Source organism: Azospirillum fermentarium, assembly GCF_025961205.1.
Classification (GTDB): domain Bacteria; phylum Pseudomonadota; class Alphaproteobacteria; order Azospirillales; family Azospirillaceae; genus Azospirillum; species Azospirillum fermentarium.
The window spans coordinates 1-115,343 of the sequence record NZ_JAOQNH010000004.1; the positions used below are offsets into that span (position 1 = coordinate 1).

At 65.6% G+C, this 115,343-nt stretch carries 83 protein-coding genes (1 of these 83 running past the window's edge); 33 read left to right on the top strand and 50 right to left on the bottom strand.

The annotated features are described in order from the left end of the window. Nucleotides 1–195: 195 nt before the first annotated feature. The 9 genes from M2352_RS25665 to M2352_RS25705 all read right to left on the bottom strand — a co-directional run bounded on the left by M2352_RS25665 (nt 196) and on the right by M2352_RS25705 (nt 9,519). A complete protein-coding gene (locus tag M2352_RS25665) occupies nt 196–1,005 on the bottom strand; it encodes an SDR family NAD(P)-dependent oxidoreductase (protein WP_264667368.1) in 810 nt (269 codons plus the stop codon). Continuing rightward, the gene (locus tag M2352_RS25670; RefSeq protein ID WP_264667369.1) at nt 1,005–1,769 is read right to left on the bottom strand and encodes an ABC transporter ATP-binding protein; all 765 of its coding nucleotides are present in this window, start codon (nt 1,767–1,769) and stop codon (nt 1,005–1,007) included. The genes M2352_RS25665 and M2352_RS25670 overlap by 1 nt, the downstream gene beginning before the upstream one ends. Before the next feature lie 11 nt (nt 1,770–1,780). Continuing rightward, nucleotides 1,781–2,524, bottom strand: a complete 744-nt coding sequence (locus tag M2352_RS25675) for an ABC transporter ATP-binding protein (RefSeq protein WP_264667370.1) — start codon at nt 2,522–2,524, stop codon at nt 1,781–1,783. Continuing rightward, entirely contained in the window at nt 2,521–3,534 is a 1,014-nt protein-coding gene (locus M2352_RS25680) for a branched-chain amino acid ABC transporter permease (protein ID WP_264667371.1), read from the bottom strand. The genes M2352_RS25675 and M2352_RS25680 overlap by 4 nt, the downstream gene beginning before the upstream one ends. Continuing rightward, nucleotides 3,531–4,406 carry a branched-chain amino acid ABC transporter permease gene (locus M2352_RS25685; protein WP_264667372.1) on the bottom strand — a complete coding sequence of 292 codons (876 nt, stop codon included), beginning with the start codon at nt 4,404–4,406 and terminating at the stop codon, nt 3,531–3,533. The genes M2352_RS25680 and M2352_RS25685 overlap by 4 nt, the downstream gene beginning before the upstream one ends. 200 nt (nt 4,407–4,606) lie before the next feature. After that, the gene (locus M2352_RS25690) at nt 4,607–5,767 is read right to left on the bottom strand and encodes an ABC transporter substrate-binding protein (RefSeq protein ID WP_264667373.1); all 1,161 of its coding nucleotides are present in this window, start codon (nt 5,765–5,767) and stop codon (nt 4,607–4,609) included. 58 nt (nt 5,768–5,825) lie between these two features. Further along, nucleotides 5,826–6,671: a shikimate dehydrogenase family protein gene (locus M2352_RS25695; RefSeq protein ID WP_264667374.1), complete on the bottom strand. Its 846-nt coding sequence runs from the start codon at nt 6,669–6,671 to the stop codon at nt 5,826–5,828. A gap of 34 nt (nt 6,672–6,705) precedes the next feature. After that, nucleotides 6,706–8,628, bottom strand: a complete 1,923-nt coding sequence (locus M2352_RS25700) for a bifunctional sugar phosphate isomerase/epimerase/4-hydroxyphenylpyruvate dioxygenase family protein (RefSeq protein WP_264667375.1) — start codon at nt 8,626–8,628, stop codon at nt 6,706–6,708. Between the two features lie 231 nt (nt 8,629–8,859). Beyond that, nucleotides 8,860–9,519 (bottom strand): response regulator, encoded by a 660-nt coding sequence (locus M2352_RS25705; protein WP_264667376.1) that lies wholly within the window; start codon nt 9,517–9,519, stop codon nt 8,860–8,862. A 156-nt stretch (nt 9,520–9,675) separates the two neighbouring features. Between M2352_RS25705 and M2352_RS25710 the strand changes: the two genes are divergently transcribed. The 3 genes from M2352_RS25710 to M2352_RS25720 all read left to right on the top strand — a co-directional run bounded on the left by M2352_RS25710 (nt 9,676) and on the right by M2352_RS25720 (nt 20,237). Further along, nucleotides 9,676–11,574 (top strand): histidine kinase, encoded by a 1,899-nt coding sequence (locus M2352_RS25710; protein WP_264667377.1) that lies wholly within the window; start codon nt 9,676–9,678, stop codon nt 11,572–11,574. Nucleotides 11,575–12,318: 744 nt separating this feature from the next. Then, a complete protein-coding gene (locus M2352_RS25715; RefSeq protein WP_264667378.1) occupies nt 12,319–18,441 on the top strand; it encodes an MBG domain-containing protein in 6,123 nt (2,040 codons plus the stop codon). Further along, entirely contained in the window at nt 18,441–20,237 is a 1,797-nt protein-coding gene (locus tag M2352_RS25720; protein WP_264667379.1) for a ShlB/FhaC/HecB family hemolysin secretion/activation protein, read from the top strand. Before M2352_RS25715 ends, M2352_RS25720 begins: the two co-directional genes overlap by 1 nt. Nucleotides 20,238–20,298: 61 nt before the next feature. Here the strand turns inward: M2352_RS25720 and M2352_RS25725 are convergent, their stop codons facing one another. Further along, complete coding sequence (locus tag M2352_RS25725; protein ID WP_264667380.1) at nt 20,299–21,501, bottom strand: hypothetical protein; 1,203 nt, start codon at nt 21,499–21,501, stop codon at nt 20,299–20,301. Nucleotides 21,502–21,672: 171 nt separating this feature from the next. Here M2352_RS25725 and M2352_RS25730 point away from each other — a divergent pair, with 171 nt between their 5' ends. Beyond that, on the top strand, nt 21,673–22,749 hold the full coding sequence (locus M2352_RS25730; protein ID WP_264667381.1) for a hypothetical protein: 1,077 nt from the start codon (nt 21,673–21,675) through the stop codon (nt 22,747–22,749). A 27-nt stretch (nt 22,750–22,776) separates the two neighbouring features. On the opposite strand, the gene M2352_RS25735 is transcribed toward M2352_RS25730, so the two are convergent. The 4 genes from M2352_RS25735 to M2352_RS25750 all read right to left on the bottom strand — a co-directional run bounded on the left by M2352_RS25735 (nt 22,777) and on the right by M2352_RS25750 (nt 33,518). Further along, entirely contained in the window at nt 22,777–25,206 is a 2,430-nt protein-coding gene (locus tag M2352_RS25735; RefSeq protein ID WP_264667382.1) for a M10 family metallopeptidase, read from the bottom strand. 181 nt (nt 25,207–25,387) lie between these two features. Further along, nucleotides 25,388–32,095, bottom strand: coding sequence for a calcium-binding protein (locus M2352_RS25740; RefSeq protein WP_264667383.1), 6,708 nt, complete (start codon nt 32,093–32,095; stop codon nt 25,388–25,390). 225 nt (nt 32,096–32,320) lie between these two features. Next, on the bottom strand, nt 32,321–32,890 hold the full coding sequence (locus M2352_RS25745) for a hypothetical protein (RefSeq protein WP_264667384.1): 570 nt from the start codon (nt 32,888–32,890) through the stop codon (nt 32,321–32,323). Between the two features lie 4 nt (nt 32,891–32,894). Beyond that, the gene (locus M2352_RS25750; RefSeq protein WP_264667385.1) at nt 32,895–33,518 is read right to left on the bottom strand and encodes a ParA family protein; all 624 of its coding nucleotides are present in this window, start codon (nt 33,516–33,518) and stop codon (nt 32,895–32,897) included. Between the two features lie 304 nt (nt 33,519–33,822). Here M2352_RS25750 and galE point away from each other — a divergent pair, with 304 nt between their 5' ends. Further along, nucleotides 33,823–34,806 (top strand): UDP-glucose 4-epimerase GalE, encoded by a 984-nt coding sequence (gene galE / locus M2352_RS25755; protein WP_264667386.1) that lies wholly within the window; start codon nt 33,823–33,825, stop codon nt 34,804–34,806. 39 nt (nt 34,807–34,845) lie between these two features. Here galE and M2352_RS25760 read toward each other — a convergent pair whose 3' ends face one another. Next, a complete protein-coding gene (locus tag M2352_RS25760) occupies nt 34,846–36,537 on the bottom strand; it encodes an O-linked N-acetylglucosamine transferase, SPINDLY family protein (protein WP_264667387.1) in 1,692 nt (563 codons plus the stop codon). A gap of 103 nt (nt 36,538–36,640) precedes the next feature. Between M2352_RS25760 and M2352_RS25765 the strand changes: the two genes are divergently transcribed. Together M2352_RS25765 and M2352_RS25770 are read left to right on the top strand one after the other, a co-directional pair. Beyond that, a complete protein-coding gene (locus M2352_RS25765; protein ID WP_264667388.1) occupies nt 36,641–37,960 on the top strand; it encodes a glycosyltransferase in 1,320 nt (439 codons plus the stop codon). Between the two features lie 115 nt (nt 37,961–38,075). Next, nucleotides 38,076–39,626 (top strand): hypothetical protein, encoded by a 1,551-nt coding sequence (locus tag M2352_RS25770; protein WP_264667389.1) that lies wholly within the window; start codon nt 38,076–38,078, stop codon nt 39,624–39,626. A 64-nt stretch (nt 39,627–39,690) separates the two neighbouring features. On the opposite strand, the gene M2352_RS25775 is transcribed toward M2352_RS25770, so the two are convergent. Continuing rightward, nucleotides 39,691–41,259 carry a glycosyltransferase gene (locus tag M2352_RS25775; RefSeq protein ID WP_264667390.1) on the bottom strand — a complete coding sequence of 523 codons (1,569 nt, stop codon included), beginning with the start codon at nt 41,257–41,259 and terminating at the stop codon, nt 39,691–39,693. A gap of 413 nt (nt 41,260–41,672) precedes the next feature. On the opposite strand from M2352_RS25775, the gene M2352_RS25780 reads away from it, so the two are divergent. After that, nucleotides 41,673–42,596 carry a glycosyltransferase gene (locus M2352_RS25780; RefSeq protein ID WP_264667391.1) on the top strand — a complete coding sequence of 308 codons (924 nt, stop codon included), beginning with the start codon at nt 41,673–41,675 and terminating at the stop codon, nt 42,594–42,596. A 289-nt stretch (nt 42,597–42,885) separates the two neighbouring features. Here M2352_RS25780 and M2352_RS25785 read toward each other — a convergent pair whose 3' ends face one another. From M2352_RS25785 to M2352_RS26535, 3 genes are all read right to left on the bottom strand, one after another. Further along, nucleotides 42,886–43,182, bottom strand: a complete 297-nt coding sequence (locus M2352_RS25785) for a hypothetical protein (protein ID WP_264667392.1) — start codon at nt 43,180–43,182, stop codon at nt 42,886–42,888. Between the two features lie 202 nt (nt 43,183–43,384). Beyond that, the gene (locus M2352_RS25790; RefSeq protein ID WP_264667393.1) at nt 43,385–44,119 is read right to left on the bottom strand and encodes a hypothetical protein; all 735 of its coding nucleotides are present in this window, start codon (nt 44,117–44,119) and stop codon (nt 43,385–43,387) included. A gap of 149 nt (nt 44,120–44,268) precedes the next feature. Further along, nucleotides 44,269–44,925 (bottom strand): CatB-related O-acetyltransferase, encoded by a 657-nt coding sequence (locus tag M2352_RS26535; RefSeq protein ID WP_319802073.1) that lies wholly within the window; start codon nt 44,923–44,925, stop codon nt 44,269–44,271. 172 nt (nt 44,926–45,097) lie between these two features. Between M2352_RS26535 and M2352_RS25800 the strand changes: the two genes are divergently transcribed. Next, a complete protein-coding gene (locus M2352_RS25800) occupies nt 45,098–46,426 on the top strand; it encodes a hypothetical protein (protein ID WP_264667394.1) in 1,329 nt (442 codons plus the stop codon). A gap of 25 nt (nt 46,427–46,451) precedes the next feature. On the opposite strand, the gene rfaE1 is transcribed toward M2352_RS25800, so the two are convergent. The 4 genes from rfaE1 to cysD all read right to left on the bottom strand — a co-directional run bounded on the left by rfaE1 (nt 46,452) and on the right by cysD (nt 51,933). Continuing rightward, the gene (gene rfaE1 / locus M2352_RS25805; RefSeq protein ID WP_264667521.1) at nt 46,452–47,930 is read right to left on the bottom strand and encodes a D-glycero-beta-D-manno-heptose-7-phosphate kinase; all 1,479 of its coding nucleotides are present in this window, start codon (nt 47,928–47,930) and stop codon (nt 46,452–46,454) included. Between the two features lie 60 nt (nt 47,931–47,990). Then, complete coding sequence (locus tag M2352_RS25810; protein ID WP_264667395.1) at nt 47,991–49,130, bottom strand: tetratricopeptide repeat protein; 1,140 nt, start codon at nt 49,128–49,130, stop codon at nt 47,991–47,993. A 62-nt stretch (nt 49,131–49,192) separates the two neighbouring features. Continuing rightward, nucleotides 49,193–51,103 carry an adenylyl-sulfate kinase gene (cysC, locus tag M2352_RS25815; protein WP_264667396.1) on the bottom strand — a complete coding sequence of 637 codons (1,911 nt, stop codon included), beginning with the start codon at nt 51,101–51,103 and terminating at the stop codon, nt 49,193–49,195. Nucleotides 51,104–51,120: 17 nt separating this feature from the next. After that, nucleotides 51,121–51,933 (bottom strand): sulfate adenylyltransferase subunit CysD, encoded by an 813-nt coding sequence (cysD, locus tag M2352_RS25820; protein WP_264667397.1) that lies wholly within the window; start codon nt 51,931–51,933, stop codon nt 51,121–51,123. Between the two features lie 110 nt (nt 51,934–52,043). Here cysD and M2352_RS25825 point away from each other — a divergent pair, with 110 nt between their 5' ends. After that, entirely contained in the window at nt 52,044–52,913 is an 870-nt protein-coding gene (locus M2352_RS25825; RefSeq protein WP_264667398.1) for a sugar nucleotide-binding protein, read from the top strand. Between the two features lie 152 nt (nt 52,914–53,065). Further along, a complete protein-coding gene (locus tag M2352_RS25830) occupies nt 53,066–54,652 on the top strand; it encodes a glycosyltransferase family 4 protein (protein WP_264667399.1) in 1,587 nt (528 codons plus the stop codon). A 9-nt stretch (nt 54,653–54,661) separates the two neighbouring features. Here M2352_RS25830 and rfbC read toward each other — a convergent pair whose 3' ends face one another. Next, a complete protein-coding gene (gene rfbC, locus M2352_RS25835; RefSeq protein ID WP_264667400.1) occupies nt 54,662–55,228 on the bottom strand; it encodes a dTDP-4-dehydrorhamnose 3,5-epimerase in 567 nt (188 codons plus the stop codon). Between the two features lie 119 nt (nt 55,229–55,347). Between rfbC and M2352_RS25840 the strand changes: the two genes are divergently transcribed. Continuing rightward, nucleotides 55,348–56,517, top strand: coding sequence for a methyltransferase domain-containing protein (locus M2352_RS25840; protein WP_264667401.1), 1,170 nt, complete (start codon nt 55,348–55,350; stop codon nt 56,515–56,517). Between the two features lie 6 nt (nt 56,518–56,523). On the opposite strand, the gene M2352_RS25845 is transcribed toward M2352_RS25840, so the two are convergent. Continuing rightward, on the bottom strand, nt 56,524–56,862 hold the full coding sequence (locus M2352_RS25845; protein WP_264667402.1) for a nuclear transport factor 2 family protein: 339 nt from the start codon (nt 56,860–56,862) through the stop codon (nt 56,524–56,526). A gap of 173 nt (nt 56,863–57,035) precedes the next feature. On the opposite strand from M2352_RS25845, the gene M2352_RS25850 reads away from it, so the two are divergent. Further along, complete coding sequence (locus M2352_RS25850; protein WP_264667403.1) at nt 57,036–58,121, top strand: 3-oxoacyl-ACP synthase III family protein; 1,086 nt, start codon at nt 57,036–57,038, stop codon at nt 58,119–58,121. Between the two features lie 5 nt (nt 58,122–58,126). Then, nucleotides 58,127–58,900, top strand: a complete 774-nt coding sequence (locus M2352_RS25855; RefSeq protein ID WP_264667404.1) for an SDR family NAD(P)-dependent oxidoreductase — start codon at nt 58,127–58,129, stop codon at nt 58,898–58,900. Nucleotides 58,901–58,911: 11 nt separating this feature from the next. Here M2352_RS25855 and M2352_RS25860 read toward each other — a convergent pair whose 3' ends face one another. Continuing rightward, on the bottom strand, nt 58,912–60,636 hold the full coding sequence (locus tag M2352_RS25860) for a tetratricopeptide repeat protein (protein ID WP_264667405.1): 1,725 nt from the start codon (nt 60,634–60,636) through the stop codon (nt 58,912–58,914). Between the two features lie 325 nt (nt 60,637–60,961). Between M2352_RS25860 and M2352_RS25865 the strand changes: the two genes are divergently transcribed. Then, nucleotides 60,962–62,275 carry a WavE lipopolysaccharide synthesis family protein gene (locus tag M2352_RS25865; RefSeq protein WP_264667406.1) on the top strand — a complete coding sequence of 438 codons (1,314 nt, stop codon included), beginning with the start codon at nt 60,962–60,964 and terminating at the stop codon, nt 62,273–62,275. 77 nt (nt 62,276–62,352) lie between these two features. After that, complete coding sequence (locus tag M2352_RS25870; protein WP_264667407.1) at nt 62,353–64,503, top strand: tetratricopeptide repeat protein; 2,151 nt, start codon at nt 62,353–62,355, stop codon at nt 64,501–64,503. A 25-nt stretch (nt 64,504–64,528) separates the two neighbouring features. On the opposite strand, the gene M2352_RS25875 is transcribed toward M2352_RS25870, so the two are convergent. Together M2352_RS25875 and M2352_RS25880 are read right to left on the bottom strand one after the other, a co-directional pair. Further along, nucleotides 64,529–65,920, bottom strand: coding sequence for a radical SAM protein (locus tag M2352_RS25875; protein ID WP_264667408.1), 1,392 nt, complete (start codon nt 65,918–65,920; stop codon nt 64,529–64,531). A 139-nt stretch (nt 65,921–66,059) separates the two neighbouring features. Further along, nucleotides 66,060–67,040, bottom strand: a complete 981-nt coding sequence (locus M2352_RS25880; protein WP_264667409.1) for a glycosyltransferase — start codon at nt 67,038–67,040, stop codon at nt 66,060–66,062. An 84-nt stretch (nt 67,041–67,124) separates the two neighbouring features. On the opposite strand from M2352_RS25880, the gene M2352_RS25885 reads away from it, so the two are divergent. Genes M2352_RS25885 through M2352_RS25900 form a run of 4 tightly spaced genes read left to right on the top strand, consistent with a single transcriptional unit; the run spans nt 67,125 to nt 72,432 of the window. Then, nucleotides 67,125–68,249, top strand: coding sequence for a tetratricopeptide repeat protein (locus tag M2352_RS25885; protein WP_264667410.1), 1,125 nt, complete (start codon nt 67,125–67,127; stop codon nt 68,247–68,249). A 3-nt stretch (nt 68,250–68,252) separates the two neighbouring features. Next, the gene (locus tag M2352_RS25890; protein ID WP_264667411.1) at nt 68,253–70,064 is read left to right on the top strand and encodes a hypothetical protein; all 1,812 of its coding nucleotides are present in this window, start codon (nt 68,253–68,255) and stop codon (nt 70,062–70,064) included. After that, nucleotides 70,061–70,594 carry a hypothetical protein gene (locus M2352_RS25895; RefSeq protein WP_264667412.1) on the top strand — a complete coding sequence of 178 codons (534 nt, stop codon included), beginning with the start codon at nt 70,061–70,063 and terminating at the stop codon, nt 70,592–70,594. The genes M2352_RS25890 and M2352_RS25895 overlap by 4 nt, the downstream gene beginning before the upstream one ends. Nucleotides 70,595–70,599: 5 nt before the next feature. Beyond that, on the top strand, nt 70,600–72,432 hold the full coding sequence (locus M2352_RS25900) for a hypothetical protein (RefSeq protein ID WP_264667413.1): 1,833 nt from the start codon (nt 70,600–70,602) through the stop codon (nt 72,430–72,432). Nucleotides 72,433–72,453: 21 nt separating this feature from the next. On the opposite strand, the gene M2352_RS25905 is transcribed toward M2352_RS25900, so the two are convergent. Both M2352_RS25905 and M2352_RS25910 read right to left on the bottom strand, forming a co-directional pair. Further along, entirely contained in the window at nt 72,454–73,005 is a 552-nt protein-coding gene (locus M2352_RS25905) for a D-sedoheptulose 7-phosphate isomerase (RefSeq protein WP_406567326.1), read from the bottom strand. A 208-nt stretch (nt 73,006–73,213) separates the two neighbouring features. Next, nucleotides 73,214–74,653 (bottom strand): mannose-1-phosphate guanylyltransferase/mannose-6-phosphate isomerase, encoded by a 1,440-nt coding sequence (locus M2352_RS25910; protein ID WP_319802074.1) that lies wholly within the window; start codon nt 74,651–74,653, stop codon nt 73,214–73,216. A 172-nt stretch (nt 74,654–74,825) separates the two neighbouring features. Between M2352_RS25910 and M2352_RS25915 the strand changes: the two genes are divergently transcribed. Both M2352_RS25915 and M2352_RS25920 read left to right on the top strand, forming a co-directional pair. Beyond that, a complete protein-coding gene (locus M2352_RS25915; protein ID WP_264667416.1) occupies nt 74,826–77,501 on the top strand; it encodes a tetratricopeptide repeat protein in 2,676 nt (891 codons plus the stop codon). 501 nt (nt 77,502–78,002) lie between these two features. After that, nucleotides 78,003–78,941 (top strand): replication protein RepA, encoded by a 939-nt coding sequence (locus tag M2352_RS25920; protein WP_264667417.1) that lies wholly within the window; start codon nt 78,003–78,005, stop codon nt 78,939–78,941. Nucleotides 78,942–79,072: 131 nt separating this feature from the next. Here M2352_RS25920 and M2352_RS25925 read toward each other — a convergent pair whose 3' ends face one another. From M2352_RS25925 to pseB (M2352_RS25940), 4 genes are all read right to left on the bottom strand, one after another. Then, a complete protein-coding gene (locus tag M2352_RS25925) occupies nt 79,073–80,761 on the bottom strand; it encodes an O-linked N-acetylglucosamine transferase, SPINDLY family protein (RefSeq protein ID WP_406567324.1) in 1,689 nt (562 codons plus the stop codon). Nucleotides 80,762–81,247: 486 nt separating this feature from the next. Then, entirely contained in the window at nt 81,248–82,294 is a 1,047-nt protein-coding gene (gene pseI, locus M2352_RS25930; protein WP_264667419.1) for a pseudaminic acid synthase, read from the bottom strand. A gap of 46 nt (nt 82,295–82,340) precedes the next feature. Next, entirely contained in the window at nt 82,341–83,528 is a 1,188-nt protein-coding gene (pseC, locus tag M2352_RS25935) for a UDP-4-amino-4,6-dideoxy-N-acetyl-beta-L-altrosamine transaminase (protein ID WP_264667420.1), read from the bottom strand. Between the two features lie 14 nt (nt 83,529–83,542). Further along, entirely contained in the window at nt 83,543–84,565 is a 1,023-nt protein-coding gene (pseB, locus tag M2352_RS25940; RefSeq protein ID WP_264667421.1) for a UDP-N-acetylglucosamine 4,6-dehydratase (inverting), read from the bottom strand. A 666-nt stretch (nt 84,566–85,231) separates the two neighbouring features. Here pseB (M2352_RS25940) and M2352_RS25945 point away from each other — a divergent pair. The 4 genes from M2352_RS25945 to M2352_RS25960 all read left to right on the top strand — a co-directional run bounded on the left by M2352_RS25945 (nt 85,232) and on the right by M2352_RS25960 (nt 89,183). After that, entirely contained in the window at nt 85,232–86,128 is an 897-nt protein-coding gene (locus M2352_RS25945; protein ID WP_264667422.1) for a thiamine pyrophosphate-dependent dehydrogenase E1 component subunit alpha, read from the top strand. Continuing rightward, nucleotides 86,128–87,138 carry an alpha-ketoacid dehydrogenase subunit beta gene (locus tag M2352_RS25950; protein ID WP_264667423.1) on the top strand — a complete coding sequence of 337 codons (1,011 nt, stop codon included), beginning with the start codon at nt 86,128–86,130 and terminating at the stop codon, nt 87,136–87,138. The genes M2352_RS25945 and M2352_RS25950 overlap by 1 nt, the downstream gene beginning before the upstream one ends. A 4-nt stretch (nt 87,139–87,142) precedes the next feature. Then, entirely contained in the window at nt 87,143–88,264 is a 1,122-nt protein-coding gene (locus M2352_RS25955) for a biotin/lipoyl-containing protein (protein ID WP_264667424.1), read from the top strand. A gap of 184 nt (nt 88,265–88,448) precedes the next feature. Next, complete coding sequence (locus M2352_RS25960) at nt 88,449–89,183, top strand: glycosyltransferase family protein (protein ID WP_264667425.1); 735 nt, start codon at nt 88,449–88,451, stop codon at nt 89,181–89,183. 32 nt (nt 89,184–89,215) lie between these two features. Here M2352_RS25960 and pseB (M2352_RS25965) read toward each other — a convergent pair whose 3' ends face one another. Then, a complete protein-coding gene (gene pseB, locus M2352_RS25965; protein WP_264667426.1) occupies nt 89,216–90,238 on the bottom strand; it encodes a UDP-N-acetylglucosamine 4,6-dehydratase (inverting) in 1,023 nt (340 codons plus the stop codon). Between the two features lie 261 nt (nt 90,239–90,499). Here pseB (M2352_RS25965) and pseG point away from each other — a divergent pair, with 261 nt between their 5' ends. The 5 genes from pseG (at nt 90,500) to M2352_RS25990 (ending at nt 95,818) form a co-directional block, all read left to right on the top strand. Beyond that, nucleotides 90,500–91,990: a UDP-2,4-diacetamido-2,4,6-trideoxy-beta-L-altropyranose hydrolase gene (gene pseG, locus M2352_RS25970; protein ID WP_264667427.1), complete on the top strand. Its 1,491-nt coding sequence runs from the start codon at nt 90,500–90,502 to the stop codon at nt 91,988–91,990. Continuing rightward, nucleotides 91,987–92,700 (top strand): HAD family hydrolase, encoded by a 714-nt coding sequence (locus M2352_RS25975; RefSeq protein ID WP_264667428.1) that lies wholly within the window; start codon nt 91,987–91,989, stop codon nt 92,698–92,700. Before pseG ends, M2352_RS25975 begins: the two co-directional genes overlap by 4 nt. 255 nt (nt 92,701–92,955) lie before the next feature. Further along, nucleotides 92,956–94,023, top strand: coding sequence for a hypothetical protein (locus M2352_RS25980; RefSeq protein WP_264667429.1), 1,068 nt, complete (start codon nt 92,956–92,958; stop codon nt 94,021–94,023). Nucleotides 94,024–94,090: 67 nt separating this feature from the next. After that, nucleotides 94,091–95,062: a GNAT family N-acetyltransferase gene (locus M2352_RS25985; RefSeq protein WP_264667430.1), complete on the top strand. Its 972-nt coding sequence runs from the start codon at nt 94,091–94,093 to the stop codon at nt 95,060–95,062. 102 nt (nt 95,063–95,164) lie between these two features. Beyond that, nucleotides 95,165–95,818 (top strand): class I SAM-dependent methyltransferase, encoded by a 654-nt coding sequence (locus M2352_RS25990; RefSeq protein WP_264667431.1) that lies wholly within the window; start codon nt 95,165–95,167, stop codon nt 95,816–95,818. A 64-nt stretch (nt 95,819–95,882) separates the two neighbouring features. Here the strand turns inward: M2352_RS25990 and M2352_RS25995 are convergent, their stop codons facing one another. From M2352_RS25995 to M2352_RS26045, 11 genes are all read right to left on the bottom strand, one after another. Continuing rightward, nucleotides 95,883–96,869, bottom strand: coding sequence for a glycosyltransferase family protein (locus M2352_RS25995; protein WP_264667432.1), 987 nt, complete (start codon nt 96,867–96,869; stop codon nt 95,883–95,885). Then, a complete protein-coding gene (locus tag M2352_RS26000) occupies nt 96,866–98,158 on the bottom strand; it encodes a DegT/DnrJ/EryC1/StrS family aminotransferase (protein ID WP_264667433.1) in 1,293 nt (430 codons plus the stop codon). The genes M2352_RS25995 and M2352_RS26000 overlap by 4 nt, the downstream gene beginning before the upstream one ends. Next, nucleotides 98,155–99,201 carry a Gfo/Idh/MocA family protein gene (locus M2352_RS26005; protein WP_264667434.1) on the bottom strand — a complete coding sequence of 349 codons (1,047 nt, stop codon included), beginning with the start codon at nt 99,199–99,201 and terminating at the stop codon, nt 98,155–98,157. Before M2352_RS26005 ends, M2352_RS26000 begins: the two co-directional genes overlap by 4 nt. Further along, complete coding sequence (locus tag M2352_RS26010) at nt 99,194–99,943, bottom strand: glycosyltransferase family protein (protein ID WP_264667435.1); 750 nt, start codon at nt 99,941–99,943, stop codon at nt 99,194–99,196. The genes M2352_RS26005 and M2352_RS26010 overlap by 8 nt, the downstream gene beginning before the upstream one ends. Nucleotides 99,944–100,263: 320 nt before the next feature. Continuing rightward, nucleotides 100,264–101,256 (bottom strand): hypothetical protein, encoded by a 993-nt coding sequence (locus M2352_RS26015; RefSeq protein ID WP_264667436.1) that lies wholly within the window; start codon nt 101,254–101,256, stop codon nt 100,264–100,266. 185 nt (nt 101,257–101,441) lie between these two features. Beyond that, the gene (locus M2352_RS26020) at nt 101,442–102,695 is read right to left on the bottom strand and encodes a glycosyltransferase (protein WP_264667437.1); all 1,254 of its coding nucleotides are present in this window, start codon (nt 102,693–102,695) and stop codon (nt 101,442–101,444) included. Between the two features lie 64 nt (nt 102,696–102,759). After that, nucleotides 102,760–103,464, bottom strand: coding sequence for a class I SAM-dependent methyltransferase (locus M2352_RS26025; RefSeq protein ID WP_264667438.1), 705 nt, complete (start codon nt 103,462–103,464; stop codon nt 102,760–102,762). Nucleotides 103,465–103,477: 13 nt separating this feature from the next. After that, on the bottom strand, nt 103,478–104,143 hold the full coding sequence (locus M2352_RS26030) for a class I SAM-dependent methyltransferase (protein WP_264667439.1): 666 nt from the start codon (nt 104,141–104,143) through the stop codon (nt 103,478–103,480). A gap of 3 nt (nt 104,144–104,146) precedes the next feature. After that, complete coding sequence (locus M2352_RS26035) at nt 104,147–105,139, bottom strand: GDP-mannose 4,6-dehydratase (RefSeq protein ID WP_264667440.1); 993 nt, start codon at nt 105,137–105,139, stop codon at nt 104,147–104,149. Between the two features lie 8 nt (nt 105,140–105,147). Then, nucleotides 105,148–106,158, bottom strand: a complete 1,011-nt coding sequence (locus tag M2352_RS26040) for a phosphotransferase (protein ID WP_264667441.1) — start codon at nt 106,156–106,158, stop codon at nt 105,148–105,150. Beyond that, nucleotides 106,155–106,769, bottom strand: a complete 615-nt coding sequence (locus M2352_RS26045) for an HAD family hydrolase (protein ID WP_264667442.1) — start codon at nt 106,767–106,769, stop codon at nt 106,155–106,157. The genes M2352_RS26040 and M2352_RS26045 overlap by 4 nt, the downstream gene beginning before the upstream one ends. Nucleotides 106,770–107,116: 347 nt before the next feature. Here M2352_RS26045 and M2352_RS26050 point away from each other — a divergent pair, with 347 nt between their 5' ends. After that, on the top strand, nt 107,117–109,279 hold the full coding sequence (locus tag M2352_RS26050) for an O-linked N-acetylglucosamine transferase, SPINDLY family protein (RefSeq protein WP_264667443.1): 2,163 nt from the start codon (nt 107,117–107,119) through the stop codon (nt 109,277–109,279). A gap of 107 nt (nt 109,280–109,386) precedes the next feature. Here the strand turns inward: M2352_RS26050 and M2352_RS26055 are convergent, their stop codons facing one another. The 4 genes from M2352_RS26055 to M2352_RS26070 form a co-directional block, all read right to left on the bottom strand. Further along, the gene (locus M2352_RS26055; RefSeq protein WP_264667444.1) at nt 109,387–111,330 is read right to left on the bottom strand and encodes a hypothetical protein; all 1,944 of its coding nucleotides are present in this window, start codon (nt 111,328–111,330) and stop codon (nt 109,387–109,389) included. After that, nucleotides 111,330–112,565, bottom strand: a complete 1,236-nt coding sequence (locus M2352_RS26060) for a TIGR04372 family glycosyltransferase (RefSeq protein WP_264667445.1) — start codon at nt 112,563–112,565, stop codon at nt 111,330–111,332. The genes M2352_RS26055 and M2352_RS26060 overlap by 1 nt, the downstream gene beginning before the upstream one ends. Before the next feature lie 37 nt (nt 112,566–112,602). After that, entirely contained in the window at nt 112,603–113,886 is a 1,284-nt protein-coding gene (locus M2352_RS26065; protein WP_264667522.1) for a nucleotide sugar dehydrogenase, read from the bottom strand. Between the two features lie 241 nt (nt 113,887–114,127). Further along, nucleotides 114,128–114,394, bottom strand: a complete 267-nt coding sequence (locus tag M2352_RS26070; RefSeq protein ID WP_264667446.1) for a hypothetical protein — start codon at nt 114,392–114,394, stop codon at nt 114,128–114,130. On the opposite strand from M2352_RS26070, the gene M2352_RS26075 reads away from it, so the two are divergent. Beyond that, a protein-coding gene (locus M2352_RS26075) for a B12-binding domain-containing radical SAM protein (protein WP_264667447.1) crosses the window boundary here: on the top strand, nt 114,393–115,343 show its 5' portion. 726 nt of this gene lie beyond the right edge of the window; only the first 951 of its 1,677 coding nucleotides appear in the window; the start codon lies at nt 114,393–114,395; its stop codon lies off the right edge, out of view. The two genes, M2352_RS26070 and M2352_RS26075, sit on opposite strands and share 2 nt — an antisense overlap.

A 115,343-nucleotide genomic window follows, 5' to 3' on the forward strand; every position in this document is an offset into this window, starting at 1 on the left:
TCCCCGGCATGCCGCTCAGTGCCGAAATCAAGATCGGCGAACGGACGGTCCTGGCCTATCTGACACGACCGATCACCCGCGGCCTGAACGAGAGCATGCGCGAGCCCTGATCCGGGTCGTCATGGCCCCATAGGAAAAAGCCGGCCGTTGCAGAAACACCGGCCGGCTTTTTCATTGCGGAGCAACGGAAGCACGTCAGATCCCGACGATGGAAATCCCGCCGTTGGGACTGACGACCTGCCCGGTCATCATATCGGCCTCGGGGCTGGCCAGCCACGCCACGGCATAGGCCACCTCCTGCGCCGTGGCGATCCGGCCCAGGGGGAACAGGGCCGCCTGACGGGCCACCTCATCCGCGCCTAAGCTGTCCAGGGTCAGGGGTGTTTCCACCAGACCGGGGGTGACCGTGTTGGCGGTGATGCCCCACGGCGCCAGTTCCACCGCCCACGCCCGCGTCAGCCCGTGCAGGGCGGCCTTGGCCGCGGTGTAGTGGCTGGCCCCGCGGCTGCCGCTCAGCACGAAGTTGGACGAGATGTTGATGATCCGTCCGAACCGCCGCTCCTTCATCCCCGGGACCACGGCTTGGGCGAAGAAGAAGGCGCCCTTGACATGGGTGCCGAACATGCGGTCGAAGCCGGTCTCGTCGATGGCCTCGATGGGCCGGGACTTGCCGCTGATGCCAGCGTTGTTGACCAGGATGTCGATGCGCCCGAAGGCACGCTCGGCATCGGCCACCGCCCGGCGGGCGTTGCCCACCGACTGGTTGTCGGCGATCAGGGGCAGGGCCACCCCGCCCTCTCCCGCGATCAGGGCCCGGGCCTCCTCCAGCGCCAGACCGCTGACGTCGGTGATGGCCACGCGGGCGCCGCGGGCAGCCATCAGCCGCGCGTGTGCCAGCCCCATGCCCGACGCGCCGCCGGTGACCAGCGCCACCAGACCGCTGAGGTCGGTCTGCCGCCCGCCCCGCCCCGCATCCGCCGGGGGACGGCCGAGGGAAGTGTCCATCAGGCCGCCTCCTCCGCCTCTTCCAGGCTGCCGCCCAGGAACAGGTGCCCCACCCGCGGATCGGCCAAGATGGCCGGGGCGGTGTCGAACATGCGCGTCTGCCCCAGTTCCAGCACCAGCCCGTAATCGGACATGGCCAGGGCCGAGCGGGCGTTCTGTTCGATCATGAGCACCGACACGCCCTTGGCCCGCTGTTCCAGCAGGATCTGGAACGTCTCCTCCACCATCATGGGGGACAGGCCGATGGACGGCTCGTCGATCAGGATCAGCTTGGGGTCGAGCAGCAGGCCGCGCACGATCTCAAGCTGCTTTTGCTGGCCGCCCGACAGGGTGGACGCCTGCTGGTCCGCCTTTTTCCGCAGGATGGGGAAGCGGTCGAGGGCTGCCTCGATGCGGGCCGGCATGTCGGTGATGCCGCGGCCGGCGGCCACCGCCCCCAGCTCGATGTTATGGCGGACCGACAGCTCGGGGAAAATGTTACGCCCCTGGGGGATGTAACAGATGCCGGCCTCCAGCAGGGCACGCGGCGTTCCGTTCGTAACATCCTTCCCGTTGAAGGTGATACGCCCCTCCCGCGCCGGCAGCAGGCCGAAGATGGTCTTGAACACCGTGGACTTGCCGGCGCCGTTGGGGCCGATCACGGTGGTGACCGACCCGCGCGGCACGGAAAAGCTGGTGCCGTTCAGGATGGTCATCTTGCCGTACCCGGCGACGATGCCCGACAGGGTGAGGATCGGCTGATCGACGGTCAGGGTGTGGGACATGGCGCGTCTCCTCAATGGCCCAGATAGGCTTCGATCACGGCGGGGTTGGCGCGGACGGCGGCGGGGGTGCCCTCGGCCAGCACCTTGCCCTCCGCCATCACGATCACGCGGGAGCACAGGCTCATGACGAAATCCATGTTGTGCTCGATGACGACGAAGGTGGCGCCCATCTCGCGGTTCACGGCCTGCAGCCGTTCCTTCAGATTTTCCAGCATGGTCAGGTTGACTCCGCCCGCCGGTTCGTCCAGCAGCACCAGCCGCGGGCCGGCCATGAAGGCCATGGCGGCGTCCAGCAGCTTCTGCTGGCCATAGGACAGGCCGCCCGCCTTCTGCTCGGCCAGATGCTCCAGCTTGAAGAAGGCGATCATGCGGTCGGCCTCCGCCGTCAGCCCGGCGTCACGCGGGCCGAACAGGCGTTTCAGCATCGACCCCTTGTGCTCCTGCCCGGCCAGGATCAGGTTTTCCCGCACCGACAGGTTGGGAAAGACCTGGAGAAGCTGGAAGGTGCGCGACACCCCCAGCCGGTTGAGCTGCGACGGGTACAGGCCGGTGATGGTGCGGCCGTCCAGCTTCACATCCCCTTCCGTCGGGGAAAGCTGGCCCAGGATGCAGTTGAACAGGGTGGACTTGCCGCAGCCGTTGGGACCGATCAGCCCCAGGATCTCACCCTCCTCCACGGTGAAGGACACGCCGTCCACCGCCCTCACCCCGCCGAAATGCTTCTTGATGCCGGACACTTCCAGGACATGGCTCATGACGCGGCCCCTTCTTTCGTCTGCGTCAGGGTCGGACGGGATTCGGCGCGGATGGCGGCGGCCCGCTTCTGGGACTGGTGGTCGCGCCAGCGGTCGATCAGGCCCAACAAGCCGGTCGGGCTGACCATGACCAGCACCAGAACCACCGCGGCATAGATGATCAGGTACCAGCCGCCGGTGGCGCGCAGCAGTTCCGGCAGCATGTAGGAGAAAAAGGCGCCGATGAACGGGCCGAAGAACGATCCGGCCCCGCCGGCCACCACGCTCAGCAGCAGCACGAAGGACGCCGAGAGGGCGAAGGGAGCCGGGTCGATGAATTCCACCAGCGGCGCGTACAGCGCCCCCGCCGCCCCGCCGAACGCCGAGCCGATGGCGAAGGCCAGCAGGGTGTAGGCGCGGATATCGACGCCCAGGCTGGCCGCACGCACCCAGTTTTCCCGGATGGCGAGGAAGGCGCGGCCCCACGGCGAATGCAAGAGCCACCACATCATCAGCGTCAGCACCAGCGTGACGCACAGGATCAGGCGGTAGAACGCCAGCCCGCCGCCCAGATCGACCCCGAACAGCACCGGGCGCGGAATGCCGGCGATGCCGAACACGCCCCCCGTCAGCCACTGCTCGTTGCGGGCGATCAGGAAGACCACGACCGTAAAGGCCAAGGTGACGAAGGCCAGGTAATGGTGCTTCACCCGCAGCGCCGGGAACCCGACCACGATCCCGACCACGAACGCCAGGGCGGTGGAGGCCAGGAAGGCGGCCGACAGCGGCCAGCCCATCTTCGTGGTCAGAATGGCGGTGGTGTAAGCACCGATGCCGAAGAAGGCGCCCTGGGCCAGCGAGGTCAGGCCGGCATAACCCAGCGTCAGGTTCAGTCCCATGGCAGCGACCGACATCACCAGCCACAGGGACACCACATAGAGGCCGTAGCTCTTCAGCCCCGCCGGGGCGAACCACAGGATGGGAAAGGCTGCCAGGATGATGAGAAGGGTGATGTTCAGGCGGCGCGTCATACCGTGCGCTCCTCTTTCCGGCCCAGCAGCCCTTCGGGCTTCACCAGGATGACGACGACCAGCACCACCATCGGCACGGCGGCGCGGTAGGCGCTCGACACATAGGCCGCGGACAGATTGTCGATCAGCCCGATCAGGAAACCGCCGGCCAGGGCGCCACGCACCTGATTGAACCCGCCGACGATGGCGGCGATGAAGGCGGCCAGACCGATGTGCTCGCCGTTGGAGAATTTCGCCAGATAGACCGGCGACACCAGGAACGAAGCGACCAGCGCCAGCACCGCGTTGATCAGGAAGGTCAGCAGGATCATCCGCTCCACCGGCACGCCCAGGATGCGGGCAGTGGTGGGGTTCTGCGCCGTGGCCTGCATGGTGCGCCCGGTGCGGGTGTGGGTGATGAAGAACTGAAGCCCCAGGATGGCCGCCACGGCCACCACGAAGATGGCGATGTCGCGCACCGACACCGCGGCCCCGAACAGCGGCAGCGTGCCGTCGGGCACCAGCGAGGGGAAGGGCTGCGCTTCCGCCGAGAAACCGTTCTTGGCGGCTTCCTTGATCAGCACCGACAGCGCCATGGTGGCGATGGCCAGCGGCAGCACGCCGTGCCGCTGCATGGGTTCCACCAGGAACCGCTTGAAGCCGAAACCGAACAGCAGGATGAAACCGGCGCTGCCGACGATGAAGGCGGCCCACAGGGGCAGGCCCATGTGGTCGGCGGCCAGCACCAGAATGGCCGGCAGCATGACGAATTCGCCCTGGGCGAAATTGATGGTCTGGGACGTCTGCCAGACCAGGGTGAAGCCGATGGCGGCCAGCGCGTAGATCGCGCCCGTCGCCAACCCGGCGACGATAAGCTGAAGGAACTGATCCACGTCAGCCTCCTGGATGAAGTCAAGTGCTGGGAGCCGCACGAAAAAAAGGGACCGGCGCCGGGGAGGATGCGCAGCGCCGGTCCGGGCGCAGCGACGCCCGAAGGTACCGTCGGCGTGGGGATTGCGGCCCGTTCAGGGACGGGCCGCCGCCGCGGGGGAGGAAACGCTCACACGAACAAGAACAGGCAGGGGCCGGCGGATCAGGGGTTGATCATCGGCAGGGTCGCCTTGACCACCGGCTTGCCGTCGATCACTTCGATCAGGAAGCTTTCACGGTCGATGTCGCCGTTGGGCAGCCACTTGGTGTCGATCAGGACGCCCGGCTCCTGGGCCGCGTCGATGCGGGCGCCGTGCAGGGTCTTGGCGAAGGCTTCGCGGTCGAATTTCCCGACCCGTTCGGTGATGGCCTTGACCACATAGACCGCGGTGTAGCCCTTGATGCCGTTGTGGTCGGAGGTGAAGCCGTACTTGTCCTGATACTTCTTGCCGAATTCGGCGAAGGTGGGCTTGGGCGCGTCCACCAGCAGGCCCACATGGCCCTTCACGCCGTTCGCCGCCTCGCCCGCCAGTTCGATCACCTTGGCGCCCAGCAGGGTGGTTTCACCGATGATCGGCTTGGTGATGCCCTGCTGGCGCGCGGCGCGCAGGAAACGGGCGCTTTCCTCTTCGTTGAGATAGACGAACACCGCGTCGGCGTTGGCGTTCTTCACCTTGATGGCGTCGGCGGCGAAATCGGCCTGACCGGATTCGGTGGCAATGTCGGCGGCCACCTGGATGCCGCGCTTCTGCAGCTCAGGGATCATGGCGTCGCGCCCGCCCTTGCCGAAGTCGTTGTTGATCCACACCACCGCCACCGACTTGGCCTTCACCTCGTCGCGCAGGTAGTTGGCCAGCTTGGGCATGGCGTCGGCCTGATTCAGCGAGGTGCGGAAGATGTAGGGGTTGCCCTGCTTGGTGAAGGCCGCCGCCTCGCCACCCACGATCTGCGGCACGCCGGCCCGCTGGGTGATCTGCATGGACGCGCTGATGGGGCCGGAGAAGATGGGGCCGAGCACGACATAGGCATCCTCGTCCACCGCACGCTGCACGGCGGCGCGGGTCGCACCGGGATTGGTCTGGCTGTCGTAATGGGTCAGCTGGATCGGACGGCCCAGAATGCCGCCCTTGGCGTTGATCTCGGCCACCGCCAGATCGGCGCCGTTCTTCCAGTTGGTGCCCGCCGGGGCGCCGGGGCCGGACAGTTCGATCACGTCGATCAGCTTGACCGGATCGGCGGCCAGCGTGGCACCGGCGGACAGGCCGGCGGCGGCGAACGCGACGGCGGCGGCGACCGTCTTGAACGGCAAGACCTTGGACGTCATGGCAAAACCTCCCAAAGATGTTTGTTGTCCGGACCGTGACGGCGGGGTAACCCGCCGGTCAGTCCGGTATGGCACGCAGCACCGTGCCGGTGTCCGCGTGAATTCCGAAGAAGCGCAGCACATGGACCAGCTGGTGATCCAGCATCGGGCGGCCCGGCTGGACCGGCAGCCCCAGCGCCGCCGCCCGCTCCAGCAGGGCCGTCACCGGCGGCTTCATCACCGCTTCGGCCACCATGGTGCCGGGGGCGAGCCGGGCCGGATCGAACGGCAGCGGGTCGTCCTCGTACATGCCGCAGGGCGAGGCGTTGATGGCCAGCTCGCAGCCGTCGGGCACCGCGGCAACCGCCGACAGCGCCACGCCGGGGTACAGGTCCGCCAGCCGGGCCGCCGCCCGCTCCGCCCGCGGGCGGTCGAGATCGGTGAGCGCCAGGGCGGACACCCCCGCTTCGCACAGGGCGGCGGCGATGGCCGATCCCGCCCCGCCGCTGCCCACCAGCCATACCCGCTTGCCCGCAGGCTCGAACCCACGGACCCGCAATCCCTCCACGAAGCCGATGCCGTCCACCATGTCGGCGGTCAGGGAGCCGTCCGGCTCGAACCGCAGCAGGTTGGCGGCCCCGGCGGCCTTGGCCCGGTTGCTGGCACGGTCGGCCACCGCCAGGGCGCCCTGCTTGTGCGGGATGGTGATGGACAGCCCATCCAGATTGCGGATGCGGCGCAGGCCGGTCATGGCGGCGGTCAACTCGCCGGGGGCGATGTCCAGCGTCAGCCACGCGGCGTTGACGCCTAAGGCCTGGAACACCGCCGGCATCACGCGGGGCATGCGGATCTGCCCCACCGGGTGACCGATGGTGAAGAACAGGCGGGTCGATCCATCGTAGGTCGGTGCAAGGGCCGGCTGCATCACGGTTGCCTCCGAGAGGGATGGAAGGGGGGTGTCAGCCGACCAGCGTGTCGCCGGCGGCAAGCTGGGTGGCGGCGGCCATGCGGATGGCGGCGTTCACCGCCCCGTACTGGTCGTACCCGCCCCGGCGCTCCACCAGTTCGAAGAAGAACCGCCCCTCGAACGGCTGGGTGTAGAGCTGGAAGAACTCCCCCGCGCCGTCGCGGTCGTAGAGGATGTTCAGCCGGGCCATCTCCGACAAAAGATCCTCGTCCATGGGCAGGCGGGCGGCGAGGTCGTCGTAATAATTGGCCGGAATCGGCAGGATCGCCGTGCCCGCCGCCGCCAGCCGTTCGGCGGCGGCGAAGATGTCCGATGTTTCCAGGGCGATGTGATGGACCCCGGCGCCCAGATAGGTTGAGACCGACCGGGCCGCCGCGGTGTTGCGCCCGTTGGCGATGTTGAGCGGGAAGCGCACCCGGCGGCGGGCGTCGGAAATGGCGCGGCTGCGCACCAGCCCGAACGGGTCGGGCAGGATGAACACCGGCTCCGGCGCCAGATCCAGCACCGTGCGGTGGAACAGCACCGCGGAATCCAGCGCCCCTTCGGGCAGAACCTGGGCGATGTGGTCGATGCGGGACAGCTCGCCCGCCGGGGCCGGGCCGTCGGGTGCGGGATCGAGCACGAAATCCGCCTCGAAACCGGTCCGACCACCGGGGCTGCGGGTGGTGAAATAGACCAGTTCGCCGCCGGTGGCGCGGATACCCGCCAGCGGCGCCTCGTTGGGGCCGACACGCCCTTCCGCCCGGTGGCAGCCGAAGGCCTCGGCACGGCCCAGGGCGCGGCGGGGATCGTCCACATCATAGGCGATGGCGCAGACCGAGGGGCCGTGCAGCAGGTAATAGGAATGGGCGGTGGACTGCGGCTCGGCGTTCAGCACGAAGCGGATGTCGCCCTGGCCGTACAGGTCCACGTCCTTGCTGCGGTGGCGCCCCATGCGGCGGAAGCCGATCTGCTGGAGCATCCGGGCCAGCTTGGCCTGGGCCTCGTGGTTCACGGCGAATTCGACGAAGGCGATCCCGTCCAGCCGGGCCGGCGGCGGCGGGTCGAACAGCTCCACCCGGCGGGGCGGCGTGGTCTTGCCCTCCGCAACCCGCGCGGTCCCCACCCGGCGGACCTGCTCCTCCACATGCAGCAGGGAGCGCATGGCGTCTTTGGCGGTCTGGCGGGCCGGGGCGCTGCGCATGGAATCGCTGAAGATCTCCAGCGACAGCGGGCCGGTGTAGCCGGCGCGCAGCGCCGCCTCGGTAAAGGCGCCCACGTCGAATTCGCCCTGGCCGGGCAGGCAGCGGTGGTGCCGGCTCAGCATCAGCGTCGCCATGTCCAGCCGCGGCGCGTCGGCAAGCTGAACGAAGAAGATGCGGTCGCCCGGCACGCCGGCCACCCCGCTCCAGTCGTGCGGCAGGGCCAGGGTGTGGAAGCTGTCGAGGATCAGGCCCAGATGGGGGTGGGCCGCCTGCTCCACGATTTTCCAGGCGTGGTCGAAGGTGTTGACCCGCGTGCCCCAGGCCAGAGCCTCGTAGCCCAGGCGGATGCTGCGGGCGGCGGCGCGCTCGGCCATGCGGTGAAGCTGATCGGCGGCCAGCCCGTCGTCGTCGATGGCGTCGGCCTCGACGTTGGAACACACCAGCATCAGGGATACGCCCAGATCACCCATCAGGTCGAACTTGCGCTCCAGCCGGTCGAGGGTCCGGCGGAAGCGGGCCTCGTCCACCGCCTCGGCGTTGCGGAAGGGCTGGAACAGCTCGATGGTCAGGCCCAGATCGGCGGCCATCGCGCGCACGTCGCGCGGACGCCCGTGGTAGCCGGTCAGGTCCGGCTCGAAGATCTCCACCCCGTCGAAACGGGCGGCGGCGATGGCATCCAGCTTTTCAGGCAGCGTACCGCTCAGCGATACGGTCGCTATGGACCGGCGCATATCCTCATCCTCCCATGAACCGCAGGCCCTTGTGATGGACCCGTTTTTTCGCGCGGGCCGTCGAGGGCACGCTTTTCATGAGGATGGAGATAGCAGAAAGCCGTGGGGCCGGAAGCTGCCGGGGGTCACTTTATCACGTGACGAAAGTCACATTCGTAATCATTTTTGCCATGTCGTGGCTGGAAATAACCATTTCTTTCCGCACCTGCACAATGCCATCCGGGTGTGTGTTCAGCGTTTGGCCGTGCGCACCGCCTTGACCGCCAGTTCGGTACGCGACTGCACCCCCAGCTTTTCCATGATGCGGCTGACGTAGTTCTTCACCGTCCCTTCGGCCAGGAACAGGGTACCTGCGATGTGGCGGTTGCTCTGCCCCTGGGCGATCAGATCCAGGATGGCCTGTTCCCGGTCGGTCAGGTCGGCGAGACCGGCCAGGACGGCATCGTCGGGCGGGTCGGCGGGGCGGGACCGGCGCAGCTCGTCGAACAGCTTGCGGGCGATGTTGGGGGAAATGCGCGCCTCCCCCCGCATGACGCCGCGGATGGTGTCGAGGATCTCGGCCTCCGAGGAATCCTTCAGCAGATAGGCGGCGGCCCCGGCGGAAATCGCCCCCAGCACCAGATCGTCGGTGTCGAAGGTGGTCAGCACCACCACCTGCGTGCCGGGGAATTCCCCCAGGATGAGCTTGGTGGCGGCGATGCCGCCCAGCCGCGGCATCTGGATGTCCATCAGCACCACGTCGGGGCGAAAGCGGCGGCACATCTCCACCGCCTCGGCCCCGTCGGCGGCCTGTCCCACCACCTCGATGTCGGGTTCCAGGGAGAGCAGGCTGGCGAAGGCGCGGCGGATGAGCTGCTGATCCTCGGCAATGACGATGCGGATGGACGACATGGGCGGCACGCGGGGTCCGGTTCAGGGCAAGGGTGTCAGCAGACGGCCATCGGCCCCCCGCGGTCAAGAGGCCACCCGCCTGGACAAGCGCCCGTCGCGGATGCTTGATACCGGGAGGGAACCGCCCCCGATACTGACGAAACGCACGGATTCGGCATGACCAACGTCACTTTCGCCCGGAAACCGGCCGGTGGACGGCACAGCCGCCTTCCCCCCGCCCTGCGGCGGGTGCTGCGGGCGCTGGATCCGCGGCTGCGGCTGGCGGCGGCGGTCGGCTGGTCCATCGCGCTGGTGTCGCTGGCCATGGCGCTGCTGGTGGGGTTCTGGACCATGCGCGAGGCGCGCGAGGCGCTGGAGCGCGAGATCGGCCAGCTCTACGCCACCCACGCACAGCGCCTGATCGACACCATCGACACCAATCTGGCCGGGCGGCGGGAGTGGGTTGCCGCCTCGGCCACCTTGATCGGCGTGCGCGACGGCGATCTGGCCGGGCCGGATACGGAGCGCACCCTGAACGACCTGAAGGGGGCGCTGAACGAGATCGAATGGGCCGGCATCATCGACCTGAACGGCATCGTGGTGGCGGGAACCGGCGGGGTGCTGGTGGGCCATTCGGTGGGGGCGCGGCCCTGGTACACCGGGGCCTTCCTCGGTCCCTACATCGGCGACGTTCACAGCGAGTTGCTGCTCGACCGCTTCCTGCCCCCCACCCGCGACGGGGAGCCGCGGCGGTTCGTGGAGCTGTCGGCACCGATCCTGGACCGCGCCGGCACCATCCGCGGGGTGCTGGCCGTGACGCTGGGGTGGTCGTGGATCGAATCCCTCCAGCGCGGCACGCTCGCCACGCTGAAGGACCGGCCGGGGGCCGAGGTGCTGTTGCTGGGCATCGACGGCACGGTGCTGTTCGGGTCGCACCAGACCCCGCGGCGCAGCCACATCGACCTGTCGGCCTACCCCTTCGGCACCTCCCACAGCGTGGAGCGCGGGCTGCTGAGCGGCATCGCGCGCAGCAGCGGCTTTGCCGATTTCCCCGGCCTGGGATGGAGCGTCATGGTGCGCGAGCCGGCGGCCATCGCGTTCCGCACCGCCGACCGCGCGTCCATTTCCATCTTCACGGTGATCGCACTCGGCGGGCTGCTGGCGACGCTGGCCAGCGTGCTGGTGACCGGGCGCATCATGGGCCGCCTGAGTGCTGTGGCGGAAGCGGCGGACGATCTGCGCACCGGGCGCAAGACCACCTTCACCGGCCCGGTCAGCCGTGACGAGGCCGGGCGCATCGGGCGCTCCATCGCCTCGCTGATCGCCACCTTGCAGCAGGCCAACGCCGAACTGTCCGCCGTGAACGAGGAACTGGACGCCCGCGTGGAGGAGCGCACACGCGAGATCGAGCGTCTGAGCAACGAGGCCCGCGCCGCCGCCCTGGTGCGCGAACGGCTGCGGATCTCCCGCGACCTGCACGACACCGTGGCCCACACGCTGCTGGGGCTGCTGACCCAGATCCGGCTGATCCGGCGGCTGGTGGACGCCGATCCCTCCCGCCTGCCCGACGAGATCCGCCGCGCGGACGAGGCGGCGCAGGAGGGGCTCGCCCATGCCCGCAGCGCCGTGTCGCAACTGCGCTATTCCCCCGTGCGCGACGACGGCTTCGGCCCGGCGTTGCGGCGGCTGGCCGCCATGCAGCAGGACCGCACCGCCGCGCGCCTGATCCTGGACATGGACGGGGCGGTGGAAAGCATGACCGGTCAGACTCCCGAAACCCTCTATCGCATGATCGAGGAGGCGCTGCGCAACGCCATCCGCCACGCAAACGCCGAGACCATCCAGCTCACCGTTGCCGTCGGTGACGGGGGAGAGGGGAAACAGACACTTTACGTCGCCGTGCGGGACGACGGTGCCGGTTTCGACCGTGCGGTGGACCAGGCCAACCATTTCGGCCTGCTGGGCCTGCACGAACAGGCCGAGTTGATCGGTGCGGCCCTGTCGGTGAACAGCGCCCCCGGACAGGGCACCGTCGTGGCCGTGTCCGTCACCATTCCCAGCTTACCCGGCGGGTGAAACCGCCGGAGACCGTTCCTTGGCGTGAGGCATAAAGGGAGATCGTGCCCCACGGGGTGGAGACCGCCCTTACCACTGGCCGCAACACGATTCCGGCAGTCACCATTTCGACGGCGATTTTCCCGCCGAGCCCAGCCCAGATACACACGCGTGGGATTTATCAATTCATAGGATGGCGAATAACGCTCACCGATACAATCTTTCATTGATACAAAAAGTTGTTTTGATAAAAAATTTACAGCCAAATCTGCCGCAGGCGTAAATAGGAATTATGATCCAAGAAATTATGCCGTATTATGCAGGACATTATGCTTCATTATGCGTTGACTAATGTATTCATGCCGCATAACATTAAAAAATAAATTGCGCATATTGATGCATTGATGACTATATTTTCATGAATCATTTTTTCTTGATTCATATTTTATAATAAAAATACGGCTGAAATTATATTAATAAAAAATGTTATGTGCTGTGCGGCAATAATTAATTTGTATTATAATTTATATTCAACGTTAACTAATATAGTAATGCCAATTTGTTTCTGAGATATCTCTTGTAATTTCCGAGTTTCAGTCCGCATTTATTCTTTATTGGTGCTGCCGATCACACTGATTAAATAAAAATAGATGCAATGACTGCACTGGTTCTTGTCGAGGAACGCTGATGTTTCGATTTCGCTGGTTGCTTCTGTCATCGGCTGCTTTGTTTTCCGCGCCTTCCGCCTTCGCCGACGGTCCGGTCTTGCCGGCCGGAGGGCAGTATGCCGCGGGAGCCGGCACCATCAGCCAGTCTGGTGCGGCGATGACCGTCACCCAGACGAGCAACCGCGGCGTCATCGACTGGAAGGGCTTCAACATCGGCCAGGGCGGCACGGTTCACGTCGATAACGGTGGCGGAGCCACCCTCAACCGGGTGACCGGCGGTCAGGCGTCGTCGATTGCCGGCACGCTCACGGCGACCGGCTCGCTGTATCTGGTGAACCCCCAAGGGGTGGTCGTCGCCCCATCGGGGGTGGTGAAGGCCGGTGGGGATGTCGTCGTTACGACCCATGACATCTCCAACCAGACCTTCATGTCCGGTGGCCCGGCGCTGCTCAAGAGCGATGCGCCCGGCACCATCAGCAATCTCGGGCGGGTGACCTCGTCGGGCGGCGATGTCATCCTGATCGCACGCGAGGTCGGCAACGGCGGCACGATCCAGGCTCCCAAGGGCACCGCCGTCCTGGCCGGCGGAACCGAGGTGCTGCTCACCGAAAAGAGTGGCCACAGCGATGAACGGGCATTCGTACGGGCCGGTGTGGGCCGGATCGACAACCAGGGTGTGATCGAGGCCGCCCAGGCGGAGTTGAAGGCCGCCGGCGGCAATATCTACGCCCTGGCCGGCAACAATGGCGGCATCGTCCGCGCCACCGGCTCCGAAACACGGGGTGGGCGCATCCTGCTGACCACCGAGGACGGCGACATCACCAATTCCGGCACCCTGGCCGCGCGGAACGCCGATGGCGCGGGCGGGCAGGTGGCGGTTCAAGCACCCCGCGGCACCATCCAGCACACCGGCACGATCGACGCGCGCGCCACCGGCGCCGGCAAGACCGGGGGCACGGTGACGATGACCGGCGACCGTGTTGGGTTGATGGACGGTTCGTCCATCAACGCCTCGGGGCCGGGGGGTGGCGGGTCGGTGAAGGTCGGCGGCGACGCCCGCGGGGCCGGCCCCCTGCCCAACAGCCGCAAGGTGCTGGTCCAGAAGAACGCCACCGTCCGCGCCGACGCCACCGACCGGGGCAAGGGCGGGCAGGTCGTGGTGTACGGCGCCGAAACGGCCCAGGTTCACGGCACCGTCACCGCCCGCGGCGGCGTCAACGGCGGTGACGGCGGGTTCATCGAAACCTCCGCCGCCCACCTGGATGTAACGGCCCCCCCGGACGCAGGCGCGGACAAGGGAGCAGCGGGACAGTGGCTGATCGACCCGTTCGATCTGGTCATCAGCACCGCCGGTCCCGACACCAACATCGTCACGGGTGGGTCGCCGTGGACGGCAAACGATACGTCAACCGCCGCCACCGTGGCGATCTCGACCATCCTGACGGCGCTGAACAGCGGCGACGTCAGCATCTCCACCCAGGGCGGGCTGGACGCCACCCACGGCGACATCACCATCGCCGACGGCATCTCGTTCGCCACCGACCGGACGCTCAACCGCACCCTGACCCTGACCGCGGCCAAGAACGTCATCGTCAACGGTGCGATTGCCCCTGCGTCGGGAACGGCGGGCCTCAGCCTCGCCTTTTCCGCCACCTCCAAGGTCCAGGTCAATCAGCCGGTCAGCACCGGCGGCGGCGCCATCGCCTTCAACGGGCAGAACAACGGGGTCGAACTGGCCGCCGACATCAGCACCGTGCGGACGGGCGGCACCGGCGGCGCCATCGACATCACCGGCAACCTGCAGGCCCTGACGGTGAACGGTGCCCGGACCCTGACCAGCGGAGGCGGCCTCATCGCCCTGCACAACGGCTTCGTCGATGCCCACGCCGCGACGGGGGACAGCCTGACCCTCACCGCCGGGGCGGGGGCCGTGACCTTCGACAACTACATCGGCAACGACGCCACGAACAGGCTGACGGCGCTGACCGTGGATTCCACCGGCACCACCACCCTGATGCGGGGCGACAGCACCCAGGGCAAGGGGATCCGGGTCAACGGCCCGGTCCATTTCACCGGACCGGTGGTCACCAGCAGTTCCCAGCAGGCGGTCATCAGCACCCAGGGCGGCAACGGCGCCATCACCTTCGACGGACCGGTCAACGGCAGCACCAGCAACACCCAATACCTGTACCTGTCCGCCGGCACCGGCGACATCACCTTCAACGGCAAGGTCGGCGACACCAATTCCCTGGCCGTGGTCGAGATCGACACAGCCGGGAACGCCACCTTCAACGACACGGTGACCATTGGCCAGAGCCTGTATTCCGGCGGCTACGACCCCGGCCAGACCGGCGTCGGCGGTGTGCTGGAGTTCAAGAAGGCGCTGACCATCGGCCAGTACCTGACCGTGAAGCGGGCAACCGGCGGCACCGTCTTCAACGATACGGTCACGGTCAACTCCGGCTCCTTCTCCAACACCAGTGCGACGTTCACCGACGCCACCAAGACCTACACCTTCACCAACGGGGCGAGTTTCGATTCGACGGTGGGTTCGGTGACGCTGAGCGGGACGCTGGCCGCCACCAACAACCTGATCGCGCTGGCCGACAACGCCGGCGGCGCCATCACCTATCTGGGCGGGAACGCCACCATCAACGTGGGAACCGGGGCCATCCTGCTGCGCAAGGTGGTGCCGCCCCCCTCCCTCCAGACCCCGGCGTCGCTGACCATCCGCGCCCGCCAGACCAACGTCTACGGCGATGCGATCACCGCCGGCAACGCCATCGACATCTCCGGCAGCCTGCTGGTCTACAACGACCTGACCCTGACCAGCGGCAGCGGCGGCATCGCCCTGGGCAGCGCCAGCGCCTATTCCCGTTCCGATGCGTCGGTTCCCGGCGGCCTGCTCTTTTCCAGCCTGACCCTGAACGCGGGATCGGGCGATGTCTCGGTGGGTGCCCTCAACCAGACGGTCCTCGGCTACTACAGCTTCGACACGGTGGCGATCAACACCACCGGCACGACCACGCTGTCGGGCGATATCTATGCCAATGGGACCGGCGGCATCCTCATTCCGGGGCGGGTGGTCCTGGGGGCCGACGTGGGCCTGCGGAGCTACCGCCGCTACAACAACAACGGGCAGTTCGTCTATACCGCCGGCGGCCCGATCCGGTTGGGAACGGTGGATTCCGACAGCGGCTCCACGCCCCGCGCCCTGACGCTCTACACCGGCATCGGGAACGACGTCACTCTGGGGGCGGCCGGTTCCCAGCACGCCCTGAAATCCCTGGCGCTGGCGTCGATGAAGCCGTCGCCCTTGTCCTCGCTGCCCAACAACCTCACCGATCTTTCGGTCAGTGCGGTCACGCTGAACGGGTCCGTCACCACCACGGGGGCGGGCGGCATCGACCTCGGTTCGGGGGCGGTGACGCTGGGGGCCGACGTCACCCTGGACACCAGTGCCGGCAACGGTGCGGTCACCATGGGGACCGCCGATTCCGACAGCAGCGCCACCGCGCGGAGCCTGACCATCGCGTCCGGCTCCGGTGCCGTCGCGCTCAACGGGGCCATCGGGGCCGGCAAGGCGCTGAAGGCGCTGTCGCTGACGGGCACGGGCGCCACGGCGCTTGGCGGCGCGATCACCACCAACGGCGCCGGGGGCATCGCCCTGGGGGCCGGAGCGGTCACGCTGAAAAGCGACGTCACCCTGGACACCAGTGCCGGGAACGGCGGGATTTCCGTCAACACCATCGATTCCGACAGCAGCGCCACGGTGCGGGCGCTCGCCATGACCGCCGGCAGCGGCACCATCACCCTGAACGGCGCGCTTGGCGCCGGCACGGCGCTCGGCGCCGTTTCGCTCACCACCACCAGCCCGCTGTCGGCCGGCGTGGGGATCACCGCCCAGAACGCCGACATCACCCTGTTCGGCGGCGGCCTGACCCTGGGGGCGGGCGCCCGGCTGACGACCACCGGCACCGGCAACATCATCCTGAGGGCCGGCAGTTCGGGGAACTTCACCAACCAGGCCGGCAACAGCGTCCTGTCCCTCGGCACCGGCCGCTGGCTGGTCTATTCCAGCGATCCGCGGTCCAACAGCGGGGAAATGGCCACCTACGACTGGCGGCGTTACAACGCCACCTATGCCAACACCGCGCCGGCCAGCGTCAGCGGCAGCGGTTTCCTTTACAGCACCGCCCCCACCGTCGGCATCACCGTCAGCGGTGTCGGCAGCAAGACATACGACGGCACCACCGCCGTCGGCGACGGTTACCGCAGCCTGTCCGGGTCCGGGTCCGGCATCAACGGCGATACGGTCACGGCGACCGTCAGCGCCGGCAGCGGTTCTTATGCGGACCGCAACGCCGGCACCGGAAAGACGGTGACCTTTACCGGCGGACCGTCGGCCCTTTCGGCCACCGATGCAAACGGCAAGCCGGTCTACGGCTACACCGTGTCGGGCATCACCGGACAGGGCGACATCGCCCGCGCGACGCTGGCCGTCTCTGCCAACGGCATCACCAAGACCTACGGTCAGGCCGACCCGGTTCTGGCCTACACGGTGGACGGGCTGGGGGTGGGCGACAGCGCCGCGTCGGTGCTGAACGGTGGCCTGCAGCGGACCGCGGGGGAAAACGTCGGACGCTACGCCATCGGACGCGGCACCCTGGCGGTCTCCAGCGCCAACTACACCCTTTCCTTTACGGACGGGGCACTGGAGATCACACCGGCAACGCTGAGCGTCCTGGCCACCGGCGCCAGCAAGACCTATGGGCAAGCCGACCCGGTTCTGGGCTACACGGTGACCGGGCTGGTGGCGGGCGACAGCGCCGCGTCGGTGCTGAGCGGTGGCCTGCAGCGGACCGCGGGCGAAAACGCCGGGCGCTACACCATCGGACGCGGCACCCTGTCGGCCACCAGCGCCAATTACAGCCTTTCCTTCACGGATGGGACTCTGGCGATCACACCGGCAACGCTGAGCGTCCTGGCCACCGGCGCCAGCAAGACCTATGGGCAAGCCGACCCGGTTCTGGGCTACACGGTGACCGGGCTGGTGGCGGGCGACAGCGCCGCGTCGGTGCTGAGCGGTGGCCTGCAGCGGACCGCGGGCGAAAACGCCGGGCGCTACACCATCGGGCGCGGCACCCTGGCGGCCACCAGCGCCAATTACAGCCTTTCCTTCACGGATGGGACTCTGGCGATCACCCCGGCAGCGCTGAGCGTCCTGGCCACCGGCGCCAGCAAGACCTATGGGCAAGCCGACCCGGTTCTGGGCTACACGGTGACCGGGCTGGTGGCGGGCGACAGCGCCGCGTCGGTGCTGAGCGGTGGCCTGCAGCGGACCGCAGGCGAAAACGCCGGGCGCTACACCATCGGGCGCGGCACCCTGGCGGCCAACGGCAACTACACCCTTTCCTTCACGGGTGAGATACTGACGATCGCGCAGGCGGAGTTGTTCATTCAGGGGAACAGCACGCAACGGCTCACCGGCAACGCGAACCCGCCGTTCACCGCCACCTACAGCGGGCTGGTGCGTGGCGACGGCGCCTCGGTGGTCCGTGGCTTGACGTTCTCCACCGCGGCCTCGGCCTCCAGCCCGGCCGGACCCTACGCCATCGTTCCGTCCGGCGCCTTCGCGGACAACTACGCCATCCGGTATGGCAACGGCATCCTGACCGTGATGCCGGCCCCCACCACCTATGTCCCGACGCCCGCCCTCGGCGGGACGGCGACGGGCGGGACCAGTTCGGCGACGGGGTTCCAGAATCCGTTGGGAAACAGCACCACAGCCATCGCTTCCTCCGGCTTCGTCGCACCGGCATCGTCGCCGTCCACGGTCGCGGCGGGCAATGCCGGAACCGGCGGCCCGGTGGCGGTGCCCGTGACCCCCATGGTCCTGTCCGGCGGGGGAGCCGGCGGCCCGGCCTCCGTCGTCACGGCCCAGGCCCCGGCAGCGTCCGGGGGCCGGATCGAGGCGGCGGTCGATGCCGGAGGGTTCAAGGTCATCTACAGCCAGCCGGCTAACTATCAGGTGGCGACCGCACCCGCGCAGGCGGGTGGCGGTACGGCGGCGGCCATCGGTTCCGGTTCCGAAGGTGCGCTGGCCGCCAGCACCAGTTTCACCACCTTCAGCTCCGACGACCGCCCCAGCGTGTCCGTCGTCAACGCCGGCACCAACGCCACCGGCGGCGCTGGTGCCGACCAGAAAGAACGCGACTGATGACTGTTTCGACCCGATTGCACCGCGTCCTATTGCTCAACACGGCGCTGCTGGCCGCTGCCGTCGCCGGCCCGGCCCCGGCCCAGGATTTCCAGCGCATCGCCCCCAAGGAGCTTCCCCCCAACCCGGAGCTGCAAAGCCTGCCGCCCCCCGCACTGCCGGCAGCCCGGCGGGGGGGTGGCGATGTTCTGCTGCCGGCGCTCAAGGGTGTGTCCTTCGTCCCGCATGCCGACCAGATCCTGCCCGGCGGCGTCCCCCGGGATGGGATCGACACCGGCCGGATCGATGTTCTGGACGAGACGGCGTTCCGTGCCCTGGTGGCACCCTATCTGGGCCAGCCGCTGACCCGCGACCGGCTCAACGAGATCGTCAGCCTGACCGTCGTCTATTTCCGTGAGCACGACCATCCGCTGGTGGATGTGATCGTGCCCAAGCAGGACATCACCAACGGCACGGTCCAGATCCTGGTCATGGAGTTCACCGCCGGCACCATCCGGACCGAGGGCAACCAGTGGTTTTCCGACGACCTGCTGCTGGCCGGCATCCGAACCCACCGCGGTGACCGCATCCGTTCCAGCACCTTGCTGGACGATGTCAACGCCCTCAACCAGAACCCGTTCCGGCGGGTCGATCTGGTCTATCAGCGCGGCGAGCGGGTAGGGGAAAGCGACATCGTGCTGCGGACCGTCGACCGTTTCCCGCTGCGCGTCTACACAGGCTTCGAAAACACCGGCACCCCGGCTTCGGGGACCGGGCGTCTGATGGCCGGGTTCAACTGGGGCAATGTGTTCGGGTTGGGCCACATGCTCAATTACCAGATCACCGGCAGCTCCGATGCGCTGCCGTGGCGTTCGAAGCCCGATGCCGAAGGGCGGCCGGACGAACCGCGTTACCTTGCCCATTCCGGCAGCTACACGGCTCCGCTGCCGTGGGGGGACCGGGTCAACCTGTTCGGCGCCTATTCGCGGACGGTTCCCACCCTGGCCGACAGCCTGAACATGACCGGCATCAGCTGGCAGGTCGGCGCCCGGTACACCGCACCTCTGCCGCGGATGGGGGATTACCGGCACGAAATGAGCCTGGGCACCGATTTCAAGCGCACGAACAACAACCTCGACTTCGGTGGGACGCGGATCTACGGCAACCACATCGACATCGCCCAGGGGGTTGCCGAATACACCGGGCGGCTGCCGGATGCCTGGGGCAGCACCGGCCTCAGCCTCAGCGTGATCGCCAGTCCGGGCGGCGTGACGCCGGGCAACACGCGCGATGCCTTCACCGGCGGCGGGGGCCGGGACGGCAGCCGGCCCCATTATTATTACGGCCGTCTGGGCTTTGACCGCCAGGTCACGTTGCCGTACGGCTTCGGCCTGTCGGCGCGCGGACAGGCGCAAATCGCCTCGGCCCCCCTGCAAAGCAGCGAGCAACTGGGCATCGGCGGGGCATCCACGGTGCGCGGCTACAAGGAGCGTGCGGCCAACGGCGACAGCGGCCTGCTGCTCAGCACCGAAGTCCTGTTGCCGGACATCGGTATCGCCGGCTTGCTGCCCGGACAGGCGGGCATCGGTGACTCCCTGCGCCCCCATCTCTTCTTCGACACGGGCCGGGTGTCGAACCGCACCGATGTCGGCGGGCAGGCGCGTTCCGTCACCCTGAGCAGCGTCGGGGCGGGCTTCCGCTATGCGTTGGAATCCTATGTCAGCGCCAGTTTCGATTACGGTGTCCAGCTTCGCCCGGTGTCGGCGGGGGCACCGCGGGACCGCATGGTTCACCTGGCTGTGGTTCTGGGGCTGTAACCGGCCACACGCCGCGGATAACTGTCGAAAATCAGCCTCCGACAAACCCGGTGCGGTTCAGTTACTGCCCGCCCCTGCGCCCCTGCTTCTCCGCCAGTTGGGCCATGGCGCCCTCGCCGGCGGCGATGCGTTCGCCATAACGGGCGGGCATGGTGGGGGAGGTCCAATCACCGGCCTGCTGGATGGCCGGCAGGCCGAAGCCGGCGGCCAGCAGATCCTGTGCCGCCCCAACCCGCAGGCTGTGCCCGGACACCGCTCCTTCGCCCGGCACGCCGGCTTCCTCAACCCCCACGGCCTTGGCCCGCGCCTTGAAAATCTCGCCCACCCGCTTGCCGGGGTCCGGCCCCGCCACCGCCAGCGGCCCCAGCACCGCCCCGGTGGCACGGGTCAGCCGGTCGGTGCCGATCTGCAGCCACAGCACCGGACGGCAGGCTTGCAAGCGCTCCTGCCGGCGTTCCAGCCGGGCACGCCGGGCGGCATCACCGCGGCCGCAACGGCGCATCAACCGATCCCCCTCCGCCCATGCCTCGTCGAGCAGAGACGCGCGCAGCCGCAGCCAGCACTGAACGCGGGCCATGGTGTCAGGCCCCAGCCAGCACCAGCGGCCCTGCCCGGCCTGATCGGTCTTGGAACGGGCGACGAACAGCCGGCCGCTGCCGTCGCGCTCGGCCTGGACATCGGTGACGGCCAGTCCTACCAGTTCGGCCCGGCGGCGTAGCGTGTCGTAACCGACGGCAATCAGCGCGGCGTCACGCACCGCTGCCGGATCATCGGCCCGGTCGAGAGCGGCGAGGATCTCCCGCACGTCCTCACGGCGCAGCCCCACCGCCTGCACCGGGCGGCGGCCAAGACGGGCGGCGAGGCCCTTCATCTCCAGCCGGACCAGCCGGTCCTTGCAGGGATCAGGCAGGCCGGCGGCCTCATGCAGGGCGGCGATGGTGGATTTGCGGCGTGCCACCGTGCCATAGGCCGCCGGCTGCCGGTCCCGCCCGCCATCGGTGGCGAGGGCTCCGAGGTAAGCGATCACCGTTTCCGGCACCGCTGGCACCGCCACCCGGCCATGGCCCCCGCACCAGCGGATGTAATGCCGGGCATCGGCCCACAGGGCGCGGGCGGTGTTGGCGGGCGCGTTGCGCTGGAGCGACCGCCACCAGGGGACCAGCCGCCGCGCCACGGTCAGGCTGACCGGTAGCTGCGGATGAAGCTCGGTCTCAAGCGCAGAGGGGAGCCCGGCGACAGCGGGAAGAGGCGGTGGAACGGTCATCCGGCAGGCCCTTATGGGATGCGAGCACGTGCCCGGATCATAGCCCACGCTCTCTTTATCTGGCGATAGTGGAAATTATCACCAGACTGCCATACATAAGGAGCCATAAACTGGACATGTTCTGAATTTTATGGCTTTGAAAAAGTATAATATATTGATATTAAACGAAATATGGTTTTTGGTCCCGTCGATCCGACACCCCTTTTTTCCCCGCTTGAACGGGCCGCCGGCGCCGTCGGCCGGCTCGCCCAGGCCACCGCCGTGACCCCGGTGCTGGCGGCGTGGCTGCACCGCCAACGGATCGAGGCGACCGCCGAGATCGCCGGTATCCAGGGGCGCCGCGTCGACCCCAACCGTCTGCGCACCCTGCTGGCCCAGGTGCCGGTGCGGACCATGCGTGACTGGGGCGCCACCATGCTGGCGCTCGATATCATGCGGCAGATGCTCGCCGGCACCGACGCCGTTGCCCACGCCCCGACCGGCACGGACGACGCCCTCGCTCACATGGAGACCGCCCACGCCACGGCGGGGCAGGCGGTGCTGATCGCCTGTGGTCTCGGCTTCTTCAGCCATTTGGAGGCGGGTGGCGACCGCAGCAGCGCCTGTCTGGCGGTCTCCCGCTTCCTCGCCGCCCAGGGGATGACGCCGTTACCGCTGCCCTGCCTGAACGGGGCCGAAGCCATCCGCCGGGCCACGCCGGGCGGGGTCTGGCTGGTGGACTTCCTCAATGGTCTGGCTCAGCAGGCGGAGCGGGGGGAGGAGAGCCTCATCGCCCTTCTTCATCGCTGGCGCGGCTGGCGCCGGCGTGTCGGTGACCGGCGGCGCGATGCCCGCATCCGCCGGGCCATCGACGCCGTGGCGGCCGAAGGGGTGATCGGCCCGGCCCGGCTGGCCGCCCGGCTGCGCTGCGCCACCAGCGCCGCCACGGACCTGTTGGAGGAATTGCAACGGCTGGAGATCACCGTGGAGATCACTCGCCGGCGCACCCACCGGGTGTTCGTCGCCGAGGATCTGGCACCGATGCTGGGGGAAGTGGCACCGCAGCCCCGTCACCCTCTCCCCGAGCGCGATCTTGCCACGGCCCCCGTTTCGACCACGCCGGCACCGTTCCCCGAACCGGATCAGTGGGTTGAACCGGCGGAAGGCGTCGATGACGCCCTGATCGCCCTTGAGCGGATCATGAAGCGGCAGGCCCCCCTGCTCGCTCGTTATGACGGTCGGGATGGGAAACCGGACGGCAAAGGATGAGGGGAGGTTCCCCCGGATACTCCAATCCTATACCAGCCGAATGTCGGAGGCGGACAACAGCGAACCGGAGAATGTCGCCAGAAGACGGATATCCGCCGCCCCGATGCTTCCATCGCCACCGTCCGACACGAGGTAAAGACCGGTTGAGACCGTGTCATTGCCTATCAGCAGGAACGGGGCCGCCACCCCACCCGTAACCGTACCGACAGCAGCCCGCACGGTTGCCAGTTCCGTATCGGCAAGGGACGACAGGCTACCGTTCAGGACGACCAACTCGTCACGTCCGGAAACAATTCCATTGGTGCCCCGAGCCACGGCTGTCAGGGTGCCATTGCCGTCCCGGTCCAGGGAAGAACGCAAGCTGCCGCTGATTCCCACCACATCCGTACCGCTCTGAAAATTGAAGATCTGGTCGAAACCGATGGACGCTCCGGCCCCCGCTCCATCCGCGGCGCTGGAAAATTCGACCACATCCATGGCTGCTGCGGTGGTCAGGGTCAGAGCGTCGGCGCCGGCTCCGCCCTGGAACGTCATACCGCCGCCCAAGGCCACCGTCACCCCATCGTCGCCGAAGCTGCCGCTCAACGTCTCCACCCCTTGAATGCGCAACCCCTGCACGGCAGCTCCCAGGGTGATCAAATCGGTGTTCAGGCTGCCGACGATATCCTCAATGCCGAACAGAACGGTGGTGCTGCCCAGGTTGCCCAAGTTCACCCGGTCCGTCCCCGAACCGCCGATCAGCGTTTCCAGACGCGATGCGATGAACGTGTTCCCTGCGTCGGACAGCGTGATCACATCGGTGTTCAGGCTGCCGATGATGATCTCCATGCCACTGACCACCGTCGTGCTGCCCAGATTGCCCAGGTTCACCCGGTCCGTTCCCGAACCGCCGATCAGCGTTTCCAGGCGCGAGGCGGTAATCGTCGCGCCAATGTCGGACAGCGTGATCACATCGGTGTTCAGGCTGCCGATGACGATCTCCATGCCGCTGACCACCGTCGTGCTGCCCAGATTGCCCAGGTTCACCCGGTCCGTTCCCGAACCGCCGATCAGCGTTTCCAGGCGCGAGGCGGTAATCGTCGCGCCAATGTCGGACAGCGTGATCACGTCGGTGTTCAAGCTGCCGATGACGATCTCCATGCCGCTGACCACCGTGGTGTTGCCCCGGTTGCCCAGGTTCGCACGGTCCGTCCCCGAACCGCCGATCAGTGTTTCCAGCGACGCGACGATCAAGGTCAACCCACCGTCCTGCAGGGTCACCACCTCGGCGGTACCAGCCCCGATCAGGGCGTCCACGGCGCCGGACACATGCAGGGCGTTGGCGTCCACCGTGACCAGATCGAACCCGGCACCGCCGACCACCGCTTCGATCCCCGACAGCAGAACGGTCCCTCCGGCATCCCCCAGATGCACGGTGTCGCCGCCGCTGCCGCCATACACGGTGTCGTTTCCACCCATAGTGTAGATGGTGTCGTCCCCGTTGCCGCAGGTCAGAACATTGGCCGCCTCATTGCCATAGATCAGGTCGTGGCCACTGCCGCCGACGGCGTTTTCAATGGTAACGTTGAAGGCAATGGCAACGTTGTCCACCGCGGCCACACCGCCGCTGCGGATGCCGATGGATGAGTAATGCCCAGCCCTCAGGTCGAGAGTGACATTGAGAGTCTGGTTGCCGGCGTCCAGCGTGTCATTGCCCCCGGCATCCCAGATCGTCTCCATCACCTCGACGGAGTTGCTGTAGCTGTAGGTGTTGTTGCCGGTGTTGTAGCTGGTGTTGGCGCCGTAGAGGTATTGGATCGCCTGGATGTCGTAGAGCATTGGCGTGGACGGTTCGGCATTGGCATACACGGCATCGGTGTAGGACATGACCGTGTAGCGCCGGCTCTCATAAGCTGAGGGCATCACGGTGCTGTTGTCGGGTTCCGCCTCGAAGGAATGCTTAAGCCCCAAGGCATGCCCCAACTCATGCATCATGGTCATGAAGCCGAAGCTGCCGACCGAGGGGTTGTTGTTCGAGCTTTCCGCCACGTTGAGCCACACATCCCCCGACTTCGCCCCGGACTGGGGGTAATAAGCCCAGGCGGAATAGCTGGACGAGAGGGAGGTGAAGGCAACCCGGATATCCCCGACCAGCGACGACGTTTCGGTGACTTCGCTGAACTGGATGTTGGCAACGTTGGCCCAGGCCTGCAGGGCCGAACGGAACGCCTGCTGCTGGGTGCTGTTCAACGGCGCGTACGAAGAACTCCACGGCTCACCGCTGCCGAAGACGGGACCATACCCCGACGACGAATTGGTTGACCACGTGCTGGTGGCGGTGGGGAAGCTGTAGCTTACCGTCACACCATTTCCCGCACCGGTGCTTCCCCATTTCGTTCCGATCAGCAGGGCATCCACCGTGGTGACCGACGGCAGGGAAACCGAGGAATAAGAACTGCCGGACGTAGGCGTGGGCATGAAATCGACCGCTCCTGCCGCATAGGCCGGAAAGGATGGAGCCACCGTTCTGGTGCCATTCCTTGTCCGGGACATCACCAACAAACTCTAGCGCAAGGCCAGAGCGGGCAGGAAGAAGAAACCAAGGCACAGGACACGAGGTGGGTGTCTGTATCACCCGCCTCGTGCCCAAAGGTTGTTTTTACGAAATATTACCACTCGTCAAGATAACGTTGGAGAACAACCCCAGCAGGGTAATCTCACTGGCCGATACCGTGCCGCTGGTATCGCCATCGCTCACGACATAGACAGCCGAATTGGTGCCGTCGTTGGCCACCACCAGGGCTGTGCCGCCCGTGGCGGTCAGATTACCCATGGCCGTGATCAGGCCGGTGAAGCTGGTGTTGACCAGATTACCCGACCCCACCGCCGTGGTCAGCAGCACGGCCTCGCTGGTGGACAGGTTGACCGCGCTCTGGGCGCTGGAGGTGACCGCGATCGTGCCGTTGGAGTTGCCGTCCAGCGCGGTGCGCAGGGCACCGCTCAACCGGATCACGTCACCCGATTGGTGGAAATTGCTGATGCGGTCATAGCCGGTGGTGGTCCCTGCCGCAGCCCCATCGGTGTCGCTGGAGAACAGAACAGTGTTGCCGGTCGCACCGGACGCGAAGGTGATCTGATCAGCCCCGGCCCCGCCCAGGAACGCGGCCGCCCCTTGAGTCACGGTGATCATATCGGTGTTGGCGCCGCCATACACCGATTCCAGCTTCATCACCGACATGGTGCTGCCGGCGGCGGCCAGGGTGACGATATCGGTGTTGTCGCCGCCGTAAAGACTTTCCACCCCCGTCACCACCACCGTCGACCCCCGGTTTCCCAGAGTCACCATATCGCCGCCGCTGCTGCCGTAGAGCGTGTCCAGCCCCTCGGCCGTCAGGTTGGAGGCCGATGCCAGGGTCAGGATGTCGGTGTTCAACCCGCCGAGCAGGGTTTCCACTCCCGAAATCACCAGGGTGTTGCCCGCCGCGCTCAGGGTGATGATATCCGTGCCCGTACCGCCGGCCAGGGTTTCAATCCCGGTAATCTGCATGCTGTTGCCGGTGGACGCCAGAGTCACCACATCGGTGTTGGCACCGCCATAAAGGCTTTCCAGACGCGACACGAGGATAGTGCTGCCGGTTGCCGCCAGGGTAACGATATCGGTGTTGAGCCCCCCATAGATCGATTCCACCGCCTGCACCAGGGCCGTGCTGCCCCCGTTGCCCAGGGTCACCACGTCGTTGCCGCCACTGCCGTACAGCACGTCCACCCGTTCCATGGTCAGGTTTCCCGATGCCGCCAGGGTAACGATATCGGTGTTGACGCCGCCATACAGGGTGCGCAGCCCGCTGATGGTAATGGTGGAGCCCACGTTCGCCAGGGTGATGACATCATTGGCCGACGAGCTGGTCAGGGTTTCGATCCCAGCCACCAGCATCGTCATTCCCACCGCTCCCAGGGTGATCACGTCGGTGTTGGCGGAACCCGTCAGGGTTTCGATCCCGCTCACCAGCATGGTCGATCCGATGCCTGTCAGCGTCACGACATCGGTGTTGATGCCACCGTACACCGCCTCCACAGACTGGAGAACCGTGGTGTTTCCCTGTCCCCCCAACGTCAGCACGTCGGTGTTCAGGCCGCCGTACACCGTTTCCAGCGCCCGGACCAGCATGGTGTTGCCGGCATCGGCCAGGGTCACAACTTCGGTGTTCTGCCCGCCCAACAGCGTATCGACCTGCCCCACCGTCATGGTGGAGCCCTGTCCCGTCAGCGTCACGAAGTCGGAACCGCTCCCGCCGTAAAGCGCCTCCACCCCTTCCACCTGGGTGGTGGAGCCCGCCGGTCCCAGGGTGATGATGTCGGTGTTCACCCCCCCGGTCAGGCTTTCGAGCCCGGATACGGTGACGGTGTTCCCAACATTGCCCAGGGTCACCACGTCGGTGTTGGTCGTGGCGTAGAGGCCCTCCACACCCTGCACGAACAGGGTGTTGCCGGTGGATGCCAGCGTCAGCACGTCGGTGTTGGCGCTGCCGTACAGGCTGTCGATCCGCGACAGCGTGAGGGTGGCCCCCGCCGGCCCCAGGGTGATGATGTCGGTGTTCAACGATCCGGTCAGGGTCTCCACCCCCTGGACCAGGGTCGTGTTGCCGCGCCCGCCCAGGGTGACCGCATCGTTTCCGCTGCCGCCGTACAGGCTTTCCAGCGACCGCACCAGGATGTTGCCCCCGGCGTTGCCCAGGGTGATGACATCGGTGCCGTCACCGCCCAGCAGGGTTTCGATGGTCGACGCCAGCATGGTGGAACCGGCATTGCCCAGCGTGACGAATTCCTGGCCCGTCCCGTACAAGCTCTCCAGCCCCTGTGTGAACAGGGTGGAGCCGGTGCCGCTCAGGGTGACCACATCGGTGTTGGCACCGCCGTACAGGCTGTCCAACCCGCTGGCCGTCAAGGTGGAACCCGTGGAGGTCAAGGTGATGATATCGGTGTTGATGCCACCGTACACCGCCTCCACAGACTGGAGAACCGTGGTGTTTCCCTGTCCCCCCAACGTCAGCACGTCGGTGTTCAGGCCGCCGTACACCGTTTCCAGCGCCCGGACCAGCATGGTGTTGCCGGCATCGGCCAGGGTCACAACTTCGGTGTTCTGCCCGCCCAGCAGCGTATCGACCTGCCCCACCGTCATGGTGGAGCCCTGTCCCGTCAGCGTCACGAAGTCGGAACCGCTCCCGCCGTAAAGCGCCTCCACCCCTTCCACCTGGGTGGTGGAGCCTGCCGGTCCCAGGGTGATGATGTCGGTGTTCACCCCCCCGGTCAGGCTTTCGAGCCCGGATACGGTGACGGTGTTCCCAACATTGCCCAGGGTCACCACGTCGGTGTTGGTCGTGGCGTAGAGGCCCTCCACACCCTGCACGAACAGGGTGTTGCCGGTGGATGCCAGCGTCAGCACGTCGGTGTTGGCGCTGCCGTACAGGCTGTCGATCCGCGACAGCGTGAGGGTGGCCCCCGCCGGCCCCAGGGTGATGATGTCGGTGTTCAACGATCCGGTCAGGGTCTCCACCCCCTGGACCAGGGTCGTGTTGCCGCGCCCGCCCAGGGTGACCGCATCGTTTCCGCTGCCGCCGTACAGGCTTTCCAGCGACCGCACCAGGATGTTGCCCCCGGCGTTGCCCAGGGTGATGACATCGGTGCCGTCACCGCCCAGCAGGGTTTCGATGGTCGAAGCCAGCATGGTGGAACCGGCATCGCCCAGGGTGATGAATTCCTGGCCCGTTCCGTACAGGCTCTCCAACCCTTCGGCAAACATGGTGGAGCCGGTGCCGCTCAGGGTGACCACATCGGTGTTGGCACCACCGGACAAGGTTTCCAGAGCGGTGACGTTTATGGTGTTTCCGGAATTGAGCAGCGTGATGACATCGGTGTTCAGGCTGCCCACCAGCGTCTCAATGCCGGTCAGCACCATGGTGTTGCCCCGGTTGCCCAACAGCACCGTGTCGTTGTTGGCCCCCCCGTACAGGCTTTCCACCGACCGGATCAGCACATTGTTGCCACCGCTCCCCAGCGTGACGATATCGGTGTTGTCGCCACCCAGCAGGGTTTCAACCTTCTGGACCATGGTGGTGTTGCCCTGGTTCCCCAGCAGGATGTAGTCCTGCCCGGAACTGCCATACAGGCTTTCCAGCCCCCGCACAGTCGCGGTACCGCTGGCCCCCAGGGTCACCACGTCGGTGTTGGCACCGCCCAGGATCACCTCGGCATCCTGGATCAGGATGGTGGTACCGGCAGCCCCCAACGTGATGATGTCATAGCCGCCGCCGGCATACAGGCTTTCGATCCCAACGGCGAGAAAGGTCGTCCCGTTGTTGTCCAGCGTCACCACATCGGTGTTGGCACCGCCGATGAGGGTTTCGACGGACGATACGGACACCGTTGATCCGGCATCCCCCAGCGTGATCGCATCGGTGTTGAGGCTGCCTACCAGCGTTTCCACGCTGACGATCAACATGGTGTTGCCGCGGTTGCCCAGCAGCACGATATCCTGGCCGGAGCCGCCATACAGGCTTTCCACCGACCGGACCAGGATGCTGTTCCCGCCACTGCCCAAGGTGATGATGTCGGTGCCATCGCCCCCCAACAGGGTTTCGATGCCTGATGCCAGCATGGTGCTGCCGGCATTGCTGATGGTCACCAGTTCCCGCCCGGTGCCATACAGACTGTCCAGCCCGCTGACCGTCACCGTCGAACCGGCGCCGTTCAGGGTGATGACATCGGTGTTGCTTCCCCCCGTCAGGGTTTCGATGGCCGAAGCGGCGATGGTGCTACCGCCGTTGCCCAGAATGATGACGTCGGTGTTCAGGCTTCCGACCAGGCTTTCGATGGAGGTCATCACCGTGGTGCTGCCCAGATTGCCCAGCAGGATCACATCGGTGTTGGTTCCCCCCGTCAGGGTTTCCAGCAGCCGCACCAGCATGGTGTTGCCGGTGCCTCCCAGCGTCACGACATCGGTGTTGCTGCTGCCCAGCAGCGTCTCGACCCGGGACACCATCATGGTGTTGCCCCGATTGCCCAGATTGAGCCAATCGTTGCCGGCCCCGCCGTAGACGGTCTCCAGTGACCGTACGGTCGCTGTGGTCCCGCTGTCGGACAGGGTAATGACGTCCGTGTTCGACCCTCCGAGCAGGGTTTCCACACGGCTGATGACGATGGACGTGCCGGCGTTGCTGAGGTTGATCCAGTCGTTGCCGTCACCACCGGTCAGGCTTTCGATCCCGACGATGAACACCGTGCTACCGGCATTCCCCAAGGTGATGAGGTCGGTGTTGAGGCCGCCGTACAGGCTTTCCACCCACTCGACCGTGGCGGTGATACCGGCATTTCCCAAAGTGATGATGTCGGTATTGAGGCCGCCGTACAGGCTTTCCACACCTGTGATCACGCTGGTGTTGCCGCGGTTGCCCAGCAGAATCACATCGGTGTTGGTGCTTCCGTACAGGGTTTCGATCGACCGGATCAGCATGGTGCTGCCGGCGTTGTCCAACGTCACGACATCGGTGTTCAGCCCGCCCAGCAGGGTGTCCAGACCGGCGGCGACCAGCGTGGTCCCGGCATTGCCCAGCGTGATGTATTCCGCCCCGGAATCGCCGTACAGGGATTCGATCGCCACCAGGGTCAGCGTGCTGCCGACCCCCGTCAGGGTGACCACATCGGTGTTGGAACTGCCGTACAGGCTTTCCACCCCCGATACCGTGACGGAGGAACCCGTGTTGCCAAGGGTGATCAGGTCCGTGTTCAGGCTGCCGGTGATGGTCTCCACGCTGATGAAGACCGAGGTATTGCCCAGATTGCCCAACACCATCACATCCGTGTTCAGGCCACCGGTCAGGGTCTCCATCCAGCGGACGATCATCGTGTTGCCGGTGTTCCCCAGCGTCACGATATCGGTGTTGCCACCGCCCAGCAGGGTTTCGACATTGGCGATGTAGGAGGTGTTCCCCCGGTTGCCCAAGGTAATGAAATCGCTGTTGATTCCCCCGTACACAGTTTCAATGCTGCGGATCAGCATGGTGGATCCCATACCACCCAACGTGACGACATCGGTGTTGGAACTGCCCAGCAGCGTATCAATACCAGCCACCACCAGGGAGTTGGGGGCGTCGTCCAGCGTGATGTATTCCGCCCCGGAATCGCCGTACAGGGATTCGATCGACACCAGGGTCAGCGTGCTTCCGACGCCGGTCAAGGTAATGATGTCGGTATTGACGCTGCCGTACAGGCTTTCCACCGCCGATACCGACATGGTGTTCCCGGTATTGGACAGGGTAATGAGATCGGTGTTCAGGCTTCCCGTAATGGATTCGATGCCAAAGACGACGGTGCTGCTGCCCAAATTCCCCAGCAGCAGATAATCGGCGTTCGACCCGCCGTAAATGGTTTCCATCCAGCGGACAATCATGGTGTTGCCGCCGTTGCCAAGCGTGATGATGTCGGTGTTCTCGCCGCCCAGCAGGATTTCCAGGTTCGACACCGCGGTGGTGTTGCCGCGGGCACCGAAGGTGATGAAATCGGTGCCGGTGCCACCGGTCAGCGTTTCCACCGACCGTGTGAGCATGGTCGAGCCGGCGTTCCGCAGGGTCACAACATCGGTGTTCCCCCCCCCCAGCAATGTCTCTACCGCCACCACGCTCAAGGTGATGCCGTTGTCCTGCAGCGTCAGGACATCGGTGTTAAGGCTGCCGGTGATGGACTCAATGTTGAAAACGGCGGTGGTGTTTCCCCGGTTGCCCAGCAGGATGATGTCGGTCCCGATACCGCCGGTCAGGGTTTCCAGCCAGCGGACGATCATAGTGTTCACGCCGTCACCCAGCGTCACCACGTCCGCACCTTCACCCCCCAACAGGATCTCGACCCCGGTCACGGTCATCGTGTTGCCGAGGTTTCCCAGTTCGACGAAATCGACTCCCGTTCCACCGGTCAGCGTGTCGAGCCAGCGGGCCAGGAGCGTGTTGCCGCCGGTCCCCAGGGTGATGACGTCGGTTCCAGCCCCCCCCAGCAGGGTTTCCAGCCTGAACACCGTCATGGTGTTGCCCAGGCTCCCCAACTGCACGAAATCACGCCCGGTTCCACCGGTCAGCGTGTCGAGCCAGCGGGCAAGCATCGTGTTGCCGTTATTGCCCAGCGTCACGATGTCAGCCTCAGCGCTGCCCAGAAGCGTCTCCACCGCGGTGACGAAAAGGGACGAGGCTCCACTGATCTCAATATAGTCCGGCAACGCGCTGCCGTAGACAGAACTGATGCCGCTGATAACGGCGGTCTGACCGCTTTCGCTCAGCGTCACCACATTCCCGACCACGCTCCCGAGCAGAGTATCAGCCACCCTCTTCGCGCCTCTTGCTGTGAATATCCCGATCCACTACCGCGTATTTAGGCCAGGAATGATCGGTTCAGTCTCCTGACCTGATATGAAATTTCAATGAATCCTGCCTTGAACCTACAACCGAGAGCCCCGTAACGCAGCAGAAACTGCGCCTGAGCAGCACCTCCCGGCCATTTTACCGCGGTCCCACCATCCGCCCTTTCCCTTTGGCTGGGATAAGGGGTATCACAGCTCGATCTCGGTAACTCCGTATCCCAACTCATCCTCGACGGCGCGCAGACGCTTGCGCAAGGTTTCGATGTCGCTGACCAGCTTCTTACGCTCCCTCTCCAGCGCGGCGCGGTGGCTGTCAGGGGTGGTGCGGACGCTGCGCTTGAACTGGATCACTTCGGCCCGCGTGGTATCGGGGCGGATGACGCCGGATTGCAGCGCCATATCCCGCTCGGCCTCGTTCAGGGTGGTGATCTGGTAGATGACGGAATAGCTGTGGGGCAGCCGCTCGACCGGCAGGGAGCCCTGGTCGATCGCCTCCGCCACGGTACGAAGCTGGTGGGCGATCTTCACCCCGAACGGCAGCTCACGCTCGATCATGGACTGGTAGTCTCCATGGGGAAGCGTGGCCTTGGCCCGGATCAGGTAACGGCCGATCAGGACGAAACGGTTGTAGGTGTCCTGCCACAGCTTCGATATCTCGCGGATGAAATCCTCTTTCCGGGTCAAAGGGACTTCGGCGTTCTCGATCCGGTCGATGCGGATGTCCGCGACTTTGCCGCGGCTGACAGGGGTGAAAGCCATTGGCTCAGGCTCCCATCTCGTTTTTGACGAATTGCCAAACGCCGCTGATCTCGTCGCCCCCCGGATGGCGGCTGACCTCCAGGATACCGAGCCCTTCGGCACCGATGCGATGCATGTCCTCGCGCTCGGCGATTTCGATCGGACAGATCCGGCCAACGGCGTTCAGGCGCCGTTTGGTCTCAGACAAGGACCGGGCCCGGAGCTTGGCCATGTTCAACACGAACGCGGCCGGGCGATCGTAACTGCGCAGCATGGTCATCCATTCCATGGTGGAGTCGGTATCGTCCATGGTGGGCTTGGTGGGAACCAGAACCAGGTCGGCTCCCAGGATCAGGGCCTTCATGCCCTGGGGATATTCTTCCACCGCGGTCGGCGTATCGATGATCAGCAACTCATGGCCGGTGATCTCTGCCATGGCATCCTGAGCATCGCTCATGGTGCCTTGGTAATGCACAATCGGGGGCCGCTCCTCCGCCCGCCTGTTCCACCACCGGGTCAGGCTGGCCTGAGGGTCGAGATCCAGGGTGGCGACCTTAATGTTCTCCAAAGTGGCGGCCACGGCCAGATTGCGGGAAATCATCGTCTTACCGCACCCCCCTTTGGGGCTGGAGATCAGCAGGCGCTTCATATGGGTCATCTTTTCCAAAAAGGGGCATGGCCCGATGCGGGGTATCGCCCGCACCGAAACATCTTACCGGTCAGAACTTCATCTTACGAACGGATGGCGCGGGCGGCCCCGTCCGAACAGGCAGCAGGACTGTTTTGCCCAAACCGGGCTGATGCGGCAAGAGGCATCACCGGTCCGGGGACCAGATCGCGGCGGCTCGGCTGCCTCTATCGTTTGGATGGGTACTTCGCAAGGCCCCGTGCCAATCGCCTCAGGCTTGGCTATGGTTGGACATTTGATGACGCCTATCGACGAGAGGATCCCCATGGCCGTTGTTCTGGTAACCGGCGGCGCCGGTTACATTGGCAGCCACACCTGCAAGCAACTTGCAGCCGCCGGCCACACCCCGGTGACCTATGACAGCCTGGAGCACGGGCATCGGGATGCGGTGCGGTGGGGGCCTCTGGTGGTTGGGAATCTATGCGACCGCGCCCGGCTGTCGGCAACGCTCGAAGAATACCGCCCTGCATGCGTGCTGCATTTTGCGGCATACATCGACGTCGGCGGCTCGGTGCGTGACCCTCTGCGCTTTTACGAGAACAACGTCGGAGGCAGCCTGACCCTGCTCCAGGCCATGAAAAGTCATGGGCTGGACAAGATCGTGTTCTCAAGCACCTGTGCGGTGTACGGCACCCCCGTGCGTCTGCCCCTGGACGAGGACCATCCGAAGGCGCCTGCCAACCCCTATGGCTCCAGCAAATGGATGGTCGAATGCCTGTTGCGCGATGCGGGGGCCGCCCATGGCTTGCGGTCGGTGGCCTTGCGCTATTTCAATGCCTGCGGCGCCGACCAGGATGGCGAGATCGGGGAATCCCACTCCCCGGAAACCCATGCCCTGCCGCTGGCGATCTTCGCAGCCATGGGCCGGATTCCAGCCTTCCATGTGTTCGGCACCGATTACCCGACGCCCGATGGAACCGCCATTCGTGATTACATTCATGTCGAGGATCTGGCCGACGCCCACGTCCGTGCCCTGCATTATCTTCTGAACGGAGGAGAGAGCACGTCCATCAATCTGGGCACCGGGCGGGGCACGTCGGTCCGGGAGTTGGTGGATGCCGTTGCCCGCGTCGGCGCGCGGGACGTGCCGGTCACCCAATCACCGCGCCGCGACGGTGATGTCCCGGAATTGGTGGCGCAGCCGGACCGTGCGGCCCACCTTCTCGGCTGGAAGGCCCGTCACACCGATTTCGATGCCATTGTGCGCAGTGCCTGGCGCTGGCACAGCCGGCAGACGAAGGGCGGCTGACTCAGGCCGGGCCTGCCATCGCGGCCCCCATGGCGCAGATCAGAGACGGGCACCGCCGTCAGTGCGCATCCGTACGATGAACGGCATCGGCCCCTGCCCGTCGCACCAGCGGTGCCACATGACGCGGAGGGCGGCTTCGAAGCGGCGCGTGAAGCCTGAAACATCGCGCAAGGGCGATGCGGCCATACGGTGTCGCAGGCCGTGGCGAATGGCGTCGAGAGCCTGGATGTCGGCGGCGATCTGGGCACCGCGTTCGATGAAGTCGGGCTGGTCATGGGCGACGAAGGAGCCAAGGCCGATGCCGCGCATGAGGGATGCGCCGACGCGGGCGGCGTGGCGGTCACCGCACAGGGTGAGGACGGGGACGCCCATCCACAGGGCCTCGCAGGTGGTGGTCGTGCCGTTGTAGGGGAAGGGATCGAGGGCGATGTCGAGGCGGTTGTAGAGGCCGAGATGCTCGGCGGTGCCGCTGGTCCAGGGGATGAGGTCGAGGCGCTCGGGTGCGATGCCGGCGGCGGCGAAGCGGGCGGTCACCCGGTTGCGGACACCGGCATCGGCCAGGGGGCGGCTTTTGAGGATCAGGCGGCTGCCGGGGACGCGGGCCATCAGGGCGGCCCAGAGGGCGATGGTCGCCGGGTTGGTCTTGAGCAGGTTGTTGAAGGATCCGAAGGTGACGAAGCCGTTGCGCTGCGCCGGAAGCGGCCCGATGGGTGAGGCGTCGGCGGGGGGCTGGTAGCACAGGAAGGAGGGGTCGAGGCGGACGAGGGCCTCGCAGGCGTGGGCGTCGGCGGTACCCTCGGGGTCGGTGATGCTGTCGACGATGCGGTAGTCGATGGCGGGGACGCCGGTGGTGGCGGGGTATCCCAGCCATGTGGCCTGGACCGGTGCCGGCTTGCGGGCGAACAGGGGCAGGCGGTTGTGGGCGGAATGGCCGGCGAGGTCGATGAGGATGTCCACGCCGTCGGCGCGGATCAGGGCGTCGGCCTGCTCGTCGGACAGGCCGCGGATCGGGCGCCAGAGATCGACCAGGGTTTGGATGCGGGCGGTGACGGCATCGGGGCTGGGGGTTTCGGAATAGGCGTGGATGCGGAACCGCGAGCGGTCGTGGGCCGCCAGAAGCGGCGCCATGAATTCCGCCGCCACATGCTGGCGGAAATCCCCCGAAACATAACCGATCACCAGACGACGCTCAGGATCCCGGCTGTTGGCGTGCGGCACCGGCGCCGGCGGCGGCAGGGCGGCTGCATACCCCTTGTGAATCGCTGCCACCTGATCCGCCGGCACATCGCCACGGTACAGGCTGTACATGCACAGATTATGGCGCGCCTTGGCAAACAGTGGATTCACGGCAAGGGTCCGGCGGGTCACTGTCACCGCCAAGCCGATGTCGTCGCTGTTTATCTGCACACCGGACAGATTGTTATAGGCATCCAGGAAACCGGGGTTAAGCGCGATGGCCCGGCGAAACGCTGCCTGAGCGGCCTCGAACAGGTTGTCCGCGAACAGCATGTTTCCCAGAACATACCAACTGTTTTCATAGCCCTGCGCCACGGTCAAACTACGCCGCAGCAGCCTCCACGCCGCGGCCCGGTGACCAAAGGTGTCGGCTATGATCGCCAAATGGAGCAGAACCACCGGATGAGCCGGCTCCACCATCAGAATCCGCCAATACAGGGCCTCGGTCTTGCGGACGTGCCCCTGCCGGTAGAGATGGACGGCCAGTTCAAGCACCCTGTCCGTCGATTGCAAGCCTGGTAGATTTCCGATCCGGAAAAGCGGCTGGGACGATGCGTAGGATGGACCAAGCATGGGATGATCTGCTATGGGGGCGGACATGACCGTCGGTGACCTTTTGAATCTTGCCTTCGAACGACACCGGGAAGCCCGGCTCGACGAAGCCACCCTTCTGTACCGGAAAGTTCTGGCACTGGCACCGGACAATGCCGATGCGTGGCAGCTTTATGGTGTTGCCGAACGGCGCCGCAGCAGCGGCACCGCTCCCATGCCTCTCGTCTTGAGGGCGTTGCGGATCGACCCAGCCAACTATGCAGCGTGGCTCAACCTGTGCAGCATGCTGCTCCAGCACGAGCGTTATGCCGAAGCACTGGAGCGCCTGAAGCAATGGACCCTGTGGCATCCTGGCAGCACCCAGGCATGGAACTGGATGGGAGCCATGCTCAGCGGGTTCTGTTCCATGGAACCATCGGTGCAGATGCGCGCCCTGACGATTGCCGCTTACCAGCGAAGCTTGCGTATTGACCCAGACCAGCACGACATCCGGCAAACCATGTTCAACACCATCGGCGACATGCTGACCAGCGACCCGGCCCTGTCGGACGACGGCCCGACGATGCGCAGCGACCGGCCCCAGCCGGGAGGGCGGCTGTCCTTCGTCATTTGCAGCATCAACCCCGACAAATTCGCCCGCATCACCGCCAATCTGGCCGCCCTGCTCGACGGCAGCGACTATGAAGTGGTCGGCATCCATGACGCCCGGTCCCTGTGCGAGGGGTACAATCGTGGCTTCGCCCAGACCACCGGAGACTATGTGGTCTTTTGCCATGATGATATCGAAATCCTGATCCCCGATTTCGAGACCCGGCTGCGGGCCCACCTTACCCGCTTCGACCTGATCGGCCCGGTGGGGACCACCTATCACCGCGGCGCGTCCTGGCTGTATTCCGGCTGGCCGCACCAATACGGTCAGGTCGCGCACCTGATGCGTGCGCCCGACCATTACCGCGTGGATATCTATCGGGTGGACGGCCCCGTCATGGCTCCGGCGCAAAGCCTGGATGGCCTGTTTTTCGCGTGCCGTCGGGAGGTGGTGGAGGCCGTCGGCTTCGACGAGGAACTTCTGGACGGGTTCCATCTGTACGATACCGACTTCACCTATTCCGCCTTCCTTGCCGGCTATCGCCTGGCGGTATGCCATGACCTGTGGATCGCCCATGCCTCAACCGGCCGCATGGACGAAAAATGGGTGGCTCAGGCCCAACGGTTTCTGGGCAAGCACCATACCGTGGTACCTCAGGGCATGCCTGGTCCGAACCCATTGCGTTGCGTGCGGGTGCAGACACGTGCCCAAGTGCGCGCACTGTTCAGCATGATCCAATCAATGGCCGTGCGTGGCATGGCCGTGCTAACCCCCTGATTATCCCAACCTGCCTGCCATCATTCTGGAATTCGGTAGCTCCTAACGGTGATCCCTTTCAGCACATCGGCCATCGACGCGTGCTTAACCGACACAGCTTTTGGATGACGCAAATATGCATCGGGAAATTGCATCGATCTTCGCGGAAGCCTTTTCTGCCCACAAAGAGGGCAATTATGAAAAGTGTCTTTCTTTGTCGAAGCAGGTTACGTTGGTGGACAATGGTAACGCCGACGCTCAGCATATGATTGCTGTTTCATCTCACAAACTGAAAAAATATAAAGATGCAGTTGATAGCATCATGTGCGCAGCAGCATATAATATCAACAATCAAAGCATTGCATTCAATTTTCGCGAGATAATCAGAGCAGCAGCTTCTCATCTTCAAAAAATTGAATGCAAAAAAGAGAAAGAAGATATTATCCTATCTCTTTATAAAGCGGCTTATTTTTCTTCATTTTACGAGAAAGAACTGGAAATAGAATTTTCATTCCCTATTTTGGTGAATGAACTTATTCGCATTGGATACAATCAAGAGGCTATTAACATTGCAAGACTTTCTTTTAAGACAACATCACACACCGAAATTCCTTTGATGTGCACACACATCCTACTCGACCTTGGCCTTATCGACGAGGAATGCCTGCGGAATTCAGCCGATCTTGGCGTCCGATTTATCCGTAAAAATGAAAATTTGCCACTTTCTTTTGCTTCAATCCTTCATTGGTGTTATTGGAAAAATAATTACAAGAGTTTGAATTTCTTTCTGGGAATTATGAAAAAGAAAATGAGTGAAAAAGAAATACTAAGCTCGAAAGTACTTCACGCATGGCATATGATAAGAATCGATAATAATTTTTACAAGAACCATGTTTACCAATTCAATTCAACAGTTACGTACGAAAAAAACCAATCCGCTAAAAAGATCGAAGGGGAAGGGATTGTCCTCGTCTCCGTGGATGAGAACTATTGGAACCGTTTTGCCCGCCAAATGGTTGAAGACCTTCTTCTCAAAAGTCACACGTTTCCCATCCACGCCTGCATTATGAATGCATCGGCGAGCACCCAGTCTTTTCTTGCGGAATGGGCAGAACAATACCCGCGTTTTGGTTATTCAGTTGTTGAAACGAAAAATCAAAAATGGATTTCCGATGTCAACAAGGTTGCATTCGGCAAAACTTATTTCGCTTGCAACCGTTTTATGATGATGGAAGACGTATTTAATATTTATGGGAAGCCCATTATCGTACTTGATGGTGATCAGGTTCCCGTCGGCGATATGGATGAATTCATCCACATGCTTTTGGACCGTCATAATGGCGATATCGCCATTCATTATGGAACCCGCCTTGGCCCAGGACGGGAAATGGTGTGTGATCTGGCCGTCTTTCGCCCTACTCCGGGGACCCATCTCTTCTTTTCATTGCTTAAAAGATATATGGGCTACTTCCTATCTCAAGATTATGCTCTTTGGACGCTCGATCAGGTTGCATTCTATGCCGTTCTCTTTTTCCTTCAGAAAGGAGGAATGGCGCCGCGCCTAAGCCTGATCGAGCAAGAAAAATTCCCTTTCCACCGCTACCTCTTCCATCCTCTCGATAGCATGGACAAGGATGCGATGATCCATGCGAAACGCATGGCCCTGGCGGCACAAGGGGGACAGTGAGACAAGGCCCAGCCGCCGGTGGCCCGGCCCGGCTGGGGCAAACCGCTTTATCCGTTCGCCTTTCTTACACCTCTCCCATCCGCTCCAGGCGGCGGCGGATCCCGGCGGCCTCTTCGGTGCGGCACAGACGCTCCAGCGCGGCCGCCAAGCCGGCCATGAGCACGGAATGGAAGGGAGCCAGACTCATCCCGCAACGGAACGCCTCCAGCGCCCCCGCGGCATCGCCGGCCCCCAGCCTCTGCCGGCCAAGCAGCATCCATGCCTCCACGCTGACCGGGCGCTGCCGGAGAATCCGGTGACACAACGCCGCCACCTGCGCCGTGTTCCCATCACGCTCCGCCTGTATGGCAAGGTTGAGGGAATGGGAATAGGTGATGACGTGTGCGCCCGGCGGCGTGGTGTCCGATGCCGGCCGGCGCCGATGGGCCAGATTGTCGAACAGGGATAGGAAGCGGGGCAGGCAGACCCGCTTGAGGTCGTAGCGCTCGATGATGGTCTGGCGGGCGCGCTCACGCAGCGGCGCCATGTGCGTGGGGTCGTCCAGCACCCGGTCGACGGCATCGGCGATGTGCTGGGTTCCGAAGAAATCCACCAGCAGACCGTTGTCGCCGTCCCGGATCACCTCCATCACCGGCGGTGTCGCCGATCCCACCACCAGACACCCGCTGGCCATGGCCTCCATCATCGACCATGACAGGACGAAGGGGTAGGTCAGGTATAGGTGGACCGCCGATACCTGCAGGATCGCCAGATGGACCTCATAGGGAACCCAGCCCAGGAAATGCACGCGGCTGAGGTCGATCCGCCCGGCCTGCTCCTTCAGGAGCGCCTCGCGGAAGGTGACGCCGCCGGCCAGCCGCGAGCCGTAGCTGACGTCATCGTTGCCCACGACCAGCACCGTGGCGTTGGGCCGGCGCCGCAGGATTTCCGGCAACGCCCGCATGAAGACATGGAAGCCACGATACGGTTCCAGGCTTCGGGAAACGAAGGTGATGACCTCATCCCCGAACGTCACGGTTCCACCACCGGGAAGCTGAAGGATGCGGCGGTGGTTGGGACGGATGGCATCGGTATCGATGCCTTCATGGATGACGGAGATCTGCGGTTGGTGCAGCGCGGGGTAGCGGTCCCGCTGCCAGAACGTGGGCGAATGCCCCCAGTCGGCGGCCTGCAGTCCCAGCAGGTTGACGGTGTTCATGATGCGGGTGCGGGGAAAATCGTCGAAAGACGCCGGGAATTCAGGATCGAAACCCGAATCCGCTCCACGCGGCTCGTAGAAGAACTCGAAATAGCTGAGCAGGGGGGTATCCGGCCACACGTCCTTCAGGAACAGCGTCTCGCCCCACGCATTGTGCCCGGCCATCAGGTCGGGGGTGAAGCCCGACGCCTTCAGCGCGCGCGCCTGCTCCATCACCGCGTGACCAAACCGCATGGCCTCGTCGGTGGTGCGCAGATGGTGGTGGATCGCCCCGTCCGCCGGCTTGGGCGTGTAGTAGACCCGACGGGCTCCATCTATCGGCCGGTCATTGGGCTGGCTGATGACCACCACCTCGTTGCGGGGATCGGATGCCAACGCGCTGATGATATGCTTGTACTGGGCGGGGGCGTTGCGGTGAACGAACAGATAGCGCATCGGGCGTTCCGGTCTGGAGTGCGGCGCGCCGGCCCGGCGGCGGGACGGCTGACAGGCGGATACAACGTGCGGACGCCCCCTGCAAGGAAAGTCCGGCTCCAGACGCCCCATCGCCGTGTCGCAGACAGCCCCAGGGTCGGGGATCGACCGCCCGGAACCCCACCCGGCAGCAGCGTAACGGATGGCGCAAGGGGGTGCACGGCAAAGATGGGAAGAGAGGGAAGAGAAGAAAGGCATGGCCGAATGGCCGGGATGGCGGAGCCCTCTGGACGCACAGCCTCAATCCATCCATAAGGGGAGCCGGACAGGGGATGGTGCGATGACCTCGTGGAAGTGCCGTACGCAATCCCCCGTCGAAGAAACTATGTTGACTTCACCCTGATCCTCCATCCGGCGTTCTTTGAAGGCTCCCCATGATCGTCTTTTCGTGCAATTTCCAGAACACCATCATTGCTGGCGGGGTTCGCACCCTCTACAAGCACGCGGAATTGCTCGAAGACATGGGACTGGAAACCCTGGTCATCACACCCTCCGGTCCGCCTCTCAACTTCAAGACCCGTGCCAAGGTGTTTTCCAACGGTAACTTGGTGCTGCCGGCGAATGCCCGCATCATTTTCCCGGAAGTTGTTTCAGAAGACGACGGGCTGACCCGAACCCTGCTGTCTTACAAAGTTGATCGGCGCGTTTTTGTTCAGAACCATTTCTACTGTTTTCATGGCTCCAAGGTGGTCGCCCGCCATCGGGAGTTGGGGATTGCCGGCGTATACGCGGCAAGCAACGTCATCTCCAGAAATTTGTGGGATATTTTTCAGATCGACGCTCCGGTCGTCCCTTATTGCATCGATCATGAGCTTTTCAAGCCGGCAGAAAAGGTGCAGCAGATCGCCTATATGCCGCGCAAGCTGCCGGCAGACGCCACCTATCTCAAGGATGCGTTCGCCGCCGCTTATCCGGCCTTCGCGTCCATACCCTGGATCCCCATCGAGGGATGCAATGAGGAACAGGTGGCCGCCATCCTTGGACGTTCAACCGTTTTCGTGTCGTTCAGCTATCGGGAAGGGTTCGGGCTGCCGCCGCTGGAAGCCATGGCGGCGGAATGCCTGGTGGTCGGTTTCCATGGCAGCGGCGGCATGGAATACGCCACCGAAGCGAACGGTTTCTGGTATTCCTATGACGAGCTTCCCAACGCCGTGCATGGCCTTGCCACCGCCGTCCGCCTGGCCGAACAGCAGACAGCCCTTTATTCCCGCATGATCGCCACAGGCCGGCAAACGGTCGCGCAATATGACCTTGCCAGCCTCAAAACGGCTCTCTGGAACTATTTTTCCAAGGCGTGAGGGATCGGGCCGTGTGCCGGCAGTCGCTGTCGAGCCGGCCGTACTCCGCGCCCGGAGGTGCAGACGACCACCGAGGACAAGGTTTCGTCCCCAGACGATCCGGTTTCGGATGCCACAAACGGCAAAACCGATAAAGGCGCATGCACCGCCATCTGCGCGTCGCGCCATATCCGGGGGATCCCCGTCAAGGCATCCCTGCTTGGCCGACGACCGGATCGGACCGGCAGGGGCGGGACACGGGCAGGACGGCGGGGGCGGAGCCGCGCATCCACCCCCTGCAGCCAACCGGTCAGTCGATCTTCAGATAGGCCGGGTCCAGAGCGCCGTGACGGAAGGGGATCCAGTCCTTATGGTCCGGGCGGTACTGCAGGCCATAGGGGTTCTTGAAGAAAATCCGCACCAGGGGCGAGCCCCCCTCACGCTGGGTGCGCTCCAGATCGAGCAGGGGCGACGGGGCAAAGATCTTTTCCCACAGCTCGGCGTTGTCCACATCCCGGCCGGCGTTCTTGACATAATCCCGCGCCGTGTCGCTGAGCTGCCAAGCCTCTTCGACCATCGCGTAATAGTCCACGGTTCCTTCCGCCATCTCATTCTCCGAATAACTGCGCGGTGTCTTGGCCCCGGAGGGCGCCGGACGGGTATGGATCATCTTTGGGGCTTTGACTTAACGCAGCCGGACGTTTTCGCAAAGCCCAAAACTCGTGGCGACCGGATATCCCGCCCGCTCTGGAAGGGTGGGGCGGCCCCACCCCCGGCACAGCCAGCCCATGAAGGCGCGGATGCCCGCGTTACTTCCAGTTGCCGCCCGTGGTTTTTTGCGGTGCGGTCTCAAGCTGGAAATTGCCGTTGGCCCAACAGCGCTTGCAATATTCCAGATTGCCGAACTTGGTGGGATCGACCGCATCCAGGTAATTGGGGCCGACGGTGACCGACAGTTCGGGATCCTCCATGGCGTCACGGCCCATATCCTTGGCCGCGGCGAACACCGGCGGGCCGCAGTACAGGAACAGCCGGTCCCCCAACAGCATCGGCCCGTCGCACCAGCAGGCGCACGGGATCGGCGCTTCGGCCCCCGGCGGGGGGAGAACACGGAATTCCTCGGCCTTGTTGATATGAACCTTGTCGGGATAACGGGCCTTCGCCTCGTTCAGCGTGTCGAAACGGTCGAAGGGGCCATAGACGCTGACCCGCATCTCATCGATGCACGCCCATGCTTCTTCGCTGATCTTGTGCAGCAGCAAGCCGTTGGTGGCGACGAACACCGTACCGACCACGCCGGACGCCTTGAGCATCTGCACCCCTTCGTTGAAGTGGTGCCACAGCAACGGCTCACCCGGCCCATGAATGCGCATGTTATCGACGAAGTAGCCGGACTCACGCGTTGCATCCAGGAAACGCTGGAGATCTTCCAGGGACAGCTCGTACTTCTTCAGAAGCTTGCGCTGTTCCCCGTGCGCGCACATCTCGCAGTCGTACTGGCACATGGAGCGGACTTCAAGCTTCATCTGCGGGATATGACGCATCTTACGTTCGACTCCAAACACCTGAAACAGCGCAGTGGGCACCATAGCTCCGCCATTTTTAGGCGGCAAGGCGAAAAATATGCCTTCGACTGGTGTGGTTTTCAGCGAAAACTTCTCAGGCCAGCTATGATGCTTTCCATAACTGTAAATTACGCATTCTGTTCTTGCAAAATCTGAAGCATCGGCCCCAGATCTCCCACATAGGCCCGCAGGCTTTCATCAGCCATCGCCGTCCGGCAAGCGGCGGTGATGTCGCTGGAGCACAGGGCCGGCAGATGCTCGCGCACCTTCTCCTCCGGCCAGTCCCACCAGCGCAGACCCAGCAGGGCGACGATCTGGTTTTCCTCGAAACGGTAACGGATGACGCGCGCCGGGTTGCCGGCGACAAAGGCGAACGGCGGCACATCGCGCGTCACCACCGATCCGGTTGCGACGACGGCACCATGACCGATGCTGACGCCCGACAGGATGTGGACGCCGTTGCCGATCCACACGTCGCTGCCCACCACGATGGACCCCTTGCTCACCCGGGTCTCGTCCAAAGTGCGCCCGGCCTTCCAGAATTCGTCCGAGCCGCTGAAGGGGTAGGAGGTGATCCAATCGGTGCGGTGACCGTGGCTGAGGAAGAATTTCACGTCAGCCGCCACCGAACAGTAATTCCCGATGCGAAGCTGCGCGGGCCCGCCCCACCAGTCCAGATTCAGGCCGCTGTTGGTGTAGCTGTGCGGCCCGATGATGACCAGATCGTGATCTCCCATCTTGTAGATCTGCTGATGACGCTTGGGCTTGTGATCGATCTTCATCATGGGCGTAAATCCTGTGGCGCGCCGGGAATACGGCAGGGAACACGAAGGCCCGAGGGCGGCTGTCGTAATACGCTGCCGGGGCCGGCGGCGAAAGATCCCTGTTGGCCCCATGCCTCGAATATGGCTACCCTCGCCACCGCACCCTCCGTTCCTCCCACCGGAAACCGCCCTCGTGTCTCACGGTCTTTTCGCTCTCGACGCCCTGCTGGCATCCCTGAAAGCCGCTCCCGATGCCCGATACGAGGATTACAAGGCTTTTGGAACCGTCATCCAGACCTTGCCGGCCCCCGAAGAGCGGACGCAATGGTGTGAGGCGGCCATCGCCTGCCATCCGCGCAGCGAAAACGCCTATCTGGGGATCGCCGATGCCTGGTCCCATGCCGGAATGGGCACGCGCGCCCGCTTCCTGGGGAACACCCGGATCGGAATCGGCCTTCTGGAGCGGGCTCTGAAGGCCGCCACCCCCGGCGACAAGCGCCACCAGATCCACACGAACCTCAGCTTCCTCTACAACGAGATCGACCGGCACGACCTGGCGGAGAAGCATGGGCGTCTGGCTCACGGCAACACCAACTTCACCTATCAGCTCTGGCTGAGCGAGGCCCTGTTCGCGCAAGGCAAGTTCGGCTCCGATCCTCTGTGCTGCATCGACACGCGGGTGTTCGAACGCAACGCCATGCAGGCCCTGGCCGACGAGGTGACACAGCGCTGGAACGCGGCTCCGCCGGCCCCGACCGATGACTTCACTCTGCTGGTCTCCGTCGATTCAGTCTATTTCCGCAAATTCGCCCTGGCTCAGGCGATCAATCTGCACCGGCTGGGATCACAGGTTCGGGTGCATTACCACATCATCAACCCCGACAGCACCATCCCTGCGCTGGTGACGGCCTTGCAGGAGCGCGTTCCGGGGCTGAAGCTTGGGTTCTCCTATGTCAAGGGCGTCGATCTCGGGGCATCCAACAACGTCTATTATGCCTGCGCCCGCCTTCTGGTCGCCCGGACACTGATGGAGCGGTACAACAGCAACATCGTCATCACCGATGCCGATGTCCTGTTCCGCGTGCGGCCGGAAACGCTTCTTGCCGATACCGCCGGGCACGACCTCGGCACCATCAAGTATCTCGGCGAGCCGATGTGCAACCGCTACAACGCCTCCTTCTTCGCCATCCGCCGCACGCTTCCCGGCACCTACTTCCTGCGGGTGATGGAAGAATTCCTCCAGACCACCTTCGAGCGGGGCCTGTTGTGGATGATCGACCAGATCGCGCTCTATTATTGTGAACAGCGCGTGGCGGCGGTGACCCGTGGCGGGCTCAAAACGCTGCACTGGCCGGAATCGGTGGTGGCGATCCACCATTATCCTTTGTCTTCCCTGTGGGAAGATCACCCGGACGCGCCCATCTGGTCCGGCGCCACCCTGGCCAAGTGGCGCGACACCCACTACACCCGTTACCGCAACGAGCTGCTGCGCGACGCCGGTTTCGATCCCACCGGCCTGTAAGGCCGGCGGGTCTTCCGGTGCCGCCTCATCCCCGTGACGGCGGCACCCGCATGCGCTGGACCAGCCGGGTGGTGCTCTGCTCCGGGACCAGCCCGGCCAGCATGACCCGGCCGCCGTACGACTGCACCACATCGGCCCCGACCACGGTGTCGATGGTGTAGTCGGCCCCCTTGACCAGCACATCGGGGCGGATGGCGCGGATCAGTTCCAGGGGCGTATCCTCGGTGAACAACACCACCAGATCGACCGACGCCAGCGATGCCAGGACGGTGGCGCGGGCCACCTCGTTCTGAACCGGCCGCTCCGGCCCCTTAAGGCGGGAGACGGAGGCGTCGCTGTTCAGCCCCACGATCAGTCGGTCGCACGCCCCGCGTGCCTGGGCCAGCAGCGACACGTGGCCGGGGTGGAGCAGGTCGAAACAGCCGTTGGTGAAGCCCACCGTCTGCCCCGCCCGCCGCCACCCGGCGATCAGAGCCTGGGCCTCGGACAGGCTCACGACCTTGGCATGGTCATGGCCCGACTGCTCGTCCATCAGCTCGCGGCGCAATTCCTCGGGGTGGACCACGGCGGTGCCAACCTTGCCCACCACGATGCCGGCGGCGGCGTTGGCCAGACGGGCGGCATCGCCCAGGGACGCCCCGGCGGCCAGACCGGCGGCCAGAACCGCCACCACCGTATCGCCGGCCCCCGACACGTCGAACACCTCCCGCGCGGTGGCGGGAATCTGGTCGGCCCGACCGTCGCCGTCCACCAGGGTCATGCCGTCCTCGCTGCGGGTCACCAGCACTCGTTCAATACCGCTGGCGGCGATCAGGTGGCGGGCGGCGGCCACCGCCGCATCGTCGCTGTCCACCGGCATGCCCGTCACTGCCGCCAGTTCCGACCGGTTGGGCGTGACCAGGGCCGCCCCGCGGTAGTGGGAGAAATCGCGCCCCTTGGGGTCTACGATCACCGGCTTGCCCGCCTGCCGGGCGAGATCGATCAGCCGCCGCACCAGATCCGGCGTCAGTACCCCCTTGCCGTAGTCGGACAGCACCACCACGCCGCATTCGGCCATGCGGGCGGCGCAGACGTCCAGCAGCGCCTGTTCGGTGGCGGGGGTGATGGCGGCCGTGGTTTCCAGGTCCGCGCGCAAAAGCTGGTGGCTTTCGGCGATGAAGCGGGTCTTTTCGGTGGTGATCCGATCCGGCTCGGTCAGCAGATGGGGCTGGACCCCCGGCTCGTCGGCCAGCAGCCCAGCGGTCTTCCGGCCCGCCGCATCGTCGCCGATCACCGACACGAAGGTCACCGCGGCCCCGATGGCGCCGATGTTGCGGGCGACGTTTCCGGCCCCGCCCAGCATCAGCGTCTCCCGCCCGACCCGCAGTACGGGAATGGGGGCCTCGGGGGAAATGCGGGTGACCGAACCGTACACGAAACGGTCCAGCATCACGTCCCCGATGCACAGAACCGTGGAGTTCTGCCAGCCGTCAATCACCGCACCCAGATTGCTCACGTCGCCCATCATCAAAACCCGTCCGTCAAACCGCCCGTTCGATAGCACCCGCCCCGTCCTGCCGGAAGATCATTCCTTCGGCGTGGACTCGACGATGGTGTAGTCCACGTTGCGCCAGATGTAGCATTTCTGATTGTAGTGGGAGGCATCGACCGCGCAGTGGATGGCCGGCTCGGGCTTCTCGCCCTTGATGGCGGCGGCCAGGCTGTTCGCCCCGGAATGCACGGTGATGAACGCCCTGGCCCCCGCCAGCGCGTCGCACAGCTCATAGATGCTGCCGATGGTGTGGCTGGGAATATCGTCCATCCCGCCGTTGTCCTCCGACACGTTCTTGGCGGAGAAACGGAGCTGCACGAGCTGGGCCGGGTCGTAATGGAACCGTTCACAGGTGAAGCGCAGGAACCAGCGCATGGATTCCGCCGGATAGCGGATGGTGCTGGAACTCAGGTCCACCAGGATGCGGCCCGCCAGGGTGGGGTGAGGCTTGGGCGTATAATAAATCCGCGGAAGATCGTTGGTGGGGGGCAGCCCGTGCAGCACCTCGATCCGCGTCAGCCAGTTCAGGATGTGGGAATGGGTAAGGAAGCCCTTGCGCAGCGGCGCCATGCCGGCCTTGCCCGGCCCGGTGGACACCCCGCTGACATAGGGATTCATGCCCCACACCAGATCGTGGATTTCCGGGTTGCGGGTGCGGTTCTGGTCCGAGATCCACACCCGCTTGCCGCGCTTGGCGAACAGCTCGGGCAGGGTGGAATAGAGCAGATTGTCGCCCAGGCCGGGGTTGTGCTGATAGATGACGATATCGTCCTCATCCCCCAGCGGGCTCTCACTCCAGACGGTTTCCATCGCCTTGTGATAGGCCACGCGCAGCATCTTGGCCCCGGCCTCGTGGCCCGGCTCCAACGCCAGCAGCCGGCGATAGGCGGCGACCGCCTCCTCGTACCGCCAGGCCCGCGACAACTGGTTGCCCAGGTTGAAATGGGCGTTCGCCATGCCCGGCACCACGGCGACGGCCCGCCCGATCAGCCGGGCGGCACCGTCCAGATCACCGCTGCCTCCCATGGCCACCCCCAGCAGGTGCAACCCGTCGGGGTGTTCGGGGATGATGCTCAGCAGCGTCCGGTACAGGGGGATGGCAGCAGCGGGATCGCCGGCCTGATGGCGGGCGACGGCCTGGGCGAGCAAGGTATCCGGTGCGGGCAGCGCCATGGATGCGGTCTTCGTCAGCGATGGAAAAAAAACAGGGGGTGGGGCGGGTGCGGTACGCCCCCCTATACCCCATCCGGTGTGGAATCGGGAACCGACAGGCCGAGGCGGGTGGTCAGAAACGCCACGGCACGGGCAACACAGGCGTCGGCGTCCTCCACCTCGGTGTCCAGCACCAGATCAGGGGATTCCGGCGGTTCGTAGGGGGACGATATGCCGGTGAAGTCGGGCAGGGCGCCGGCCCGCGCCTTGGCGTAGAGCCCCTTGGGATCACGCCGCTCGCAGGTGTCCAGCGACGCCTTGACATAGATCTCCACGAACGGACAGCCCGCCGCTTCCGCCGCCGCGCGGGCGCGGGCCCGGTCGGCGCGGTAGGGGGAGATGAAGGCGGTGACCGCCACCATGCCGGCGTCGGCGAACAGCGCCGCCACAGCGCCCACGCGGCGGATGTTCTCCGCCCGGTCGGCGGGGGAAAAGCCCAGGTCGGCGTTCAGCCCCCGGCGCACGTTGTCCCCGTCCAGCACATAAGTGTGGTAGCCGAGCGCGAACAGCCGCTGCTCCAGCCGCATGGACAAGGTGGACTTGCCCGCCCCCGATAGGCCGGTCAGCCACACCACCGCCCCCCGGTGCCCCAGCCGCCGCGCCCGCACCTCGGGTGTCAGCAGATGGTCCACCCGGTGCAGATTGGCGGTGCGCGGGGCCGCCATCAGCCGTCGCTGGTCGGGATATCCCTCCATGCCGACAATGCCGCCGCCCACGATGTCGCCGCCGTCCACCAGCACCGCCCGCCCGGTGGCCGGGTTGTCGGCATGGCCGTCCAGCGCCACCAGGGTGTCGGTGCGCAGGATCACCTCCGCCACCGCGTTGCGCGCCACCACGGTGCCGGTGCGGGTGGCCAGCGTGTCGGTATCGACGATCTTTTCCACCGTCTGCACCGTCACCCCCACCCGGCGGGTCGCCAGCCGCAAGGTGTAGCGGTCTCCCACGGCCAGAGGCCGGGCGGCGAACCAGAACAGGCGGATGCGGAAGACGTCGGTGAGTTGCGGCGGGTAGTCCTCGTGGCTGGCGAGGTCACCGCGCTCCACATACACCGGCTCGTCCAGGGTGAAGCCCACCGCCTGTCCGGCCCGCGCCTCCATGGGTGGGACGGCCGTCCCATAAACCTCGATCCCCGTGACGCGGGCGTTACGGCCCGAGGGGGAGAACAGCAGCCGGTCGCCCACGCGCAGGATGCCGCTTTCCACCCGCCCCACCACGATCCGCCGCCCGTCGGTGCGGTAGACGTCCTGGACCGGAAAACGCAAGGGGCGGTCCACCGCCGGGCGGGCCGCATCGAAACGGTCCAGCACCTCCAGCAGCGTCGGGCCGCCGAACCAGCCCAAGGCATCGGAATAGGCGGCGATGCCGTCGCCGTGGCGGGCGGAGATGGGCAGGATGGCGGCGGCGGTCAGGCCGATGCCGGCCAGATACCGTTCCACCTCCCGCGACAGGGCACCGAAACGGGCGGCGGAATGGTCCACCGCGTCCATCTTGTTGATGACCACCGCCACCTGCCGCAGCCCCAGCAGATGCAGAAGATAGGCGTGCCGCCGGGTCTGGTCGCGCAGGCCCTCCGCCGCGTCCACCACCAGCACGGCGGCATCGGCAGCGGCGGCGCCGCTGACCATGTTCTTCAGGAACTCACGGTGGCCGGGGGCGTCGATGATCACCACGTCGCGGGTGGCAGTGCGAAACCAGATCTGGGTGGTGTCGATGGTCACCGCCTGATCCCGTTCCGCCTGGAAGCTGTCCAGGACGAAGGACCATTCCAGCGGCACCCCGCGCCGGGCGCTGACCGCTTCCAGCTCCGCCAGCTTGCCGTCGGGCAGCGAGCCGGTGTCGTGCAGCAGCCGCCCGATCAGGGTGGATTTTCCGTGGTCCACATGACCGGTGATGACGATGCGGATCTGCCGGTGCGCGGATGTCGAGGTCGGCATGGGTGGCGGCCCCCTGTTCACATGTACCCGCTGCGGCGCAGCCGTTCGAACGCATCCTCGGATTCATGATCCATGGTGCGTCCGGCGCGCTCGGGCGTGCGGCTGGTTTCCAGCTCGGCGATGATCTCGTCGATGGTGGCGGCGGTGCTGGGGATGGGAACGGTGATGTTCTTTTCGCCCAAAGAGCGGTAGCGCATGCCGTCACGGGCCAGATACAGCGGCACGATGGGGATGCCCTCCTGCCGGGTGTAGCGCCAGATGTCCAGCTCGGTCCAATGGAGCAGGGGATGGATGCGCAGGTGCGCCCCCTCCGGCACTTCGGTCTTGTACTGGTCCCAGAACTCGGCGGGCTGGTCCTTGAAGTTCCACGCCCCATCCTCGCCGCGGGGGCTGAAGACGCGCTCCTTGGCCCGCATGCTCTGTTCGTCGCGGCGGATACCGAGGAAGATGCCCTTGTAGCCATGGGTGCGCAGCAACGCCTTCAGCCCCTCGGTCTTGCGCGCCGCGGCGCGGCCACCGGGGGGCAGGGTGGGGTCCATGACCTCTTCCGGCGGGCAATCCACCACCTGCAAATCCAGGTTCCAGTCCCGCGCCATGGCATCGCGGAATTCATAGACCTCCGGCAGTTCCATGCCGGTGTCCAACTGCACCATGGGGAAGGGCACACGCCCGAAGAACGCCTTGCGCACCATCCACAACAGCGCGGTGCTGTCCTTGCCGATGGACCACAGCATGGCCAGTGGCCGGATCTCGGCAAAGGCTTCGCGCAGGATGTAGAGGGTGCGGGCCTCCAACTCTTCCAGGTCGCTCGACACCGGATCTCTGGACATGGACGGAACGGCTCCGGGATAACAGGGGCGGACGGCGCGGCGGACGTTAGCACAGGTGCCGGGGCCGGAACACCCCGCCGCCCGGCGCCGCCCGACAAGGATCATGTTTCATGACACGAGCCTCTCCTCGTCTCCCGCGCCATCTGCTGATCGTCGGCGGAAGCGGACGGCTGGGACGCGCGCTGTCGGCGGCGGCGCGGGATGCCGGGGTGCGGGTCACCGCCACCACCCGCCATCCCCATGACGCCGGTCCCGGCATGCCATTCCTCGATCTGGCCAGAAACGCCGGGCGCTTCCGCCCCCCCGCCGATGCGGATGCGGCGGTTCTGTGCGCCGCGGTGACCGACCTGCGGCTCTGCGCCGCCGACCCCGCCCTGGCCCGCCGGATCAACCACGATGCGGTGCTGGCAGTGGCGGCGGCCTGCAGGGACGCCGGGATCTTCATGGTCTTCCCCTCCACCAATCTGGTGTTCGACGGCACCCGCCCGTTCCGCCGTACCGACGAGGCGCCAACCCCGCACACACCCTATGGCCGGCTGAAGGCCGAGACCGAAGCCGCCCTGCTGGCGGCGGGAAACGCCGCGGTGCTGCGGCTGACCAAGGTGCTGGACCCCGCATTGCCGCTGCTGGCCGGGTGGGCGGCGGCCCTGCGCGCCGGACAGCCGGTGCGGGCGTTTCACGACATGGTGCTGGCCCCGGTGGGGCTGGACCACGCGGCGGGGGCTCTGCTGGCCCTGGCCGGCGCCCGCCGGGCGGGCGTGGCGCACCTGTCGGGGGACCGCGATCTCTCCTACCACGCCCTGGCCGGCATTCTGGCGGCCCGGCTGGGGGTGCCGGCGGGACCGGTTGCCCCCGCATCCCGGCGGGACGCCGGCATTGCCGACGCCGCGGCCCCGGCCCACACCACCTTGAGCATGGATGGTTTGTCGGATGTGGCCGGAACCGGACCCGTGACGCTGGACCGGATAGCGCTCTGCTGAGGGGAGAGGGCAATGGGCGTCTGGTGTTGCGGACCTGTTGTCGTTACTGTCGCCGCCGCATCCCATCATGAAACATCAAGGTCGCTATGAAGGACGCCGCCATTTGCTTCGCCGGGGAATCCGATCGTGTGGAATCCTCCTTTTACGGACGGATGGCAGCCAACACCGGGATTGTGACCGCCTGGGCGCGCTACGGCAGCGGCACCAACCTCCATTGCGTCACCCCGACCCCCGACGACGCCCGCAAGCTTCTGGAACTGCTCAAACGCCATGAGCTGGACAAGCGCCCGCTGGTGCGTTTCTCCTCTTACGCCCAGTCGCTGCCCCAGAACGGCGTCGGCACCCTGTTCCGGCTCGACCCGAACCTGACCGACATGCTGTGGACCCGGCGGATCAGCGGGGCCGAGCGGGCGTTCAGCATCTGCGGCCTGACCCACACGCTCTCCCCCACCGCGGTCATCGAATGGATGTCGTACCTGACCGTCGGCCCGGCCCAGCCATGGGACGCGCTGGTCTGCACTTCCCGCGCTGCACGCAGCCTGGTGACGGACTTGTGCGAGCAGTGGCGTGAGTATTTGGGGGAACGGGTGGGTGCCACCCACCGGGCACCGGTGCACCTGCCGGTCATTCCCCTGGGCATCGACACGGCCCCCTTGGCCCACGACCCGGCCAAGCGCGCCACCCTGCGCACCCGCCTGGGCATCGGCGAGCAGGATGTAGCGTTGCTGTTCTCGGGCCGTCTCAGCTTTTTCGAAAAGGCGCACCCGGCGCCCATGTTCATCGCCGCCGAGCTGGCCCAGGCACGCACGGACAAAAAGCTGCACCTGATGCTGGCCGGGCGCTTTCCCGACCCGGCGCACGAGGCGCTCTACCGGCGCGAGGCGGCGGAGCTGGCACCCTCGGTCACCCTGCACATCCTGGATGGGGCCGACCCCGAGCTTTTCGGGCCGTCGCGGTCGGCGGCGGACCTGTTCATCTCCCTGTCCGACAATCTCCAGGAAACCTTCGGCCTGACCCCGGTGGAAGCCATGGCCGCCGGTCTGCCGGCGCTGGTGTCCGATTGGGACGGCTACCGCGACACGGTGGACGATGGCGTGACCGGCGTCCGCATCCCGGTCCTGATGCCCCCCGCCGGAACCGGCGAGGCCATCAGCAGCCAGCATTACATCGGCCGGGACTATTACCGTTTCCTGGGTCAGGTCAGCCAGCGGACGGCGGTGGACCTGGAAGCCGCGGCGGCGGCCATCGCCGCGCTGGCCAACGACCCTGCCCGCCGCCGGGCCATGGGGCAGGCCGGGGTGGAACGCGCCCGCCGCCTGTTCGACTGGAGCGTCGTGATCCCGCAGTACGAGGCGCTGTGGGCCGAACTGCGCGCCATCCGCGAGGCCGCGGCACCGGGGTCCACGCTGGCGCCGGTGGCTCCCGATCCCTTCCGCCTCTACGCCTCCTTCGCCACCGCCGCCCCGGACCCCACATGGGCGGTCACGCTGATGCCGGGCTGGCAGGCGCGCTTCGCCGTGCTGAAGGCTGACGATCTGGCCCGGGTCCATGCCCCCGTAAGCGACAATTACACAGGGATCGACCACATGCTGGCCCAGCTCGACCGGTCCGGGCGGTCTTCCGTGGGGGATATCCAGGCGACGGTGCCGGCCAATGCCCACGCCGGCGTCCTCCACCTGCTGCTCTGGCTGATGAAGATGGGCATCATCCGCTTGACTCCGCCGGGCGCAGCGCGCTGAACAAGGCGGTCAGGCGGCGGTGAACCAGACCGGAAGTTCCGCCAGCGGTGGCTGGCGGCGGTCCTTGTCCGACAGCACCGCCGCATCCCCGTCCACCGGCCAGCCGATTCCCAGGGCCGGGTCATTCCACAGCACCCCCTTGTCACACTCGGGCGCGTAATAACCGGTGACCTTGTAGATCACCTCGGTGTTGGGCTCCAGGGTGCAGAAGCCGTGGGCGAACCCCACCGGAACGAAGATCTGATTCCAGGCCTCGGCGCTGATTTCCGCCGTCACATGCCGGCCATAGGTGGGCGAGCCATGGCGCAGGTCCACCGCCACATCCAGGATCGCCCCGCGCACCACCCGCACCAGCTTGGCCTGGGCGTGCGGCGGGGTCTGAAAGTGCAGCCCCCGCACCGTGCCCCGCTCGGCAGACAGGGACTGGTTGTCCTGCACGAAATCCACGTCCAGCGCCGGGTCCAGCGCGGCCAGCCGCCGCCGGTTGTAGGTCTCCGAAAAGAAGCCCCGTGAATCGCCGAAACGGGGGGGCTTCACAATCAGAACGTCGGGAATGGCAAGGCGCTCGATGTCCATGAACGGGATTTCCTGCAGACGGTCCGGGACCGGGGGCGCAACCGCCCCCCGGCCGTGCCATTGATGGCCGGGAACAGCGGCGCTGTCCAGCAGGGCGGAACGGGGATAAGGTGGCAGCCATGCCACTCCCCGATTCCCGTCCCCCGATTCCCTTCGACCCGGCCACCGTCCTCGTCCATGCCGCCGAACGGCACCGTGCCGGCCAGACGGCGGCGGCGGCGGTGCTCTACCGCCGTCTGCTGGCCGTCGCCCCGGACCAGCCCGACGCACTCCACCTGCTGGGCATGGCGGTGCGGGGGGACAGACCCGACGCCGGGAAACGGCTGCTGGCCCGCGCCCTGGCGGTACGCCCCGATCTGGTGCCGGCCTGGGTCAACCTTGCCCGCACGGCCAGGGCGGCAGGGCGCCCCACCCAGGCAGCGGGGGCGGCGCGCCGGGCCGTAGCACTCGACCCCGGCCTTGCCGCCGCCTATGGCACCCTGGCCGAAGCACTGGCCTATGAGGGGCAAGGGCGGGCGGCCACCCTTGCCCAGACCCGCGCCCGGGCGCTCGACCCCGCCAACCCGGACCATGCCCGCATCCTGGCCGGCCTGCGCCGGCTGGCCGGGTGGGAGGCCGACGTCGCCCGCGTGCTGCCCGGCGGGGCGGCCCCCGTCTCGGCCACCCTGAACCGCATCGCCGGCTATTTCGACGGCACCATCGGCACCCACGGCGCCACCGCCGCCGGCATCAGCTACAGCGATTCCGGGCTGCACACCGCCAGCCTGCTGCGGCTGTCCCGTATCCTCGACACTTGCCCCGACGGCAACAGCCGGCTGCACGACATCGGCTGCGGCTATGGCCGGCTGTTCGAGATGGTGCGCACCCACCCGGCCCTGCGGTCCGGGCACTACTGGGGCTGCGACCTCAGCGCCCGGATGGTGGAGACCGCCCGGCGGCGGATCGCCGACCCCCGCGCCAGCTTTGCCGTCGCCTCTCTGCCCGACCGGATCGCCGATGTTACGGTCGTATCGGGAACCTATAACCTGCGTTTCGACCGTAACGACGGGCAATGGTGGGATTATATCCGCGGCAACCTGCGGCATCTGGCGCGGATGACCCGGCGGGGGCTGGCCTTTTCCCTGCTCAGCCGCCACGCCGCCGAGCGTCAGGACGCGCTGTTCTACGCCGATCCCGGGGCCGTGCTGGATTTCGTCCTGACGCACCTGACGCCGAACGCCGTCCTGCACCACGACTTCGCCGACAACGAATTCGCGGTGCTGGCCTATGGTCCGTTCCGGGACGGGTAAGCGGGGTTATTTGGGGATATCGAGATAGGCACGCAACTCGGCCATCTGGTCCCCGCGCCATTGGATCACATCCACGCCCTTCAAATGGGTCTGGTCCAGGTGCAGGTCGAATTCGATCAGCGTGGTGTCGCCGTCCACGAAGATGTGGCGGGCGGAAAACGACAGGGTTTCGCACGAGGCGAAGATGCCGGCCATGGCCTTCAGGGCGGCGTCCCGGCCCTCGATCCGCTTCACCACCGGGTCTTCCAGCGCGAAGCCGTCGGCCAGCAGCGGGGCGATCCGGCTGGGGTCGCGGGCATCGAACGCAGCAATGTAGGCGCGGGTCAGGGCGGCAAGATCGGTCATGAGAACGGCCTCCGGTCGGAAAGGGGTGGCGTCATCCGCCATGCCCCTGGGTAACCGAAGCCGTCCGCCGAACCAAGTGGCGCTTTCGCCGCCCCCCACCAGCCGCCATAATGGCCGGCACGGAAAATGCTGGCCTTTTGCCGGCGAAACCTCCGGCGGGGAGCGGGAACGGCATGGTCAAGGCGGTCATCGACGGGGTGCGCTACGCGGGCTTCATGGGCTGCGTGCCCAAGGGGCGGCACTCCTACCTCGACACCCCCGAGCCCTTCACTGTGGAAGAGGCGGAGAAGCTGGCCGCCGCCACCGGCGTGCGCGAGCGCCGGGTGGCCCCGCCGCACATCGGCACCTCCGACCTGTGCACCGCCGCCGCCCAGGCGCTGCTGGACCGGCTGGGGTGGGAGCCGTCCAGCGTGGAAGTGCTGATCTTCGTCTCCCAGGATGCCGACTACAACCTGCCGTCCACCGCCTGCCTGATCCAGAAGCGGCTGGGGCTGCCCACCTCGGCGGCGTGCTTCGACGTGTCGCTGGGGTGTTCGGGCTTCGTGTACGGCTCGTGGATCGCCTCCCGCCTGCTGGCGGGGTCGTCGGCCCGCCGGGCGCTGGTGCTGTCGGGCGACATCAGCACCCGCTATCTCATGCCGGGCGACCGGGCCACGCTGCCGCTGTTCGGCGATGCCGGGGCGGCGGCGGCGCTGGAGCGCGACGACGGCGCCCCCCTCATGCACGCGGTGTTCGGCACCGACGGCAGCGGCGCGCCCCACATCATGATCAAAGCCGGCGGACGGCGGAACCCGCTGGTGCCGGGTCTGGTCCCCCGCACCGCGGAGGAAGAGGCGGCCCTGTTCGCCGACAGCCGCCTGTCCCTGAACGGGGCGGAGGTGTTCGCCTTCACCCTGCGCGCCGTGCCGGCCCTGGTACGCGAGGTTCTGGACGCCGCCGGGCTGACGGTGGACCAGATCGACCTGTGCGTGATGCACCAGGCCAACGGCTTCATGCTGGAACACCTGCGCAAGAAGACCAAGATCCCGCCTGAGCGCTTCGTCATCGACATGGGGTCGTTCGGCAACACCAGTTCCGCCTCCATCCCGCTGGCCATCGGCCACCGGCTGGGGGAGGCGCTGGCAGCGGGCCCACGCAAGATGCTGATGGCCGGGTTCGGGGTGGGGTGGTCGTGGGGCGCCATCGTCGCCGACATCGGCCCGATCCCCGCACCCGCGGTGATCGACCTGCCCGACGATACCATCCCCCTGGCGCCCTGACGGTCATGACGGCCAACCTTCTCGACCTGACGGGCCGGCGCATCCTGGTGACCGGGGCGTCCGCCGACAGCGACATTGGGCGCACCATCGCCATGACCCTGGCCGGGCAAGGGGCACGGCTGGTGCTGGTCGGGCGCCGCGCCGAAGCGCTGGAAGAGACACGCGCCCTGCTGCCGGACCCGGACGGCCACCGGGTGGCCCCCTTCGACCTCACCACACTGGATGCGATCCCCGGCTGGATGAAGGAGCTGGCCTCCGGCGGCGGGCCGCTCGACGGGCTGGTCCATTCCGCCTCGATCCAGGGGTACACGGTGCTGCGCACCATGAGCGCCGCCGACATCGACCGCTATTTCCGCCTGAACACCGGGGCGGCGGCCATGCTGGCCCGCGGTTTCCAGCAAAAGGGGGTCGCCCCCCCCGGAGGGGGGGCCATCGTCTACATCGGATCGGTCGCCGGGCTTGCGGGGCAGAAGGGGCGTTCGCTCTACGCCGCGTCCAAGGCCGGGCTGACGGCGCTGGCCCAGTCGCTGGCACTAGAGCTGGCGGATCGGCGCATCCGGGTCAACGTGATCGCCCCGGCGGTGGTGCTGGGCCGGCAGGCGGAGCGGCAGTTCGCCATGCTCCCCCCCGTCCAGCGCGCCGCCCTGGACGCCGCCCACCCGCTGGGCTACGGCACGCCGGAGGACGTGGCGGCGGCGGCGGCTTTTCTGCTGGCCGGAACGGGCCGGTGGATCACCGGCGTGACGCTGCCGGTGGATGGGGGCTACCGCGCGGGATAGCCCCGCCGGTATCAGTCAAAGAACCACGGATAAAAGCAGAACGTCTCGGGCGCCGGCTCTGTCCGTTCCTTGCTGACCCGGAAATTGTGGCAGTCCATATTCACGCCCCATTTCTTGGAGAAATACTCCCACTGACGCGGGTAATTCTTTCCCGACGGGCGGCGCAGCAGGCGGGCGGCATTATCCGGCGACACCGTACCGTGCAACAGCCGGCGAAGCCCCAGGCTAGTGGTGCGAATCAGGGTGTCGCCGTATGGCTGATGACAGTGGTCTTCGAGATAAGCCCGGTCACCCAGGGCCAGATAGGCGCGATGATAATAGTCGGCTTCCTGAAATATGATGGATGTCAGGCATTCATCCCAGAAGCCGATCTTGTTCAGACCCGCCATGTTGATCGCCCAGAACTGGTCGCCGGGACCGATCATCATGAAATCGAAATTGTCCCGCTCCGTCTCAAACAGGCGCCAGACCGATTTCCGCACGACCAGATCGTCCTGCAACCCGATGACCCAATCGCATTCGGGTTCCCTGGCACGGCCGAAACCGAACAGCAGCGCCTGATTCCAGCTGCGTGCCAGATGGCCGGTGGAATTGGGATGCCGCAGGACGTTGTTGTATACCGTGACACCGGCGGGAACGAACGGGTCCACCGGATCCTTGTGATTGTTGATAACGTAGATCTCGGGATCTTCCAGGCTGTCCAGCAGCGCCGAGATGTTGCTGGTCAACGATGAAACGTCATTATAGGTGACGATGAAGACCCGCACCCGCCCGCTCAACCGGATCTTCCGGTCATTTGGAAATTTCTGGATCAGATGACGGTGCCGGACACAGTTGACGATCCCGTCGATGGCATCCTGACGGGTGCGGTCGATGGACAGGGCCGACAGAAACAGCCCTTCGGCGCCGCTGAAATCCTCCGCCGCGAACTTGGCGCCCGCCGCCAGGACAAGCCCGTCGACAGCACGCGGATGATCCGCGGGAATAAGCTCAAGTGCCCGGCCCGCGGATTCATATTGAGAAAAGATATCATGGACAAGAGCCACATTGTAATGAGCCTCGCCATCGTCGGGCTTCAGACGCAACATCGCCTGTGACAGCCGTTGCAACCGTCCCCAGTCGCCGGAATTCCGGCAAAAACTCATGGACTGCGTGATAAGCTGCGGTACGAACGTATAGGCGGCTGCGCTTCGTGCCGCGGCTTCCTCGTCCGCGCTGTCCGGCACCGGAGCCGTCAGATGATCGACGAATTCTTCGATAATCTTTAGGAGCATGTCGCGGTTGTTCAGAACAGACGCTGCGGTGGACACGGCCTTCGCCACCATACGGCATGCGTCCTCCACCTGCCCGAGGTAGAAAGAACCACGGGCCAAAATATAAAGACAGGGTAGAAAATCCGGTTTATGCACCAAGATAAGGCGCGCCAGATTGCATGCCTCCAGCCACTGCCTCTGTTCGGCCAATTCCTGGCAACGAGAGGCTGCCTGGGCCAGCGTGGTGTGAAAATTCATCCGAGCGGCGTCAAAATCCGGGTTGTGCGCCAGCACATCGGCCAGGATGACCAAGGCATCCATGTACCGGCCTTCAGCACGCGCCACCACCCCCAGCAGATGATGGGCATCCATGTTATCGGGGTCATGGACCAATGCCTCTTCGTAGAGGAGGCGGGCCGCCGCCAGATCTCCACCTTGATGAATCGTGATCGCTCGCTGGATGAGATCGGAGACGGAAACCATAAATCAAACAACCGGCTCAGGGGGAATGGGCGCCGCCAGACAGCGGCACGAAACGCTAATGGCCCTATGGGCTTTATTCAAGAGCGTGCAGGCGCGCCACAAGCCGAAAGACCCACGTTACATCATCTTTCCTTCCCCTTGGCCACCGCGTGGCGGCCAAGGGGAAGGAAAAGGAGGCGAAACCGAAACGGCAGATCGGCAAAATTTGCCCAGTGCACGGCATATTTTGCCGGGTCGAGCGGCATTTTGTGCCTGCGGCTGACGGCGGATGAGCCATGGTATAGCCTGGAATCGCCTCATCCCCGACCTTGCAGAAGACCCCACCATGCCCCTGGTACCCTGGACCGCGTTGGGAGACATGCACGACCGGATCGCGCTCGGCCGCGTGCGGCTGGTGGGGTGGGGCGCCGGAGGGTCATTCAAGGTCGCCTATTCCGCCTGCCCGCTGCAGTTGGCCTATCTGGTGGACAGCGATCCCGCCAAATGGGGAACCACGGTCTGGGGGATCGCAGTGCGCCCGCCCGAGGCCCTGCGGGAGGAAAATCCCGCCGACGTGGCGGTGGTGATCTATTCCGCCTTTCTGTTCGGGACCGAGATCCTGGCGGCCCTTGAATCCCTCGGCCCCTTTTCCGCGCTCTGGCCCTATGCCCCCCACATCGCCGGGCGGTTCGTAGACGCCCTGCGCCGGGGCATCGACCCGGCCATGACGCGCAAGCCCCCCGCCCGTGACGGTACGGGGATCGTGGTGCAGGGGCCGGTGATCGACGGGGTAACGGAAACGGTCCTGCGCTATCACGCCGGCACGTCGCCCGGCAGCCATCTGGTGCTGAGCACCTGGAGCACCACGCCGCCGGACCTGCTGGACCGGATGGCGCCGTGGTGCGACCGGCTGGTGGTCAGCGATCCGCCGGCGGTGCCGGGGCCGCAGAACCGCAACCTGCAGACCGTCTCCACCGCCGCCGGGCTGGCGGCCTTGGCCGAGGCGGGGGTGGACAAGGCGCTGAAGACCCGTACCGACACCCTGGCCGCCGCCCCGGATATTCTGGAGCGGGGGGCGGCGCTGCAGGCGGCCCATCCGGTGCGCTTTCCCGGCACCGCCAACCGGCTGGTGATTTCCGAACGCTTCACCTTCCGCTATCTGCCCTACACCATGTCCGATATCGTGATGTTCGGCGACGTGGCGGACCTGGCGGCCTATTGGTCCGCACCTCTGGACGAACGGTCGTTCAGCCCCTACACCCCCGATTGGCGGGCCACCAGCTACCGCGCCTTTTCCCAGGCCCGCGGCACGCCGGAAATCCATTACCTGACCAGCTATTGCCGCCGGCAGGGCCGTGAACCGGAATGGACGGTGGAAGACCATTGGGCCATCCTGCGCGACCTGTTCATGGTGGTGGACGAGGGATGGTTCGGGCTGTTCTTCCCGAAATACGGGTTCGACGACCTGCGCCGCTACGGCACCGGCCCCACCCCAGCGGCGGTGGTGGACCGCAACCTGTGGGACCGGCTGGCGGCGGGGTCGGCGGCGGCATGGGCCGAGGCGGCGGCGGTGGACATCGACGCCACCACCTTCGACGCCATGGTCGCCGTTCCGCCCGGCACCTGGACGGCGCTGGAGGCGGGCGCATCCAAAACCTAGGCAAAGCGTACAGTCTGTGATAGCTGCCACAGGGGCCTTCCGGCACCGGACGCAGACAAGGAAAAGGGGCAGAGCGCATGACCGGCCAGAACACCGCCGCCACCGGGACCGCACCTGCGCCGAACGGAGGCGCCATCGACGTGGACGCCTGGCGCCGCCGCATCCGCGCCGATGCCTTCGGCCGCTACCATTACGAGATGGGCATCGCCATCCTGGCCGAAGGCAACCTGCCGGCCGCCATCCAGCACCTGCAGACGGCCATCGACACCGACCCGACCCTGGTGGATGCCTATTACCACCTGGGCCGGATCGGCCAGTCGCAGGGGCAGACGGCGGAGGCCGAGGCGCTCTATGCCCGCGCCCGCGCGCAAGATCCCGGCTTTCCCGCCGGCACCCTGGTGCGGATGGCCCTGCGCACCCTGGACCGCAACGCCGAAGGGGACGGGGCGGATCAGGCGGTGGAACTGGCGCACCAGGCGCTCGCCCATGATCCCACCCATCGCGAGGCCCCGTGGATTCAGGCCTTGGTCCAGGCACGGCAAGGCCGGCTGGCTGCCGCCGCCGGGCTCCGCGCCGCCGACGGCGCTCCCCGCACCACGGGCCGGGACGAGGCCGCCGATCTGGCGTGGCGGTTCTACCGGCTGGCGGAAACCTGGCGGGAAGCCGGGGGTGAATCCGCCGATGTCGGCGAGGCGGTAAGCTGCGCCCTGGTGCTCGACCCCGATCTGCCCCAGGCTCTGGGGCTGTCGGCAGCCCTGCTGCATGAAAGCGGGCAGGCGGCCGCAGCCGAACCGCTGCTGCGGCGGGCGGTGTCGCTGCAGCCCGGCCTTCCCTGGCTGCACGCCCATCTGGGCAGCACCCTGAACGCCCTGGGCCGGGGCGCGGAAGCCGTGGCCGAATTGCGGCTCGCCGCCGCCGATCTGTCCGACAACTTCTGGGTGCTGGGCCAACTGGGCGAAGCGCTCAATCTCATCCGCGCCTATGGCGAGGCCGTTGCCGCCCTGCGCACGGCCGTCCGCCTGAAACCCGGTGTGCCGTGGGTTCTGGGTCAACTGGGTATCGCCCTGGCCAACACCAACGCCCACGACGAGGCTATCGCCGTCTTGCGCGCAGCGCTGGAGATCCAACCCGACGTACCGTGGATGCTGGGCCAGTTGGGTGCCGCTCTGTACGGCGCCGGACGCGTCGAGGAAGCCGTGCCGGCGCTGGAAAGCGCTCTGCGCCATGCCCCGGCCAACGCTTGGCTGCTGGCCATGCTGGGTGAAATCCGCATCGCCCAGACCCGCTTCGATGATGCCGCCGCTCTTTTCCGGCAGGCGCTGGATCATGATCCGTCCATCGGATGGGTTCATGCCCGGCTGGGCGACACGCTGTTCAAGGCCGGGCGGCTGGAAGAGGCGCAAGCCGTTCTGGCCACGACCTCCGAACGTTTCCCCGATCAGGCGGTGGACGGCGTGATGGGGCTGGTGCTCCTGACGGTGGGCAGGGGGGACGAAGCGGCGCAGGCGTTCCGCCGGGCGCTGGACCGCGCCCCGCTTCCCTGGCTGCACGAAGGGCTGGTCACCGCCCTTTTGATGACGGGACGGACAGCAGCGGCCGCCGACGCTTTCGCTGCCGGCTGGGCGGCGGGCATGGACCCCCTGACCGCCGCGGCCCGGCTGTTGACGTGGCCGCCACCGGCCGGGCTGGCCGCGGCGCTGACCACGCTGCGCACCGCCACGCCAGGGGCGGTCTGGCCGGTGGTTCTGATGGGACTGGCTCAAGTCGCCGACGGCAACGCCAACGGTGCTGCGGCTCTGCTGAATGGCGTGGCGGGCGAGTCCCTGCCCCAGACCGATCCGGTCTGGACCGGGACCGCATCCATCGTTCTGGGTATGGCCCGGACGGTGGCCGGCGATCCCGCGGGCGGGCTGGAGGCCCTGGACCGCGGGCTGTCCCTGGCAGGAGCCGCCGGCACACGCTGGCGCACCTACCGCGGGCTGACACTCCACGCCCTGGGCCGGCTGCCCGAAGCCGAAGCCGAGCACCGCGCCACGCTCGCCCTCATCCCCGAGGACAGCGCGGCCCGCCTGGCCCTGGCCCTGACGCTGGACGCCCAGGGACGCACCGCCGAAGGGCGCAACATCCTGCGGTTGGCCGAAGGCCAGAACCCCGGCCGTGTGCGGGCGCTGTGCCGGCTGCTGCCGGCGTGGGCCGGGCCGGCGCTGGACCGCCTGCGCCGGGAATAGGGGCCGCCGGAGCGGCCCCCCCCTTTCAGCTCTGGACGGACACCGGATCGGCGCCGCGGAACACCCAATCGGCCTCCTGATCCTCGACCACCTTCATCTGGTGGCGCTGGTAGTGGCGGGGGTCGTGGACCACCGGCCCGTCTTCCGGGTGCGCCTCGCCGAAGCCGATGACCTTGGCGTAGTCGCGGTGGAATCCGTCGCAGATGCCGGTCAGGGCACAGCCGTGGCACTCCTTCTCCTTGGTGTAGGGGTGCATGAAGCGGGTCTGCAGCACCCGGTATTCCTTGGTGCGGTATTCCCGTTCGGAAAAATGCCCGACCGGCCCCAGTTCGGGCACATAGAACGGCTCGCCCTTGCCACCGCCGGCGCGGGGGCGCAACTCGCCCAGGCGGTCGTCGATGGAGAACAGCGGCGGGCACGGTGCCGCCGAGACGCGGTTGTCGCCGCCGCCCGACCACAGTTCGGATTCGGTTTCCCATTCGTGCAGGTCGTAGATGATCTGCTGGAAGTTCTGGACGAACTTCCGGTACGGCTCGGGGAACACGCAGAACGGCATGTAGCGGATGTTGACCTCGATCTCGTTGGCGTCGAGGGTGTCGATGACCGGCATCAGCATGCGGGCCTGATCGCTGTAGCGCGGGATCTGGTCCTCGGGCCGGCGGCTCGACTGATCAACGAAGGGGTTGAAGGCGATGTAGTTGACCGACCGCGCTCCGAAACGCACCGCCGTTTCCGCGATCTGGTGCAGCTCCGGCAGGGTTTCCCGGCACAAGGTGGTGTTGAAGCGGAACGGAACGCCCGCCGCCTGCAACAGCTCCAGCGCCTTCATCTGCCGGGCCGACCCGCCGGGCACGCCGACGATCTTGTCGTACGTCTCGCCGATGCCGTGGATGGAGATCAGCAGGTCGAAGACGCCGGACGCCACCAGCTTCTCCACGTTCTTGGGCTTGTCGTACCACAGGGCGTTGGTGATCAGCGTCGGCTTCAGCCCGATCTCGTTGCAATAGCGGATCAGGTCGTAGATGTAGGGACAGATGGACGGTTCGCCGCCCTGGATGTCGATGGCGGTGTTGCCATAGACCTCGCGGACCTTGAGGCAGAGTTCCTTGGCCTTTTCGAACGACATGAACGCGTGCTCGGGATGGTGCGCGTTCTTGATCTTGTCGATGAAATAGCAGAAGTAGCAGCGCAGGTTGCAGGTCTGGCCCAGCCACATCACGCCGCGCCGTGACAGCGCCTTGACGTTGGACAGGCTGTAGCCGTTCTTGGCGATGCGGCGGACCTCCACCGCGGGATCCTGGGTCACCAGATAGTCGTCGTCGTCCCGGCGGAAGGCAAGGTCCAGGACCGGCGCGGCCCCTCCCTGCCGGGGCTGGTCCGTGTCGAGGCCGGCAACCGCGGCGATGGTATTCGACATAGGCTTCTCCTCAAAGAACGGCGCCTGTCCGGGACGGTGACACGGGCCAAGGGTACGGCGCTTCGGACGGTTGAATTACCATGCAACGGCCATGCCGGAAACAGGGCTGTGACCGGGAAAAATACCACGGAAATCAGGGCTATGGATGCGGATCGGGCGATGCGCCGGTTCCCGCCGGCCAGCCCGGCGCCAGATCGGGCAGGGCGTGCGTCATGACCCACCCGCCCTCCGGCTCGCCGTTGGCGAAACGGGCCACCCGCGCGGTAAAGCCCTGGCGATGCAGGGCGGCGGGATCGCCCGCCGCCGCCAGCCGGGCGAACTCCGCCTCCACCGCCCGGCCCGGCCCGTCCAGGCCCAGCCGGGCGAGACAGCCGTCCACCTCGGCATAATACCGGGCGATGTCGGCGCTGAGACGGTCGGCGTGGAACCGGTAGACCCCCGTCACCCGGTCCAGCACCACCGGACCCGCATGGGCGGCAAAGCGGCGCCACAGGTCGAAATCGGCGGCCAGCCGGAAGGTATCGTCCAGCCGGCCCCCGGCGTCGTCCCACAGGGACCGGCGCCACATCATCCCCTCAGGCTGGATCCATTGGAAACTGCGCCCCACGTGCAGGCCGGCGGCCAGGGTGCGGCGGGGATAGCCATACATCTCCTCTTCGATGAAGAAGGGGAAATCGGCCTCGTCGATGTTGGCCCGCCGCCCACACACCCAGCGTTCATCCGGGTGGGCCCGCAGAAACCGGGCCACGGTTTCCAGAGCCCCCGGATAAAACAGGTCGCTGGCGTTGATCCAGGTCATCACGTCGTCCGGCGGCCCGCCGGCCGTCACGGTGGCAAACCCACGGTTGAGAGCATCATAGATTCCGCGGTCCGGGGCGCTGGCAACGGTCAGCCGCAGCTCCCGGCATCCGGCGGGAAGCCGTCCATCCGCCACCGCCGCCTCCCAGAAGGCCAGCCGCTCCAGCGTCCCGTCGGTGGAACCGCCGTCCTGCACATGGTAATGCAGGCTGAAATCGCCGGCCTGGCTCAGCACGCTCAACAGCGTCCGGTCCAGCAGACCGGCATAGTTGAGACAGGGGGTGACGATGCAGAAACGGATCGGCGGCCTATCCGCGCGCACGGCGGATCTCCCATGGGTTGCAAAGGGCGGCACTGTCGGGCGATTGTCCTTCCCTTGTCAAGCGTCCCCCCGTTGATCCGCCCCATGCTCACCACCACCCCATCCCCCGCCCTGCGGCTGCTCGAACGGGCCGAGGACGCGCTCGCCCGCCACGATCCGGCGGGTGCGGCAGCCCTGTTCCGCCGCATCGTGGCGCTGGAACCGGCGCAGGCCGGCACGCTCTATGTCTTCGGGCAGGCGCTGCGCGATCTGGGGCGGGCCGAAGAGGGCGGGGCATGGCGCCGCCGGGCCTTCCAGACCGATCCCGCCGCCCTGCCGACGGCCAACCACCGCATGGGGGTGGCCTGGGCGCGGGCCGGACGGACCGGCATGGGCATAGCGGGCCAGCTTCAGGCCCTGGATCAGGATCCCGGTCATAGGGCGGCGGCGGACGCCCTGGAGCGGCTGGCCGCAGCGGCCTTGTCCCAGGGCGGGAATACGGGCGGCATGGATGGCGGGCTGTGGATCCGCACCGGGCACGCGGCCTTCCGCCTGGGATTCTTCGTGGTGGCGGAGGGGGCTTTCCGTCAGGCCGCCGCCGCCGCTCCCGACGACCCGGCCCCCCACCGCTATTTGGGAGACACCGGGGCCGCCATGGGGGACCACAGGGCCGCCGCCGCCGCCTTCGCCCATGCCGTCCGGCTGGCCCCGGATCATGGTGAGCACCGGCGCCGGCTGGCCGACAGCCTGTTCCGGCTGGACCGCATGGCGGACGCCGAGCGCCACCTGACCCACGCCCTGGCCCTGGACCCCGGCGGGGCCGGGCTGTGGGCCGATCTGGGGCTGGTCCGCTTCCATCGGCAAAACGGGGAGCAGGCGCTGCCGGCGCAGGCCCGTTCCATCCGGCTGGAGCCACAGACCATCGATTACCGCCGCTGTCTGGCCGATACCCTGTTCCTGCTCGACCGCACCGCCGAAGCGGAACGCCATGTGGGCAGCGCCCTGGCACTGGATCCCGGCGCCCCCATCCTGTGGACCGGCCTGGGCCATGTGCGGTTCCGGCAGCGGAAGCACGGTGGAGCGGCGGCAGCCTTCGTCCGCGCCCTGGCGCTGACGCCCGGCGTCCCGGACCTGGAGCGGTTCCGCCGCATCGCCGCCTACCGCCACCTCAACGCGCGGGTGATGGCGGGAGAGGGGACCGAGGACGATTCCGGCACGGGCCGTGCTTGACCGATGACCATGACCTACATCCAACTCCGCCCCGACCGGCGGCGGCTGGCCCACCCGCACCCGGTTCCGGCGGCACCGCTCTCATCCGGTTGGGATGCCGATCGGGGAGACGGCACCGTCACCGCCGTCAGCTTCCGCCCGCCGCCCACCGGCCATGCCGCCCGTGCCGTCCCCGTTCACGGCGCCACCCGCCTGACCCTGCCCCTCACCGGCGGCCCCGTGGTGCTGGCCCATCTGCACGGCGATTCCCGGCTGGCCCTGCCGCTGGTGTGGGACATCGTTCACGCCAGCCCCGTGGGCACCCGGTTCACGGTGGTGGAGGATGACGGCGTCCCGTCGCTGCTCGACCGCCCCTATTACACCACGTCCCTGCAGCCCCTGGGCCGCGACGGCATCCACCGCCATTACGAGAAGACCGCGCCCTGTCTGGTGGAAACCGCCGCCGGGCTGACGGGGTGGAGCTTCGCCGTGCGCCCGGTCCCGCACGATCCCCCCCATGTCCTGCGCCTGTGCCTGGCCCGGCTGCGCGCCCTGGCCGGGGCGGACGGAGAGATCCTGGTGGCCGGACCGTTGCCGGACGGCCTTCCTCCCGGTCCGGCCCGGTCCGTGACGGCGGCGGGCGATGCCGCCGCCGTGCGCGATGCCCTGGCCGCCGCCGCCGGACAGCCGAACTTGTGCCTTTTGGACAGCCGCCACATCCTGCCGCTCAATTTCCATGCCCTGATGGCGGCCCACGGCGACGGCTTCGGGCTGCTGGGCTTCCAGACCCTGAGCGTGCTGGACCGTGCCGGGTTGCACGCGCAGCGTCACGGCGACGCCCAGACCCTGGACTGGCGGCTTCCCGGCCCGCTGCTGGCCGACCCGCCCACCGATGACGGCGAAGCGCGGGTCCGGCCCCTGATCCACCGGTTCGGCCCCTTCACCGCCCGCCCGGCCCACGCGGGCGATTACCGGGAAAGCCAGCACCTGACCGGCATCCGCCTGTGCAAGACCGCCCTGTGGCGCCGTTACCCCGCCCACGATCCGGGGGCGTCTTCCTGGCAGGCCCCGGACTGGGACGACGGGGCGGATGTGGAGCACGGGCTGCGGCTGGCCGCCGCCGGGATTCCCAGCCGGCTGGCCGCCCGCGGCTTCGCCCAGACCCTCTATCCCGACCCCGCCCGCGCCGGCACACGGGACGAACGGGACCGGGCCGGCACCGGCACGGTGCGGCGGGGGGTGTCCCTGGGCTGGTTGCCCACCCTGCCGCGGGGGCGCAAGCCGGTGCTGCCGGTCACCGCCGGCGAACACCGCCGGGGCCTCTACCGCGTCATCGACGCCCATGTGGAAGCCCCGTTCCGCGATGCGGTGCGCCACGCCGTCGCCACCACCCCACCGACCGCCCGCGGGCATCTGTTCCTGGCGCTGCTGATCCTGGACCGCACGCCCCTGCGCCGGGACCGGGCGGCGCTGTCGGCCTTTCTCGACGCCTGGTTCGCCACGGTGCTGCGGGTGCCGCTGCCGCCGTTCCGCAAGGCCAGACTGCTGTCCATGGCGGCAGACGCCGACGGCGATGCCTTCACCGGCGCGGTGCGCGAGACGCTGGCCCTGCGCCATCTGGCCGGGCTGTGCGCCCACGGGCGGCTGTTCGGCGAGCCCGGCGATGCCCTGGTCCCCGACACCCCGTGGACGGCGGCGGGACGGCAGCTGTTCGCCGTCTGGCTGCGGCTTCTGGGGCGGGATGCCATCGTTCATCACGGCACATGGGCCGAACTGCTGGCCGACCTGAAGGCCGCCACCCCCTTGACCGATTTGCAGGATGGGGACACGCCATGACCCTGCGGTTCCATTTCGTGGACGACAACGCCCTGGCCGCCGACGGCACCCTGGCCGGGCGGCTGGCGGCACGGCTGGCGGTCGAGCCGCCGTTGCCGGACCTCACCGTTCTCACCCCGGCCTATCTCGACGCCCTGCCGGCGGACGCGGCGGCCATGCCCATGACCGGCGGGCCGGACGGGACCATTCCCGACGCTCCGGCGGTGCTCTACGCCGGCCCCTTGGATGCCCTGCCCGAGCGGGCGGCGGCGATGCTGGCGGGGGGATGGTCCATGGCGGTGGTGGTCCCCGCCCCCCCGGCACAGATGCCGGCCCTGGCGGAAGCGTTGCGGCCCCGGCTGTACCTGAGCCATCCCCACCGCAGCTTCGCCGAGCTGCGGTCCTTCGCCAACCAGATCGTCGGGGACAGCATCCTGTTCAGTGAATATTCCGCCGTGCGTCCGCCGCTGCTGGCCCGCCCCACCCGGTTCGGGCGGTTCCTGCGCCAGCGGGCCATCGACTGGGTTCTGCGCCCGCTGGGGCTGTGGTGACCGCCATGCGGATCATCCGCTTCCGCCACGACCGCCGCACCATGCCCCGGCTGACCGCCCCGCCGGTGGCCGTGCTGGACCCGGCGCTCGTCCGCCGGCTGGCGGCATCGGGAGTGGAGCGGACGCTGACCTTCCGCCAAGGCGGGGAGGAGAAGGGAAGGGCAACGGCGGTGGACGCCACCACCCGGTTTTTCCATGCCGGCGAAAGCCCCGCCGTGGCGCTGGTCGGCCTCGGCACCGACACCCGCATGGGGCCGCTGATCGCCTGGGACGTGTTCCACCGCGCGCCCGTCGGGGGCCGGTTGACGGTGGTGGAGGAGCCGGGGGGCATCCACCCCTTCGAGCGGCGCTACTACACCCCCTCCCTGACCCTGGAGGGGGAGGAGACGGTGGCCGGCATGACGGTGCGGACCTACCGCAAGTCCGCTCCCGCCGCCATCGCACCCGACGCCGGGCTGGAGGGCTGGACCTTCGGCATCCCCTGCGGGCCGGGGGACGCCTCGGCGCTCAACGCCTGCGTCGGGCGGATTCTGGACCTGGGGGTGCCACGGCTGGAGATCATCCTGTGCGGCCGTCCGGGGGCGAATTTCCTTTACCGTGACCGGGTGCGGGTGATCGGCGAAGACCTGCCGCCCACGCCGCTGCGCCTGGGCGACAAGAAGAACCGGCTGGCCGAAGCGGCGTCCCACGGAAACCTGTGCCTGCTGCACGACCGGGTGATCCTGCCCCTGACCTTCATGGCCGCGGTGCGGGCGTTCGGCGACGATTACCCCATCACCGGGTTCCAGGGGCTCTATTTCTACGACCGCGCCAACCTGACCGGCCAGCGCTATGCCGATATCGAAACCCTGACGTGGCGGTCGCTCGGCCTGTTCGAAGTGCTGCCGGGCGATGCCGGCACCCATGCCCAGCCTCTGGTGTTCGGGGAGGAGCGCTACCAGCAGGCCTACGGCCACGCCGCCGTTCATACGGGCGAGGATTACGTGATCGGCAGCCTCTACATGGCCAAGCGGACGGTGTGGCGGCTGTGCCCCCAGAACGCCGAACGCGGCTGGATGGAGTGGGAGGATATCGAACACGGCGCCCGTGCATCGCGTCTGTGGGGCATTCCCGGCCGGCTCAACCCCCACGCCTTCACCCAGTCGCTGGGATCGCGCTTCCGCACCCTGGGGTGCCAGTGGGCGCCGGGGGACGGGCATATCCACGAACACCTGCTGCGCCCCACATGGCCGCTGCTGGGGCCGCTGCTGGGCCGGCTGCGCAAGCCGCACATCCGCCTGACCGAAGACGCCTACCGCGCCAACCTGCGGCTGTTCGCCCGCCGCCACCTGCCCCCCGAACACCGGGAGGAAGCGGAAACGGCCGTCGCCACCGTAAGGCTGGATTTCCACGGACGGGCGGCACTGATGCACCTGCTGCTGGCCCGTGCCCAGGTCCACCGCACGCCGCCGGCGGTGGACGCCTTCATCCGCGACCTGTTCGCCCTTGTGGTGGGGGAGGGGGCGGAGCCGCCCTATTACTGGCGGGGGCTGCGGGACGAGCTGCTGAACGGCACCGACCCCGAACGGCTGCGGCGGGCCGTGATGCGCCACTGGGTCATCCGCGGCCCCATGCGCTATTTCCCCCTGCGGCGGATGTTCGGGGCCGATCCCGCCGACGTCATGGCACTGCCGCACGGGCCGTTTCTGACGGTGACGACGGTGCTCTGCGCGCTGTACCTGAAGCTGTTCCGCCGCGGGTCGGTGCATTTCCCCGGCGGAGTGCGGGCACTGGCACGGGCCATTCTGGCGTCCACGCCCACACCCGGCCTGCTGCGGCGGGACGGCGGCGGCCCATAGGCCGCCCCCACCCCACGGGCATCATCCGACCAGCCCCAATTCCCGTTCCAGGGCGCCGCACAGCATGTGCCCCAGGGTGATGTGCATTTCCTGGATGCGGGCGGTGACGGTGCTGGGGACCACCACCAGCGGATCGGCCAGCCCCACCAGCCGCCCGCCATCCCGCCCCGACAGGGCCGCCGGCACGATTCCCATCGAGCGGGCCATTTCCAGCGCCAGCAGCACGTTCGGGCTGTTGCCCGACGTGGTGATGCCGATCACCACGTCGCCGGGACGGCCCAGGGCCTGGACCTGACGCGAGAACAGGTGGTCGAAGCCCAGGTCGTTGCCGATGGCGGTCAGAGCCGACGTGTCGGTGTTGAGCGCAATGGCGGCGATGGGCGCCCGGTCCTTGACGTAGCGCACCGTCAGTTCGGTGGCCAGATGCTGAGCATCCGACGCACTGCCGCCGTTGCCGAACAGCATGATCTTGTTTCCCGCCCGCACCGCGGCGGCACAGACCGACGCGAGCCGGACGAACGGCTCCTTCAGCGCCGCGGCCGTGCGGGCCGCCGTTTCGGCGTGGTCGGTCATTTCCTGGGAGAAATAGGCGTCGAGATCCATTCCGGCGCTGCTCCGGCAAAAGGTGACGGTCATCCCCCATCGCCCCGGGGGACGGGTGGGAGACAGTACCGCCCTTTCCCCGTTCCATTCAACCAAGGGAAGGAAAAACGGCACAGGCCGCCGCCGTCCTTGTGCGGACGGCGGCGGCCTGCATCCTATCCTCCGATCCGTGGGGGCGTCAGTTGCGCCCGTACACGTCTTCCAGCCGGACGATATCGTCTTCGCCCAGATAAGACCCGGACTGCACCTCGATCAGGTTCAGCGGAACCTTGCCGGGGTTTTCCAGCCGGTGGACCGTGCCCATGGGGATGTAGATGGACTGGTTCTCATAGACCATCACCTGATCCTCGCCGCGGGTGACCAGGGCGGTTCCCGACACCACCACCCAGTGCTCGGCACGGTGATAGTGCTTCTGCAACGACAATTGGCGGCCCGGTGCCACGGTCAGGCATTTCACCTGGAACCGGTCGCCGGCGTGGATGGACTGGTACGACCCCCAGGGGCGGTGCACCTTGCGGTGGCTCACCGGCTCACTGCGGCCCTCCTTCTTCAGCCGTTCGACCACGGCCTTGACGTTCTGGACCTTGTTGCGGTCGGCGACCAGCACCGCGTCGTCGGTGACCACCACGACCACGTCGTCCAGCCCGACCACGGCGGTCAGGTGCTGTTCGGAACGGACGTAGCAATTGCCGGCCTCGTGCATCACCACGTCGCCGACGGTGACGTTCCCCTCGCCGTCCTTGGCCCCGACATCCCACAGGGCCGACCATGCGCCGACATCGGTCCAGCCCAGGTCGGCCGGCACCACCACGGCGGCGTCGGTGCGTTCCATCACCGCGTAGTCGATGGAGGTGGACGGCGCCGAAGAGAAGGCGGCGGGGTCCAGGCGCAGGAAGTCCAGATCCGACGCGCCGACGGCCAGCGCCTGACGGCAGGCTTCCAGAACCGCGGGCTCGTAACGCTCCATCTCGCTCAGCAGCTTGGCGACCGGGAACAGGAACATGCCGCTGTTCCAGAAATGCTCGCCGCCGTCCACATACTGCTGGGCGACGTCGCGGCTGGGCTTTTCCACGAATTCGGCAACGCGGTACGCACCGCCGGGACGCGCCAGCGCCGTACCGCGGCGGATGTAGCCGTACCCTGTCTCAGGCCCGGTCGGCTGGATGCCGAAGGTCACCAGATAGCCCGATTCGGCTGCTGCCGCGGCCTTGTCCACCGCCTCCAGGAAGGCCGGGGTGTCCAGCACCATATGATCCGCCGGCAGGATCAGAATCAGCGCATCGGGGTCGGTTTCCGCCACCTTCAGCGCCGCCACGGCACAGGCGGCGGCGGTGTTGCGGCCCACCGGCTCCAGAACGATGGCGGCGGGCGTACAGCCGATCTGGCGGAGCTGTTCGGCGATGATGAAGCGGTGCTCCTGGTTGCAGACCACCAGCGGGGCGGCGAAACGTCCATCATCGGTGACGCGCAGAGCCGTGTCCTGGAGCATGGATTTGTCCGAGCACAGGCTGAGAAGCTGCTTGGGGTACAGTTCCCGCGACATCGGCCACAGCCGGGAACCGGAACCGCCCGACATCAGAACCGGAATGATCTTTCGGGAGGACGTCATCGCGCACATGCCTTTTCCACTGCACAAAGAGAGCACCGCGCCGGCCACGGGCGGAGCGATAAATCAGCCCAGACCACCGGGTGTTTTCAAGGAAAAAGCGTTGCCGTCACCCGCTTGAGAAGCCACAAATCCTTTCTTTATTTGAATGCCCCCCATCCCCGGCGCGGTATAGAAACCTCTTATGACCCAGCCCGATACGCCGTTTGACCGGGAACAGGCCGTCGCCCTGATCCGCTTGGGCCGGCTGGCCGACGCCGAAACCCTGTGCGCCGCCGCCTTGGCCCGCAATTCCGCCGCCGGCATCCCGCTTGCCACCCTGGCGGCCCTCCGCATGGTCCAGAATCGGACCGGCGAGGCGCTTACCCTGTTCCGTCAGGCTCTGAGCCATCAGCCGGATCACGCACCGGCCCATGCCAACCACGCCCAGCTCCTGGCCGGTCTGGGGCAGGGGGAGGAGGCCGCCGGCCACGCCCGGCGGGCTCTGGCCCTCGATCCGGTGCTGACGGCACCCTATGAACTGCTGAGCATGCTGGCAATGGTGCGGAGGGACCGGAAAAATGCCGCCCGCCATCTCGGCCGCAACGTGGTTCTTGATCCCGGCGATGAGAAAACGTCCGAGGCGCTTGGTGCCATTCTGGAGCAGATCGGCGATCCGGGCGCCCTGATGGCATTCTGCCCCACCGCCCTGCACCACCATCCCCGCAATGTCACCTTGTGGCGGGGATGGGGAGGCGCGCTGTACGACCGGGGGGAAATGGTTCTGGCGGAAGCAGCCTACCGCCGGGCGCTGGCCTTGGCACCGGCGGACCCGCGATCACTGAACGGATGGGCCAACGCCGTCCAGCGCCGCCACCACCAGCACGCAGCATTGACCGGTTACCGCCGGGCATCCCAGGTGCAGCCCACCTACGTCAGCCCCTATATCAATGCCGCCAACATCCGGCAAATGATCGGCGAACCGTGGACGGCGATACCGGTCTATCGGCGGGCAATGGCTCTCGACCCAAGCTTTGGTGAAAGCCACTGCAACATGGCCTCGGCTCTCGCGACCATCGGAGAAGACCAGGAGGCCATGACCCATTACCGCCGCGCCATCCAGATCGGCTTTACCGCGGCGGAACAAAACCTGCGTGGCTTCGCCGTTTATCTCAACGAGATGGACGCGCACAGCGTAGCGCGGCTGCACCTTGACTATGCAGCCGCCCTGCCGCCGCCGGCGCCGGCGCCGCACGCCAACAGCCGGGATCCTGAGCGTCGTCTGGTGATCGGTTATGTTTCGGGGGATTTCCGCCAGCATGTGGCGGCGGAATTCATGGCGCCGCTGCTGGCGGCCCACGACCGCTCGCGGTTCCGCATCCACGCCTATTCCGAAACCCCCAGCCCCGATGCCGTCACCGCCCGCATCCAAACCCTGGTCGATCTCTGGCGCCCGATCCGCGGCCTGTCCGACGAGCAGGCCGACGCCCTGATCCGCGCCGACGGCGTGGACATCCTCATCGACCTCGCCGGCCATTCCGCCCACAACCGCCTGCCCCTGTTCGCCCGCAAGCCGGCACCGGTCCAGGCCACATGGCTGGGATACCCCGCCACCACCGGCGTCCCCGCCATCGACTACCGCATCGTCGACAGCATCACCGACCCCGAGGGCACCGCCGACGCCCACGCCTGCGAGGCCCTCGTCCGCCTCGACCCTTCCTTCCTGTGCTACCAGCCCCCCGCCGACGCCTCGCCCGTCGGGCCGCTTCCGGCGCAGCGCAACGGCTTCGTCACCTTCGGATCCTTCAACAACCTGCTCAAGACCAACCCGGCGACCATCGCCCTCTGGGCCGCCCTGATGGCCCGCGTCCCCGGCAGCCGCCTGATCCTCAAAAGCCGCCCCCTGGCCGATGCCGGCGTCCGCAACCGGGTGACCGCCCGCTTCGCCGCCGCCGGCATCGCACCCGAGCGCCTCGACCTCATCCCCTGGACCAGCGGCACCGCCGAGCATCTCGGCCTCTACAACCGCCTCGACATCGCCCTCGATCCCTTCCCCTACAACGGCACGACCACCACCTGCGAGGCCCTGTGGATGGGTGTGCCCGTCCTCACCCTGTGCGGTGACCGCCACGCCGCCCGCGTCGGCGCATCCCTCATGCGCGGCATCGGCCTCGGCTCCTTCGTCGCCCATGACCAGCCCGACTTCATCGAACGCGGTGCCCAGATCGCCGCCGACATCCAGGCTCTCGACGCCATTCGCCACGGCCTGCGACACCGTATGGCCGCATCGCCCCTGTGCGATACAAACCGCTTCACGCGCCGCTTCGAAGCCGCCCTCCGCGTCATGTGGCACCGCTGGTGCGACGGGCTGCCGACCGCGGCCTTTTCAATCGCAGCACCACCAAAAGGCTGGATTCCTCCCGCCGACGCCCCTCGGGTCGCACCGCCCCCAACAACCATGGGGCAACGCACCACCATCGGCCTTGCCGCCAGTCTAGATGACACCGAGCGCCGAACAGCGGCGGCGGCCTTGCCGGATGTGTTGTGGATCGACGAAAGGGATTTTCCTCAAGACCGGGCCAGCAGGCTGATCCGGTGGTCCATGATGGATATCCGGCTGGCTCCTGGAGACGATCCGGTGGATTTCACCGCCGATGCGGCCTGGATGGGTATCGCCACCGTTACCACGGCCCGGCCCGGCGCCCTGGCACATCCCGTCAACGCCCTGCTGGGGCTGGATCGTCTGAGTGCCGCGGATGTCTGCACCATGACACGGGCCGCCGCGGAACTCTGTAACGACCGCATGGGGCTGGCCCGCCTGCGGGCCGGGCTGCGCTTGAAGATGGAAGCGGCCGCTCCCTCCCTGTCCCCTGTCTCCTAGACTGTTCTCAGGGGTTGGAGTCTTGTCGCTCCCCCTTCCCAGCGTGATTCAGGTAGAAGGGAAGGTGTTGGAGCTTTGTCGCGCCCGACTCGGGGGCATGGACCTGAAAAATTCAGCCGGCTTCCGTCTTTGTTTCATTGACAGCAGCAAGAAGCGCTGCAGGCCACGGCAATCCCGATTCGCATCAGGGGCATTTTTATCCCCAGGAGTCTTGTCGCGATAGCAAAGAAACGCGGCTACTTCTTGTTTTTATCCCCAGGAGTGTTGTCGCGCCCGAATCGCTGATTCGGGCCGCTGACAAAAACACCGCCTGGAGTGTTGTCGCAGGGAGTCTGGACTCTTGTCGCGCGACTCGCGGTTTTCCACTGGAGTCTTGTCGCTCAAACAAATAATAGTAACTAATAATCCGCAAATAGTGTCCGCGACAAGACTCCAAGTTGCCCAGAGAATGAGGGCATGGTACATCGGCCCTGCTAAGGAAATACGGCAGGGCCTGGGCCTATGGGAAAGATACATCAGCTGATTACCCAGGTTGGGCGTGAGCAGGCCAAATCACTGCAGGGCACACCCACCGAACGGTCGATAGTCGATGTTGCCGCCGCCATCATGGAAGAGGAACGGCAGGATCTTGGCATCACCTATTCCGGCTTTGCGCTGACCGCTCTTCCTCATCGCCGTCTTCCCGACGAACAAGCATGGGAACGGCGTGGTCATCGCATTCGCTTGCTGATCGAACCTGGCCGTCTTCCGCTTCGCGGCGGGGGTTTCCGCCTTTATGGGGTTCCTTACGGCAGCCGGGCGCGGATGATCCTGCTTTATTTGCAGACACGCGCCATTCAAACGGACAGCCGCGAGGTGGAACTGGGCCGCAGCATGCACGAATGGCTGGACCGCATGGGTTTGTCCATCGGAGGGCAAACATACCGGGATATCCGGGAGCAATCGTGCCGCATCGCCGCCTGCAACTTGACCTTCGCATGGGACGAGGAAAACGGTGTCGGGTTCGAAAAGGATTCCATCGTCAAAGGCGGTATCCATCTGTATTCAGGCTCGGATCCGCAACAGGGAACCTTGTGGGAAGACCGCGTTCTCTTGTCCGAAGCCTTTTTCCGCGAATTGAAGGCTCATCCGGTCCCCATCTGGGAGCCCGCGCTTCGCCATATCCAGAACAACAGTTCAAGCATCGATATCTATATCTGGCTGGCTTACCGGCTGCACAGCCTGACACGGACCACTACGATTACTTGGCCCGCGGTTTTTGAACAGTTCGGTGCCGGGTACAGCCGGCTGCGCGATTTCCGCAAGCGGTTTATCGAAGCTTTGCAGCTCTCGCTCGCCGTCTATCCAGAGGCGAAAGTGGATGTGGAAGAGCACGGTTTGATCCTCCATCCGTCTCCCCCGCCCATTCCCGAACGGAAGTTTGCCGAGCTGTGCCGGTAACCATTTTCCCGGTTTTTGAAGCAAGACAAGACTCCAAAGAACGCCGCAACCACTTCAAAGGGTTGCGGCGTTTTTTTCATCCATTCGCATCACATTCAACCCGGCTGGGGGGAGCGACAAGACTCCAACCCTCAGGCCCCCGGCACGGCAAACGCCTGGGGTTCACGACCCTCGCGGAACCGCGCGGCCATATAGGTGAATGCCCATTCCAGGCGGCCTGCGAAACGTTCCCCATCACACAAGGGAGATGCCAGCATACGGGCACGCAAAGTCCGGCGAAGATTGGACAACCGGTATCGGTCCCCGGCAAGCGCAAGCGCTGCAGTCACAAACCGATCCTCATCGCCGGTACTCAGATCGGAAAGACCAAGGGTTACCAGAAAGCCCATGGTCTGCCGGGAAACCGGCCGCCGCCCGGCAAGGGTAACCACGGGAACGCCCATCCACAAAGCCTCGCAACTGGTCAAGCCACCGTTGTAAGGGAACGGATCAAGGGCGATGTCGATCTGACCATAATCGGCGAGCATGGCGGGATGGGGCGAATGGCCCCGCAGCAGCACCCGGTCAGAACCGATGCCATGGACGGCAAAACGGCGGCGGACCTCCGCCTGTTCCGACAGATCGGCGAGGGTGCGCCATTTCAGCACCAGACGGGCATCGGGAATGCTGCACAGCACCCGCGACCAAAGAGCAACCACCGTGGGCGTCAGCTTCTCCAGCTTGTTGAAGCTGCCGAACGTCACGAACCCATTGGCCTCTGCCGGAAGTGAGGCAACTGCAGGGGCATAATCCGGGGGCACATAACAAAAACGGCAATCCGGCAGCCGAACGATCTTTTCGGTAAAAAACACCTCCGCCCCCGGTGGCACACTGACCGCATCGAACAGGGCATAGTCCACGGCTGGGACGGCAGTGGTCGCAAAATAATCGAGCCATGAGACCTGAACCGGGGCGGCACGGCGCGCCAGCACCGGCAGGCGGTTTCCCCCCGAATGACCGGACACATCCACCAGGATGTCCAGCCTGTCGGCACGTGCCATCTCCCACACGGCCTCATCCGAAAAGCCGGCGGTGGCACGCCAGCCATCGGCCATCCCGCGCAGACGGACAGTCAAATCGTCCGGGATCCGGGCGTCATCATACAGTATGGCCGTGGTCTGGCGCCGATGGGCAAGAAAGGGTTCCAGGAAGTACCCGACGGGATGCCGGCCGATGCGGGCCCCCATGAAGCCCACGCGCAACGGTTCGCCGCTTTCCCTCTGCGGCGCTGCCGGCAAGCGGGCAGCCGGCAGTCCACCGGCCCATTCCCGGTGCAACCGGACCAGAGTGGCGTCGTCCACCCGTGGATCGAAATTCAGGGAATAGAGGAGGATGGACCCGGCCCGCAGCGGCTCGGGATCGGATGAGAGCACCGTTTGATAGGCCCGTATCCCCTCGTCGAAACGCCCGGCTTCGAAATGAAGCGCCATCAGACGCCGCCCGGCCTCGAACCGTGCCGGATCGAGAGCGAGGGCGGTTTCCAGAGCCTGCCGCGCCCCCGTGGTCAACCCGGCTGCGGTCAGAGCCTGTCCCAGCAAGGTATGCGTCTCGGCAGCCAAGGCCGGGGGCAGATGGGCCAACAGTTGGGACAGGGCCACGAACGCTTCGTCCAGCCGTCCCCGCTCCAGTCGTATTTCCGCCAGCCGCAGCAGGGCCAGGGGATAAAGGGGGGCCTGGGACAACACCCGCAACAGGGCGGCTTCCGCCGCCTCCACCCGCCCCAGCCGCAGCAGGGCAAACGCTCGGGCCAGGATGGCGTCGGCCAGACCCGGGAACAGCATCAGAGTCCGTTCCGCGGTTTCAAGGCCGCGGGCGGCATCCCCGCACCGGCATTCCGCGAGGGCCAGGGCGGTCCAGGCGGCGGCATCGGCGGGCTGAAGGGCAACCTGCTGCCGGGCCGTCCGCAGAAGGGATGGAGTTTTCATGGAAACATCCCGTTTATGCAGGCGCAGGGGACGCGGTTCTCCCCCGGATCAGCGCAGTTCCGTCCCGCAGAGCCGGGCCAGAAGAGCATACAGCTATGCCGATTGCGCCCCTGCGTAAGCCGGCGGGTACCACACGATTCAGGTTGATCCACCAGTGCGAAGCGCGACAAGACCCCATCGCTGACCAGACAAGGCCAGGACAGGGACACCAGCAGATCCAGCGGGCCTGGCGGCAGATGGTCGGCGAGGTTGCGGGCCTCCGGGCCATCCAGCGCCAGCAGCCGCAGCACCACACCTATCGGTTAGCCACTGGAACCAGGCGACGAAAGATCGCTGGCCCGTTCACCCCACCATATCCCACGACAGAGGCTCGCCCGCGGCGATATCGCGCGTGGCATGACGCCCGAGAACCGTCGGCAGGGCCTTGGGCGGCAGCCCATGCCCCGGCCGTACCGAACGGATGTTGTCACGGCTGAAGACCTCGCCGCAGCCAATGGGCTGGCTGGCATAGAGCGAGCGGCGGAACGCCAGAGATTTCATCTCGCCAGCGTCGGGCCCATATGTGATCCGCCCACGAGCCAGAAAGGCTGCGCGACAACTGCGTACCAGTTCGACAAACTGCTCTTCCGTAGACGAGAACGCTGAATCCGCGGTCGCCGGCTCCCGGGTATCAATGACATGCTTCTCAACGACACAAGCCCCCAAGGCAACGGCGCAGACTGCTTGGATGGCGTCGAGCGTGTGGTCCGAATAACCGACCGGAACACCGAAACGCGCCGCCATGTCGGGGATCGCCGCCAAATTGGCTTCCGACGGGTCGGCCGGGTAGCTGCTGTTGCATCGCAACAAAATCAGATCGCGGCCACCGGCTTTGCGGAAGGCCTCCACGGCGTCCGCAATGTCCTCCACCGCACACAGGCCGGTGGAAATGATGGTTGGTTTGCCGGTGGCGGCACAGGCGGCGACCAGTTCCAGATCCACGGCCTCGAACGATGCGATCTTGTAGGCCGGGGCCTCCAGCATCTCCATCAGCGCGATTCCGGCAATGTCGAACACCGAGGCGAAGGGAGTGATCCCCTGGGCACGCGCATGGGCGAACAGCGTGGGAAACCATTCGTACGGCGTGGCGGCGCGGGCATACAGGTCATAAAGCCGTTCGCCGTCCCACAACCCTCCTTCGATGTGGAAGTCGGGGCGGTTGGCGTCGAGCGTCAGGGAATCGGCGGTATAGACCTGGAACTTGACGGCATCGGCGCCGGCCTTGGCCGACAGATCGATGATCCGTTTGGCCCGCTCCAGGTCGCCGCCGTGGTTGGCCGACAGCTCGGCGATCATGTAGGGGGAAAAGCCGGGGCCGATGGAGCGGCCGGCAATGGTGATGGTATTCATCAGCAACGGTCTTCCCTTATCCAAAACGTTTCGCCATACGGCATGGTCAACCGCGCACAATCCGGGTCAGGGCATGGGCTACCCGCTCGGCGTCCTCATCCGCCATGTCCGGGAACAGCGGCAGGGACAGGCAGCGCGCGTAATAACGGTCGGCACCCGGCAAGTTGGCCATACCATAGCGCTGCCGGTAATAGGATTGGCGATGCACCGGCAGGTAATGGACCTGAGTACCGATGCCCTCGGCGTCCAGCCGGCGCATCAGCGTGGCCCGGTCTGTTCCCAGCGCGGGGAAATCCATCAGGATGGCATAGAGATGCCAGCCCGGCCGCCCGCCGGTCCGGCCGGCCGGCCGGATCACGGGGGCCAACGGTGCCAGCAGGCGGTCGTAGAGTGTGACCAGTTCCCTGCGCCGGGCGATGAAGCGGTCAATGCGCTGGAGCTGGCTGAGCCCCAGAGCGCACTGCAGATCGCAGGCACGGTAATTGAACCCCGGTTCCGGCATCTCGTAGTACCAGGGGTTGGCGGCGCCTGCCGGATCCCATGCCTGATCCGCCATGGTGAAATCCGCGGGATCCCGGGTCATACCATGGTTGCGCAGGCGGGCCACACGCCGGGCCAAGACAGGATCGTTGGTCGTGACAACGCCACCCTCTCCCATCGTGATGGTCTTTACGGGATGCAGCGAGAACACGGCCATGGTGGAATGCTGGCAGTTTCCCACCACATCGCCGGTTGCCGTTACACCGCCGACGGCATGGCAGGCATCCTCGACCACGGCCAGCTCCCGGGCGGTGGCAATGGCGGCGATCCCGGCCATGTCCGCTGTCTGACCGTTCAGATGCACAGGATAAACGGCCTTCACCGGTCCGGGAGAGGTGGCCAGCGCGGCTTCCAGATCCTGGGGGCGCATCAGCCCGGTCTCGGGATCGCAATCGGCGAACACCACCTCGGCTCCGACATAGCGGGCGGCGTTGGCTGTCGCAAGAAAGGTCAGGGACGGCACCACCACATGGTCGCCGGGCCCCAACCCCAAGGCAAGGGCGCTCAGGTGAAGCGCCGCCGTCCCGTTGCAGCAGGCCACGGCATGCGCGGCTCCGGTGATGCCGGCAAAGGCCGTCTCGAATGACGCGACCGCCGGCCCGCCGGTCAGCCAATCCCCCCGCAGCACCGCGGTGACAGCCGCAATGTCGCTCTCGTCGATGCTCTGCCTGCCGTAAGGCAGCCGGCGGGACATGGGAGGGGTGTCCGTCATATGTGGCCTTTATCGAAGAGCGTGTTGAGCCCGTCAGCGTCGAGCCATTCGGCATTGTCGCCGCTTTCGTAGTGGAAATCCTCGGGCACGGGCTTTCCGCCGTAGTCGATGGATGGATCCCACATGGCGAAGGAGGGCTTGACGATGTAGCGGTCTTCCAGCTCCAGGGTGAGGCGGGCGTCGTCACGGGTGATGAGGGCCTCGTGGAGCTTCTCGCCCGGGCGGATGCCGATGGTGCGCAGGGGCAGGCCGGGTGCCATGGCACGGGCCAGATCGGTGATGCGCATGCTGGGGATCTTGGGCACCAGGATCTCGCTGCCCTTCATGGTGGCTAGGCAATCGACCACGAAATCCACCCCCTGGGTGAGGGTGATCCAGAAGCGCGTCATCCGTTCGTCGGTGACCGGCAATTCCGTGGCCCCTTCGGCCAGGAGGCGACGGAACATCGGAACCACGCTGCCGCGCGAGCCGATCACGTTGCCGTAGCGCACGACCGAGAAGCGGACGTCATCGTTGCCCGACAGGTGGTTGGCGGCGATGAAGATCTTGTCCGCGGCCAGCTTGCTGGCCCCGTACAGGTTGATCGGGTTCACCGCCTTGTCGGTGGACAGGGCCAGAACCCGGCCAACCTTGGCCCGCAGGGCCGCCCGCACCACGTTTTCCGCCCCGTGGACGTTGGTGCGGATGCATTCGAAGGGGTTGTATTCGGCTGCCGGCACATGCTTGAGCGCCGCGGCGTGGACAACGGTGTCGATCCCGCGCATCGCCAGGTCCAGGCGGTCGGCGTCGCGCACGTCGCCGATGAAGTAGCGCAGCGCCGGATGACGCCCGAACGCCAGGTTCTGCTGCATCTCGAACTGCTTGAACTCATCGCGGGAGAACACGACAACCCGCGCCGGCGCCGCCTCGCTCAGGATCTTCTCGATGAAGCGCTGCCCGAACGACCCCGTGCCACCGGTGATCAGGATCGATTTGCCGTTCAGGGCCGCATAGGATGACGCCCGACGATAGTCCCGCATGAACCCAAAAACCTCGCGCTTTCAAACTCCGGCGCCGGGAAGCCCTTGCCCCCAGACCCGGCATGCATTGCAGAAAACACTTCCTCCTTCAAGGCCTCTTACACCCTGACAGAAAGACAAAATACGGTACCTGCTCCAAAACGTTCATCGTTTGCGCGAAAAATACCCGAGAAAAATGGACGAGCTGCACACGCTCATTTCGAAGTTTTCATGCTGTGCCGCCCCATAAAGGAATGGTTCTGTGCCTCATCAGAATAGCAGGTTTGCCATGATGAGCTGTATCATGTCACTGGAGACATCGATCCGTGTTTCATAGGTGTTGGAGTGGCGTGGCAGAAATCATCCCGGTACAATGTCCGCGCCCTGGTCGATGTCTTTTAGCGGTTGGACACGATCATTGGCAACAGTGTGAGATTTTGCACTAAGGATCCTGGAGCACCGAAAGCGCCACGGCGGTCCAGGTTCTGAACCGCATATTCACGCTCGGACGCCGCAATTCCGTCCGTGCTACGGACCCCAGGACGCGCGGGGAAACGGTTCAGATTGCCTCGCTGCAACAAAGTCCGATCCCGCTATACGAGGGCCTTGCCAGAAGGGGCCGGAGGGCGCTTTGATCCGCTTCCGAAAATGACCGCCCCCCTTGGAAACGCCGGCAATGGGACACGAATGATCGAGGCCGTCGACATATACCGGAAAATGATCCTGATCCGCCGCTTCGAAGAGCTCCTGCTGGAGCTTTTCTCGGCGGGCAAGCTTTCCGGCACCACACACACTTATGTAGGCCAAGAGCCAGTGGCGATCGCGGTGGCTAGCCATCTCGGCCCGGGCGATTGCGTCTTCAGCAACCACCGTTGCCACGGTCATTACATTGCCCATACCGGCGACATCGAGGGTTTGTTGGCCGAGATTATGGGCCGTACCGGGGGCGTGTGCGGCGGGCGCGGCGGTAGCCAGCACCTGCACCGGGGAAACTTCTATTCCAATGGGATCCAGGGCGGCTTTATGCCCATCGTGGTCGGCATGGCGCTGGCGGAGAAGAAGAGGGCCCGCGGAAACGTGGTGGTCGCTTTTATCGGCGATGGAACCCTCGGCGAGGGGGCCGTGTACGAAGCACTGAACATGGCCGCCTTGTGGTCGGTGCCCCTGCTGGTGGTGGTCGAAAACAACCGTTACGCCCAATCGACTCCCATTACGCTGGGGGTAGCCGGATCGATCCCGGACCGGGGGCGGTGTTTCGGCCTGTCCGTGGGAGAGAGTGACGGCTGGGATGTAACGGGGCTGACCGCACGTTTCGGAACCCTGGTGGCGCAGGTACGCAACGAGGGGCGGCCCCATATGGAAGTCGTCGAGACATACCGCCTGAACGCCCACTCGAAGGGGGACGACACCCGCGCGACCATGGAGGTGGCGGCCTTTCGTGCCCGTGATCCGGTGGAGCATTGGGGCAGAGGGCTTCCACCCGGCCTGCGAGCTGCTGTCGATGCCGAAGTCGCGGGCCGCCTTGCCGAAACCCTGGCGGCGGTCGAGGCCATGCCTCTTGCCCAACTGGCGGAGGTGGGCTGATGCGTGTGGTCGAATCCCTCAACGGTGCTCTTCACCGCATGATGGCCGCCGATCCCGAGGTGGTGCTGATCGGCGAGGATGTCCTCGACCCCTACGGCGGCGCGTTCAAGGTCTCCAAGGGGTTGTCCACCGCCTTTCCCGGCCAGGTTATCACCACGCCCATCTCGGAAGCGGGTCTGGTCGGGGTGGCTGTTGGCATGAGCCTGCAGGGCTTCAAGCCGGTGGCCGAGATCATGTTCGGTGATTTCGTCACTCTGGCCATGGACCAGATCATCAACCACGCCGCCAAATTCCCCTGGATGTTCGGGCTGGCGGCGCTGCCGCTGGTGGTCAGGGTGCCCATGGGCGGTTACCGGGGTTATGGACCGACCCACAGCCAGTCTCTGGAAGCGCTGTTCATGGCGGTACCGGGACTGACCATGGTGGCACTTTCTCATCTCCACGATCCGGGGGCACTGCTGGAGCGGGCAACGCTCGACGCTGGGGTGCCGATCCTGTTCGTCGAAAACAAGAGCCTTTATCCTGTGGAACTGGAAGAGGGCGACATGGTGGGCGGTCTGCACCGCCGGGTCCTCGATCCACGGCGGCCTTATCCGAGCGTGGCCCTGAGTGCGGCTCCAGACGAGCGGCCCGACGTCACTCTTGTTGCCTACGGCGGTCTTGTGCCCATGGCGGTCAGAGTCGCTGCTGAAGCCATGATTGAGGATGAGATCCTGGTCGAGGTGGTGGTGCCCGCACAGCTGCGCCCTTTGCCGATCGAGGATATCCTGGTGTCGGCAGAGGCGTCGGGGCGGGTTCTGGTGATCGAGGAAGGGCCGCGCGTCGGTGGCTGGGGTGCCCATGTGGCGGCGGATTTGACGGAGCGGGCCTTCGGCCGGCTGAAGGCCCCGGTCGCCCGCATTGGCGCCAGGGACGTGCCGATCCCCAGCGCCCGGCAGATGGAAGCCCAGATGCTTCCGGCGGCCGGGGATGTGTTGGCGGGGATCCGGGATCTGATGGGAAAGTCGTAGGCTCATGCATATGCATATCCAGACGGTCCCCCAACTGGGGGTGAACGACGACACCGTGCGTATCACGCGCTGGCTGGTGGCCGAGGGTGAGCGCGTGGCGCCGGGCATTGCCATCGCCGAGGTGGAGACCACGAAGGCGGCAGTGGAAATCACCGCCGACGTGGGCGGGCTGGTGGTGTTCCTGGCGGCCGAGGGCGATTCGCTGGCGGTCAGTAAGCCCTTGGTATTGCTGGGAGACGACCTGTCCGTTCTGGAACAGGAACGGGACAGCCGTCTGGCGGCGTGCCCCGACAGTGCCGCCGTCGCGGCTGGGGGCGCCGGCGAGATGGTGACCCGGAAGGCGGCCCGTCTGGCGGCGGAGCATGGGCTCGATCCCGCCGTGGTGGCGGCGGAAACCAGGGGGATCGTCCGTGAAGCCGATGTCAGGCGCTTTCTGGCCGCGCGGACGATTGCGGAGCGGGCTCTGCCCGAGCGTTTTCCGGCTCTGAACGGGCGCAAACCGGTTCTGATCTGGGGAATTGGCAATGGTGCGGTGACCATGCGCGAGGCATTGTCCCTGGGCGACGCCTATGACGTGGTCGGCTTCATCGCCGACCGACCATCCGATTCCGCCGTCAAGGACGAGCTTCCTGTGTATCCCGATACAGTGCTGCCGCAACTGGCGGCGAGCGGGGTCTCAGGGGTCGGGCTTGCCATCACGTCGAGCGAACAGCGCTTGGAGAATTGCCGGCGTCTGCTCACGCTGGGCATCGAACCCCTGATGGTGCAGCACCCGCGCGCCTGGGTGGCCCCTTCCGCCCGGATTGGGAAGGGCTGCCATATCAAGGCGGGGGCGGTGGTCGAGACCCGCGTGGAAATCGGGATGGCCTGCCAGATTGATAACGGCGTAATCGTCGCCCACGATACCTGCATCGGTGACGGCTGCCATGTGGCCCCTGGTGCCTCGCTGGGCTCCAGCGTCACCGTTGGGGCCGGAACCATCATCGGCATCGGCGCGTCGGTGGCGACCGATGTCCGTATCGGGGATCACAGCATCGTGGTGGTCGGCAGTTCCGTCACGCGTGACGTTCCCCAGCGTTCGATCATCGAGGGGGTTCCAGGCCGGACCATCGGCCGCCGCCGGTGACGGGCGCGATGGCGGGGCTCACGCCCTGAGCAGGGGTGATCGCCCCGATGAGGGTAACCTCGGTCGGAGACGCCTCCCTTGCAGCGCATTTCGACATCACGGCCTTGGCACATCAGAGGCCGCCGGGAGCGTCCATCCCATCGCCTACCGATCCACCGCTTCCATCGCACGAGAGGCTTTCGCCATGACCACCGCCATCATCGTCCAGGCGCGCATGACCTCCACCCGCCTTCCGGGAAAGGTGCTGTTGCCGCTGGGTGACCGCACGGCCCTGGCCCAGGTGCTCGGGCGTTGCCGGCTGGTGCGTGGTGTGGATGTGGTGTGTTGCGCGGTCCCCGATGCTCCCGCCTCCGACCCGGTGGCAGCCGAAGCCGAAGCCTGCGGTGCGGTGGTGGTGCGCGGTTCGGAGCATGACGTTCTCGGCCGCTACCGCCAGGCTGCCGAAGTGGTGGCGGCGGATCTTGTGATGCGGGTGACCAGCGATTGCCCGCTCATCGACCCGGAAAGCTGCGCTGCCGTTATCGCCGAGGTCGCCGCCGGCCGTGCCGACTATGCCTGCAACAACATGCCGCGCACCTGGCCCCATGGTCTGGATTGCGAGGCTTTCCCCGCCGCTCTGCTGGAGCGGGCGGGGCGGGAGGCAACGGCGCCGTATGAGCGCGAGCATGTAACGCCCTGGATGCGCACCCATCCCGGCCTGCGCCGGGTCAATGTGCCCGGACCCCGTCCGGAGCAGGCGGGCCTGCGCTGGACCCTCGATTTTCCCGAAGATTACGTTTTTCTCAAAGCGGTGTTCGGCCACTTGCCGCCGCTGCCGGAGGTTCCGTCAGCGACGGCCGTTGCTGCCATGGTCGCCGCCGACCCGGGGTTGTCCGCAGCTGCCGAGCGGTGTCTTGAAACGGCCCGCCGTCACGCCTGATGAGGCGTCCGCCCGCCCTCTCGATCATCCGATCATATGTGGCCTTTATCGAAGAGCGTGTTGAGCCCGTCAGCGTCGAGCCATTCGGCGTTGTCGCCGCTTTCGTAGTGGAAATCCTCGGGCACGGGCTTTCCGCCGTAGTCGATGGATGGATCCCACATGGCGAAGGAGGGCTTGACGATGTAGCGGTCTTCCAGCTCCAGGGTGAGGCGGGCGTCGTCACGGGTGATGAGGGCCTCGTGGAGCTTCTCGCCCGGGCGGATGCCGATGGTGCGCAGGGGCAGGCCGGGTGCCATGGCACGGGCCAGATCGGTGATGCGCATGCTGGGGATCTTGGGCACCAGGATCTCGCAGCCCTTCATGGTGGCCAGGCAATCGACCACGAAATCCACCCCCTGGGTGAGGGTGATCCAGAAGCGCGTCATCCGTTCGTCGGTGACCGGCAACTCCGTGGCCCCTTCGGCCAGGAGGCGGCGGAACATCGGAACCACGCTGCCGCGCGAGCCGATCACGTTGCCGTAGCGCACGACCGAGAAGCGGACGTCATCGTTGCCCGACAGGTGGTTGGCGGCGATGAAGATCTTGTCCGCAGCCAGCTTGCTGGCCCCGTACAGGTTGATCGGGTTCACCGCCTTGTCGGTGGACAGGGCCAGAACCCGGCCAACCTTGGCCCGCAGGGCCGCCCGCACCACGTTTTCCGCCCCGTGGACGTTGGTGCGGATGCATTCGAAGGGGTTGTATTCGGCTGCCGGCACATGCTTGAGCGCCGCGGCGTGGACAACGGTGTCGATCCCGCGCATCGCCAGGTCCAGGCGGTCGGCGTCGCGCACGTCGCCGATGAAGTAGCGCAGCGCCGGATGACGCCCGAACGCCAGGTTCTGCTGCATCTCGAACTGCTTGAACTCGTCGCGGGAGAACACGACAACCCGCGCCGGCGCCGCCTCGCTCAGGATCTTCTCGATGAAGCGCTGCCCGAACGACCCCGTGCCACCGGTGATCAGGATCGATTTGCCGTTCAGGGCCGCATAGGATGACGCCCGACGATAGTCCCGCATGAACCCAAAAACCTCGCGCTTTCGAACTCCGGCTCCTCACCGGATGGCACGGCATGCATCGCAGAAAACGCCCCCGCCTTCAAGGCTTCTCACGCCGTCCCCGCAGACCGCAAACCGAAACCACGGTCCTGAAACCGGGCGTTTCCCTTCTTGACAACCGCCGTATACATGCGGTTTTCTGGCCACCCGGCAGTGCCCCATTGCGGCGGCGCAAAATTCCCGGCCCAACGCTGGACGAGACAACGCTGGACAAGAGGCGGCATGCCGAAAGTCTGTTTCCGTTGCGACGCCTCTCCCGCCATCGGGATGGCCCATGTCCTGCGTTGCGTGGCGCTGGCCGAGGTCCTGGCCGAAATGGAATGGGACGTGGTCTTTGCCTGCAGCAGGGACACCCATGCCACGGTTCCCTACATCGCGGCCATGGGGTTTGATGTCCTGCCCCTGGACGTGATGGCTCAGGATGAACCGGCGGCCCTGGGTGCCCGCTGGGCCAAGGGCTGCGACCTGCTGGTGATCGATCATTACGGACGGGACGCCGAGTTCGAACGGGCCTGCCGCCTCTGGGCGCGGCACATCCTGGTTTTCGACGACCTTGCAGACCGGCCCCACGATGCCGACCTGCTCCTCGATCCGACGCTGGGGCGTACTGCCGATCATTACGCCGGCCTGGTGCCGTCGGGGTGCCGACTGCTGCTGGGGCCCCGTTACGCCCTGCTGCGCTCCAACTTCGTCAACGTCTGCTCCACCGCGCCGGCTCGGCGGGCCGAACACCGGTCGGTGGACCGAATCCTCGTCAGCCTAGGCACCAACAACCCGTTCAACAGCACTGAACTGGCACTCGATTCCCTGAAATTGGCAGGGATCGACGCCGAGATCGACGTCATCCTCGGTCCTCACACCGTCGGTCAGTCCGAACTGCTCCGGCGCGCCGCCCGGATGCAGCAGAAGGTGAACATCCACACCGACAGCCGCTCTGTCGCCCCGGTGATGGCGCGGGCCGATCTCGCCATCGCCGCCGCGTCCGTCACCTCGTGGGAGCGCTGCTACTTCGGGCTGCCGACCATTGCTGTCCTGACCAGCGAGAATATGCGCTTCTTCGCCCGGCAGATGGCCGAACAGGACATCGTCATGCTGGTGGAGCACGGCCGCGAGGATATCACCCAGCAGATCGCCCGGCGCCTGCGCGATCTTGCGGCCAGCCCGTCCCTGCTCGCCCGCTTGAGGGAGGCCGCGTCCTCAGTCTGCGATGGGCTGGGCCTCGTGCGCCTGCTCAACGTGCTGGCACCGGTGTGTGCGCGCGACGGCAAGCCGGTGTTGCTGCGCCCAGTCGAGGCGGTGGACGCGCCCCTGGTCGGGGCATGGCTGTCAGACCCCCGGCTGCCGCCCTTGTCGCGGGTGGCCGGCGGCGTGGCGGCCTGGCTTGATCTGCGCCTGTCCGATCCCGCCTCGCGGCTGATGATGATCATCCATGGCGACCGTCCCGGCGGACTGGTCCGTCTCGACCGCCGGGAGGACGGGGGAGAGGCGTCCCACGAGGTCTCCCTGTTCATCGCCCCCGACAGCGGTGGCTTGGGCCTGGGCCGCGCTGTGCTGCATCTGGTTCGCCGGGTTCTGCCGGGCGTGGAAATCCGGGCGCCGATGATGTTCAACACCCTGGCCAGCCATGCCCTGTTCCGTCAAGCCGGCTTCGTCGCCTCCAGCGGCTATTATCGCCGCCTGTCGCGCCTGCCGGCGGGGCGTTACAACCATTGAGCCGGCCGGTATCGAGCGGTCCGGCGTCCTTTTCGGACGCGGCGGGACAGGGGCTGTTCCTGGACCTCGACGGCACCCTGGCCGACAGCCTGGGGATCATGCGCCGGGCTTACGACGGGTTCCTGGCCGTTTACGGCCATTCCGGCCTGGACGCAGAGTTTGCCGCCCTGAATGGTCCACCGCTGCGGGAGATCGTGCGTATCCTGAAGCGGACCCGTGGATTGACGTCGCCGCCGGATGAGTTGCTCGCCGTCTACCGTGAACAGATCGAACATCATTACCTGACCGGTGTTGCTCCGGCCGCCGGTGCGGAAGCGTTGCTGGCAGCGGCACGGGCGCGAGGATGGCGGGTGGCGGTGGTGACATCCAATCGCAGGGGTCTGGCTTGGGAGTGGCTGGGCACTGTGGGGCTGGCGGACTTTGTCGAAACCGTCGTGGGGGGCGAGGACGTGATGTGCGGCAAACCCGCTCCCGACCCGTATCTGGCGGCCATCCGTGCGCTGGACTGTGCGCCGGCCCGCTCCCTGGCGGTGGAAGATTCGCCGCAGGGGGCGCAGGCCGCGCTTGCCGCCGGCCTGGAAACCCACGTCGTGGGGAGCGGGCCCGGTCCCGGCTGGCCGGAGGGGATCGCCGTCTTCCTGCCCCGACTAGCGGACTTGACCCGCCTGTTTCAGGAGGGCGGGGTAGAAAAGATCGCGAGAGATTGCTGAAGCCATCCTTGGTGGTGGAAGGAGCGCCAGTTTCCAGGGCATCGCCGGTGCTGGTGACTCTCCGCTTCCCATAAGATCTCGTCTGGTCTACCTTGCGTCCGGCTGGAGACGAACTTGGTATCTATCCAGGCAGTACCGAATACATGATTGCTGCATTCATCAGGCAGAGATATGCAGTTATCTTAAAAATAGGTCTTTAGTGAAATATGGAAACAGGGTCGAAAAATGTTGTTTGTAAGGGGCGAGATCACAAAAATGCGCCTTGAACACGCAATCAAAAGAATAAAATATTTTGATTCTCTTCCTCATCCTATAGAGTCAAAGTGGTATGGCCTCGATAGCCATCTTCTCGATTGGCTTGGCCTGCCGAGAAGTGTGCAAATTGTTGTTCAGATGTACCATGGCCCTGATAGTTATAGTGATACGCTGCCAGTATATTTGGCGCGACAGGCGCCTGTTCTTGTCGGAAGAGATGAAACAAAAGAGAATTACGAAAAACAAGGCAAGGTGGCATTCGTCACCGGGTCGGTTCACGCGCACTATCGCCATATGCAAGGCATTCAGAAATCTCCCGACGCCAGGGGAACCATCGCTTTTCCATCCCATTCGACGCATCATAATCATGCCCAGTTCGATGTCGCGTCCTATGCTGAGAAGCTGCTCGCCTTGCCGGAAAGGTTTCAGCCCGTCGCCGTTTGCGCTTATTGGAAGGATATCCTAAACGGAAATACCCAGGCGTTCCTGGACCGCGGGATTCCGGTGTTCACCGCTGGGCATATATTCGATCCAAATTTTTGTGTCGAATTCTATGATATATTGAAAAATTTCGCCTATGCAACGTCGAACGTCGCTCTTGGAACGGCATCATTCCTGTCGATCGAGATGGGGCTTCCATTCTTCGTGATGGGTGCAGAGGCTCATTACTTCTTGGACGGTCAGGATCCGAACATCAATGAGGACTGGAGCACCGAAACGCGGTTCATAGAGCGGGCCTGCCAAGATCCGCTTGCCAAGGAGTTTTATCGAATCCTACCCCGTTGGGAGGATATGGCGCCCGATGCCGATGTGACGCTTTCGAAGACGCTGGCCGATCTTACCTTCCATATGATGGGCGGCAATGCAAAAATTGATAAGCATCAACTCAGGAAATTGATTTTCTTAAGCCATATCCAGACGAATCCGTCTGTCATGCATAAGGTAAAGTGGCTGATTTATAATCAGGATATCCTGCCGAAGGACGTATGTTCATCTATATTCCACGACAATCCTGAAATGCGGGATCTTTGCCATGTCTTGCGGGAATATCCTGAGATCTTCAGGTGATGGAGCCGTGTCAGATGTTTCGTAATGAGCGTGCCGTCCACTTGACCTCGAACCGGAGATTGTTTATATGAGTCGCTTCGACGTCATCCGCTGGGAAGAGGGTGAAGCGGCGTGGGATCAGTTTGTCAGAACATCCCCGCAGGGGACGGTCTTCTGCGAAACACGCTTTTTTGATTCACTGTCCTGCACGGCGGATCGCTGGGCCGTGATCTTCGAAGGAAGGGTGGTTGCCGCGGTTCCCATGCTGCGGGACGGTGAGCGTGTGGTTTCCGTCGGGAGCTTGCCGGCTCTTTATATCGGGCCGATGCTGTCTTCCGAGTTCATGGCTCTGCCGGCCCATCGCCTGCACAAGGTCTTGCCAGAGCTTCTGGAGGAGACCTACGCCTGTCTGAGTGCGGTCTACCCGGTGGTGACATTCTGCTTCCATCCGAGCTTTCCCGACCTGCGGGGTGCGTCCTGGTTCAATTACCACCGTCCCGACCTGGGCCTGGTCAAGCTGAACCTGTGTTACACGGGCGTCCTCGATCTGAAGAACGACGAGCCGCTCGATAGCCTGCTGAAAGGAATGCGGGATAGCCGCTGTTACGACCACAGGCGAGCCAGGAAGCACGGCTATCGACCGGTCGTTGCCGATGATGTCTCGCTTCTCGACCGCCTTCATCGGGCGACGTTTGCCCGGCAGGGGCTGTCCCGCCCCGAAGCTCATGACAAGCTCATCGTGCCGATAGCCCGGCATGCCATCGAAGGCGGTTTCGGCGAGATGATCGTCGTGGAAACGGCCGAGGGCGCGCCAGCCTTTGCCATGCTGGCGCTGTTCGACGACAAGAGCGCGTATTATGTCTTCGGTGCTGGCGATCCGGAACTCAGGAATTTCGGGGGCGGCACGTTGGGGCTGATCACATCGTTCGAAAGGATGCGCGACCGAGGAATCCGGCGGTTCGATTTCCTGGGTATCAACTCCCCGCAACGTGGTGATTATAAGACCAGTTTCAACGCAGGGGTGGTTGCATATATTTCCGCGAAGTGGGAACGTCCCTGACCATACCCCGTCCCTGCGTGGCGGGAACGGGCCTACTGATATTTAAAAATATTAGTGGTCCAATGCAAAAAATCTCGAAAGTATGCAGCGGAGTTTGCCTAGATGAATAAGAATAGCAAAGAAATCGATCAATCAATTAATGAAATATACAATAATGCTATCGATCAAGGCAAGTCACCTTTTGAGAGAATATTGTGTGGTGAGCCAGCGCGACAGTATCATCGCTTCAATGAGATCGTCGCTCTTATCGGTGATCTGCAGAGATCGGACGTATCCGTGCTTGATTTCGGGTGTGGCAACGGTGAATTCTATAAATTTTTGAATTTCATGGGTTTTCGTGGAGCTTATCAGGGAGTGGATATCAATGCCCGCCTGATCGAGGAAGCAAAGAAGCGTTTCCCTCAAGGAAATTTTTCCAACACCAATATCGATGATCTCGATTGCGTGGCGGATATTACCGTCATGTCTGGCATCTTCAATGTCAATGTTGGGCAAAATATTGACTATGTAAGAAATATCATTGAAAAAATTTCTAAGAGCAATACAAGTAAAATTGTCATATTCAACGCGATAAGCTCTTATGTGAATTTCAAAGAAGAAAAAATGTTCTATATATCGCCTGAAGATGCCATTGGAATTGCGGCTTCAATCAGCCCCAAGTTCGAAATCAGGCATGGCTTCGTGCCGTTCAATTACACGGTCGCCATTCACCTCGATGGTAAGCCCTGGGCGGGGATCGAAGAGCATCCGGTGTGACACCTGGTGCCGCCCCCTCGCGTTCCGGGCGGCGCCCTTTGACCGGGAGCCGCCCTCGTCCTTATCAAGCAGGTGTGAGCGCTGCCGGGAACGGCTGCTCTTCCCCTCTCCGCGGCAGGTTCAGCGGCCCGTGCAGAGGATGGCGCGGCCAGAGGGAGACCGCTGGCCGGCCAAGCGCGCCGGCCTCTACGAACAGGGTGCTGTCCATGCCGGCCACAACATCGGCTGCCAACACGGCGTGCAGGCTGTCGCCGTCGGTGCTGACCACCACCGTGGGTGGGGCGGCGTAGCGGTCGTATTTGCCGGGCGTGTCCTTGGGGTGGGGGCGGATCACCACACAGGCTCCGGCCTCCGCCGCCTGGGCGAGGACGTGTTCCAGGCAGGCGAATTCGTCATAGCGGGCTATGCGGCCCGTGGCGCACATCTCGGCCTGGGCCTCACCGGGAAACAGAACCACCACGGCACCGGGGGAAACCCCCCACGTCAGGCGCAGCGCCGCGGCCGCTTCCGCTGATACCCGGCTGCCGCACCGGTGCAGCCGTGCTTTGTGCAGGTCGCCGCCCAGCCGCAGCCGTCCGCGTGGAACGCCCTGCGCTTCCAGCCCGGCGGCCATGGCAGCATCGATGGCGAAAACATGATCGGGATAGGTGACGCCGCCGTCCCGGCTACGGAACCGTTCGCCGAGGTTGGCGGAGTGATCGATGAAGGCGGCACAGGGCAAACCGGCAGCCCGTGCCGCCTGCCACAACCTTTGCGGGCTGTCGTCGTCCACGTCGCTGGTGGCGGTCAGCACTGTGTCTACGCCAAGCTCTGCCAGCCAAGCGGCTCCATCCCGGCCATCCGGCCAGACGGCCGGCTCGATCCCGGCCCGCCGCCAGACGGCCACGGCATGGTCCCGACCGCCCGCCACCACCTTCACGGGGCCGAGCGATGCCGCGAAGCCGGCAAGGTCCGGGGTAGGCGCCGGCATGACCCCGGTCAGCACGTCGTGCAGCCCGGCCATCTGGTTTGCCCCGCCGGCATCCCGGCTGAACAGCAGAACCCGCTTCATGCCGCCTGGCTGCCCTTGGCCAGCGCAGCCAGGCGGTGGCGGGCCGCGTGGACCTTGTGGAAGGCGTCCGCGATCCGGTCGATCGCGTCCTGCTCCAACTGATGGGAGCAGATGGCGAAGCTGAGAAGCTCGGTCTCGTGCATCCGCTCGCACACCGGGGCGAGCCCGTCGGGATAGCGCCGTTCGCTCAGGCTGAAGGGCCAGCCGCCTCCGAACGCCTGGCGCCGCTGGAACGGCGGCAGGCGGTACAGGGGCCGTACGTACCCCTGACCCAGGGGGACGCCTTCAGCGGCCATGGCCTGGGCAAACAGGGCGCGTGGCACACCCACGGCGCCGGCATCGTAGCGCGCCGCCCACACATAGTAGACGTGCCGGCACCCCGCACGCACGGCCGGCGGCGTCAGCCCCTCCAGCCCGGACACCGCCGCGGTCAGGCGGGCGGCCAGTTCCTCGCGCCGGCTGACGATGACGCCGGCGCGTTCGAGCTGGGCCAGCCCCACCGCTGCCGACAGTTCCGACAGACGGTAGTTGAAACCGACCAGACCGGATGCGTCCTCGACGCCGAAGGCCTCGATCAGGTTTTCTCCGTGGTTGCGGATCAGGCGCAGACGCAGGGCCAGCCGCTCGTCGTCGGTGACGCAGACCCCGCCCTCGCCGGTCTGGACGTGTTTGTGGCGGTTGAGGCTGAACACCCCGATGTGGCCGACGGTACCGGCCTGCCGGCCGTGCTCGGCGGCCAGCGGTCCCTGGGCGTTGTCTTCTACCAGATACAGCCCGCGTGCATCGGCCAAGGCCCGCAGCTCGGCCAGGCGGGCGGGATGGCCGAAGAGGTTGACGGCCAGGATCGCGCGGGTCCGGGGGGTGATGGCCGCTGCCACCTGCGCCGGGTCGAGGCAGAAGGTCTCCGGCTCGATGTCGACGAATACCGGGATGCCGCCGTAGATCAGGGGGGCCATCGCCGTCGCCGACATGGTGTAGGGCGGTACGATGACCTCGTCCCCCGGCTCCAGGCCGATGGCGCCCATGGCCGCGTACAAGCCGGAGGTGGCGGAATTGACGGTGACCGCGTAGCGGCAGCCGAAATGCCCGCACCACTGGCGTTCCAGTTCGCGGACCATGGGGCCTCCGTCAAACTCGGGGCCATCGACGGCGATGAAGCCGGACAGGACGCCGCTGTCCATCACCTCCAGGACACGGGCACGTTCCAGCGGGCCGATCTGGTTGTAGGGGGCCAGCGGCGCGCCGATCACCGGCGTTCCGCCCAGCAGGGCCAAGTCGTTGCTCGTCATGCTATGGTTCTCTCCGGGGGCAGAGACAGGGCCTTGCGTCGCAGGCTGTCGCACAAATGTTCCGCGGCCACCGCTTCGACGCCGCCGCAAGGGGGGACCGTGCCGTATGCCACTGCCTGGTACAGGGCATCGACGGCCGCCGGCAACGCCTGGTCCAGTCCGGTGTCCGTCACCGTCCCGGCGGCGTCGATCTGGCGAAATCCGGGGAAGCGGCGGCTGTCCTCAACCGGCTGGCGCCGCAGGCGGAAACCGAAATCTTCCATGTCGATCCGGCCGCATGGGGTGACGATCTGCGCTTCGAACAGGGCATAGTGTTCGTGGCCCGCGCCCACCAGATAGACCGGCGCGCCGGCGGCGGTGTACAGCACGGCGTCTACCGTGGGATCGTCGGGCCGGTAATCCGGCCGGGACCGCAGCACCGGGCCGTCGGTCAGCGGTCCGAGCAGGAAGCGGAGCAGATCGACCATGTGCGCGCCGTTGTGGCGGATGCCTTTGGTATAGGTGGCGGTGACGTGCTGGACCGGTCCCCAGACGCCAGACTCCAGCTCTGCCGCAAGCGCACGGATCCCTGGCGCGAAACGGCGGCTGTAGTTGACCAGCAACGTCTTGCCCGCCTGCGTCCAGGCGGCGGCCACCGCCGCGCCACGGACCGGATCGGTGGTCATGGGCTTTTCGCACAGCGCGCCGCGCACCGGGGCATGCAGAAGGCGCTCCAACTGGGGCGTGTGGGCGTGGTCGGGAGAGCACACGCTGACCACGTCGAAGACAGTGCCGCTGGCGAGCGCGGCTTCCAAGTCGGCGAAACCCTGCGGAATGCCCCAATGCTCCATGAAGGCGGTGCGCCGCGCCGTGTCCGGTTCGACGCAGCCCAGCAGCCGGAAGCCGGGATGCGCGCGGTAGGCGCCGGCATGGCTGAACACACCGGCGCTCCGCCGTTGCGGCATGGCGCTGTCGTAGCCGCCGGCGATCTGGCCGCAGCCGACGACCAGCGCGTTCAGCACCGGCAGCGGCCTGGCGGTGCCCGCTGTCGGGCGGTCAGACATAGCGTTGGCGTACCATGCTGTTGACGGCGCGAAGGTCCGGCCGGCCGTCCAGGAAGCGTAGGATGTCGGCCAGGGTGAAGGCAGGGCCGGCGGCGGGATAGAGTGCCTCGAACACCGCGGAGATCAGGGTGTAGTCCTCTACGGTGTCCAAGGTCAGCCGCAGGCCAGGGTCGGCGAGGGCGGGCCGGGGCGGGCAGTCGGCCAAGCTGTAGAGCTGGGGATTGCGGTAGATGAACAGGCTGACGTGTTCATGATCCACCGGGTCGTCAGAGCGCCGTGCCACGTCCTCCAGAATGGTGGTGGCGAAGGCCTGGGTCTCCATCCCCAGAGGATAGCGCCGTCCTTCCAGGAAGTTGGACACGTAATCCACGCCGCTTTCGCGGTAGCGGGCAATCACATCCTCCACCACGCCGGGGTCGATCAGCGGGCAGTCGCCGGTGATTTCGACGATGACGTCCACCTCATGGGCGCGGGACGCTTCCAGGACACGGGTCAGCACGTCCTCCTCGCTGCCACGGTAGCAATCAACCCCGAGCCGCCGGGCCAGCGCCTCCACCGGGTCGTCGGTGGCGTTGACGGTGGTGGCGATGACGATGCCCGCTAGCGACGGCACACGGCGCAGCCGCTCCACCATCAGCTCCAGCATGGGTTTGCCGACGGCCGGCAGCAGCACCTTTCCGGGAAGACGGGTCGAGGTCATACGCGCTTCGATGATGGCGCAGAAACGCAACGGCGGGGCCATGGCTCTTCCAGACAGCTACCGGGACAGCCCACGATAGAGCCGTGCCTGCACACGCCGCAAGGGGGCAGGATGCGTTTTCCCCGAGTGGACGGGCAACTTCCATGTTCTGCACCGGGGGGCTGAACGGGATCGGACGCGTGCCGCATGTCCACGGAACCCTGGCTGTTCAGGCCCACTCCACCCACCACATCACCGCCGCATTCGATGCCCAGTGCTACGCGGCAGTCATAACGAGTTTGACGTGCCGTACCCTTACGAAGATCCGGTTGCACGCGAGGGCTGCCGTCGCTGCACGTCACGGGTCTTTCGCCGGGGGCAGCTCATGGCGTCCGGGGCGGCGGAACGGCAGCCGGGAGTGTTCCCCGTGCGGACCGGCGGTGTTCCAGCATCCGCATGTCCGCGTCACAGGCGTTCAGGAAACGGAGGCTGGCGTGAAACTCGCCCCACAGATCCTCCAGCAGATCGTCGGGCGTTGAGGCCGCCGTGGGACCGTTCCAGTCCGCCGGGCTGTCAACGTAGCGCAAAGCGTCGTGGACGTTTCCTGCCGGCGCGGACCCTCCGGCGGCGATCAGGCCGCAGACCGTCAGGGCGTAACGGCTTGACGGCACCAGAATCCGTCCCGGTTCGTCGAGGAAGGCTTCGAGTCTGGCCAGGGGCACCACGGCCAGGTTGGCGTACTCGTCGTGCGACCGGCGTGCAAAGGCCGCTTCAACGTCCTCCACCGAAAGATCAAGGGCCAGTTCGATGAAGATATCGTGCACATGGCTTTCGTCGTCAGCCAGCACCAGCAGCGGGGTTTCTGAAGCCACGGTTTCCGGGCCGAGGTTCACCTCTTCCGAGAGCTCCTCCAAGACTTGGCGGCGCAGGCTGAGTCCATCGCCCGACGGTTCGCGGGCATGCGGAGAAAAGCCGCCGGCGGGCACCAATTCCCATTGATCGGCACCTTGCGATACCGACTTGGTGCGTTGGCCGAACAGAAGCCCTTCCGGTGTGTGGGTAATGCCGGTGACGGCCAGAGGTCGTATGGACAGCCAGGGAAAAAGGGATGGATCGCGGAGCTGGGCCAGAAAATCACGGTACTCGACAAAGCGTCCGGTCAGCCGTCCTTCGGCAACCTGCGCCTCCACATCCGGGCCCGTGATGCTGAACAATTGTCCGTTGAACAGCTTTCCATGCCGCCGTTCCATTTCCTGCTGCCAGATGGCCTCGATACGGGCTTCGATTTCCGGCTGCCGCGGGGTGGCCGCGGCACCGGCATCCTGAACGGCAAAGTCTGCTGGAAGCTGGAACGCACGGAAGGTCGGATAGGCCATGATGGTGCCGTTTCCCAAATGGACGCAGAAGGCCGGCCTGACCATACTCCCGGCGCCCGCCGCGGAGCCACCGGACTCTCGCGCGGCCTCAGGGGCTGCACCCCGGTCTCGAGAGCGGATCGGAGCCGACGGCGTTGGAATAGGCAGGATCACCGCGTCCAGCCCATGACCCGCGCCATGGCCGGTCAGGACAGCAGCGACCGGTAGAGATCGCGATAACGCGATGCCATAACCTCCAGCGTGTGCTCCCGTTCGATACGGGCGCGGGCCATGCGGCCCATGGCCGCCAGATGGGCCGGATCGGCGAGGGCGGTGGCCAGGGCGGCGGACAGCGCCTCGGTATCGGCAGGCGGGGCGAGATAGCCGGTTTCACCGGGGATCACGAGATCGGGGACGCCACCGATGTCGAAGCCGATCACCGGGGTGCCGGCGGCCATGGCTTCCAGCATGGTGTTGGGCAGATTGTCCTCCAGGCTGGGCATGGCCACGATGTCGGCGGCGCTGTAGAGCCGCCCGACCATGGCATCGTCCGCCACCAACCCGGTGCGCAGGTGATGAACCTGGGATTTCAGCGCCATGGTTCCGCCGCCCACCAGCAGCAGCGCCACGTCGGGCCGCGGCCCCAGCCGGCAGAGTGCCTCGTCCAGATAGGACAACCCCTTGCGCGGATCGTCCACCATATGGGCGATGAACAGAATGACCTTCAGGCCGGGCGGCAGCTTGAACGCCTGCCGCATGGCCTGCCGGTCGTGGGCAACGAAGGTATCGGTTTCCAGGCCCGGCGGAATGACACTGACCGGGATATCGCGGAACAGGCTGCTGCGCGCCGCCTCCCGCCCGAGCCAATGGCTGGGGGTGACAATGTGCAGGCGGTTGTTTCGCCGGGCCAGAGCGGTGGTTTTGCGTTCCAGGATGCGGGCCGACAGGTCCGCTGGATCATCGGATTTCAGGAAGGGGCACGCACCGCAGCCCTGGGTGAACCGCTCGCATTCCCCGGCATAGTGGCAGCCGCCGCTGAAGGGGTGCATGTCGTGCAGCGTCCACACCACCGGCTGATCCGGGCGGCGGTTGGCGAAGAACGACGGGTAATCGACCAGACCGCGCACCCAGTGAAGATGGATGATATCGGCGGGGGGAAGCTGGCTGACCATGATTTCCCCCGGCGCCGCGCGTTCGCTGTGAAAGCTGACGAACCCCGGTGCGGACAGCATGGGATAGGGGGCGGCTTCGGCCTGGATTTCCGCCTGGATGGCGTGGGCACGGGCCAGTTGGTCGGGGGTGACCGATCCCAGGGTGGCGACGTCGGGATCATTGCCGGTCTTGTGCAGGACCAGCATCCGGCTTTCTTCCCCGATGGCGCGCAATCCCTTGAACAGCCGGAAAGCAGCGCGGGCGGCGCCGCCGTGGATGTCGAAGGTGTTGATGTGCAGGATCTTCATCGGAGAAGCACCGGTTGGCGGATGTGGGTGCGAAAATACCCATCCCCCTGTTCCGGCGATAGAGCTATTTGTCCGTTGCCTCCGCCGCTCGGCGCCGGGGAGCGGCGCACACGGTGAACAGATAATGGGCCATGGGAGCATAGCCGGTGTGGACCACCTCGTCGTTCATGGAGAACAGGAAGACGGTGTGGAAGTGCCGCTCCATCAGCGCCTTGAAGTCCCGGCCCGTCTTGCAGTTCACATGTCCCTCCCGGCTGGGGGGGGAGGCATGGGCCTGGGATTCCAGCGACGGGATGCCGATGATCAGCACCCCGTGATCGGTCAGTGAGGCGGCGGTGTTGGATAGGAACGGCCCCTCCCGCTCCGCCGGGATGTGTTCGAGCACGTCGAGGGAATAGGCGGCGTCGAACGGCGGCCCGTCCAGCGGACCATCCAGGATGTCGTGGACGCGGGCATCCATGGGCCAGCGGTCCACGGCGCGGTCCTGGATGTCGCGGATGAACAGCGGGTCGAAATCGGTGACGGTGAGGGCGCCCACCTCCTGCGCCACGATGCGGGCGCCGAAGCCGTCGCCACACCCCACCTCCAGCACCCGCGCCCGCCCGCTCAGCATCTTGGCGACGAACTTGTAGCGGGACAGGGTGAACACCAGCCGCTTGGGGTCGTCGTACCAGACCTGATTGTTCATCAGCCCCAGCCGCTGAAAGCCGATGCGGTCCCGCACCTCCAGCAGGTTCCTGTTCACCGGGTCGCGGGTGGTGTCGGTCACGGGGGCCGCCTCGTCACTCGAACGTGATGTAGGAATAGTCGCCGGTGTAGCCGGTGCGGGCGAACAGCCACTCCCATTCCTCGGGCGTGTGGAAGGCGCGGCAGGTGAGCTGCCAATACATCAGGTTCACCTTTTCCCGCTCGTTGCGGTACGCCTCGATCACGATGTGCTTGGCGTTGCCCTTGCCCACGCGTTCGATCTCCTCCAGCGACGACCACAGGTCGGGCAGGTGAAGGTTGTGCAGCGCGTTGATGCTGACCACGAAATCGAAGGCGTTGTCGTCGAACGGCAGCGATTTGGCGTCACCCACCTGAAGGAAGGGGCGCACCTCCTCCTTGGCGTTCTCCACCGCATAGGACGAGATGTCGATCCCCACCACCTCGCAGCCGGGCACCACCTGGGTGAACTCATAGAGCAGGAAAGCCTTGCCGCAGCCCACGTCCAGGATGCGGTCGCCGGGCTTGATGCCGTAATGGCGGGCCATGTCCTCGGCCACCACGCGCCAGCGCCCGTCATAGCGGTAACCGCCGTAGCCGGTGTGCCGCTCCCCGTCCCAGTAATCCTTGTCGAAGCGGCCGGCGATCTCGGCGCAGGCGGCCTTGTCGTGCTCGACCACCCGCTGCACATAGTCGCGCTTGGTGGATTTGTGGACCTTGGAGATGAAATCGACGTACGCCATGGCTCAGGCCTTGTGCTGGTAGTCGTGGGGAAGGGTGCGGATCGTGTCCCAGTGGGTGTCGATCCACGCCGCCACCTCGCCCAGCCCCTCGTCCAGCATGACGCGGGGCGCCCAGCCGAAGCTCTGGCGGGCCTTGGTGGAATCGATGACGTAGGCGGCGTCCTGCCCCGGCCGTTCGGCCACGGTTTCGGTGCAGTCCTCGAACCGCCGGCCCATGCGCTCGCAGATGATCCGCACCACGTCGCGCACGGCGATGCCGGCGTCGGGGGACAGGTGATAGATCGCCCCCGGCGTCCCGTGGTGCAGGATGGCCCGTTCGCCTTCCGACACGTCGCGGATGTGGATGTAGGATTTGACCGCGGTGCCGCCGCCGTGAAGCTGGATCTTGCGGCCCAGCTTCAGATAGACCGCCGTGCGGCAGACGATCTTGAACAGCTGCTGGCGGGCGCCGTAGACGTTGGTCGCCCGCACCGTCACCACCGGAAAGCCGAACTGCCGGTGAAACACCCCCAGAAGCTGGTCGGCGGCGGCCTTGGACGCGGCGTAGGGGGTGCTGGGGTTGAGGGGGGCGTCCTCCGTCACCCGGCCCACGCAGGTGCCGTATGCCTCGGGCGAGGAGACATGCAGGTAGCGCGACAGGTAATCGCGCCGCCGCAGATGGTTGATCAGCCGGGCCAGCGCCACGGTGTTGGTCTGATACCAGTGTTCGGGGTGGTCCCAACTGGGCGCCACCTCGCTTTGGGCGGCGAAATTGACGATGTATTCCGGGGCTTCTCCGTCCAATTCCGCCAGCAGCGCATCCATGTCCCGGTTCAGATCGGCCTGGACGAAGCGCACCGCCCCGGCGTTGGGGTGGGAGCGGTAGCGCAGGAACAGGTCCGGGCGTTCGGGGGAACGGCTGACGGCCAGCACCCGCGCACCCGGCTCGTCGAGCAGGCGGTCGATGAAATCCTGGCCGGAAAAGGCATTGCTGCCGATCACGCAATAGGTCGTCATGCCGGTTCTTATGCCGGGAAAGCGGGCAGGGTGGCAAGCCGGGCCAGTGCGCTCCGCGCCTTGTCCAACTGGCGCCGAAGGCGGGTTGCAGTCCCGGCGGCGGTCTCGGGCCCGGCGGAGAAGGCGCGGCGGCTGCCGCCCGCGGGCAGGAAGTCGTTGAGCACGATCGCCACCCATTTGAGCCCGTAGAGCGGCATCACCGCATCGCATCGGCGGGCGGTGTCCTCCGGTTCGGGGAACAGCGCGGCGATCCGGTCCCGGAACGCCGGATAATGCTCCATCGCCACCGGCACCGCCGGCTGGTGAAAGAAATCCCCCACCAGCTTGGCCGGATCGTCCCAGCCGGCGTATTCGAAATCCAGGAACACCGCCTGTCCGTCCCCATCCACCAGGGCGTTGTGAAAGCCGAAATCCGACGGTGACAGGCATCGGCGGTTCGGAGGCAACGGATCGTCGGCGTCCGCCGACAGGATAACCGCGTGGAAACGGGGCAGGGCCTCGTCCCGCACCAGCCGGGATGCCGCGGCGTGCAGATCCGTCTCGGGGGCCAGGGCGGCCAGCCGGGCCAGCCGGCGTTCCACCGTCGCCCGGTGGTCGGCCAGGGTGAAGCATGCCTCCGATCCAGGAGGAAGATGATCGGCTTGCAAGCGCAGACGCTGCAGTGCCGCGACAAAGCCGGCTGCCTGATCGACGAGTGCTGCGGTCGCCGCCGCCGGGCGTGTGCCGGGGACGAACCCGTACAGCGCCATGTGCCGGGCCGGGTCGGCGGCCCGGGGCCGGGGCACGCAACGGATGCCGCCAGCCCACGCGGCGCTCAAGAAACCATATTCGGTCCCCAGCCGGTCGCGGGGGTCGTGGGGGTGATGGAAATAGAGTTTCAGCACGGCCGGGCCGTCGGTGGTGTCGGCACGAAGCACCCGGTTGTTGGCCCCGCCGGCCAGGGGCGACACCCCCTCCAGCCGGCCCAGGCCAGCCTGCTCCACCAACCGGGCGGCACCCTGGGGAACCGGGATGGTCATGACGGCGTGCCGCCCAGGATCAAGCCGGCCACCGCATCCCAATCGCCGGCCCGTTGGCAATCCGCCGGGGTGTCCCCCGTGGCGTGGGGATCGAAATGGATGCGCCGCACACCCACCGGAAAGCCGGGGTCGCTCAGGAACTCCGGCAGGTCGTCGATGAAGACGGAGCAGGACAGGGAGGCGATGCGGTTGAGCTTGCCGCTCTTGGCCGGCTCGAAGAACACCCGGTCCGGTGTCAGGCCGATGGCAGGGTCGTCGAAAACCCCCAGTTGCTCCAGCCAGCCGCGGGCGGCAGCGTGGAGATCGTACGGCGGCCCGGCAAAGGGATGCCGTGTCTTGTGGCTGACCACCGCCACCGGCTGCCCCTCCGTCCGGCAACGCCGCAGGAAATCCAGAAATCCCGGGAAGGCCGGGGCCCGATGAATCCGCGCGCCGTACACCAGACCCTGCAGGGCGGTCCAATCCTCTTCCCGGCCCGCGGCGCGCAGCCAGTCGCGGACCGCGCCTTTGCTGCGTCCGGTTGTGATGGGGATCACTCCTTCGGAAACGGCGATCTGATAGAACACATCGTCGTAACAGACGATGGTGTTGTCGAAATCGATGCCGATCATGACAGTCCCAGCCCATCCCAGCCGCCAGAGGGCCGATGCCCGCCGGGCACCCTATGGAGGGTGTTGCAGCGGCTCAAGGCTCTTGCGGTTTCCACTAGCCTGTGCGGATGTTTTTGCGCAAAAAAAGCGTTCACCTTTCTGGACGCCGGCGGGGTAAAGGTGCATTCCCGCACCGCCGTTTTCCCGGCCGCCGTGCCCGCTTCTTATGACGGTGTTTCGAGTCCTCACAACGTGTTTATGCCTTTATGAACCGGAAAGATCGAAAAGCGGAGGCGAGGACGGCGCACGGCAAGCGCGCGCCGCTGCCTGCCGTTCTGACGCCGAAGCCGGTGCAGGCCTCCTTTCAGGTGGAGAGCACGTTTGAACAGGCCGTCCGCCATCATCAGGCCGGGCGTCTGGCCGAGGCGGAAAAGCTTTACTGGACCGTCCTGAAGCTGCGGCCCAATCACGCCCGCGCCCTGCAGTATCTGGGTGTCATTGCCCGGCAGACCGGCCATTTGGGGGCGGCTATTTCCCTGCTGCGCCAAGCGGTGGAGGCTGCACCCAAGGCGGTGGACGGGCGGCTCAGCCTGGGCAACGCCCTGTCCGATGCCGGCTATCTCGACGAGGCCGCGGCGGTCTATGGCGAAGCGCTGGCCCAGAAACCCGATTTTCCCGAAGCGCATTTCGCCCTGGGCAACGTGCTGATGCGCCAGGGGCATTATGAGCAGGCCCAGCTCAGCTACCTGTCGGCCCTGTCCCTGCGCGCGGATTACGCGGATGCCTGGATCAATCTGGGCAATGCCCACCGGGGGCGCCGCCACTTCGCCGAAGCCGCCGCCGCCTATCGCCGCGTGATCGCCCTCAATCCCGCCTTCGTCCAAGTCTACGCCAATCTTGGCAGTGTGCTGAGAGAGGTGTTTGATCTGGACGGTGCCCGCCGGTCGTGCCTGCGTGCGCTGACCCTTCAGCCGGCCTCGGCCCAGGCGTGGAACAATCTGGGGATCGTTGAAGGGGAGCGGGGCGATGCCCCCGCCGCCGCCGCGGCCTTCCGCCAGGCACTTGCCGACAAACCCGACTTTGCCGAGGCTTGCGGCAATCTGGGCAACCTCAGCCAGACCGACGGTCAACTGGCTGCGGCCGTGCGCTCCTACGAGCAGGCGGTGGCGATGGACCCGGCCTACGCCGAGGTTTATGGAAATCTGGGTGTGGTCCATCAGCGCCAGGACCGGCTGAAGCAGGCGCTGACCGCGTACCGGCGCAGCCTGTGTCTGCGCCCCGACAACGCCGCGGTGCATTCCAATCTGATTTTCGCCATGGATTTCGATCCCGGCTGCGGGGTGGCGGTTCATCAGGCGGAGCGGCGGTTCTGGAACGAACGGCATGCGTGGCCCCTGTCGATGCTGGTGGCCCCCCACGACAACGACCACACCATCGACCGGCGCCTGCGCATCGGCTATGTGTCGGCGGACTTCCGCCGTCATTCCGCGGCCTATGCCTTCGCTCCCATCCTGTTGAACCATGACCGCAGCCGTTTTGACGTGCTGTGCTATTCCCAGGGTGGAACCGAGGATGCCATGACCGCCCGGCTGCGCGGAGCGGCCACCGTGTGGCGGTCGATCCGCGGACAATCCGACGAGGCGGTGGCCCGCCAGATCCGTGCCGACGCGGTGGACATCCTGGTCGATCTGTCCGGCCATTCCGCCGGCAACCGTCTTCTGGTCTTTGCCCGCAAGCCGGCGCCGGTGCAGGTGTCGGCGTGGGGGCATGTGACCGGTACCGGTCTCAGCGCCATGGATTACCTGCTGGCCGGGCCATCGCTGATCCAGCCGTCGGAACGGGAGCTGTTCAGTGAAACGGTGGTAGACCTTCCGTGCCTGTTCGTCTATCAGCCGCCCGACGATCTGCCCCCGGTCGCACCGCCGCCGTTGCTGATGCGGCGTGGGACCATTACGTTCGGCTGTCTCAACCGGCTGGCCAAGGTGTCGGCAGAGGTGCTTTCCCTGTGGGCCGAGCTTTTGAAGGCCGTGCCGGGTGCGCGGCTGCTGCTGAAGGACACGGTGCTCGACGATCCGCACCAGCAGCAGCGGATCCTGACGGCCTTGCGGGAGGTGGGGATTGGTCCAGAACGGGTTGTTCTGATGGGGGGGTCGTCGCACCGTGACCATCTGGCCGCCTATGGGCAGGTGGACATCGCACTCGACCCCTTCCCTCAGAACGGCGGCATCAGCACGGCGGAAGCGTTGTGGATGGGGGTTCCGGTGATCACCCTGCGCGGAGGAAGCCTGCCGGGCCGGGTGTCGGCCAGTCTCCTGGAAGCCGTGGGATGCGGGGCCTGGGTTGCGGACACCCGCGACGATTATCTGCGTCTGCCGCTGGCCATTCTGAGCAACCTGCCGGAGATGGTGCGCACAAGGGCCGAACTCAGGGGACGGATGGCGTCGTCCCCGCTGGGCAACGTGCGGGCCTACACCGCCATGGTGGAACGGGTCTACCGCGCCATGTGGCGCTGCTGGTGCGAGGGACAGTAATACGGGCGAGGGCTTGAAATGACCCTTTCAGGCGTTCGCCGGCCGCCGCGGCTGCGCGCCACATGGCGCGGGAGAACCGGGGGCAGTTGAACGCACTCCCCCTGTTTTTACTCCCACACCGTGACGCGCCGGAACCCGCCTGTGGCCCTGTCCGGCTCCACCACCAGCCGGGCGCGAGTGCCGAAGGCCGCCGCCAGCCGGGCGAATCCCCCATAGCTCAACGCCACCACATCGGCGTTCATCAGCAGGTGGAAATCCTGCAGATGCTCCAGCCCTTTCCACGGCTCCGCCAGGGACTGCAGGGTATGGGGGGCGAAGGGGGCGAATTCCGGCAGGACCAATGGATCGTCGGTCGCCACCAGCAGCACCGGGCGATGCAGCGTATCCCACATCTGCCCCAGCCATGCACGGTAGGCAGGGAAATCAATCCCTCCTTCCAGAGAACGGTCGGTGCGGCGGATGTGAACGGCGACAATGGTTTCCCCCATTGCATCGAGCCGGTCAACCGCCGGGCGGAGCCACGGATCCCAGAGCGCCCGTGGCCGCATCCAGCCTTGAATCGTTGCACGATGTCCGGCGATCTCGGCCAACTCCATCACCGGCCAACCGAGGAAGACATCCACATTTTGGATGGGGTCCGCGGTGTCATTCAACAGCCCGTCCCGGAACCGCGCCCGGAATCCCGTGTGGTCCCGCAGGATGTTGTCCTGCGGTTTGATCATCAGCGGATCGTCGAGCTCGAAGAGCAGGGCCCCGCTCCATTCCGGCGTTTCCAGTTCAAGCCCGTATTTCTCGGCATAGAGACGGGTGGAGATGTAGTCGTAGAGGGTGTGGGCAAATCGGCCGTAACTGTTCAACGACGACACCGACAGAACGCCCCGGCCCAAAGAGCCGCGCCGGTCGAACCGGGTACCGGCCGGGGCCGACTGGCGCAGGCGCAGGCAGCTCAAGGCCGAGCTGGTGCTGCTGATATGGCTTTTCAGCCACTGGGACCGTTCCAGCAGTCGGTACGCCTCCTCCCTTCTTTCCTGATCCAGACACGCAAGCCCGACGCCGCCGATGGCCTCTGCCGACACGGGCTCAAGCGCGGCGGCCTGGCGATAGGCATGCTCCGCCTTTGCCGCGTGTCCACCGAGGCGTAGCGTATCGCCGTAGAATGTATAGGACGGCACATAATCGGGATCGACCTGGATGGCATGGGCCAGTAACCGGGCCGCCTCTTCATGGCGGCCCAGCCGGCTGAGTGTCAGGCCCAAAACGATCCAAGGGTTTCGCATATGGGGGACGGCATCGACCAAGCGCCGGCAGACGCTTTCCGCTTTTTCCAGATGAAAGCCGTTGAAGAGATCCAGGGCCACATTGGCCAGCGTCCGGTAGCAGTCGAGTGCGGTGTCATGGTGCCCCATGTCATGCAGCACGCTGGCCAGATTGAGCAGGATCATGCTCTCGGCCGGAGCAATGCTGTGGCATCGCCTCAGGATGCTTAAGGCATGTTCCCGATCCCCGCGCCGGCGTTGAATCATGGCATAAAGATTGAGAAGGAACGGATCGTCATCGATCGTTTCGGCGACCGGTTTCAGCAGCGCGTGCGCATCATCCATCCGGCCATCGCGATAGTGGGCAAAGGCCACGGCCTGCCATCGTTCCGAGACACGGCTCCGTAGCTGGGCGAGAAAGTCACCCGGAGGCTGAAGCGCCGCTGTTTGCGCAATGGTGGCGCAATCCCAGAAGGGGGTGGGCAGGGTAGAGGATGTGCGCGCCCAGATCACCGGCAGAAGATTGATGATATTATCGTTCAGATTGGGCTGATCCGGGGACAGGCGCCGGCTGCGGGCGAGCAAGGCCAGCCCATGCGGCATGTCGCCGATGCGAACCTCCACCAGCCCTTGGAAATGCATGATGGCAGGATTGCCGGGATCCAGGGAGCATGCATGACGATAAAGGGGCAGGGCCTCGACTAAGAGCTGCTTCCGGTGCAGTTCAAGGGCGCGCGCCGTCAGTGTCGCAGACAAAAGTGCCGAAGCTCCGGCATCATCCTGATCCTGGATCATCAATTTATCCTGCTGGCGGGAGGCGCTGCAGCACGTCCCATAAGTGGGGCGAAACGCTCCAAGAAATGCTGGGAGACGCGGCTGTCGCTGATACGGGCGCAGCCGACGGGATCCATCCCGTTGAGGTGCTGCTGCTGTGGTGTCATCGGCGGAATATCGGCATGCGACAGGCCAAGCGCTTCCTGGGTGGCGGCCAGGATCTCGTCGGCAGCAGCAGGACGGGCGGTCAAGGCCGCGTCGGGGAAATTCCAGAAGGAGAATTCGGGAAACTTCGACAAGAGGCCGTAGTGTTCGGAAAAGGGAAGCATCCTGCCGCTTTGCCGCTCCGTCAGCACCGACGGCAGTGCGACCGCCCGCCGGGCAAAGGGAGGAAAGCACAAATGCCAGTAGTTGGCATAGACGAAGGGGATGTCGAAGCTCTCCGCCAGATAGGAAATCCCCGAACCGGCCAGCAGGGCAAAGCGCGCATGGCGAAACAGGATCAGGTCGTTCTCGAACGATGCCAGGGGATCGCCGGCATAGTTGTAGATGTCGAAGCGGCGGAACGCGTCGGGCATCGGCTCCCGCCCCGCCATCACCAGCCGGTATCCGTTGTCGTGCAGATAGGCCATGGCATCGAGGTATGTAGCGGGATCCGTCGGCCGCGCCGTAGCGTTGATGGGATCCACCTTCAGATGGATCAGCGCGTACTTCTGCACCCGCCCGATGCGTTCCGCCAGTGCCCCGGGAAGAGGAACGTCGTGCCACAGAGGCATGTAGCCCCGGCTGAGTGCCCGGCGGCGGTAGAGCCGCACCGTCAGGTCGATGGCCGGGCCACGGGGCAGCATATGCCAGAGCTGCGAACCCAATGCGAAGATCCGTGTCTTCTGGCCTGGTGGAACCCATGTCTTCAGGTGCGAAACGCCCACATCCACGGTCAGTTCGGGGTGATAGAGCGCCACCTCCCGTGCCATGGCGTGCCATTGGTCGCTGACCACCACATTGGTGAAGTGGGATGCATAAAGCCGTCCGATGGCACGGGCGAAGCCGGTTTGGGGCAGGATCAGAAGATAGGGGCAGTCCTGCCGGATCTCGCCCAGATGCCGCATGCGCAGGAAGTTTTCGGTTTCCGCGATGACATGCCCGGTGGCCTGGAACATGTTCACCGGCAGGCGTGAACCGGTCCTTTGCAGGAAATCCACCAGATCATGCAGGTTGCGGATGGGGCCGGGCGGAGGGGAGTGGACGGCGGTCATGCAGCTATCCTGCACTGCAGGTGGAACGAAGAGTGGATCAGGGCCGCCAGAGATCGATCCCATCGGGCCGCCCATGGCGATTCAGGCAGGACCGGACATCCACCACCAACCCTGCTCCGCCCAGGAGCAAGGCGCTCAGCTCTGCCCAGGACAGCCGGCGGTAATCATGGTGCGGCACGGCCAGGATCACCGCGTCGGCCGCTTCCAGCCTGTCGAACGGCACCAGATCCAGGCCATGCTCGTGGCGTGCATGTCTGGGATCGGCCAAAGGATCGCTGACCTGGACCCGCACGCCAAAGCTTACCAGTTCATGCACGATATCGATGACGCGGGTGTTGCGGATATCCGGGACGTTTTCCTTGAAGGTCAGCCCCAGGACCGTGATCATCCGTGGGCGGGTGCCGTGGCGCAGCAGGTGCTTTACGGTCTCCTGCGCGATTCGAAGCCCCATACCGTCGTTGATCCGCCGCCCGGCCAGGATCACCTCGGGATGATAGCCGAACTGTTCGGCCCGGTAGGTCAGGTAATAGGGATCGACGCCGATGCAGTGGCCCCCCACCAGACCCGGCGTGAAAGGCAGAAAATTCCATTTTGTGCCGGCCGCCGCCAACACGTCATGGGTATCGATGCCCAGGCGCTGGAAGATGATCGACAGCTCGTTCATCAGCGCGATGTTCAGGTCACGCTGGGTGTTCTCGATGACTTTGGCCGCTTCGGCCACGGCGATGGAGGGGGCGCGGTGAATGCCTGCCTTGACCACGCTGCCATAGACGGCTGCTATCATGTCCAGGGTGGCGGCATCGGACCCCGACACCACTTTGGTTATGCTCTCGAACCGGTGTTGCCGGTCGCCGGGGTTGATGCGTTCGGGGGAATAGCCCACGCCGAAATCCCGCCCCAGCCGCAAACCCGATTCCGCTTCCAGGATCGGCACGCAGTCCTCTTCGGTGGCGCCAGGATAGACGGTGGATTCGTAGACAACGATCGCGCCTGGTTTCAGATACCGGCCCACGGTCTTTGACGCCGCCAGAAGCGGCCCCAGGTCGGGACGTTTGGTGACGGTGACCGGGGTGGGAACGGTGATGATATGGAAATCGGCCTCGGCCAGCCGGGCCGGGTCGCTGGTCAGATCCAGAGGAACGGCGGCCAGCCTATCCGTGCCGATCTCGCCCGTTCGGTCATGGCCGTCGGCCAGTTCCCGGATACGCTCCGGGTCGATATCGAACGCAATCACGGCGCCATGGTGCGCAGCCATCGCCACGGCGACGGGCAAACCCACGTAACCCAAGCCGATCACGGCAACGCGACGGGGCGAATTCATTCTGAAAGCGACCGTTTTTTTCTGTCTTTTCGTGCCGGTTTTCACCCCGGTCAGGCAGAGATACCGTTACCCCTGCCGTTTGGCAACATTTGATCGTTCTGCTCAATATTATGGCGAAGCAAGACAGGGGGATTGACGGTTCGATGATTGAGCGATGGCCGGCTGCCGTTAACATCAGGCTTGGATTGTGGCGTGTCTTGAAAAAAATGAATGCCTTTTGTATAGTCCATCCTCACATTAATTATGAAGATGATATAGGATAATCATGGGCCTTGGCATATGGGACGATTTCGATATCGCTCTGCTTGGTCGTGATGATACCGATAATATGCCGCGAAAGCCTCTGAATATTTCCGCTGGAATTATTAAAGATGGGTACGCCGAAGAGGTGTCGGCCCCTCATGCCGGTGGGGAAGCGATACGTGAACAAGTCAAGTTTTTCTTCAGCCTGACGCATTGTTTCAAGCTGTTCCAAGTGAAATTTTCTCGATTTCAGCAACTTCGGCATGCTGTCCGGTTGTTGTGATAAAATGATCTGTAAAATGATACTCACTTCATTAGTGAGTAATGATGCTGATCCTGACAGTGGCGCTGACAAAGGCTTTATGATGATTGGCAAGACCATGTGTGAAAGCGATCGTGCCTATCCTGCCCCAGGTTCTGAGGCCCAATCGGGAAGCCTCAATCCGATAGGGCTTATTATTCCGCCATCAGCCTTTCTGCTTGATGAGAGAGTCTTTGTCAGTCTTGGAATATTGAAGATTGCAAGTGCTCTGGAACAGCAGGGCCATGCTGTTGCGCTTCTCGATCTTTCGGGCATCAAGAACTTTGATGACGCTCTGGTCTCCTTCTTGGATGATAATGTCATAAAGGTCATCGGGATCACAGCAACCACCCCTCAGCTTCCGGCCATTGCGGTCGTGGCAGCCACCATCCGCCGTTTGCGGCCTGATATCCGTCTCATTCTGGGCGGGCCGCATGTAACCTTGGTCTATGCCGCCTTGAAGCTTGAGCGGCGTACGCGGCCCGGTGTCCAGGGCCGTGCGGCTCAGGCCGCAGCCCAATTGGAAGAGATGTTTGATGTTCTTGTGACCGGGGATGGCGAACGGGCCGTCTTTGCAGCCCTGGCACCAGATGCGCCAAAGGTCATTGATGGGGATGACAACAAGGGGCCTTATTTCCTCAGCAACGCGGATTTTACCGCCAGCCCCTTGCCGGCGCGTCATTTGATCGACCTTAACACATATAAGTATTCTATCGAGGGATCTCCTGCAACCAGCCTTATTGCTCAGCTCGGATGCCCGTTCAGCTGTGGGTTTTGTGGTGGCAGAAACAGTAAGAGTCTGCGAATCATTCGAACGAGAACGGTTGAATCCATTCTCGCGGAAGTGAAATTCCTTCATAAGGAGTATGGATATACTGGGTTTATGTTCTATGATGACGAGTTGAACGTCACG

Coding starts and splice junctions, on each gene's coding strand:
- M2352_RS25925 (WP_406567324.1), bottom strand. CDS start 80,761: ATGCTGTTCCCGGGTCTGGCCGACGCCATCCTGGCCCGAGCGTTTGCC.
- M2352_RS25995 (WP_264667432.1), bottom strand. CDS start 96,869: ATGAAGCGGGTTCTGCTGTTCAGCCGGGATGCCGGCGGGGCAAACCAG.
- M2352_RS25840 (WP_264667401.1), top strand. CDS start 55,348: ATGCCACTCCCCGATTCCCGTCCCCCGATTCCCTTCGACCCGGCCACC.
- M2352_RS25905 (WP_406567326.1), bottom strand. CDS start 73,005: ATGACCGACCACGCCGAAACGGCGGCCCGCACGGCCGCGGCGCTGAAG.
- M2352_RS25980 (WP_264667429.1), top strand. CDS start 92,956: ATGCGCCTTGAACACGCAATCAAAAGAATAAAATATTTTGATTCTCTT.
- pseC (WP_264667420.1), bottom strand. CDS start 83,528: ATGTCCCGCCGGCTGCCTTACGGCAGGCAGAGCATCGACGAGAGCGAC.
- M2352_RS25705 (WP_264667376.1), bottom strand. CDS start 9,519: ATGTCGTCCATCCGCATCGTCATTGCCGAGGATCAGCAGCTCATCCGC.
- M2352_RS25830 (WP_264667399.1), top strand. CDS start 53,066: ATGGCAGCCAACACCGGGATTGTGACCGCCTGGGCGCGCTACGGCAGC.
- M2352_RS25710 (WP_264667377.1), top strand. CDS start 9,676: ATGACCAACGTCACTTTCGCCCGGAAACCGGCCGGTGGACGGCACAGC.
- M2352_RS25985 (WP_264667430.1), top strand. CDS start 94,091: ATGAGTCGCTTCGACGTCATCCGCTGGGAAGAGGGTGAAGCGGCGTGG.
- rfaE1 (WP_264667521.1), bottom strand. CDS start 47,930: ATGGGCGACGTGAGCAATCTGGGTGCGGTGATTGACGGCTGGCAGAAC.
- M2352_RS26015 (WP_264667436.1), bottom strand. CDS start 101,256: ATGGCCTATCCGACCTTCCGTGCGTTCCAGCTTCCAGCAGACTTTGCC.
- M2352_RS25850 (WP_264667403.1), top strand. CDS start 57,036: ATGGTCAAGGCGGTCATCGACGGGGTGCGCTACGCGGGCTTCATGGGC.
- pseG (WP_264667427.1), top strand. CDS start 90,500: ATGCCGAAAGTCTGTTTCCGTTGCGACGCCTCTCCCGCCATCGGGATG.
- cysD (WP_264667397.1), bottom strand. CDS start 51,933: ATGTCCAGAGATCCGGTGTCGAGCGACCTGGAAGAGTTGGAGGCCCGC.
- M2352_RS25950 (WP_264667423.1), top strand. CDS start 86,128: ATGCGTGTGGTCGAATCCCTCAACGGTGCTCTTCACCGCATGATGGCC.
- M2352_RS26020 (WP_264667437.1), bottom strand. CDS start 102,695: ATGAAGATCCTGCACATCAACACCTTCGACATCCACGGCGGCGCCGCC.
- M2352_RS26070 (WP_264667446.1), bottom strand. CDS start 114,394: ATGCCGAAGTTGCTGAAATCGAGAAAATTTCACTTGGAACAGCTTGAA.
- M2352_RS25895 (WP_264667412.1), top strand. CDS start 70,061: ATGACCCTGCGGTTCCATTTCGTGGACGACAACGCCCTGGCCGCCGAC.
- M2352_RS25865 (WP_264667406.1), top strand. CDS start 60,962: ATGCCCCTGGTACCCTGGACCGCGTTGGGAGACATGCACGACCGGATC.
- M2352_RS25670 (WP_264667369.1), bottom strand. CDS start 1,769: ATGTCCCACACCCTGACCGTCGATCAGCCGATCCTCACCCTGTCGGGC.
- M2352_RS25855 (WP_264667404.1), top strand. CDS start 58,127: ATGACGGCCAACCTTCTCGACCTGACGGGCCGGCGCATCCTGGTGACC.
- galE (WP_264667386.1), top strand. CDS start 33,823: ATGGCCGTTGTTCTGGTAACCGGCGGCGCCGGTTACATTGGCAGCCAC.
- M2352_RS25945 (WP_264667422.1), top strand. CDS start 85,232: ATGATCGAGGCCGTCGACATATACCGGAAAATGATCCTGATCCGCCGC.
- rfbC (WP_264667400.1), bottom strand. CDS start 55,228: ATGGACATCGAGCGCCTTGCCATTCCCGACGTTCTGATTGTGAAGCCC.
- M2352_RS25790 (WP_264667393.1), bottom strand. CDS start 44,119: ATGCGTCATATCCCGCAGATGAAGCTTGAAGTCCGCTCCATGTGCCAG.
- M2352_RS25695 (WP_264667374.1), bottom strand. CDS start 6,671: ATGCAGCCGGCCCTTGCACCGACCTACGATGGATCGACCCGCCTGTTC.
- M2352_RS26005 (WP_264667434.1), bottom strand. CDS start 99,201: ATGTCTGACCGCCCGACAGCGGGCACCGCCAGGCCGCTGCCGGTGCTG.
- M2352_RS25900 (WP_264667413.1), top strand. CDS start 70,600: ATGCGGATCATCCGCTTCCGCCACGACCGCCGCACCATGCCCCGGCTG.
- M2352_RS25720 (WP_264667379.1), top strand. CDS start 18,441: ATGACTGTTTCGACCCGATTGCACCGCGTCCTATTGCTCAACACGGCG.
- M2352_RS25955 (WP_264667424.1), top strand. CDS start 87,143: ATGCATATGCATATCCAGACGGTCCCCCAACTGGGGGTGAACGACGAC.
- M2352_RS25785 (WP_264667392.1), bottom strand. CDS start 43,182: ATGGCGGAAGGAACCGTGGACTATTACGCGATGGTCGAAGAGGCTTGG.
- M2352_RS26040 (WP_264667441.1), bottom strand. CDS start 106,158: ATGACCATCCCGGTTCCCCAGGGTGCCGCCCGGTTGGTGGAGCAGGCT.
- M2352_RS25775 (WP_264667390.1), bottom strand. CDS start 41,259: ATGCGCTATCTGTTCGTTCACCGCAACGCCCCCGCCCAGTACAAGCAT.
- M2352_RS26000 (WP_264667433.1), bottom strand. CDS start 98,158: ATGACGAGCAACGACTTGGCCCTGCTGGGCGGAACGCCGGTGATCGGC.
- M2352_RS26065 (WP_264667522.1), bottom strand. CDS start 113,886: ATGAATTCGCCCCGTCGCGTTGCCGTGATCGGCTTGGGTTACGTGGGT.
- M2352_RS25890 (WP_264667411.1), top strand. CDS start 68,253: ATGACCATGACCTACATCCAACTCCGCCCCGACCGGCGGCGGCTGGCC.
- M2352_RS26045 (WP_264667442.1), bottom strand. CDS start 106,769: ATGATCGGCATCGATTTCGACAACACCATCGTCTGTTACGACGATGTG.
- M2352_RS25845 (WP_264667402.1), bottom strand. CDS start 56,862: ATGACCGATCTTGCCGCCCTGACCCGCGCCTACATTGCTGCGTTCGAT.
- M2352_RS25860 (WP_264667405.1), bottom strand. CDS start 60,636: ATGGTTTCCGTCTCCGATCTCATCCAGCGAGCGATCACGATTCATCAA.
- M2352_RS25910 (WP_319802074.1), bottom strand. CDS start 74,653: ATGTGCGCGATGACGTCCTCCCGAAAGATCATTCCGGTTCTGATGTCG.
- M2352_RS25680 (WP_264667371.1), bottom strand. CDS start 3,534: ATGACGCGCCGCCTGAACATCACCCTTCTCATCATCCTGGCAGCCTTT.
- M2352_RS26060 (WP_264667445.1), bottom strand. CDS start 112,565: ATGACCGCCGTCCACTCCCCTCCGCCCGGCCCCATCCGCAACCTGCAT.
- M2352_RS26035 (WP_264667440.1), bottom strand. CDS start 105,139: ATGACGACCTATTGCGTGATCGGCAGCAATGCCTTTTCCGGCCAGGAT.
- M2352_RS26030 (WP_264667439.1), bottom strand. CDS start 104,143: ATGGCGTACGTCGATTTCATCTCCAAGGTCCACAAATCCACCAAGCGC.
- M2352_RS25730 (WP_264667381.1), top strand. CDS start 21,673: ATGGTTTTTGGTCCCGTCGATCCGACACCCCTTTTTTCCCCGCTTGAA.
- M2352_RS25870 (WP_264667407.1), top strand. CDS start 62,353: ATGACCGGCCAGAACACCGCCGCCACCGGGACCGCACCTGCGCCGAAC.
- M2352_RS25770 (WP_264667389.1), top strand. CDS start 38,076: ATGCATCGGGAAATTGCATCGATCTTCGCGGAAGCCTTTTCTGCCCAC.
- M2352_RS25725 (WP_264667380.1), bottom strand. CDS start 21,501: ATGACCGTTCCACCGCCTCTTCCCGCTGTCGCCGGGCTCCCCTCTGCG.
- pseI (WP_264667419.1), bottom strand. CDS start 82,294: ATGAATACCATCACCATTGCCGGCCGCTCCATCGGCCCCGGCTTTTCC.
- M2352_RS25675 (WP_264667370.1), bottom strand. CDS start 2,524: ATGAGCCATGTCCTGGAAGTGTCCGGCATCAAGAAGCATTTCGGCGGG.
- M2352_RS25765 (WP_264667388.1), top strand. CDS start 36,641: ATGACCGTCGGTGACCTTTTGAATCTTGCCTTCGAACGACACCGGGAA.
- M2352_RS25920 (WP_264667417.1), top strand. CDS start 78,003: ATGGGAAAGATACATCAGCTGATTACCCAGGTTGGGCGTGAGCAGGCC.
- M2352_RS25700 (WP_264667375.1), bottom strand. CDS start 8,628: ATGCGCCGGTCCATAGCGACCGTATCGCTGAGCGGTACGCTGCCTGAA.
- pseB (WP_264667421.1), bottom strand. CDS start 84,565: ATGCGGGACTATCGTCGGGCGTCATCCTATGCGGCCCTGAACGGCAAA.
- M2352_RS26010 (WP_264667435.1), bottom strand. CDS start 99,943: ATGGCCCCGCCGTTGCGTTTCTGCGCCATCATCGAAGCGCGTATGACC.
- pseB (WP_264667426.1), bottom strand. CDS start 90,238: ATGCGGGACTATCGTCGGGCGTCATCCTATGCGGCCCTGAACGGCAAA.
- M2352_RS25690 (WP_264667373.1), bottom strand. CDS start 5,767: ATGACGTCCAAGGTCTTGCCGTTCAAGACGGTCGCCGCCGCCGTCGCG.
- M2352_RS26535 (WP_319802073.1), bottom strand. CDS start 44,925: ATGATGAAGATCGATCACAAGCCCAAGCGTCATCAGCAGATCTACAAG.
- M2352_RS25810 (WP_264667395.1), bottom strand. CDS start 49,130: ATGGCGCTGCCCGCACCGGATACCTTGCTCGCCCAGGCCGTCGCCCGC.
- M2352_RS25990 (WP_264667431.1), top strand. CDS start 95,165: ATGAATAAGAATAGCAAAGAAATCGATCAATCAATTAATGAAATATAC.
- M2352_RS25750 (WP_264667385.1), bottom strand. CDS start 33,518: ATGAAGCGCCTGCTGATCTCCAGCCCCAAAGGGGGGTGCGGTAAGACG.
- M2352_RS25665 (WP_264667368.1), bottom strand. CDS start 1,005: ATGGACACTTCCCTCGGCCGTCCCCCGGCGGATGCGGGGCGGGGCGGG.
- M2352_RS25885 (WP_264667410.1), top strand. CDS start 67,125: ATGCTCACCACCACCCCATCCCCCGCCCTGCGGCTGCTCGAACGGGCC.
- M2352_RS25825 (WP_264667398.1), top strand. CDS start 52,044: ATGACACGAGCCTCTCCTCGTCTCCCGCGCCATCTGCTGATCGTCGGC.
- M2352_RS25915 (WP_264667416.1), top strand. CDS start 74,826: ATGACCCAGCCCGATACGCCGTTTGACCGGGAACAGGCCGTCGCCCTG.
- M2352_RS25735 (WP_264667382.1), bottom strand. CDS start 25,206: ATGCCCACGCCTACGTCCGGCAGTTCTTATTCCTCGGTTTCCCTGCCG.
- M2352_RS25780 (WP_264667391.1), top strand. CDS start 41,673: ATGATCGTCTTTTCGTGCAATTTCCAGAACACCATCATTGCTGGCGGG.
- M2352_RS25745 (WP_264667384.1), bottom strand. CDS start 32,890: ATGGCTTTCACCCCTGTCAGCCGCGGCAAAGTCGCGGACATCCGCATC.
- cysC (WP_264667396.1), bottom strand. CDS start 51,103: ATGCCGACCTCGACATCCGCGCACCGGCAGATCCGCATCGTCATCACC.
- M2352_RS25960 (WP_264667425.1), top strand. CDS start 88,449: ATGACCACCGCCATCATCGTCCAGGCGCGCATGACCTCCACCCGCCTT.
- M2352_RS26055 (WP_264667444.1), bottom strand. CDS start 111,330: ATGATCCAGGATCAGGATGATGCCGGAGCTTCGGCACTTTTGTCTGCG.
- M2352_RS25875 (WP_264667408.1), bottom strand. CDS start 65,920: ATGTCGAATACCATCGCCGCGGTTGCCGGCCTCGACACGGACCAGCCC.